Annotated in this window: 111 protein-coding genes and 1 pseudogene (1 of these 112 running past the window's edge); 15 read left to right on the top strand and 97 right to left on the bottom strand. The window is 43.0% G+C overall.

The window, feature by feature from the left end; all coding sequences use genetic code 11:
• The 6 genes from ccsB to AC4EHK_RS06725 all read right to left on the bottom strand — a co-directional run.
• Positions 1–398 carry the 5' end (the start) of a c-type cytochrome biogenesis protein CcsB gene (ccsB, locus tag AC4EHK_RS06750; protein ID WP_490978037.1) on the bottom strand. It extends 787 nt beyond the left edge of the window, so only the first 398 of its 1,185 coding nucleotides appear in the window; it begins with the start codon at positions 396–398; its stop codon lies beyond the left edge, outside the window.
• Complete coding sequence (locus AC4EHK_RS06745) at positions 395–2,053, bottom strand: cytochrome c biogenesis ResB family protein (RefSeq protein ID WP_490978036.1); 1,659 nt, start codon at positions 2,051–2,053, stop codon at positions 395–397. Before AC4EHK_RS06745 ends, ccsB begins: the two co-directional genes overlap by 4 nt.
• 13 nt (positions 2,054–2,066) lie before the next feature.
• Positions 2,067–2,627, bottom strand: coding sequence for a thiol-disulfide oxidoreductase ResA (gene resA / locus AC4EHK_RS06740; protein WP_490978035.1), 561 nt, complete (start codon positions 2,625–2,627; stop codon positions 2,067–2,069).
• Positions 2,628–2,718: 91 nt separating this feature from the next.
• Positions 2,719–3,450, bottom strand: a complete 732-nt coding sequence (locus AC4EHK_RS06735) for a pseudouridine synthase (protein ID WP_490978034.1) — start codon at positions 3,448–3,450, stop codon at positions 2,719–2,721.
• Positions 3,451–3,705: 255 nt separating this feature from the next.
• Entirely contained in the window at positions 3,706–4,296 is a 591-nt protein-coding gene (scpB, locus tag AC4EHK_RS06730; RefSeq protein ID WP_490978033.1) for an SMC-Scp complex subunit ScpB, read from the bottom strand.
• Positions 4,274–5,047 carry a segregation/condensation protein A gene (locus tag AC4EHK_RS06725; protein WP_490978032.1) on the bottom strand — a complete coding sequence of 258 codons (774 nt, stop codon included), beginning with the start codon at positions 5,045–5,047 and terminating at the stop codon, positions 4,274–4,276. The genes scpB and AC4EHK_RS06725 overlap by 23 nt, the downstream gene beginning before the upstream one ends.
• An 82-nt stretch (positions 5,048–5,129) precedes the next feature.
• On the opposite strand from AC4EHK_RS06725, the gene AC4EHK_RS06720 reads away from it, so the two are divergent.
• Positions 5,130–5,630, top strand: a complete 501-nt coding sequence (locus tag AC4EHK_RS06720; protein ID WP_490978031.1) for a DUF309 domain-containing protein — start codon at positions 5,130–5,132, stop codon at positions 5,628–5,630.
• A 1-nt stretch (position 5,631) separates the two neighbouring features.
• Here AC4EHK_RS06720 and AC4EHK_RS06715 read toward each other — a convergent pair whose 3' ends face one another.
• The 7 genes from AC4EHK_RS06715 to AC4EHK_RS06685 all read right to left on the bottom strand — a co-directional run bounded on the left by AC4EHK_RS06715 (position 5,632) and on the right by AC4EHK_RS06685 (position 12,337).
• Positions 5,632–5,991 carry a GNAT family N-acetyltransferase gene (locus AC4EHK_RS06715; RefSeq protein WP_490978030.1) on the bottom strand — a complete coding sequence of 120 codons (360 nt, stop codon included), beginning with the start codon at positions 5,989–5,991 and terminating at the stop codon, positions 5,632–5,634.
• A 180-nt stretch (positions 5,992–6,171) separates the two neighbouring features.
• Positions 6,172–7,494: a diaminopimelate decarboxylase gene (gene lysA / locus AC4EHK_RS06710; protein ID WP_490978029.1), complete on the bottom strand. Its 1,323-nt coding sequence runs from the start codon at positions 7,492–7,494 to the stop codon at positions 6,172–6,174.
• A 68-nt stretch (positions 7,495–7,562) separates the two neighbouring features.
• Positions 7,563–8,867 carry a pyrimidine-nucleoside phosphorylase gene (locus tag AC4EHK_RS06705; protein ID WP_490978028.1) on the bottom strand — a complete coding sequence of 435 codons (1,305 nt, stop codon included), beginning with the start codon at positions 8,865–8,867 and terminating at the stop codon, positions 7,563–7,565.
• A gap of 82 nt (positions 8,868–8,949) precedes the next feature.
• Entirely contained in the window at positions 8,950–10,137 is a 1,188-nt protein-coding gene (gene deoB, locus AC4EHK_RS06700) for a phosphopentomutase (RefSeq protein WP_490978027.1), read from the bottom strand.
• 68 nt (positions 10,138–10,205) lie between these two features.
• Positions 10,206–11,108 carry a site-specific tyrosine recombinase XerD gene (gene xerD / locus AC4EHK_RS06695; protein ID WP_490978026.1) on the bottom strand — a complete coding sequence of 301 codons (903 nt, stop codon included), beginning with the start codon at positions 11,106–11,108 and terminating at the stop codon, positions 10,206–10,208.
• Between the two features lie 111 nt (positions 11,109–11,219).
• Complete coding sequence (gene fur / locus AC4EHK_RS06690; RefSeq protein ID WP_490978025.1) at positions 11,220–11,681, bottom strand: ferric iron uptake transcriptional regulator; 462 nt, start codon at positions 11,679–11,681, stop codon at positions 11,220–11,222.
• A gap of 104 nt (positions 11,682–11,785) precedes the next feature.
• The gene (locus tag AC4EHK_RS06685; protein WP_490978024.1) at positions 11,786–12,337 is read right to left on the bottom strand and encodes an NUDIX domain-containing protein; all 552 of its coding nucleotides are present in this window, start codon (positions 12,335–12,337) and stop codon (positions 11,786–11,788) included.
• A gap of 79 nt (positions 12,338–12,416) precedes the next feature.
• On the opposite strand from AC4EHK_RS06685, the gene AC4EHK_RS06680 reads away from it, so the two are divergent.
• Positions 12,417–13,319, top strand: a complete 903-nt coding sequence (locus tag AC4EHK_RS06680; protein ID WP_490978023.1) for an aldo/keto reductase — start codon at positions 12,417–12,419, stop codon at positions 13,317–13,319.
• Between the two features lie 83 nt (positions 13,320–13,402).
• Here the strand turns inward: AC4EHK_RS06680 and AC4EHK_RS06675 are convergent, their stop codons facing one another.
• A complete protein-coding gene (locus AC4EHK_RS06675) occupies positions 13,403–14,440 on the bottom strand; it encodes a zinc-binding alcohol dehydrogenase family protein (protein WP_490978022.1) in 1,038 nt (345 codons plus the stop codon).
• Between the two features lie 394 nt (positions 14,441–14,834).
• Here AC4EHK_RS06675 and AC4EHK_RS06670 point away from each other — a divergent pair, with 394 nt between their 5' ends.
• On the top strand, positions 14,835–16,031 hold the full coding sequence (locus AC4EHK_RS06670) for an MFS transporter (protein WP_490978021.1): 1,197 nt from the start codon (positions 14,835–14,837) through the stop codon (positions 16,029–16,031).
• A gap of 43 nt (positions 16,032–16,074) precedes the next feature.
• Positions 16,075–16,620, top strand: a complete 546-nt coding sequence (locus AC4EHK_RS06665) for an AAA family ATPase (protein ID WP_490978020.1) — start codon at positions 16,075–16,077, stop codon at positions 16,618–16,620.
• A gap of 65 nt (positions 16,621–16,685) precedes the next feature.
• Here the strand turns inward: AC4EHK_RS06665 and AC4EHK_RS06660 are convergent, their stop codons facing one another.
• Both AC4EHK_RS06660 and AC4EHK_RS06655 read right to left on the bottom strand, forming a co-directional pair.
• Positions 16,686–16,895 (bottom strand): DUF3886 domain-containing protein, encoded by a 210-nt coding sequence (locus AC4EHK_RS06660; RefSeq protein ID WP_490978019.1) that lies wholly within the window; start codon positions 16,893–16,895, stop codon positions 16,686–16,688.
• 13 nt (positions 16,896–16,908) lie between these two features.
• A complete protein-coding gene (locus AC4EHK_RS06655; RefSeq protein ID WP_490978018.1) occupies positions 16,909–18,093 on the bottom strand; it encodes an acetyl-CoA C-acetyltransferase in 1,185 nt (394 codons plus the stop codon).
• A gap of 81 nt (positions 18,094–18,174) precedes the next feature.
• Here AC4EHK_RS06655 and AC4EHK_RS06650 point away from each other — a divergent pair, with 81 nt between their 5' ends.
• The 3 genes from AC4EHK_RS06650 to AC4EHK_RS06640 all read left to right on the top strand — a co-directional run bounded on the left by AC4EHK_RS06650 (position 18,175) and on the right by AC4EHK_RS06640 (position 20,593).
• On the top strand, positions 18,175–19,074 hold the full coding sequence (locus tag AC4EHK_RS06650; RefSeq protein ID WP_490978017.1) for a hydroxymethylglutaryl-CoA lyase: 900 nt from the start codon (positions 18,175–18,177) through the stop codon (positions 19,072–19,074).
• A gap of 12 nt (positions 19,075–19,086) precedes the next feature.
• A complete protein-coding gene (locus AC4EHK_RS06645) occupies positions 19,087–20,067 on the top strand; it encodes an alpha/beta hydrolase (protein ID WP_490978016.1) in 981 nt (326 codons plus the stop codon).
• 118 nt (positions 20,068–20,185) lie between these two features.
• Positions 20,186–20,593 (top strand): hypothetical protein, encoded by a 408-nt coding sequence (locus tag AC4EHK_RS06640; protein WP_490978015.1) that lies wholly within the window; start codon positions 20,186–20,188, stop codon positions 20,591–20,593.
• A 111-nt stretch (positions 20,594–20,704) separates the two neighbouring features.
• On the opposite strand, the gene AC4EHK_RS06635 is transcribed toward AC4EHK_RS06640, so the two are convergent.
• The 8 genes and pseudogenes from AC4EHK_RS06635 to AC4EHK_RS06600 all read right to left on the bottom strand — a co-directional run bounded on the left by AC4EHK_RS06635 (position 20,705) and on the right by AC4EHK_RS06600 (position 29,756).
• The gene (locus tag AC4EHK_RS06635) at positions 20,705–20,995 is read right to left on the bottom strand and encodes a hypothetical protein (RefSeq protein WP_490978014.1); all 291 of its coding nucleotides are present in this window, start codon (positions 20,993–20,995) and stop codon (positions 20,705–20,707) included.
• Between the two features lie 669 nt (positions 20,996–21,664).
• Positions 21,665–22,216, bottom strand: a complete 552-nt coding sequence (locus tag AC4EHK_RS06630; protein ID WP_490978013.1) for a hypothetical protein — start codon at positions 22,214–22,216, stop codon at positions 21,665–21,667.
• 479 nt (positions 22,217–22,695) lie between these two features.
• Positions 22,696–23,133, bottom strand: coding sequence for a hypothetical protein (locus AC4EHK_RS06625; RefSeq protein WP_490978012.1), 438 nt, complete (start codon positions 23,131–23,133; stop codon positions 22,696–22,698).
• A gap of 442 nt (positions 23,134–23,575) precedes the next feature.
• Positions 23,576–23,680: pseudogene (locus tag AC4EHK_RS06620) on the bottom strand (GMP synthase (glutamine-hydrolyzing)); the annotation flags it as partial.
• A 291-nt stretch (positions 23,681–23,971) separates the two neighbouring features.
• Complete coding sequence (locus AC4EHK_RS06615) at positions 23,972–25,276, bottom strand: hypothetical protein (protein WP_490978011.1); 1,305 nt, start codon at positions 25,274–25,276, stop codon at positions 23,972–23,974.
• Positions 25,277–25,758: 482 nt separating this feature from the next.
• On the bottom strand, positions 25,759–26,514 hold the full coding sequence (locus tag AC4EHK_RS06610) for an HNH endonuclease (RefSeq protein ID WP_490978010.1): 756 nt from the start codon (positions 26,512–26,514) through the stop codon (positions 25,759–25,761).
• Positions 26,515–27,523: 1,009 nt separating this feature from the next.
• Positions 27,524–28,630 carry a type II restriction enzyme NmeDI-related protein gene (locus tag AC4EHK_RS06605; RefSeq protein WP_490978009.1) on the bottom strand — a complete coding sequence of 369 codons (1,107 nt, stop codon included), beginning with the start codon at positions 28,628–28,630 and terminating at the stop codon, positions 27,524–27,526.
• Positions 28,563–29,756, bottom strand: coding sequence for a DNA cytosine methyltransferase (locus AC4EHK_RS06600; RefSeq protein WP_490978008.1), 1,194 nt, complete (start codon positions 29,754–29,756; stop codon positions 28,563–28,565). The genes AC4EHK_RS06605 and AC4EHK_RS06600 overlap by 68 nt, the downstream gene beginning before the upstream one ends.
• A 759-nt stretch (positions 29,757–30,515) precedes the next feature.
• On the opposite strand from AC4EHK_RS06600, the gene AC4EHK_RS06595 reads away from it, so the two are divergent.
• The 3 genes from AC4EHK_RS06595 to AC4EHK_RS06585 all read left to right on the top strand — a co-directional run bounded on the left by AC4EHK_RS06595 (position 30,516) and on the right by AC4EHK_RS06585 (position 31,812).
• The gene (locus AC4EHK_RS06595; protein ID WP_490978007.1) at positions 30,516–30,746 is read left to right on the top strand and encodes a hypothetical protein; all 231 of its coding nucleotides are present in this window, start codon (positions 30,516–30,518) and stop codon (positions 30,744–30,746) included.
• A 20-nt stretch (positions 30,747–30,766) separates the two neighbouring features.
• Entirely contained in the window at positions 30,767–31,375 is a 609-nt protein-coding gene (locus AC4EHK_RS06590; protein ID WP_490978006.1) for a recombinase family protein, read from the top strand.
• 131 nt (positions 31,376–31,506) lie between these two features.
• Positions 31,507–31,812: a hypothetical protein gene (locus AC4EHK_RS06585; RefSeq protein ID WP_490978005.1), complete on the top strand. Its 306-nt coding sequence runs from the start codon at positions 31,507–31,509 to the stop codon at positions 31,810–31,812.
• Between the two features lie 190 nt (positions 31,813–32,002).
• On the opposite strand, the gene AC4EHK_RS06580 is transcribed toward AC4EHK_RS06585, so the two are convergent.
• From AC4EHK_RS06580 to yneA, 9 genes are all read right to left on the bottom strand, one after another.
• On the bottom strand, positions 32,003–33,376 hold the full coding sequence (locus tag AC4EHK_RS06580) for an HNH endonuclease (protein ID WP_490978004.1): 1,374 nt from the start codon (positions 33,374–33,376) through the stop codon (positions 32,003–32,005).
• A gap of 204 nt (positions 33,377–33,580) precedes the next feature.
• Positions 33,581–34,837: a DEAD/DEAH box helicase family protein gene (locus tag AC4EHK_RS06575; RefSeq protein WP_490978003.1), complete on the bottom strand. Its 1,257-nt coding sequence runs from the start codon at positions 34,835–34,837 to the stop codon at positions 33,581–33,583.
• Positions 34,838–35,113: 276 nt separating this feature from the next.
• Complete coding sequence (locus AC4EHK_RS06570) at positions 35,114–35,755, bottom strand: helix-turn-helix domain-containing protein (protein ID WP_490978002.1); 642 nt, start codon at positions 35,753–35,755, stop codon at positions 35,114–35,116.
• Positions 35,756–35,927: 172 nt separating this feature from the next.
• The gene (locus AC4EHK_RS06565; RefSeq protein ID WP_490978001.1) at positions 35,928–36,836 is read right to left on the bottom strand and encodes a tyrosine-type recombinase/integrase; all 909 of its coding nucleotides are present in this window, start codon (positions 36,834–36,836) and stop codon (positions 35,928–35,930) included.
• A gap of 213 nt (positions 36,837–37,049) precedes the next feature.
• Positions 37,050–37,292, bottom strand: coding sequence for a YneF family protein (locus AC4EHK_RS06560; RefSeq protein WP_058384996.1), 243 nt, complete (start codon positions 37,290–37,292; stop codon positions 37,050–37,052).
• Between the two features lie 206 nt (positions 37,293–37,498).
• Positions 37,499–39,502 (bottom strand): transketolase, encoded by a 2,004-nt coding sequence (tkt, locus tag AC4EHK_RS06555; RefSeq protein ID WP_490978000.1) that lies wholly within the window; start codon positions 39,500–39,502, stop codon positions 37,499–37,501.
• 86 nt (positions 39,503–39,588) lie between these two features.
• Entirely contained in the window at positions 39,589–39,822 is a 234-nt protein-coding gene (locus AC4EHK_RS06550) for a DUF896 domain-containing protein (protein ID WP_490978935.1), read from the bottom strand.
• 58 nt (positions 39,823–39,880) lie between these two features.
• Entirely contained in the window at positions 39,881–40,534 is a 654-nt protein-coding gene (locus AC4EHK_RS06545) for a YneB family resolvase-like protein (RefSeq protein WP_490977999.1), read from the bottom strand.
• Entirely contained in the window at positions 40,531–40,848 is a 318-nt protein-coding gene (gene yneA, locus AC4EHK_RS06540) for a cell division suppressor protein YneA (protein WP_490977998.1), read from the bottom strand. The genes AC4EHK_RS06545 and yneA overlap by 4 nt, the downstream gene beginning before the upstream one ends.
• A gap of 165 nt (positions 40,849–41,013) precedes the next feature.
• Here yneA and lexA point away from each other — a divergent pair, with 165 nt between their 5' ends.
• The gene (gene lexA, locus AC4EHK_RS06535; protein ID WP_142826508.1) at positions 41,014–41,634 is read left to right on the top strand and encodes a transcriptional repressor LexA; all 621 of its coding nucleotides are present in this window, start codon (positions 41,014–41,016) and stop codon (positions 41,632–41,634) included.
• 62 nt (positions 41,635–41,696) lie between these two features.
• Here the strand turns inward: lexA and AC4EHK_RS06530 are convergent, their stop codons facing one another.
• From AC4EHK_RS06530 to AC4EHK_RS06515, 4 genes are all read right to left on the bottom strand, one after another.
• Positions 41,697–42,434, bottom strand: a complete 738-nt coding sequence (locus AC4EHK_RS06530; protein WP_490977997.1) for a class I SAM-dependent methyltransferase — start codon at positions 42,432–42,434, stop codon at positions 41,697–41,699.
• Positions 42,435–42,532: 98 nt separating this feature from the next.
• Positions 42,533–42,727: a hypothetical protein gene (locus tag AC4EHK_RS06525; RefSeq protein ID WP_490977996.1), complete on the bottom strand. Its 195-nt coding sequence runs from the start codon at positions 42,725–42,727 to the stop codon at positions 42,533–42,535.
• Between the two features lie 62 nt (positions 42,728–42,789).
• Positions 42,790–43,221, bottom strand: a complete 432-nt coding sequence (locus tag AC4EHK_RS06520; protein WP_490977995.1) for a hypothetical protein — start codon at positions 43,219–43,221, stop codon at positions 42,790–42,792.
• A gap of 149 nt (positions 43,222–43,370) precedes the next feature.
• Positions 43,371–43,559: a hypothetical protein gene (locus AC4EHK_RS06515; protein WP_490977994.1), complete on the bottom strand. Its 189-nt coding sequence runs from the start codon at positions 43,557–43,559 to the stop codon at positions 43,371–43,373.
• 498 nt (positions 43,560–44,057) lie between these two features.
• On the opposite strand from AC4EHK_RS06515, the gene AC4EHK_RS06510 reads away from it, so the two are divergent.
• A complete protein-coding gene (locus tag AC4EHK_RS06510; RefSeq protein ID WP_490977993.1) occupies positions 44,058–44,258 on the top strand; it encodes a glycine zipper domain-containing protein in 201 nt (66 codons plus the stop codon).
• A 756-nt stretch (positions 44,259–45,014) separates the two neighbouring features.
• Here the strand turns inward: AC4EHK_RS06510 and AC4EHK_RS06505 are convergent.
• On the bottom strand, positions 45,015–45,203 hold the full coding sequence (locus AC4EHK_RS06505; protein WP_490977992.1) for a hypothetical protein: 189 nt from the start codon (positions 45,201–45,203) through the stop codon (positions 45,015–45,017).
• Between the two features lie 512 nt (positions 45,204–45,715).
• Between AC4EHK_RS06505 and AC4EHK_RS06500 the strand changes: the two genes are divergently transcribed.
• Positions 45,716–46,126, top strand: coding sequence for a hypothetical protein (locus tag AC4EHK_RS06500; RefSeq protein WP_490977991.1), 411 nt, complete (start codon positions 45,716–45,718; stop codon positions 46,124–46,126).
• A 399-nt stretch (positions 46,127–46,525) separates the two neighbouring features.
• Here AC4EHK_RS06500 and AC4EHK_RS06495 read toward each other — a convergent pair whose 3' ends face one another.
• From AC4EHK_RS06495 to AC4EHK_RS06480, 4 genes are all read right to left on the bottom strand, one after another.
• The gene (locus tag AC4EHK_RS06495) at positions 46,526–46,663 is read right to left on the bottom strand and encodes a hypothetical protein (RefSeq protein WP_490977990.1); all 138 of its coding nucleotides are present in this window, start codon (positions 46,661–46,663) and stop codon (positions 46,526–46,528) included.
• A 142-nt stretch (positions 46,664–46,805) separates the two neighbouring features.
• Positions 46,806–48,140 (bottom strand): type I glutamate--ammonia ligase, encoded by a 1,335-nt coding sequence (gene glnA / locus AC4EHK_RS06490; protein WP_490977989.1) that lies wholly within the window; start codon positions 48,138–48,140, stop codon positions 46,806–46,808.
• A gap of 41 nt (positions 48,141–48,181) precedes the next feature.
• On the bottom strand, positions 48,182–48,568 hold the full coding sequence (locus AC4EHK_RS06485; RefSeq protein ID WP_490977988.1) for a MerR family transcriptional regulator: 387 nt from the start codon (positions 48,566–48,568) through the stop codon (positions 48,182–48,184).
• Positions 48,569–48,689: 121 nt separating this feature from the next.
• Positions 48,690–49,934, bottom strand: a complete 1,245-nt coding sequence (locus AC4EHK_RS06480; protein ID WP_490977987.1) for a methionine gamma-lyase family protein — start codon at positions 49,932–49,934, stop codon at positions 48,690–48,692.
• A 96-nt stretch (positions 49,935–50,030) separates the two neighbouring features.
• Here AC4EHK_RS06480 and AC4EHK_RS06475 point away from each other — a divergent pair, with 96 nt between their 5' ends.
• Entirely contained in the window at positions 50,031–50,636 is a 606-nt protein-coding gene (locus AC4EHK_RS06475; RefSeq protein WP_490977986.1) for a trimeric intracellular cation channel family protein, read from the top strand.
• Between the two features lie 57 nt (positions 50,637–50,693).
• On the opposite strand, the gene AC4EHK_RS06470 is transcribed toward AC4EHK_RS06475, so the two are convergent.
• The 48 genes from AC4EHK_RS06470 to rpsB all read right to left on the bottom strand — a co-directional run bounded on the left by AC4EHK_RS06470 (position 50,694) and on the right by rpsB (position 106,434).
• A complete protein-coding gene (locus AC4EHK_RS06470) occupies positions 50,694–50,993 on the bottom strand; it encodes a rhodanese-like domain-containing protein (protein ID WP_490977985.1) in 300 nt (99 codons plus the stop codon).
• Between the two features lie 174 nt (positions 50,994–51,167).
• Positions 51,168–51,392 carry an RNA chaperone Hfq gene (hfq, locus tag AC4EHK_RS06465; RefSeq protein WP_490977984.1) on the bottom strand — a complete coding sequence of 75 codons (225 nt, stop codon included), beginning with the start codon at positions 51,390–51,392 and terminating at the stop codon, positions 51,168–51,170.
• A 10-nt stretch (positions 51,393–51,402) separates the two neighbouring features.
• Complete coding sequence (gene miaA, locus AC4EHK_RS06460) at positions 51,403–52,362, bottom strand: tRNA (adenosine(37)-N6)-dimethylallyltransferase MiaA (RefSeq protein ID WP_490978934.1); 960 nt, start codon at positions 52,360–52,362, stop codon at positions 51,403–51,405.
• Positions 52,355–53,275 (bottom strand): alpha/beta hydrolase, encoded by a 921-nt coding sequence (locus tag AC4EHK_RS06455; RefSeq protein ID WP_490977983.1) that lies wholly within the window; start codon positions 53,273–53,275, stop codon positions 52,355–52,357. The genes miaA and AC4EHK_RS06455 overlap by 8 nt, the downstream gene beginning before the upstream one ends.
• Positions 53,276–53,352: 77 nt before the next feature.
• On the bottom strand, positions 53,353–55,182 hold the full coding sequence (mutL, locus tag AC4EHK_RS06450) for a DNA mismatch repair endonuclease MutL (RefSeq protein ID WP_490977982.1): 1,830 nt from the start codon (positions 55,180–55,182) through the stop codon (positions 53,353–53,355).
• A 4-nt stretch (positions 55,183–55,186) separates the two neighbouring features.
• A complete protein-coding gene (mutS, locus tag AC4EHK_RS06445; RefSeq protein WP_490977981.1) occupies positions 55,187–57,712 on the bottom strand; it encodes a DNA mismatch repair protein MutS in 2,526 nt (841 codons plus the stop codon).
• A gap of 283 nt (positions 57,713–57,995) precedes the next feature.
• Positions 57,996–58,421, bottom strand: a complete 426-nt coding sequence (locus tag AC4EHK_RS06440) for a YlbF/YmcA family competence regulator (protein WP_142826522.1) — start codon at positions 58,419–58,421, stop codon at positions 57,996–57,998.
• A 2-nt stretch (positions 58,422–58,423) separates the two neighbouring features.
• Positions 58,424–58,597 (bottom strand): hypothetical protein, encoded by a 174-nt coding sequence (locus tag AC4EHK_RS06435; RefSeq protein ID WP_490977980.1) that lies wholly within the window; start codon positions 58,595–58,597, stop codon positions 58,424–58,426.
• A 204-nt stretch (positions 58,598–58,801) separates the two neighbouring features.
• A complete protein-coding gene (locus tag AC4EHK_RS06430) occupies positions 58,802–59,599 on the bottom strand; it encodes a TIGR00282 family metallophosphoesterase (RefSeq protein ID WP_490977979.1) in 798 nt (265 codons plus the stop codon).
• Positions 59,600–59,664: 65 nt separating this feature from the next.
• Positions 59,665–61,224 (bottom strand): ribonuclease Y, encoded by a 1,560-nt coding sequence (gene rny / locus AC4EHK_RS06425; protein WP_490977978.1) that lies wholly within the window; start codon positions 61,222–61,224, stop codon positions 59,665–59,667.
• 649 nt (positions 61,225–61,873) lie between these two features.
• Entirely contained in the window at positions 61,874–62,935 is a 1,062-nt protein-coding gene (gene recA / locus AC4EHK_RS06420; RefSeq protein ID WP_490977977.1) for a recombinase RecA, read from the bottom strand.
• Between the two features lie 175 nt (positions 62,936–63,110).
• The gene (locus AC4EHK_RS06415) at positions 63,111–64,364 is read right to left on the bottom strand and encodes a competence/damage-inducible protein A (protein ID WP_490977976.1); all 1,254 of its coding nucleotides are present in this window, start codon (positions 64,362–64,364) and stop codon (positions 63,111–63,113) included.
• A gap of 25 nt (positions 64,365–64,389) precedes the next feature.
• Positions 64,390–64,968: a CDP-diacylglycerol--glycerol-3-phosphate 3-phosphatidyltransferase gene (gene pgsA, locus AC4EHK_RS06410; protein ID WP_490977975.1), complete on the bottom strand. Its 579-nt coding sequence runs from the start codon at positions 64,966–64,968 to the stop codon at positions 64,390–64,392.
• A gap of 49 nt (positions 64,969–65,017) precedes the next feature.
• A complete protein-coding gene (locus AC4EHK_RS06405; RefSeq protein ID WP_490977974.1) occupies positions 65,018–65,878 on the bottom strand; it encodes a helix-turn-helix domain-containing protein in 861 nt (286 codons plus the stop codon).
• 17 nt (positions 65,879–65,895) lie between these two features.
• Entirely contained in the window at positions 65,896–66,696 is an 801-nt protein-coding gene (locus AC4EHK_RS06400; RefSeq protein WP_490977973.1) for a YmfK family protein, read from the bottom strand.
• 105 nt (positions 66,697–66,801) lie between these two features.
• Positions 66,802–67,521: an elongation factor P 5-aminopentanone reductase gene (gene ymfI / locus AC4EHK_RS06395; RefSeq protein WP_490977972.1), complete on the bottom strand. Its 720-nt coding sequence runs from the start codon at positions 67,519–67,521 to the stop codon at positions 66,802–66,804.
• A complete protein-coding gene (yfmH, locus tag AC4EHK_RS06390; protein ID WP_490977971.1) occupies positions 67,518–68,819 on the bottom strand; it encodes an EF-P 5-aminopentanol modification-associated protein YfmH in 1,302 nt (433 codons plus the stop codon). Before yfmH ends, ymfI begins: the two co-directional genes overlap by 4 nt.
• Entirely contained in the window at positions 68,812–70,086 is a 1,275-nt protein-coding gene (yfmF, locus tag AC4EHK_RS06385; RefSeq protein WP_490977970.1) for an EF-P 5-aminopentanol modification-associated protein YfmF, read from the bottom strand. Before yfmF ends, yfmH begins: the two co-directional genes overlap by 8 nt.
• Before the next feature lie 299 nt (positions 70,087–70,385).
• Positions 70,386–71,345: an ABC transporter permease gene (locus AC4EHK_RS06380; protein WP_490977969.1), complete on the bottom strand. Its 960-nt coding sequence runs from the start codon at positions 71,343–71,345 to the stop codon at positions 70,386–70,388.
• 1 nt (position 71,346) lies between these two features.
• Positions 71,347–72,396 carry an ABC transporter permease gene (locus AC4EHK_RS06375; RefSeq protein ID WP_490977968.1) on the bottom strand — a complete coding sequence of 350 codons (1,050 nt, stop codon included), beginning with the start codon at positions 72,394–72,396 and terminating at the stop codon, positions 71,347–71,349.
• A complete protein-coding gene (locus tag AC4EHK_RS06370) occupies positions 72,386–73,945 on the bottom strand; it encodes an ABC transporter ATP-binding protein (protein WP_490977967.1) in 1,560 nt (519 codons plus the stop codon). Before AC4EHK_RS06370 ends, AC4EHK_RS06375 begins: the two co-directional genes overlap by 11 nt.
• A gap of 174 nt (positions 73,946–74,119) precedes the next feature.
• A complete protein-coding gene (locus AC4EHK_RS06365; protein WP_490977966.1) occupies positions 74,120–75,196 on the bottom strand; it encodes a BMP family lipoprotein in 1,077 nt (358 codons plus the stop codon).
• Between the two features lie 46 nt (positions 75,197–75,242).
• Positions 75,243–75,971, bottom strand: coding sequence for a GntR family transcriptional regulator (locus AC4EHK_RS06360; protein WP_490977965.1), 729 nt, complete (start codon positions 75,969–75,971; stop codon positions 75,243–75,245).
• A gap of 175 nt (positions 75,972–76,146) precedes the next feature.
• On the bottom strand, positions 76,147–78,495 hold the full coding sequence (locus AC4EHK_RS06355; protein WP_490977964.1) for an FtsK/SpoIIIE family DNA translocase: 2,349 nt from the start codon (positions 78,493–78,495) through the stop codon (positions 76,147–76,149).
• Between the two features lie 79 nt (positions 78,496–78,574).
• Positions 78,575–80,242 (bottom strand): ribonuclease J, encoded by a 1,668-nt coding sequence (locus AC4EHK_RS06350; protein WP_490977963.1) that lies wholly within the window; start codon positions 80,240–80,242, stop codon positions 78,575–78,577.
• A gap of 128 nt (positions 80,243–80,370) precedes the next feature.
• Positions 80,371–81,408 (bottom strand): aspartate-semialdehyde dehydrogenase, encoded by a 1,038-nt coding sequence (locus AC4EHK_RS06345; protein WP_490978933.1) that lies wholly within the window; start codon positions 81,406–81,408, stop codon positions 80,371–80,373.
• Positions 81,409–81,487: 79 nt separating this feature from the next.
• A complete protein-coding gene (locus AC4EHK_RS06340; protein WP_490977962.1) occupies positions 81,488–82,714 on the bottom strand; it encodes a M16 family metallopeptidase in 1,227 nt (408 codons plus the stop codon).
• A 59-nt stretch (positions 82,715–82,773) separates the two neighbouring features.
• Complete coding sequence (pnp, locus tag AC4EHK_RS06335) at positions 82,774–84,891, bottom strand: polyribonucleotide nucleotidyltransferase (RefSeq protein WP_490977961.1); 2,118 nt, start codon at positions 84,889–84,891, stop codon at positions 82,774–82,776.
• Between the two features lie 150 nt (positions 84,892–85,041).
• Positions 85,042–85,311: a 30S ribosomal protein S15 gene (gene rpsO, locus AC4EHK_RS06330; protein ID WP_142826542.1), complete on the bottom strand. Its 270-nt coding sequence runs from the start codon at positions 85,309–85,311 to the stop codon at positions 85,042–85,044.
• Positions 85,312–85,446: 135 nt separating this feature from the next.
• Positions 85,447–86,397, bottom strand: coding sequence for a riboflavin biosynthesis protein RibF (gene ribF / locus AC4EHK_RS06325; RefSeq protein WP_490977960.1), 951 nt, complete (start codon positions 86,395–86,397; stop codon positions 85,447–85,449).
• A gap of 4 nt (positions 86,398–86,401) precedes the next feature.
• Positions 86,402–87,331 (bottom strand): tRNA pseudouridine(55) synthase TruB, encoded by a 930-nt coding sequence (gene truB / locus AC4EHK_RS06320; RefSeq protein WP_490977959.1) that lies wholly within the window; start codon positions 87,329–87,331, stop codon positions 86,402–86,404.
• A 67-nt stretch (positions 87,332–87,398) separates the two neighbouring features.
• Complete coding sequence (gene rbfA, locus AC4EHK_RS06315; RefSeq protein WP_142826545.1) at positions 87,399–87,749, bottom strand: 30S ribosome-binding factor RbfA; 351 nt, start codon at positions 87,747–87,749, stop codon at positions 87,399–87,401.
• Positions 87,750–87,767: 18 nt separating this feature from the next.
• The gene (locus AC4EHK_RS06310) at positions 87,768–88,046 is read right to left on the bottom strand and encodes a DUF503 domain-containing protein (RefSeq protein WP_142826546.1); all 279 of its coding nucleotides are present in this window, start codon (positions 88,044–88,046) and stop codon (positions 87,768–87,770) included.
• Positions 88,043–90,418 carry a translation initiation factor IF-2 gene (gene infB / locus AC4EHK_RS06305; protein ID WP_490977958.1) on the bottom strand — a complete coding sequence of 792 codons (2,376 nt, stop codon included), beginning with the start codon at positions 90,416–90,418 and terminating at the stop codon, positions 88,043–88,045. Before infB ends, AC4EHK_RS06310 begins: the two co-directional genes overlap by 4 nt.
• On the bottom strand, positions 90,396–90,740 hold the full coding sequence (locus AC4EHK_RS06300) for a YlxQ family RNA-binding protein (protein WP_142826548.1): 345 nt from the start codon (positions 90,738–90,740) through the stop codon (positions 90,396–90,398). The genes infB and AC4EHK_RS06300 overlap by 23 nt, the downstream gene beginning before the upstream one ends.
• Positions 90,740–91,018: an RNase P modulator RnpM gene (rnpM, locus tag AC4EHK_RS06295; protein WP_490977957.1), complete on the bottom strand. Its 279-nt coding sequence runs from the start codon at positions 91,016–91,018 to the stop codon at positions 90,740–90,742. Before rnpM ends, AC4EHK_RS06300 begins: the two co-directional genes overlap by 1 nt.
• Before the next feature lie 20 nt (positions 91,019–91,038).
• On the bottom strand, positions 91,039–92,166 hold the full coding sequence (gene nusA, locus AC4EHK_RS06290; RefSeq protein WP_490977956.1) for a transcription termination factor NusA: 1,128 nt from the start codon (positions 92,164–92,166) through the stop codon (positions 91,039–91,041).
• Positions 92,167–92,187: 21 nt separating this feature from the next.
• A complete protein-coding gene (gene rimP, locus AC4EHK_RS06285) occupies positions 92,188–92,673 on the bottom strand; it encodes a ribosome maturation factor RimP (RefSeq protein ID WP_490977955.1) in 486 nt (161 codons plus the stop codon).
• A 125-nt stretch (positions 92,674–92,798) separates the two neighbouring features.
• Entirely contained in the window at positions 92,799–97,106 is a 4,308-nt protein-coding gene (locus tag AC4EHK_RS06280) for a PolC-type DNA polymerase III (RefSeq protein ID WP_490977954.1), read from the bottom strand.
• 198 nt (positions 97,107–97,304) lie between these two features.
• Positions 97,305–99,008 carry a proline--tRNA ligase gene (locus AC4EHK_RS06275; protein ID WP_490977953.1) on the bottom strand — a complete coding sequence of 568 codons (1,704 nt, stop codon included), beginning with the start codon at positions 99,006–99,008 and terminating at the stop codon, positions 97,305–97,307.
• Between the two features lie 100 nt (positions 99,009–99,108).
• Positions 99,109–100,368, bottom strand: coding sequence for an RIP metalloprotease RseP (rseP, locus tag AC4EHK_RS06270; protein ID WP_490977952.1), 1,260 nt, complete (start codon positions 100,366–100,368; stop codon positions 99,109–99,111).
• A 116-nt stretch (positions 100,369–100,484) separates the two neighbouring features.
• Positions 100,485–101,630, bottom strand: coding sequence for a 1-deoxy-D-xylulose-5-phosphate reductoisomerase (gene dxr / locus AC4EHK_RS06265; RefSeq protein WP_490977951.1), 1,146 nt, complete (start codon positions 101,628–101,630; stop codon positions 100,485–100,487).
• A gap of 16 nt (positions 101,631–101,646) precedes the next feature.
• On the bottom strand, positions 101,647–102,438 hold the full coding sequence (locus tag AC4EHK_RS06260; RefSeq protein WP_490977950.1) for a phosphatidate cytidylyltransferase: 792 nt from the start codon (positions 102,436–102,438) through the stop codon (positions 101,647–101,649).
• Positions 102,435–103,226 carry an undecaprenyl pyrophosphate synthase gene (gene uppS, locus AC4EHK_RS06255; RefSeq protein ID WP_490977949.1) on the bottom strand — a complete coding sequence of 264 codons (792 nt, stop codon included), beginning with the start codon at positions 103,224–103,226 and terminating at the stop codon, positions 102,435–102,437. The genes AC4EHK_RS06260 and uppS overlap by 4 nt, the downstream gene beginning before the upstream one ends.
• 152 nt (positions 103,227–103,378) lie before the next feature.
• Positions 103,379–103,936, bottom strand: a complete 558-nt coding sequence (gene frr, locus AC4EHK_RS06250; RefSeq protein ID WP_490977948.1) for a ribosome recycling factor — start codon at positions 103,934–103,936, stop codon at positions 103,379–103,381.
• Positions 103,936–104,661 (bottom strand): UMP kinase, encoded by a 726-nt coding sequence (gene pyrH, locus AC4EHK_RS06245; RefSeq protein WP_490977947.1) that lies wholly within the window; start codon positions 104,659–104,661, stop codon positions 103,936–103,938. Before pyrH ends, frr begins: the two co-directional genes overlap by 1 nt.
• An 81-nt stretch (positions 104,662–104,742) precedes the next feature.
• Complete coding sequence (gene tsf / locus AC4EHK_RS06240) at positions 104,743–105,627, bottom strand: translation elongation factor Ts (protein ID WP_490977946.1); 885 nt, start codon at positions 105,625–105,627, stop codon at positions 104,743–104,745.
• Between the two features lie 90 nt (positions 105,628–105,717).
• Positions 105,718–106,434 carry a 30S ribosomal protein S2 gene (gene rpsB, locus AC4EHK_RS06235; RefSeq protein ID WP_142826560.1) on the bottom strand — a complete coding sequence of 239 codons (717 nt, stop codon included), beginning with the start codon at positions 106,432–106,434 and terminating at the stop codon, positions 105,718–105,720.
• Between the two features lie 335 nt (positions 106,435–106,769).
• Here rpsB and AC4EHK_RS06230 point away from each other — a divergent pair, with 335 nt between their 5' ends.
• On the top strand, positions 106,770–106,910 hold the full coding sequence (locus AC4EHK_RS06230) for a hypothetical protein (RefSeq protein WP_490977945.1): 141 nt from the start codon (positions 106,770–106,772) through the stop codon (positions 106,908–106,910).
• Between the two features lie 57 nt (positions 106,911–106,967).
• Here the strand turns inward: AC4EHK_RS06230 and codY are convergent, their stop codons facing one another.
• From codY to dprA, 7 genes are all read right to left on the bottom strand, one after another.
• Positions 106,968–107,747 carry a GTP-sensing pleiotropic transcriptional regulator CodY gene (codY, locus tag AC4EHK_RS06225; RefSeq protein WP_006828256.1) on the bottom strand — a complete coding sequence of 260 codons (780 nt, stop codon included), beginning with the start codon at positions 107,745–107,747 and terminating at the stop codon, positions 106,968–106,970.
• Positions 107,748–107,833: 86 nt separating this feature from the next.
• On the bottom strand, positions 107,834–109,231 hold the full coding sequence (gene hslU, locus AC4EHK_RS06220; protein ID WP_490977944.1) for an ATP-dependent protease ATPase subunit HslU: 1,398 nt from the start codon (positions 109,229–109,231) through the stop codon (positions 107,834–107,836).
• A complete protein-coding gene (gene hslV, locus AC4EHK_RS06215; RefSeq protein WP_490977943.1) occupies positions 109,228–109,776 on the bottom strand; it encodes an ATP-dependent protease subunit HslV in 549 nt (182 codons plus the stop codon). Before hslV ends, hslU begins: the two co-directional genes overlap by 4 nt.
• A gap of 16 nt (positions 109,777–109,792) precedes the next feature.
• Positions 109,793–110,686, bottom strand: coding sequence for a tyrosine recombinase XerC (gene xerC / locus AC4EHK_RS06210; protein ID WP_490977942.1), 894 nt, complete (start codon positions 110,684–110,686; stop codon positions 109,793–109,795).
• A gap of 67 nt (positions 110,687–110,753) precedes the next feature.
• A complete protein-coding gene (gene trmFO, locus AC4EHK_RS06205; RefSeq protein WP_490977941.1) occupies positions 110,754–112,064 on the bottom strand; it encodes an FADH(2)-oxidizing methylenetetrahydrofolate--tRNA-(uracil(54)-C(5))-methyltransferase TrmFO in 1,311 nt (436 codons plus the stop codon).
• Positions 112,065–112,081: 17 nt separating this feature from the next.
• A complete protein-coding gene (gene topA, locus AC4EHK_RS06200; protein WP_490977940.1) occupies positions 112,082–114,154 on the bottom strand; it encodes a type I DNA topoisomerase in 2,073 nt (690 codons plus the stop codon).
• A gap of 102 nt (positions 114,155–114,256) precedes the next feature.
• Positions 114,257–115,153, bottom strand: a complete 897-nt coding sequence (dprA, locus tag AC4EHK_RS06195) for a DNA-processing protein DprA (RefSeq protein WP_490977939.1) — start codon at positions 115,151–115,153, stop codon at positions 114,257–114,259.
• Positions 115,154–115,343: the final 190 nt, after the last annotated feature.

Here is a 115,343-nt window from a genome sequence, read left to right as displayed (position 1 = left end):
AGTGCTGGAATAAGCGGGCTAACTTCACTTGGAAACATGCTGGCAAATGCAATAATCAATAAGGCAACTGGCAATACAATCATGCCCAGAACTGCCGTTTTGTAAAGGAAGTATAAAATGATAAATCCTCCGACTAATGTCATGCCGAAAGCAGTCGTAAATTCGAACATATTGCTAAGCGGTGCATGGCCAGTTGCGCCCCATCTTGTAAAGAAGTAACCAAGATTTGCCGCGAAACCAATGAGGGTAATGGTAATTGCAACTTTCCCCCATCGTTTTTCTGAGTTGTATGTTCCTTCTTTGTTGCCTTTTACTGCTCCACCAAATACAAATGTAGCAATAAGGTAGGCAATAAAAGCCACATACAGAAGATTTGAACTTAAATCGGCTAAATTCATAACGATGCTTCACCTTCCTTTTCCGCTTTCTCTTCTTTGTCGATTTCATCCTGCTGATCTGCGTACGCGGGCAATGAAGCATACTCAACAACTTGATCTAGATCTTTTTTCAAACCGAACCAGTTTTTATTGGTATGTCCAGCTAATAGGATTGTACCATCTGCCTTCTGCTGAATCCAAAAACGGCGGTGGTTAAAGTACATCCCTTGTGCCACACCGATCATGAAGATTAAACCACCTAAGCCGAGAATCGGCAAGGTGCTGTCCTTACGAACTGTAAGACCTGAAACATCACGTGTATCTGCGCTTAAGAACGTTAATTTGAAATCATTTTCCCCTAAAGGCTCTACCGTGTTTTGAATTGTGATAAAACTGGTTTCTCCTTCAGGAGTTTCTGGAGTTGTTAGTTCTACTAGGAATCCAGGATTGTTCGGCAATGGTGTTGCAGTTTGCGGTTCGCCATCTTCAAAGCCCGAAAAATCTGGGTAATAACCGAGCAATTCAACAGTTGAACCACTTTCAAGTTCATAAGTGTCTACCGGATTGATTAAATCGATGGTCAACTCTCCAAGCGATTCTTCCGTTTCTTTATTGGTCAAAGCAAAGGTCATTGCTTTGAGTTCATCCAAACGGAAATCCATTTGATAAATCGCATATCCATCAAACTTCAATGGCTGGTTAACACGAATTGGGTATTCCGTAACAACTTCTTGGCCATCTGCTGCACCTGGCAATGCATCTTCAGAATCTTGATATAGCACAATATCCGTCTGATAATTTTTCGCTACCGTACCGACACGGTCCAAGGCTTCACCGAAAACTTCTTCTCCGCCTTCACCAGTATAATTTTCGAGTGCAAATCCTTTGTTTTCAAGATAGTAGCCTGGCACTTCCGGAATCGCGCGTGTTTCACCTTCACGGATCCACAAACTTTCATCAATATAAAAGCCTGGAATCATGCGCAGCATGACGCCAAAAAGAAAAATGATCAAACCAATATGATTTACATAAGGACCCCACCGCGAGAAGCGCCCTTTTTCCGCTAAAAGACCATTTTTATCCGTTCGGACATTGTATTTTAGTTCTTTGAGCTTCGTTTCTGCTTTTTCTAGTGTATCTTCAGCTCCAGGACCGCTGCCATAAATACGCTGTTTGTCCATAAAGCTTGGATGGCGCAGAACTCGTTGGTTTTTTAATGACTTATAAAGCGGGACGAAACGGTCTAAGCTGGCAATTACCAGCGAAATAGCCAACATCCCGACTAATGCGATAAACCAAAAAGAGCTGTACAGATCGTGGAATCCTAACGCATGATAGACGCGTCCAATACTGCCGTAAGTATCGGCATAATATGCTTGGATTGTTGCCTCGGTGCTGGCAGGAACAAAAGCCTGCTGCGGGAGGATTGTTCCAATGGCTGCTGCTACCAGCAAGATCACAATAATACTGACGCCCACTTTAACGCTTGAAAAGAAATTCCAAATTTTGTCGATAATTGATTTGTTATACGTTTGTGAACGTCTGGCTGTTCCTTCGTATCGCATATCCACCAGTTTGCTGTTTTGATCTTTTTCAGTCAAAGACCGCCCGCACGATTCACAAAGTTTCGTACCAGGCGGATTCGTATGACCGCATTGACATTGTAAATTTTCCATCCAAAAAATCTCCTTATTCAGGTTTGATTTCTTCCATAAACCCTTCAATATCTTGTTCTGTCATTTCTCCTGTAACGATGCGCTGAATGTTGCCATCCGGGTTAACAAGTACCGTGGTAGGCAATGGCCTTATGCTATAGGCCGTCATTACACTTTTTGTTTTATCGATCACTACTGGAAAAGACAAACCATATTGATCAGCGAAAGATTGGACTTCAAAATCAGATTGAGCAATATTTATCGCAAGCACTTGAACACCATCGTTCGAGAAAGCTTCATACTGTCGATCCATAGCTGGCATTTCTTTCGCACATGGCTTGCACCAGGTACCCCAGAAATTCAAAAAGACTCCTTGGCCTTCATAATCCGATAGTTTATGGTCGTTGCCTTCAAGATCCACCAGGGTAAAGTCAGGTGCTTTATCTCCGACTTCCAACAGGCTAACTTCTTCGGCTGTAGCACTGTTGTAGATGGTATAGCCAATAGCTGCTATTAAAATTGCCAAAATAATGGTTCTAGTTATTGCTCTTTTTTTCTTTTTGTCGTTCTTTTGTGGAACTGCTCGTTCATCCATGCTTGTTCCTCCTTCGAGGGATATTATGCAAACTTAATTATAACAAAGTTTAAACAGCCACAAGTCTGGAGTTTTGAAGTGTTTGTGAACGTTAAACGCGTTTTCCTGTTTCAGCGAGAACACGTAATAGTTTGACTTCATGCGCTGAAAGCTCTCTTGATTCGCCTGCATTTAACCCGTGGAGGGTTAGAAAAGCAAATTGTTCACGGCTCAATTTTTGTACCGGGTAGCCGATCGCTTCGAACATTCTACGGACTTGACGGTTTCTTCCTTCGTGAATCGTAATTTGAACAATCGCTTTGCCGGTCTTTTTATCACCCGATAAAAGCTTAACCTTGGCCGGTGCAGTCATGCCATCTTCAAGTTTGATGCCACGTTCCAATTTTTTAAGGTCGTCTCTTTCCGGGATTCCTTTTAAGCGGGCGATATACGTTTTATCAATTTCAAACTTTGGATGCGTCAGCATATTGGCAAATTCGCCATCGTTAGTCATAATCAATAAACCCGAAGTGTCATAGTCCAAGCGGCCAACCGGGTAAATGCGTTTTTCGATATCTCCAAAAAAGTCGGTTACAACTTTGCGGTTTTTATCATCCGAAACAGCAGAAATAACGCCACGCGGTTTGTACAGCAAGTAGTAAACTTTCTGTTCTTTTTCAAGCTGAACGCCTTCAACTTCGATCTTATCCGTGCTTGATACTTTAACGCCCAATTCTTTGATCGTTTTTCCATTGACTCTTACTTTGCCGTCCAAAATCAATTGTTCCGACTTACGTCGTGATGCCACGCCTGCATGAGCAAGTACTTTCTGTAATCTTTCCATAAATAAGTTCACCTCATTAGTATTTTTTTCGAAAAGCGTACGCGCTCGTCCAACCAAAGGCTGAACACTGCAGCAGGCAGACCGAAACGCACAATTGTCCGTTTGGGCCGTTCCTGCCAAGCACTGCAAATGTATTACAATTACTCGATATGCCGTTCGTTCCTCTCGGAATTATGTCACATTTCTTTCGAAAGCGGAAGCACTAAGCTCAAAAGAAAAGAAGACTGTCAATAGCGCAGCCTTCCTTAAAATGCATTATACTTTTACTTCTTCTTTGAATGTTTGTTGAAAGTTGGTCATAAAAAGATCTGCTTCTTCATCCACATCGTTCTCCATTTCTTCGAGCAATGGCGGGAGCTCGTCCAGATTTTTCAAACCAAAGTAATTTAAAAACTCTTTTGTCGTGGCGTATAAAATAGCGCGGCCAGTTCCTTCGACACGCCCTGCTTCCTGCACCAATCCTTTAGCGGCAAGAGTGTGCAGTGCTTTTTCGCTTTTCACACCGCGCAGGTCTTCCACTTCCACCCGTGTAATGGGCTGCTTGTAAGCGATAATGGCCAAAACTTCCAATGATGCTTGCGATAACGCCTGAACAGTTGGATTTTCCACTAGCTTTTGAATGGTTTCAGCGACTTCCTGCTTGGTCACCAACTGAAAGACACCCGCCAGTTCCTTCAGGCAAATTCCGCTTACAGAATCGGCGTAACGTGCTTCTAATTCTTTTAAACCAGCCTGCAGGTTTTCACTATCTGTTTCCGTTAAAAACTGAAGTTGTTTTAATGTTAAACCATCGTCTCCTGACACGAAAAGCAGCGCCTCTATTTTACTGGAAAGATTCGTCTTCATATTCCCACTTGTCCTTTCTAAGTTCCACCATCAGATCGGTGAAGTTTGTTTCTTGCTCCACCGCAATCACTTGCCGTTTCATTAATTCTAAAATTGACAAAAACGACACCACCAGAACGGTTTTGTCATCTGATGGAAACAAATTGCTGAAAGATGTCCGTCCCTTGGACAATTTTAATTGATCAACGATTGACGTCATTTGGTGTTTGATGGAAATTTCTTGCCTGGCAATTCGCGCAGACAAAGGCGCCTTTAGCTGCTTCCGGCGAAGCATTTTTTGGAATGCTCCAAGCATGTCATAGGCATTTACTTCAAGATCGACTTGATCGTATGGAATGGCTGCCTGAATTTCCGATAAATCCATAGGAGCTTTTGTGTAGATAAACGATCGCTTGCTTTCCATTTCTTTTAACTGTTCCGAAGCGTCTTTGTACTTTCTGTATTCTACGAGACGCGACACCAGCTCTTCACGTGGGTCGAGCTCATCCAGCTCGTATTCCATTTCATCCATTTCGCCTTCGTGGACCGGCAGCAAGGTCTTGCTTTTAATCGCCAGCAACGTGGCTGCCATCACAAGGTATTCGCTAGCCTCGTTTAGCTCCAGGACTTGCATCGCTCGTATGTGTTCCATATACTGTGAAGTAATCTGTGAAACAGGAATATCGTAAATATCAATTTCCAAACGGTGGATTAAATGCAATAATAAATCAAGAGGACCTTCAAAAGCCTCAACTTTTACTTCGTATGACATGACTGTACCACCTGACTGTTAAAATACTCATTCATCCCCATTAATGGGCAGTTACACTTATTATAGTAGAAAGGGGATCAAAATGCATCCACTTCAACATCCGCTGTTTATTCAATACATTGTAAATTTCAATAAAGAAAAAGATTATTTTGAATGCCATGAAGTTGGCGAGGAATACTGGAAAATGGTTGCACCGAAAGATAAAATGCATCCCCTTACCGGCTGGATTCAATTGGCGGTTGGCATGTACCATTGGCGAAGAAGCAATTATCCAGGGGCCTTGCGCTCTTTTATCCGCGCTAAGGTCAAATTGGCTTCAGGCGGCATTTGGGTAGAAGGATTTGACCACGACAAGCTGATCAGCATTTTAACCACTTCGATTGATGCTGTTACAGAACGAAAGCCGTTTTTCATTCAAGAAATTCCGATTGTTTCAGAAGAGTTGGAACACGCAGTAGAATCCTATTATTCCGAACAGCCTCTTGTTGAACAGGACCCCTATTATTTGATGCACAAACACCGGCTGCGTGACCGGTCGTCTATCATCAGTTTGCGGGAACAAAAAAAAAGGCGGAACCTTTAAATTAAAGGTCGCCTTTTTTTACTGGGCATTTTTTTAGAAACGGTTCGGTTTCTTCTGTTGCAAGCATCTGTCGATCCTGCATAATATCCTGAATTTTGTCCACCATTTCGTGCCCAATTCCTTCACCGCGATGGGAAGGGTTCACCGATAGATGGTGGATCGTATAAGACGCTTCGCCAACTTCCACACCTAATAACCCGACGAAATCATCCTCTTTTTTCCAAAGGAATAATTGCCAATCCGGATTTTCTTCATAGATATGCATCGTTTGCTGCAGTTTCTTCAATTCTCGCTCTTTCGGCATAAATGACATCAGCCCCATAGCGATTTTTTCGAATGATTTCTTATATCTGAATAACATAATTAAATCCCTCATTTTCGTCTAAAAGCGGCTTTATCCATACTACTATAGTTCACCTAATAACTCAAGAGAGCGTTTATCAGCCACCAGTGACATTTTCTGCGAAAAAGATCCAATACACAAATCCCCAAGCAATCGCCATTGCTAAGATGAAAAGCAGCAAAATCAAATTCGCTTTTTTCATTTTTGAACAGCCTTTTGGGAATAACTCAAGTCCTGTTTGATTAAATCATCATTCGTTTCACGCTTCACGACAAGCTGGTGTGCACCATTTTCTACGAATACTACTGCCGGGCGCGCAATGCGGTTGTAGTTGCTCGCCATCGAATACCCATAAGCGCCTGTACAGAAAACACTCAATAGATCTCCCGATTCTACAGCAGGCAGTTGTGCCTCTTCGATCAGTTTGTCCCCTGATTCGCAGCATTTCCCTGCAATGGTATACTGTTCCGTTGCTGCAACACTTGCTTTATTGGCAAGCAACGAGCTGTATTTTGCGCCGTATAAGGCTGGACGGATGTTGTCCGACATGCCTCCGTCTACCGCCGCATAGTTGCGGGTGCCTGGAACTTCCTTCGTTGAGCCAATTGTGTAAAGTGTCGTTCCCGCATCGCCAATCAACGAGCGGCCTGGTTCGATCCAAATTTCAGGAAGCGGATAGTTGGAAGCTTCGGAAGTCTGCTGGACTGTTTGAATCATCTGCTCTACATAGACAGCAGGTTCAAGCGGCTGGTCCTCCTCTGTATAGCGGATCCCAAATCCTCCTCCAAGATTCAATACCGGACAAGTATAGCCGGTTTCTTCTTTCCAATAAGCCATTTTCTGAATCAGTTTTTCAGCTGCCAATTGAAATGCGCCTGTATCAAAAATTTGAGAGCCGATATGGCAATGAAGACCCATGAGTTTTAAATAGTCGTGATTATAGGTTTGTTGAAAAGCTTGATCGGCCTGGCCATTTTTCAAATCAAAACCAAATTTTGAATCTTCCTGACCAGTCGTGATGTAATCATGTGTGTGAGCTTCAATTCCAGGAGTGACACGCAACAAAATATTCATCGATTGTTTGGATTGCTCGGAAAGTTGCTTTAACAAGCTGATTTCATGGAAATTATCAACTACGATGCAGCCAATTCCCACTTCAAATGCCATTTGCAACTCTTCAAGGCTTTTGTTGTTGCCGTGAAAATGAATCTTTTCAACCGGAAATCCGGCTTTCACTGCTGTATACAATTCGCCTGCAGAAACCACATCCAGTGACAAGTTTTCCTCTGCCGCTACCTGGTAAATGGCAATGGTTGAAAATGCTTTACTGGCATAAGCAACCTGATAGCCAATTCCTGCTTGTTCGAAGGTTTGCTGAAACGCTCTGGCGCGGTCTCTGAATAATTGAATGTCGTAGACGTACAGCGGCGTGCCGTATGTTTTCGCCAATTCCACCGAATCGGTTCCGCCAATTGTTAAATGGCCCTGCTCATTGATTGTTTGTGTACCGTATAAATGCAATAAAAGCCCCTCCTGATGGTGTATGTATTGAAAAATCTTGCTGAGCAGCCACCCAGCAAGATTTTTTGTCAATCGGTGATCAAAGCTGAAATCAGCTTGATTTTTTCAACCGGTTCACTTGTATATTCGATACTATTATATATCATTTTAGAACATTCTGCGAGTTCTTGTGTATTGGAATAAATCGTTGCGATTGACTCGCCGGCTTTCACGAAATCGCCTACTTTTTTGTGGAGTACGATGCCGACAGCCAAATCGATTTGGGATTCTTTTGTTGCTCTGCCTGCGCCGAGCACCATTGCTGCGGTTCCAATTTCATCTGCTTCCATAAAGGAAATATAGCCCTCTTCTTTAGATGGCACTTCTGTAACAAACTCAGCTTGTGGCAATAATGTGACATCGTCTACCACTGCTGGATTGCCGCCTTGGTCTGCTATAAATTGCTTAAAAAATTCCAATGCCTGTCCATTTTCAATAACATTTTCAAGCATGGTGCGCGCTTCTTCAAGTGTTTCTGCTTTGCCGCCGACCACAACCATTTGGCTGCCGAGTACCATGCACAGTTCCGTCAAGTCTTCCGGTCCTTTGCCTTGCAAAGTTTCAATCGCTTCTTTGACTTCTAATGCGTTGCCAATCGCAAAGCCTAAAGGCTGGCTCATATCTGAAATAATGGCCATGGTTTTTCTGCCTGTCGCGTTGCCAATGCCGACCATCGCATGTGCCAATTCCTTGGCATCTTCCGGTGTCTTCATAAAGGCACCTTCGCCTGTTTTTACATCCAAGACGATTGCGTCCGCTCCAGCTGCAATTTTTTTGCTCATGATCGAGCTAGCAATCAAGGGGATGCTGTTGACCGTTCCTGTTACGTCACGCAGTGCATACATCTTTTTATCCGCAGGGGTTAAATTGCCGCTTTGGCCAATCACTGCGAGTTTATGGTCATTCACTTGTTTGATGAAATCGGCTGTTGACAACTCTACATGGAAACCATCAATTGCTTCTAATTTATCAATTGTTCCGCCAGTGTGGCCAAGACCGCGTCCGCTCATTTTAGCAACTGGAACGCCGCATGCTGCGACTAATGGTCCAAGTACAAGAGTTGTTGTGTCGCCAACACCGCCGGTAGAATGCTTATCTACTTTAATGCCTTCAATTGCTGATAAGTCAATTTGGTCGCCCGATTCAGCCATAGCCATTGTCAGGTCAGCACGTTCACGCTCAGTCATATTTTGGAAATAAACTGCCATCAGAAATGCGCTCATCTGGTAATCTGCGATGTCGCCGTTTGTATAGCCAGTGATGACGAACTTGATTTCCTCAGTCGATAACTCATTGCCATCTCTTTTCTTTTCAATCAAATCTACCATTCTCATGAAATCTACCGCCTTTTTAGGTTAGTTTCTAAACAAAGTAACTAAAACATATTCATTTATTTTTATTGTTAAGATTCTACTTTTATTTATTTAAACGTGCTAAAAAACTCTTGCCGAATTGAGGCATCGCGACTGAAAAATTCTCAGCAATCGTTGCGCCGATATCCGAAAACGTTTTGCCTGTGTCCAATTGCTCGCCGCCTGTAAATCGTGGAGAATACGCCAAAAGCGGCACGTATTCACGGGTATGATCCGTACCTGGGAAGGTCGGGTCGTTGCCGTGATCTGCTGTAATGATCAACAAGTCATCTTCTTGCATTTGTTCCAGTACTTCAGGCAAGCGTGCATCAAACGCTTCCAGTGCATCTCCATACCCTTGTGGATCTCTGCGATGGCCATAAAGTGCATCAAAGTCCACCAAATTCAAAAAGCTCAGTCCTTGAAAATCTTCACCGGCAACTTGAACGAGTTTATCCATGCCATCCATATTGTCTTTTGTGCGCAACGATTTGGTGACGCCTGCACCGTTATAAATATCATCAATTTTCCCAATGGCAATCACGTCTTTTCCGCCATCTTTTAACTCATTCATAACAGTCCGCCCGAATGGTGCCAACGCATAGTCGTGGCGATTGGTTGTGCGCTTGAATGCTCCAGGCTGTCCGAGGAACGGACGCGCTATCACTCGACCCACTAAGTATTCCGGCTCCAAAGTCAACTCACGCGCAATTTCGCAAATGCGGTAAAGTTCTTCTAACGGAATAATTTCTTCATGAGCCGCAATCTGCAAAACTGGATCAGCCGATGTGTAAACGATAAGCGCTCCGGTCTCCATGTGCTGCTGCCCAAGCTCGTCCAGGATTTCAGTACCGCTCGCCGGTTTGTTGCCTAAAACTTTGCGTCCCGTTTTTTCTTCCAGCTGCTGAATTAACGCTTCCGGAAAACCGTCTGGGTACACTTTGAAAGGTGTATCAATGTTCAAGCCCATGATCTCCCAATGCCCTGTCATGGTGTCTTTTCCAACCGAAGCTTCTTGAAGTTTGCCGTAATAAGCTGCCGGAGAAGCTGTTTTTGCAAGCCCTTTCACAGGAACGATGTTGGCAAGTCCGAGTTTTTCCATGTTCGGCATGTTTAACCCGCCTACCACATCTGCCGTATGGCCAAGTGTGTTTGATCCTGTATCTCCAAATGCTTCAGCGTCCGGTGCTTCACCGATTCCCACTGAATCCAATACTACTAAATGTACACGTTTAAAAGCTTTGTTTGTCATAAGTCTTCCTCCTTATTTTCGCTTTTATCTTACCACATACTGCCCCCTTGTCGGAAGTCAGACCTTTTCTAAGCACGTGGATGAAATTGAGAATAAACATCTTTCAAGCGAGTTTTGCTGACATGTGTATAAATTTGTGTGGTAGAAATGTCTGCATGGCCCAACATTTCCTGCACTGCCCGAATGTCTGCACCATTTTCCAGCAAATGTGTAGCGAAAGAATGGCGCAAAGTATGCGGCGTTAATTCTTTTTGAATTCCGGCTTTTTGGGCGTGCTGCTTGAGCAGTTTCCAAAAACCTTGGCGGGTCAATCGTTTGCCGCGTTGATTGATGAACATGGCATCGGTTTTCTCCCCACTTTTCAGCAATTCCAACCGTCCTGTTTCAAGATAGGTCTGGCACGACTTGAGTGCGGATTTTCCTAAAGGTATAATCCGCTCTTTTCCGCCTTTGCCGGTGCAGCGGACAAAGCCCATTGTTAAATGAACATCCTCCACATCCAAGTTGATGCATTCGCTAATGCGCATGCCACTGGCGTATAACAGTTCCAGCATGGCCTGATCCCGCAAACCATTGGCTTTATTGGTGACAGGGGCCTGCATCAAAGCATCTATTTCTTCGATAGAGAGAATATTCGGCAGCTTTTTCTCCATTTGAGGCATTTCCAAGTGAACGGTAGGATCGGTTTCAACAATGCGTTCACGGATTAGAAATTGGTGAAAAGAGCGAATAGAAGAAATATGGCGTGCAACTGTCCGCGACGTATTCGCCGATTCTTTCAAATGGCGCAAATGGTTCAATATATGTACCCGCTCGACTTTGCTGAGAGACTCCAGCTGTTCTACTTCTTTTAAATAGTGCAAGTAAGCTTTCAGATCCCGTTGATAGGACGACAAAGTATTGTCTGCAAGCTGCCTTTCAACACGCAGAAAATGAATGTAATCGTCGAGTGCATCTTTGCCAAAGTTCATACGTCTGCCTCCTTTATGTTTTGCATAATACCCCATTACTCGATTCCTGAATGTACAGCCATTTTTCCACGAAAAAAGGACGGCCTATATGGGCCGTCCTGTTGGCATCCGTTATTCTGATGGATTTTGAGAATTGCTGTCGTTGCAGCGCCAGCAGATGCCATGGAAAGTAAGACGGTGGTCTTTAATTTGGAAATTCCAGCGTTTCTCTACGACATTTTCCACATCTTCCAAAAGATCTTCCTGTATTTCATCCACTGCACCGCATTCGAGGCACACAAGGTGATGATGAAAATGTGCGGCACCTTCTTGACGCAAATCATAGCGCGACACGCCATCACCAAAATTTATTTTATCGACAATTTTTAATTCTGTTAAAAGCTCTAGTGTACGGTACACAGTCGCCAATCCGATTTCCGGTGCAATATCTTTTACCAAAAGATAGACGTCTTCTGCACTTAGGTGGTCTTCTTCATGGTCTAACAAAACTCGAACTGTCGCTTCACGCTGTGGCGTCAATTTGTAACTCGCAGCGTGTAATTGCTTTTTGATCCGATCAATCCTGGTTTCCATGCGACGCCCTCCCTCAAACTGCCTTTATTATATCAAAAGGGAGTTCTCAATTACAACAATACTATCTGCCCTTTAATTATAATTGTTATAAAGAGAGAATCGTTTCAATTCTCAATTGAAAAACGTTGCTTTGCCCATAAAACTGCAAACGCAGTTTTGGCGTCATAGATTTTCTCATCAATGACCATCTGTTCTGCCTCTTCAATGGTTACTTCCATCAAGTCCACAAATTCGTCATCGTCCAGCACCGCACCATTTGTTGCTTTGCTTAAACCTTCAGCAGCAAACAGGTGGACAACTTCATTGGCAAATCCCGGAGAGGTCGCAAAAGTTTGAATTTTAATCAGTTTTTCTGCTGTGTAGCCAGTTTCTTCTTCCAGCTCACGCATAGCCGTGTATTCGGGTGCTTCTCCGGGCTCAAGTTTTCCAGCAGGAATTTCTACCAGAGACCGTTCCAGTGCTTTCCGGTATTGTTCCACCAGGATGATTTTATTTTCAGGCGTGATGGCTATAATAGCAACCGCTCCCGGATGTTCGATCAATTCTCGCTTGGATGTATGGCCGTTTGGCAGCGATACTTCATCAACTTTCAAGTTGATGATTTTACCTTCGTATAAACGATCGGAGTGAATGGTTTTTTCTTCAAATTTTTTCATTGGAATCCTCTTTTCATTTGTGGTTTCTCTAAGGAAAAGTATACCATATAAGGAACGACAGACTAAATGAGGTGGAGAAATGAAAAAGAAGTTATTAGGCAACAGCGAAATCAAAGTCAGTGAAATCTCTCTGGGCTGCATGTCTTTGCCAACAGATGCCAAAGAAGCGGGCATTATTGTCGACGAAGCAATTGCGCAGGGCATCAATTATTTCGATACGGCTGATTTGTACAACAAAGGAAAAAACGAAGAAGTGGTTGGCCAGGCTTTAAAACATCGCCGAAACGATATTGTATTAGCCACTAAGGTGGGCAACGAGTGGAGTACTGGATCAGATGAAGTCAAATGGAATCCAACCAAGGCGTATATTAAAGAGCAGATCCATGCGAGCCTAAAGCGCCTGCAAACCGACTATATCGATTTGTATCAATTGCACGGCGGCATGATCACCGATGATTCGGAGGAAACCATCGAAGCTTTTGAGGAGTTGAAAAAAGAGGGCTTGATTCGTGCTTATGGCATTTCTTCGATTCGCCCGAATGTGATTAAACGATTTTTGGAAAATGGGAACATTGCCTCGATCATGATGCAATACAGCCTGTTGGACCGCCGCCCGGAAGAACTGCTGGAGAGCATTGGCCAAGCCGGCAAATCTGTGGTGACGCGCGGGTCTTTGGCAAAAGGATTATTGACTGGCGAAGGAATCGAGCGTGCAGCTAAAATGGGTGGCTACTTAAACTATAGTGATTCTGAATTAAAAACGGTTCTGGAAAAACTATTGGCGGTTCACGACAATCTCCATGCAGTCGCTTTGCATAGCGTACTCGAACACGACACCATCAGTTCAGTTGTGGCAGGTGCCAGTTCTGCAGAGCAGATCAAAGCTACCATTGATGCATACAACACACCAGTATCACCAGAACAAATTGCCGAAGCAAAAAAACTGACGCGCCAGGACATGTACCAGGAACATCGGGCGTAAAAGATTCTATCTTAAAAACCGAACCACTAAAATAGGCAGGCCATACTCAACAAAGAGTACGGCCTGCCTATTCGTGCATAAATTTATTTTTGGATCGGTCCTTCAATGACAACCTTGCCAATTGTGCGCGCAGTCAAGAGGTCTTCATAAGCTTCTTTCAATGTCTCTGGATTCAGCGGCGACAAGTGCTTGGTCATGGTTGAGCGGATTTTTCCTTCTTCCACCCAGTCAGAAATTTGCGTCAGGATGTGGTGCTGTGAAACCATGTCTTCCGTTTGGAAAACAGAACGAGTATACATCAGTTCATAAGAGAACGTGACCGATTTCGAAAACAGTTCCAAGTGCAGCGGTTTGAAAGCTGGAAGGATGGAACAGATTTTCCCTTGCGGCAAGATGGTTTTTGCCATATTTTCCATGTGGTCATCCACATTCGTTAAGCTGAAAATGTAATGGACTCCTGAAAATCCGAGAGCTTCCAGCTGTGGTCCAAATGCCTCGTGGTGATTGATGATGTGATCGGCGCCATGGTCCACAGCCCATTCTTTGGATTCTGGACGTGAAGCTGTGCCCACTACAGTTAATCCGGCAAGTTTTGCAATTTGTGTCGCAATTGAACCTACTCCACCAGCCGCACCGATAATTAAGATGACTTTGTCTTTGTTGTCAGCTGGTTCGCGGGAAGCACCCAACCGGTCAAAAATTGCTTCACAAGCTGTGATGCTCGTTAAAGGCAAAGCTGCTGCTTCTGGAAAATCAATGTTCTTCGGCTTTTTGCCAACAATGCGCTCATCCACCAATTGGAAATCACTTAAACTCCCTGGAATATTGCTCGTTCCCGCATAGAAAACTTCATCCCCTACTTGGAAGAAACTGCACTCTTCACCCACTTCTACAACTACTCCAGCGGCGTCGCGGCCAACAATCGTCAACGACGCATCGTCTTCCTTCTTGCCGTCGCGCGTTTTTAAATCAGTTGGATTAACGGATACAGCCTTTACCTCAACCAGTATGTTTCTGCCTGTGGCTTTAGGGCGTTCGATTTCCACTCGTTCGAAATTAGGTGCTTCTGTCGTTGCGTTGGGTTTGTAAAAACCCAGTGCCGTCATTTTTTCTGTAGCCAATCTATTTCGCCTCATCTCTTTGGAATAATCAATAACATCTAACCAATGTTTATTCTAACTTTCTATACAGGCGGACACAAAAGTTCTGACTTTTATTTAGGCTTTTTTTATTTTTCATTCTGAAAAAATATGCATCTTGGTATCGTACAAGAAGTCTACTTCTTCAATTATTCATTATTCCTCCAATAAAATTGATTCAAGTCTTTCAAAAGTGTTTATCATATTCAACAACTTAGTTTGAGGCTTTATGGATTAAGCTATCAAGTAATTCAAAGAAAAATACGAGGCCGCGAGGATCATCTTATTTTAATTGAACACCAAATCCCATAAAACACTATAATGAAATTATTCCTACCCATCATTGATTCCCCACATTTTGCAAGGAGGTGTATGCATGATTACCCGCCGCACCGTCATTTCACTTGGCCTCTCCCAACTCATCTGTTGGGGAATTTCCTATTACTTGATTGCTGCTTTTGGCACACGGATTGCCGAAGATCTTAACTGGAGCGAACCTATAGTTTATGGGGGCTTTTCAGCTGCACTGATTGTCATGGGCATAACATCTCCGCTGACCGGCCAATTGATTGACCGGTTTGGAGGGAAACGAGTGATGACTTGTGGGTCGGTGTTGCTGGCTCTTGGCTGCGGGGGCATTGCCTTGGCGTATTCGATTGAAGTGTATTATTTGTCTTGGATCCTGTTGGGATTTGCCATGCGCTTATGCCTGTACGATGCAGCATTTGCGGCATTGGCACGAATAGGAGGCATTCATGCAAAGCGCCCTATCTCGCAAATTACGCTTTTAGGCGGACTTGCTTCAACCATTTTTTGGCCAGTCGGCTTCTATTTAACCGAAATGTTCGGCTGGCGGATAGCTTTATTGATCTATGCGCTTTTCGCCTTGTTGACCATCCCTCTTCATCTATCAATTCCCTCCAACCGCCTTAGCGATCATAAAATGGCAACTGACTCTAAAAGGATGGATTTCTTCCCCCCTTCCGAAACGACAGCGAGAGAGCAGTGGATCGCAAGAAGTTTGTATGCCTTGATCTTTACTTTGTTAAACTTTTTGAATTCTGCACTGTCTACTCACATGATTACACTTCTCACAGGGCTTGGGCTAACTGCCGCGCTTTCGGTTTGGATTTCCACGTTTAGAGGAATCGGACAATCTTTGGCACGGGTCTGTGAAGTCCTATTCGGTGCTCGCCTGCATCCGACTTCTTTAACCATTCTTGCTTCCGTGCTTTTGCCGCTTGGTTTTGGCATCGGTCTTTTCAGCGGCCAGTTTCTCACGGCTGCCCTGTTATTTGCTTTTCTATTCGGCGCAGGCAATGGCCTTATGACGATTAGCCGCGGGACTTTGCCGCTCGTGCTGTTTGATCATGCAACTTATGGAACGCTTGTCGGCAAACTGCTGGTGCCCGGTTTCCTGTTGTCTGCCATTTCACCCATCGTTTATACTTATATCATCGAGCATTTCGGAGAACAGACAGCACTCGTCTTTTCAGCCTGCCTGGCATTTGTTATTTTCGCGCTGTCGCTTGTGCTAAAATCAAGATTCTCGTCTACTGCTATAAAAAAATAAAACGCAGTTTCTTTTTATATTTACTTAATCTAGGAGGATAAAAATGAAAGTCCAAATCATTGGTGCTTCCGGCACAGGCAAAAGTACGTTAGCGAAATACATTAGCGAAAAAGCTGAATGTCTATGGATTGACACAGATCGCTATCTTTGGAAAGACAGCTCTTTCACTGAAAATCACCCAGTAGAAAAACGGATGGAACTTTATAAAAAAGATATGCAATCCACAGACCGCTACGCCGTGTCAGGTTCGGTTTTTTCGTGGTGCAAAGAAGGGTTCAGCAACCGGGAACTTTTTGTTTTTCTGGAACTTGAGGAAAATATGCGAATGAAACGCCTGCTCGAACGAGAAACTGAACGCGGGAATACCAGCACCATGTGGCAAGACACTTCCGGCAAGCCGACCAATGAGTTTATCGAATGGTGTAAAACTTATCACTTGGCAACAGATAAAACCTTAGTTGGTACATATGTGTCCCACATGCATGAACTGGAAGTATCCCAAAGCCCCGTTTTGAAACTCGACAGTTCAAAACCGGTAGAAGAACTGTATCAAGAAATAGCAACATTTTTTAACCTAAAAATTCGATAAAGCAGAAATAGCCAGCCCCTGAAAAAACAGGGACTGGCTATTTTATTGCACGTTAATCGATTCGACTAAAATTTATTCCCTTTATCTCCGTGGCGCTCAAGCAATTCCGCGAACGACAAGTTTTTTTCACGCTCTTTGCGTTCAAACAAGCGCTGCGCTTCTTTTTCTTCTGCCTGCTTTTGTTCTTCTTTCAGCAGGTCTTTTTTTGTTTGTTTCAGTTTTGCCAATACGTCTTCAGACAAAACACTATTGGACTCTTCTTTTCTTTTGGCCATAGATCTTCTCTCCTTACGAACGTTTAATAACAGTTGCAATGCCTTGCCCGCCGCCGATGCACAGCGTCGCCAAGCCGGTTTTGGCATCGCGTTTGATCATTTCATGCAGCAAAGTAACAAAAATACGCGTTCCACTTGCTCCGATTGGATGGCCAATGGCAATGGCGCCTCCGTTGACATTCAAAATGTCGTGGTTGAATTTCAGTTCACGGTCGACCGCAATGGATTGCGCCGCAAACGCTTCATTTGCTTCGATCAACTCGATGTCCCCGAGTGACATGTCAGCTTTTTTCAAAGCATTTTTCACTGCCTGCACAGGTCCGATGCCCATTACAGCCGGATCAACCCCAGCATTGCCGTTCGCTACGACTGTCGCAAGCGGTGTTAAGCCCAGTTCATCCGCTTTTGCTTTTGACATGACCACAACTGCTGCTGCGCCGTCATTGATGCCCGATGCGTTTCCTGCGGTTACACTGCCGTCTTTTTTGAAAGCTGGACGCAGCTTCCCAAGGCGCGCTTCGTTTGAATCGCTTTTGACGTACTCGTCTGTCTTAAAGACGACTGGATCACCTTTGCGCTGCGGAATTTCCACAGGCACGATTTCGTCATCAAATCTGCCGGATTCCAGTGCCGCAGTAGCACGAGCCTGTGAACGAGCGGCAAACTTGTCCTGTTCTTCTCGTGTGATATCGTAACGGTCGCATAAATTCTCCGCTGTCACACCCATATGGTAATTGTTGAAAGCACAAGTTAATCCGTCAACCAGCATGCTGTCGACCACTTTTTGGTCTCCCATGCGGAAACCGCTGCGTGCATTTTCCATTAAGTAAGGCGCACGGCTCATGTTTTCCATTCCGCCTGCCACGACAATTTCTGCATCTCCAGAATAAATCGCCTGGTATGCCAACTGAATTGACTTTAATCCAGAGCCGCATACTTTATTGATGGTCATAGCCGGTACGGTTTCCGGCAGCCCCGCATGGATGGACGCCTGCCGCGCCGGGTTTTGGCCAAGACCTGCCTGAAGTACATTCCCCATAATGACTTCAGAGACCTGGTCGGGTTGAACGCCTGCGCGTTCAATGGCTTCTTTAATAACGATCGCCCCTAGTTTTGTAGCCGGCACATCCTTAAGTGCTCCTTGGAATGAACCTACCGCTGTACGGACAGCGCTTACAATAACGATTTCCTGTGACATGAACTTTTCCCCCTTGGTTGATTGTTTGCCAGTTGCTCTTTTATCCCTTCCCTCTATACAATGGAAAGCAGGGGGGATACTATGTTCAGTTTACCAAAAAATGCAACGATTATCGAGGTGGGTCCACGCGATGGCCTGCAAAATGAGGGGAAACTTGTCAAAACCGAAAACAAACTTGACTTTATAGCCGCTTTGCAAAAAGCCGGCATTCAAGAAATGGAGTTAACGTCCTTTGTATCGCCAAAATGGGTGCCGCAAATGGCCGATGCCAAGGAAATCGTCGCAAAGACAGAAAAACTCGGGCGCCAATTTGTGCTGACACCGAATGAACGCGGCATTGCTGCAGCACGTGAAGCGGATGCCCAGTCACTTGCCGTATTTGTAGGCGTTTCCAATAGCTTTAATAAAAAAAATATCAATAAAACCACAGAAGAAAGCATGGCAGCTTTAAAGCCGCTGATCCTCAACTTGAAGGATCAAGGTGTTTTTGTGCGCGCCTGCATTTCAACAGCATTTTACTGTCCGTTTGAAGGGGCTGTCTCACCGGAAGCCACCATCGCACTTTGCCGCCAGTTTGTCGATTGGGGTGTCGATGAGTTGAGCGTTGCGGATACCATTGGCATGGCGAATCCGAAAGAAAGCTATGAATTATTTTCTCAGCTGATCGAAGCTTTTCCGGAAGTGCTGATGACTGCGCATTTCCACGATACCCGCAGAATGGCACTTGCCAATATCACCGCAGCTTTGCAAGCGGGTGTTACCCGTTTTGATGCTTCTGCAGGAGGTCTTGGCGGTTGTCCGTTTGCGCCTGGTGCGACCGGCAATGTCGCAACAGAAGATGTCGTCAACATGCTTCACCGGATGGATGTCCAGACTGGCATCGATTTGGACCTTTTATGCCAGGCTATTGATAAAATTGAGCCGCATGTGACAAATCCGATTGCTACCGGCATGTATACGCTGTACAAAAACCAAGCATAAGGAGAATACAGCATGAAGAAAAAACTACTCTGGACCTCCGCTATTGTTTCCAGCATTTTAACGGCCGCGACCACCATTGCGGGTTTTATCGCCAGCAACCGGCTGATGTATGTAAAGAAAAAAGACGAACAGCTCATCCTCGAACGAGAAACCAGTGCCAAACGGTATGACGAAGTTTGGTACGCCAATGTCCCCAAAACCGAGCAGTGGATCGAATCGGAAAACGGCTACCCGATCAAAGCTATTTTCCTGGAGCCGCATGACACAAATCGCTATGTCATCATCTGCCACGGCGTAACTGAAACCAAAGTCAATTCGTTCAAATTTGCACGGATGTTCGAGCGGCTTGGGTTTAATTCGGTCGTCTACGACCACCGGCGCCATGGCGACTCCGGCGGAAAAACGACCAGCTTTGGGCATTTTGAAAAAATTGATTTAAAGGCTGTTGTCCAAGCTTTAAAAATGCATATCGGAAAGGACTTATTTTTCGGCATCCACGGCGAATCGATGGGTGCTGCGACAACGCTTCTTTATGCAGGCGTGGAAGATACCGCAGATTTTTATATTTCCGATTGTGCCTACTCCGATATTTACGAACAAGTGCTGCACGTGATGAAAACGACCACTCCGCTGCGCACAACATTGGCTTTACGGCTGGCCAGTTTGTTCATGAAGTTGCGGGATGGCTATTCCATCTCCACCGTATCGCCAAGGGAAATCGTCAAAAACATTGAAAAACCCGTACTGTTTATCCACAGTGCCAATGATGAATTTGTTCTGCCCAAAATGAGCGAAGAGCTTTATGCACTGAAGCAAGGACCCAAAGAATTCAAGCTGTTTGCTGAAGGTGCACACGCACAGTCATTTAATAAAAACCCGGAAGAATACGAAGAAACCGTCGCAGAATTTTTAATGAACTACGGATTGCTGACACCCAAGCAGCAAGAAATACACCGGTTACCGGCTGCAACGATACCGGCGCATATCAAGTAAAAAGCACTCCTCGGAGTGCTTTTTTTACTTTATATTTTCTCAACAAATTAATGATATGATACAACGTTTCTATAAAACATACGTCTAATTACCGTGTTGATAATATGGAGGTGGCTTAATGAAAATTAATCGATTATCTTTCTCTGTTCTCATTTTAGTTTCATCATTTCTCAATATAGGTTGTACGAACAATACGCTACCAACATCAGATACAACCACAGTATATACAAATAAAAGTATTGGTGCAGAAGAAGTACTAATGTTAGAACCAAATGCAGATATTTTTCAATTTGATGAAATAATTTACAAAACCAATATTGAATGGGTTGATAATTTAACAGTAACCAAAAACAGTCAACTTGGCGAAATAAAAATGAAAAACGAAAAGGATGCAAATTTTGAAAATGAGTTTTCAAATAAACTTCCGATTGGAATCAAGATTTTTTCGACCAAAGAAAGAACTGATGTATTAGTCGTCGAAATTGATGGCAAATTAAAGAAATACCTTGCGATTGTTGAAGGATAAAAGAAGATGGAATTTCTATGATTATTTTAAGTCGAGCATGTGCATGCTTCGTGAAAATCGACCTAACCTTTATTTTGCTTATTTAATATTCGTATTTCAAAAGTAAATCCGCTACTCCTTTGAAGGCGCTTTTTTCTTATTCAGTACGAGCTTCATACCCGCCTGTCCTTCTGCTCCAATAAACAACTCGGTAATCGGTCCGCTTTTCACAATGCCCGTGACATGCAATTCAATGGTATCCAAGTTGTAGTCCGTCATGTCTTTTACCAGTTCCTGAATTTTGTCCAGCGATACGGGAAATGCTTTCGTTAAACTCGTGCTTTCCAGATGGAATTTGCCTTTTTCTTTTTCATCTTCTTCGATAACCGGCAAGTAAAACTTCAACTCTTCATGATCCGCCATTTAGAACGCCTCCTCTGTTTCTTACTTTCTATAAAGCAATAAAACCAGGATCTTACAGGCAACATACCCGTTCTGAGACGATTTAATAGCTGTTCCAAGACAAAATAAAAAAAGCACTCCGCAGAGTACTTTTTATTTTTTAGCTGGTTTGCCAGGTTTAGTCGACGCTTTATTCATCTGAGACATCATTTGATTGATTTTTTTCTGAGACGGTTTTTGTAAAAAATCAACCAAACATTGATATAGCAAGGTTTCTAGCCATTTTCAAGCCACTTTTTCTGTTACGAAAAATATACCATTCTCTATTATTTTTGTCTACTTTCTTTGTATTTAATAAGATTATAGCTTTATCCTTTCAATCTTTAAGAATAAAACTCAATAAAGATTAGCACCCATATATGTATCAACATCTTACCTTTAAAAATATATAACTTTCAGCATTACTCATTAGTCAAATGCACCAATTTTAATACAGATACTTCATCTCTATTAACAATGATTTTTTATACACTTGTTGAAGAAAAGTCACAAAAGAGTTTTTGCTCCAATAAAAGGTTCAGTCACCCACAGTTAGACCCTATATTTGTAAATGCTTTGAATCAAGTTAGGAATTAATTATAAAAAATTGTCATGTTACTTATAATTGAAAGGGTGGCTTTTAACACCCTTTCAATCTAAGGAAATTTTTTTTATATACGTTTGCCTGAATTCCTCTAGCTCATCCATTATGACGCTTTTAATTTTTTCTATACTTTTAGCCATAATCTCGGCATCACCTTCGTCAGCTTCTTCATTATAATTCCACTTTCCTATCATATTATCCATAATAATAACCTTTTTAGCAATTTCAATGTTTAACAAATGAAATGATTCATACAATAATGGTTTAATTTTTTCTGTATAAACAAGAACTTCAAACTCAAGTTCTTCACCTTGATGACTGGGCCAAACCACTACCTCGTTCTCTTCAATTGCCCTTAAAATTCTATTGTAAATTTCCATTTTATTTAATAGTTGCTCCTTAGCAAAATGCCTCTCTATTTTTTCTAATTCAAAATTAAATTGCTTATCCATTTTTTTTTGCTCTTGTATAAATTGCTCAGCACTCTTCTCCTTGTCCCATTCTTTACTTCTTTCTAAGTTCTTCTTTTGAAATAAATAAGCTAAAAAGGAGCCGAGAACTAAAGTAATTACAGGGAGAACCATATTTAAAATTTGCATAAAACCACTCCTATTCTTCTTTATATAAGAAGTACCTACTTTTGGATAAGATAACTCATTCTTACATTATACAATTTTATAGCATGACTTAAACCACTATAATTGTCAGTTTAGGTATGGAGCCCTCTTAATATCCTACTCTACCTTCAGCCATTACAATCTACTTCCGACGAGTAAATGTTTTGCTTCCGAAAAATAGCTTCCTTCTATATTTATTTACTTCTACAAACTATTTGAAGATGTAAACATAGCTTTGTATTGTACGTTCACGATTCCCACCTATTTCCGCTTGCTTAAACACTGTTTCTAATGCTTTTTCAATTATAATTGCGTTGCGAACTTTCTTACAATTCATTGAACGTAATGCTAATACATCGCCACTTATAGCAAATATTTCATACTTTCTAATCTTATTTAGACAAAATAAAAAACCCCATTTTCAATAGTGAATTTGGAGGTTTTGAACTAGAGAATTATATCTACTTCTCTTTTAATTTCTTGCGTAGTTTTTTTTCAGCTTTCTCTACTAATCTCAAATGTTCTGCATATGTAATAACTTGAAAATTACTTAACGGCACCGATGCTTCTTCTTCTTTTAGCTTTTCAAATTCTTTATATTGTTCAACTCTATCCAACAAAAGCTGATAAAAGCCCAGTAAAGTCACAAAGGTAGCAATAGTAATATATGTATCAGGATGATTAATTATATACATCAATTTAGCATCTGGTCTCGAAGTATACTCATATAAATCTGAAATTGATACATATCCATAAGCTGCAATTGCTATTAGAATTATCAATGGAATACTACTTCTCACATACAAATAAGCTTTACTTCCTTTAAAATATGTAAGTACAACTAACGCTACAATCGTTGATATCAAAAAAACAACAGCACACCCAAGAAGAAAATCCATAATTAAAATCCCCTAATCTAATCTATATTTAATTATACAATTTTATAAGTATAAATTAAAGCAGGTTTGAAAAAAGGACACTCAACAAGAGTTCAACCCCCGTTCAATATCGCTAAACTCTAAAACCGTTAATATGATTGTTTTTTAGCCACTCTAAGTATGGAGACAGCGGGCTTCGAACCCGCATCCAGAAAATCAACTAATTGAGATGCTAAGCGTGTAGCTTATTCATTAGGGTTTCGTGCACCATTCAATGAGACTTACAGTCACAAAGGTTTTAGGTTTTTTCGTACTTATTTATTTGACTGCTTCACTTAACAGGGAGTATTACATATTAACGAACTTGGTTCAAAGACCTTCTAACTATCAGTATATATCAATTGATTTCAAAATTAAAAGAGAATCCACTAAATTCATAGATTCTCTCACTCTATACTAATTCCTATTCCCACTCAATCGTTGCAGGCGGCTTGCTCGTAATGTCATACAGTACGCGGTTAATGTGGTCGACTTCGTTGACTAAGCGGACGCTGATACTACTTACAAGCAACTACTATTGTTTCTTCTTCAAAAATTAGAGTACAATTATTTACGCTATTTCTATAACTCAATAGTAGCAGGTCAAGAGTTTACTTTCAAACAAGCACACGAGTCATTAGTAATTGATAGTGGATAAATTAACTATATTAAGCAATAAATAAATATATCTCCTAATACCAAGTAATAATTTGTTAGATGACAAATTTAAACTCGGAGTGCAGGAGTTGCACTGCATAGTCACACTTACTTACTCCTAAAGTAAAATTTGGTGGAAACTACCCCCACCTATTATTGCGCTTTAAAATCTCACATTAGGAAAACTTTCTTCGTATTCAAAACCTTCCTCAAATAACTTATCTGAATGAATTTTAATTGTAGAATTATGGTTAGCAGCCATGCGATGTTCACGACATTGTCTATTACCATTTATACCCTCATAAAGAATACCAAATTGTTCTAGAGTGAAGTTCCCTAAATTAGGTTCAATATAATTCTGAAAGTTCGATGTAGCAATGTCATAAGATTTGCTGTGAATATAGTATTTAATTAGTAAATCATGATATAAACCTATACAGCCGTCTTCTTCAGCCCATTTAAATAAAAGCGATTCTTCAGCTTGAGATATTGTGTAATCACTATAATCCTCACTATATAAATCTTCAACAATAGACTTTAAATGTTCATGTACATTCTCTTTTAAAAAAGGAGCTTTTACTCTAAGAGTCCACTTGGCATTAGACTTATCTTCAAGTAAAGCCTGAGTATGCTCTGGTAGTAATAAATATATTTTAGGGAAATGACCTAACATTGCAAATAACATTTCTGATGATAACGTATCACCAAGTTCAAACCTACTGAAATATGAATCATTTGTTTTTATATATCCCTCTAGAACGGTATGATATTTTCTATAAATAATTTTTAAAGTTTTGTAATTAATAAGTCTAGATTTTTCGCAATCTTCACTCTGGCATCTGAAGGTTATATCCCATAATCTTCTAAAAATCTCTTTAATAAGATGATTATTTACATTTTTAAAATATCTCGATTCTAAATACTTTTCTAAAGATTTATCATCTACAAAAGAATCCTCATGTTCAGCTAAATCTCCTAATAGAACAGTAAAGACTTTAGTAGTCATTACTGCACCTTTCGTGAGAATACCTTCTAACATATTTCGCATTAAAGCTCGAACCGTTTCTTTGTTCGGATAACTTAACAAATCATCTTTAGTAAGTACAGGGTGTGCAGATAAATGTCTTTGCAATCTGAGATAGTCTAGATTAAGTTTATCAATTGGTTCTAGCAAGAATGTTCTTTTCTCTATTTCACCAATTAAAAATTTTTCCCACTCTCCGCTTTCTGGTTTCGCTTCTTGTTTTTTCTTTACTTTTCCTAAGATATCTTTCGCTATCGGATCTTCGTATAAATCTTCTAATTCTTTTAGTTTATACACTAAATCTGAAACAACCACTGAATAAAGCATTACTACAGCTGAACGATAACTTCCATTTACATAAGATTGCATTACTTCTTTAAAATATTCACTAGTTTTATGGTGTGCTATCATTTCTGCACTTTGTTCAATAGAATAATGAGACATATGCTTGCTCCTTCGCTTTTCATGAACGTTTTTTTAGCAATCGTCTTAGTAAATCGCTTTAATTATTCAACGCTTAAAACTTCTCTCTTTTTTCTATATATCATTTTATGGCAATTAGAACATGCTGGCACAAGATCTTCAGAAAGATTAATTATTATTCGTCATCTAAAACAAACGGAATTTTTAAGTTAAGATGTCATGTGTACACTTGTAATAGTGATAGCCGAATGTTTAACACATAGTATGAGTGCCAATATCATTAAGCCCTAACATATCAACTGCCCTAACAAGAATACGATAAGCTTGTGTAGCCGATATATGACTGTCTCCCTTTCGTGATTAGGCAAATAGCGTCCTTATTTACCATTCAAACCTTCAGTATAATCAGCTATGTCTGCCGTTATTAGGTTGAGATGAACCGTTTTTCTTTCTTTCTTCGTTTTACCTTCTCTTATCTTAAAATTAGACTAAACTTTACAATATCACTTTTGAGACTCCATAATTTCTTTTAACTTTTCAATAGTAAGGGCTGGTTTAGCTGTATGTAACATTGCATGACAATTTGGACAAACTGGCTTTAAATCTTTAATTGGGTCAACTTCATACGCTTCACCGATTGTACTTATCTCGATAACGTGATGCACATGGATATACGCTCTTCCAATCTCGCCATACGTTTGCTCTAAGTTTGTTTCGCATACTAAACATGTATAGCCATAATGATTCAGACACTCTTGTCTAGCTTCTTGATTTCTCTCATAACGATTTGTTGTAATTGCTATTCTAGAACCTTCAATAAATTTCTTGCGACTTGCACTTTTAAATGTCTGAGGTATATTCGATAAATTTTCAGTGAACCCCCATACCACATGAGCAGGTATGGTATCCTCAAAATCTCTTACATAACCTAACCCTTGAAATTTAAATTTCACTTCATCACTATTTTCTCTAGTGAAAATATACACTTCTGTTTTATTGTTCATCATAAGTTTTAAGGTTGGCGTGTGGATAGAAGCCTTACTACTAAACCAATACAAACTATTTCCTATTAATACATTTGGATAATCATGACCTGTACGGCCTGCTGTACCTAGATTGGCAAATAGAAAATAACTGTTTTTAAACGAAGGATAACCTGTCCCCCATATACCCGCTGTACTATCTGGTTCTGGGTGTTTGATAATTTCTTTCACATTTTTCCTACTATATTGATGTCCAATAATAAAATTATACTTCATGTAATCTCACTCCTTATTTTGATTCAATATACATTCCTTCAATCTAATAACAGAATTTTTCGCAGGAGCGCAACAGCTCCTATAATATAGGATTGGAAAGGCCAATAGTTAGGTCATAAGTATCCCCCACCATTAAAACTGGAATTATTGAAAATCAAGCAATAGGATGGTCTGCCACAATATCTTTTGCAAATCCACCAGCTAACCCATTCCCTATATTTAAATTACAAGTTTTATGATTGGTTGTTATAGAAACTTCTGTTTACAGAACTAAAGCGTAGTCACACGACACTTCAATAATATGTTTGAAAGGCATGAACAAAATTCTTTTTCTTCCATTTAAATTGGCAGCCACAAAAAACTCTATGACTAGTGATACAGGCAAAGCCCTATAGCGGCCCGTAATACACTCCAAATTGTTTCTCCTTCAACTAAATGTTTCTAAGCTTCCTCGCCGTCCCAAATATATACCTTACATTGCCTTCTCCATATCGCTTACATTGGCAACATTTCCTTTCAACTTACCAAACATTCCCACTCTCATCTACTTGATTATTCAGTATTTTAATTACCTTATAATTGTGACTTATGACCCACCACATGTCAATCTATTCCAAAAGAAAAAGAGCAGGATTATTCCTGCTCTTTCTTCTAGTTCTGGTCAAATTTCCATTCAATATCGAGGGCATGTGCTTTGACCTGCAATTCCCCCCACAGTTTGGGCATTCAACTGTGAATACATCTTTGTCAGGGAAATAGCCAGTTGAACTTGTTCTATATGGTTGACCACATGTACATTTGTCCATATCCTTCACCTCACTCCATTACGCTTTAATGATTGCATAATGGATAAGAGCTAGCTGTTGGACTTCCTGTTCCCTGGCTGCTCTGTACAAAAATTCCGCTTCTTTTAAATTAAGTACGAGTTGAGTTAATAATATCAAGTTTTTATCCACTAAGATGCGTTACATTCTTACGAACTTGGTTCAAAGACCTTTTTATAAGAAAACTACTGATATAAAGAAGGGGTATCTATATCTATTGTCGGTTCCATAAAACTATCAAGAAACTCTTCTGTGATACCACGTATCTTTCTTCGCTGACATAACGAATAAAGCTCTTCTACTGCTGAATACGGGAAAAACTTAGTGTTCAAATCTCTAAACTGTGGTTTATTTGCTTCTCTTAGAACTTTTGCTTTTTCTTCATCAGGGGCAACTATTACATATCGTGTTTGCTGATAAGGAGGGATAAGGTCATAAAAATTCTTCATTCTAGTTAATCCACTTGTAACTCCTGTACTGTGTTCAACTTCCATAACTGCTGGCATAAGCTTTCCATTTTTGAACCAAATGCAATCAATTAACAGTGCCGAATTAACGGCACCACTGTGGGGATAAATCATGCCTTCATGTTGCAAAGAATCAACTACACTTGGTAATTCTGCAACTCTTTGGTTATTGTAAATTATTCCTCTATCATTTTGTGCTACCCAAGTTCTGAACCCTAATTGTTGTCCAATCATTATTAAGGCGACTTGTATTTGAGAGTGTCTTCGTTTAATATCAATATCCATTTCAGATTCCCCATTGACTTCGGGAATATCGATAGAATCATAATAAACTTGACTATTAGGGATTTCGGAAATCACAATATCCGTTTCTATTTCTTCGATAGTTCCTAATCTATGCGGTCTCTCAGGGACCCACATAAGGTATTTATGTCCCCTGCTCACCTTGGCCGAATCCATGTTTCTATTATCGACTCTTCCAGGATAGCAAAAGTAAAATTGTGGAGTATGTGCCATCAGCGATTCTAATACAGACCTAGTATTATAACTTCCACCTAGAACAGTATCAAAGTTAATTGGTTGATTAGGAACAAAGGCGTTTGCAATCCTTTGAATCATTTGAGTTGAAATAGAAGTTTCTATCGCATCTATTGAAGTTTCTCCAGCTGCAGAATTATAACGTTTAATCATAATCGGGCCTTCAGGGAAAGTTACATTAACTACTTCAATTACCCCTTTAGTTCTCGGGTTAATATAGTTAAACGCTTGTCTCTTCGGCAACTGCGCTATAGCTGTTATTATATTTCTCACTGTCAACTGATTCATTCTTACCCTCCAAGAATTCTAATATAGATTTTGCTAGTCCTGCAGAAGCTAGATAAGGCACGCCATTACCTACTGTTTTAAAAGCATTTGATAAAGTAATATCTTGTGGGAGTTCAAATTCTTTTGGTAACGATTGAATTGCAAGTGCTTCTGAAACTGATATTCTACGTGCCTTATAAGGATGTAAATGAACTTCATTGTTACCGTATGCAGCGGTAGGAGAAAATCTCCATCTGTGTAAACGTTTATAGGATTTTTTCGAATCATCCCCTTCTTCAATAACCTGGAATTTCACAAGCCCTGCACGTGGCTGGAAGTATTGATGAGAGTTGGGGTGATTCAAAACGTCATTTTTCTTGAACCAATGTTCTACGGTCAATTCTAGCGGGATTTGTTGAGGACACTCTGTAATTAAATCCTCTGTAAAATCTCCAGTAATAGGAAATGGGATTTTTTTGATTTCTTCCATAGTATATTTTATGTTTTTCTCCCACGGAAAAAGTTCATACGGAATATTAGTAGCACCTTCCGCAAGTTCATATCCAATATTTTTCAAAAGTTCTTTTTGAAAACCTATTAAAATAATTCTCTCTCTTTGTTGTGGGACACCGTACTCTAATGAGTTTATCAACCGTTCTGTTGTTACATATCCATTCTCTTGTAATTTCTCTTTCATTTCGTCATAGAAAGCACGATGTTTCTTAGTTCTCCATAATCCTTTAACATTCTCAAACAAAAAGAAAGACGGCTTTTCTTTGCATATCAAATCAACATAAGTAGATGTCAATTTACCATTTTCGCCTTCTCCTCCACGATTTTTACCACCAACTGAAAAATCAGGACAAGGAGGTCCACCAATAAATCCGACAATATTATTGTTATTTTTTTCTTCTATTACTGCTTGATTTAAACCCTCTAAATTATCTGGATTAAGAAGTTCAGTGATATCACCCTCGTGATACCCGTACTTAGGTTCAGGTAAGTTTAAAGACTTCCTAGAATATTTATATGACTCCATAAAAGGTTTATGAATTTCATTTACATAAACGATATCAAATCCGCCAAGTTCAAAACCTAAATCTAAAAAACCGCTTCCTGAAAAAAATGAAAATATTTTATTTGTCATACAATTAACAACCTCTCCACTTACATGATGAAAACCGAATATACGTTTCTATTTTATAATAGATGACATTTAGAATTATGTAAATTGTAACATAGGATATTCTAGCTTTTTGGTCTAAATTCAAATTTTAATACCTATCTGATATTTCCTGTCACTTTCCCTCATTAAAAATTTTGGAAAATATCACGTATATTTTTTATACATCGGACCAACTGTATAATCTCCTCCCCTGGGGTACCCCTTACGCCTGCAATTGAACATCTATTAATCTGTTCCCAGTCTCTATTCTATCCATAACCTAGTAGTATTTGCTGAGGCCATTCTTCAATTCATTTTCCTTCTTAACATTCTTTTTATATTCTATTCCTTACCCTGTTCTGCTCCTACAATATTTATCTTAGGCTGTTACTGTGGCTGAGCATAGTTCTATTGCTGTTTATAAGCCTTACTTCTTTCACCTACCCTTATTCTATCTTCTATGATAGGCAGTCTGAAGTATGCTAGGGTGCTACTATTTCACGTTTTCAAGTTTATTATTAGTTAGTGCTGCTAGCTAGAGGCTGAATCTGCCTGGTAAGCTGCTTAATTAGTCTAATAAGGTACACCATTATGGACTTTCATTAATAGAACCCTTAATAGTCTAATAAAAACAATATAAGCACCTTTGCAGACGTCTAAATAACAATTGACCTTTATAGACTATTGGTGTATGTTTAGTTTATCAAGTTAATCCCACTATGCGAAATGAGGTTTACAACAATGAAAACCGTTAAACCAATGTATTTATTCTTTGATTATTTATATGAAACAGTTGAACAAATTGGAGAAGTAACACTTTCTGAGTGGTCACATAAAGAAGTACCTACGCTCAAATTTTGCGTTATTGATATTGAAGACCAAGACGAAAAAGAACTTTCTACACAATGGGCATGGATACACGATAATGAGGTTGACGCTTTTAGAGAAATGAAGGAAGAAAACAAATACTGATAGAATTAGAGGTTATGACAATGACAGGAATCAATTTTGCATATATGCGAGTATCATCCAAAGAACAGAATTTAGATAGGCAGTTAGAGGCGTTAAAACCTTATGTCACTAGTGAAGAATACATTTACAGTGATAAGGCAAGTGGCAGGGATATGGATAGAGTAGAGTTTCAGAACATGATTAAAGCTATGCGAAAAGGCGATACTCTTTATATCAAATCCATTGACCGCCTAGGACGTAATAAAGAACTCATTAAAGAATACTTAGAAAAGTTTAAGGTTAAAGGAATTAGAGTAAAAATAATTGATTTGCCTACAACCATGCAGGAAGTATCGGAAGGTCAAGAATGGATTCTCGATATGATAAATAATATTATTGTCGAGGTTCTGAGTTCTATGGCTGAACAGGAAAGGGTAATTACTCTACAGCGCCAAAAAGAAGGTATAGCAGTGGCTAAAGCTAAGGGAAAGCATTTAGGTAGACCAATTCAGAAGTTACCTAAAGAATGGGATAAGCTTTACAAAAATTGGAAAGCAGGAGAAATTACAGCGGTAGCATTTATGAAAGCTATAGATATGAAAAAAGCCACGTTCTATAAGAAAATGAAAGACTACGAATCCACATTGTAACTTAAATGGTAATTCATTCCTCTTCATTTCGAATCAAATTTTTGATTCATTAGCAATAACCTATTATTGAAATCAAATCATTCTGAATTATGATTTATATTAACAAGACTATTTAAAAAAGGAAGTGGCATATGAAACGTTTACCTACTGTAGCAGCTGCGATAAAGGAGATTGAAGCACTACAAAGCTTTGTTGAGCTTGCACATAGACATCCTGATAAGAGGCTTTTCGATAAAGCCATCAAGTATTATGCTTTCACGGGCAGTTTAAAAGAAACCACAAAAATCATAAATGATGAACGTAAAAAATTTGACATGCCACTTATCGATGAATATATTGTCAGAGATGCTATTCTAAGTGAACCAGAGAATCCACTTCATAAACTACTAAGAACCAACTATATGATTAAAACGAGACCTTTAAGACAGAGATATTAAAATTTTTATAATGAAAGTTACTGGACAGATTTATTGAACGAAAACTATGCTACTTTAGTTACGCACGTAAAAACCCTCTCAATTGAGAGGGTTTTAATCGATTATTCTGATGTTTTCACGGTGTATTTATTTAACAAGAGTGTGTGCTTACAACACCTTTTATGGTTAAAACTGCAATTTTATCTCAGTTTTATTTGTAGTAAGCTAGCAGCTCTTTAAACAACAGTGTAATATGACATTTTTCCAAATCGTTTTTACGTTCTTCATATAATTTTTCTAGTAAAGGTTTTACCTCTGAAAACTCAGCATAATGTAACTTCCGATGGCAATTTGGACACAATGAAACTATGTTAGCTTCGACATCAATACTCAAATCAAAATCATCTGTGGCTTGTATAGGAATGAGGTGATGTGCTTCCACATAATTTTCTTGGCTAGCTTTCGATTTGAAGTATTCATGTTCTTTATCAATTTCACATAAATAAGAAGCAGCTGCCAAAGCTCTCTTTGAGGTAAAGCCATCTCTGTTTGGTGAGCTATTAATAGTTGACTTATACTTTAGGCTCTTTTTTTTCGGCTTGTGATTAATATTTAAACCTAAGACTGGGTTCGGTAATTCTTGCAACTCTTCTTGAAACTCTGTTTCATTGTTATCTAATTCTACTTTTATTTCACTTTTATCTGTGAAGTTTTGTTTTTTACTGCTTAATTCTATCAATAATTTTTCATTTCCCAAATCTTTCTTTTGATTATTTTCAAACCAAATCATTTTAAGAATTTCCACAAGGCTTTCAAAATCTTCTCTTATTTTCAATATTTCAATAGCGTCCGATACACCTAAACCTTTAAAGAAACCTTTGTGTGAGGATGTCAAACCAACGCTTTTTAAAATTATAACGCTAACATCCTGCCTTCTTCTGTTTTCTTCTTTATATTTAGGGAAGTTTTGCATATCTCTGGGGACTAAGTTTAACTCTATCCACCCTATCGTTTTATTATTAAATAGAAATTCGTAAATAATATTGTTTCTTAAGGAATCACTATAACTAATATTTTTCTGTGGAGATATTGGAAACTTAAGAGAAGGTATATAAGGGATATCCATCTCTGGCTCTATCTCCTCATTTTTTAAAATGTAGTCAGTCTTCTCGATACTCCAACCTATATTTAATATCTTTTTTTTAATGTCTTCATTTTCTTTGTTAATTAAAAAATACCTTTTAACCAGTGAATACATATAGTCGATAGATAGACGCTCAGATGCAATGTTTATAGTTTCCTTGTCTATGCCGTTCGCTGCCTTCAAGACTCTTATAATTCTAATAAATTCATTTCTATCGAAGGAATTTCTATTTCGTTTCCATACAAAGCCCTTTACCTGAACAGCTTCTTCTATAAGTTCTTCTGGATAATTATAGTTATTACTTTGTTTAAGTTGCCTTTGCCGAGCAATGTCGGCTAACACGTCTAATAGGTGTTCTCGATTTTCCTCTAAGTATTGATTTCTAACTTCATCATCATGAATGTTTCTTCCAAAATAAAATTTGTTTTTTTGTTTCGCCAAATAATTCACCCCATTTGTAATTAGTGCTTGCTAACAACATTTGATTTTCAACTCTTTTAAAATGTATTAATCAACTTAGACAATTTTTTAAACCAATTTATGTTTGAAGTTTCGAGTAACACTATAACTACTCTTACTTTTGTGTTTTTATGTTTTATAAGGCTACTCGAAATTTCAATGTATTATACCAATTTAATTGCGATGTCAGTATCCTTTTGCTTTATATAAAAACTTTATTTCCTCGTTATTTAACCACTGCTTCAACAAGGTTCTCATTCTTATACTTGGTATATATATGTTGATTGGTTCTGGCACATCTTTTCTAATACCACTTCTCCACATCCATTGTAAAAGATGACTTAAAGCTAACATATCTTCATTTACCTTTACACCTGCTTCTTCAAAGAAAGCTTTTTCAAAAGGATTCATATATAGGTTATACGCGAATGCAAGATTATGAGTATCTTGATAATCATTGGTCGCTCTAGTGGTCCAAGGAATAAACCCTTTCGTGTATCCCTTACCACTTAGTTTATGTCGTACAGACAATTTAGCGGTCCAAAGGTTATCATCAGATTTACCCTTGCTTTTGAAATACGAATATAGATTTTTTTTTAGCCTCTCCATAACCTCAATATTTGCTGTCCTTAACCATGCTGAAGAAAGCTCGTTTCCTCTTACTTTTCCATCCTCTGTATAGTTTGTATTGAATGCACCTTCGTAAATCCGAATCAAATCGCTATACCGTTCCCTACCTTCTAATTCAGGATTGTATGTGACCAAAGCATGGCTAGGACCAATTTTTTCTACACTTTTGTAGATTGTTTTGATTTTAAACATATCGTAATAATACCTCTGCATTTGTCCATCGAAAAGGTACGTTAAAATATAACTTTCCTCAAATAAATCAAAAACCTTTACTGGATACGTCCAAAACATTATCGTTTCATTGTGCAAGAAGATATTTCCTTGTTGCGCCTGGTATTTAATGTTGACGTAGGTACTTTCGTAAACTCCTTTGTACCCGCCATCAATCCAATTCACCTTTCTGTTTTCTACATTAATTAAATTTGCATCTTTCAAAGTTCGAATGTCTTCCTTTGTGATTTCCTTCACCTGCTCAATTACATTTGCTACCTCATCCAGTATTAACGTATATCCAGCATCTCTTAATAGTTCTAATACTTCACCATCAAACATCCTAAACAAAGCGTGTGTTGTAACGATACTTTTGCCGCTCACAATTAATTCTTTGAAATGTGTCAACTTGCTTCCTTTGCCCTCCTTTGCATCAGGTTCAATCAGAAAAGGACAATCTTTCAATATATTGTTTTTTATTTCGTCTAAATAGGGTGAGACATATATAAATCTTTTATTGTATTGATAACGTTGCATGTACTCTTTTGCCCATGTTGTCTTGCCACTTCCCATTATTGAATCCACTACTGTTACTGTTGTCATTGTCCGTTACCTTCCTCTTTCATTCTACTTTCAAATCATAAATGCCACATGCATAAATATGTTAAAAAAAGTGCAAAATCTAATTTAAAACCCTTTAGTACCAACGGTTACAGGACCTTCCTCTTAAAGAGAAAGTAGTAAAAGTGGCACTTTTGGATATCTCTTTTTTTCTAAGTGCAAGTTCAAAAGAAAGCCGTTAAAACGAGCTAAAGCTCTAATTAACGTCTCGAGCAACCAAACTTCGTTTGGCTACTCGTACGCCACGCTACTTTTTACTTACTGTTGTTCCCTCCATAGCTTCATGAAACCTTTTGCGAATTTTTTGTACTTCTGTATTACTTTTGTTTCTGGCTTACCACCAAGTTCAGGATTTTGATTCATTAAGTACACCAATACTTTGAAGTAATCTGCTACTTGTTCGTTTTTTAAAATTTCAGTAGTTTGATAAATTGCCTCAGTATCGGTGAAAGCTGTATGTAATGGAGAACTAATACCCTTATCGGAAGGACTTATCAATGCTTCCTGTTTGATAAGGTCATCAATTTCCTTCTTTAGTTTCTGTTGCTTTTTCTTAGTTTCCAAAAGACTCTCCAGAAATGCTATCTCATCCTCATAGGACGATGCACCGTAGTAGATGACTTGCTCACCTCCCTCCTCTGTTACAAGATTCTCAGCTTCCTCTGAAATACTTTTTAAGTAACTTATCCTTATTTCACTCTTCTCCACAAAGGTAAGTTCTTTTTGAAAATATGCTTCTGACAAATTAAAAATCTGTGATAATTGGTCAAGTCGTTTTGCAGGAATCCCTTTTCTCCCCTTCAACCAATCTTGTATAGTCGGAGTAGAGATACCAAGCTTTTGAGCAACCTCCCTGTAACTCGTATGAAACTCTTTGACTATATATTCTAAACCAATCATTAATTTCCCACCTTTTCTCTCTTAGACATACTAAATATGTCTAATTTAATTATAAAACGACATACTTTGTTTGTCAATAGGGTGAGGAAATAACTTCTAAATCATTGTCAGTGTTCGTCTTTCACATAAAAAAACACCTCAGATGAGGTGTTAAAAAGCATTATTAATGCAATCATTTATTCTTTCCCATTAAAGGACTTGAGTTTATTGCCTTTGTCAAAAGCTGCTCATCGTTCATTGATTGCAGATAACGCTGTGTCACAGAGATGTCAGAATGCCCTAGGAGGCGTGATAGGCTATACACATCCATGTTCCCATCATTAAGACATTGAACAGCGTAGAAGTGTCTGAATGTGTGTGGGGAGACTCTTTTACCAGTAATCTTTGCTCTTCTTCCCGCTTCTTTGACAATGCTATCTAACGCCACATGCGATAGTCCTGAGCCAGTATATGAGAGAAAATATTCGCCTGAAGTAGATTTATTATGAAAATATTGCTTTTTCATTCGCTCGTATTTAATTAAAATTCTTTTCAAAGCAGGACTTATGAAAACTACGCGTTCCTTATTCCCTTTACCATTTACTAGTATTGTTGTCTCTTTTAGATTACTAGTTCTTAGCCCTCTCACCTCCATAGCTCTAATTCCTGTATCAGCAAGTATGGCAATAATTGCTTTGTTTCTAGCCTCTAGATATGTTTTGTAAGTAAAAGCTTCAATCATGGCATGAATCTCTTCTAGCGTAAATCCTTTTAATACTTTCTTAGGTACTTTCGGAGTCTCTACTTTGCTTGCTACATTTACTGATAAATACTCTTCTTTCACACACCAACTAAAAAATGCACGAATTATCTTGAACATAGAAACAATACTTTGTGGTTGCAACCCAGCAATCTGTTTCAATCTTACATATGCCTTCAAATCATAAGAAGTAACACTTTCCAATTCAGTAATGGCTCTCTTTTGCACTAAATACTCCATAACCTGTTTTAGTTCTTGTCTCTTATTAATCATAGTTTTCTTCGTGAACCCTTTGGCTTCACAATGGTAATAATATTCTTTCAGTACATCTTCTAATTCCATAGAAAAAACCACCTCTCTGCTTAAGTTTCAACAGAAAAAGTGGTTTGGTTTGTAAAGAATGAAGGATTAACCAACAGAAAAAGAAATTTCAGGGGAAAATTCAGCCTACACGTTTTAAACAGTAATATTCCTCAATATTGCTTCTCTATTGTAATCATCATTCAATATGTTTTGGGCTAGAAACCCTGTTAAAAGCACTCCGCAGAGTACTTTTTATTTTTTAGCTGGTTTGCCAGGTTTAGTCGACGCTTTATTCATCTGAGACATCATTTGATTGATTTTTTTCTGAGACGGTTTTTGTCCCATTTGCATCATCATGATTCGCAGCATTTCTTCATTAATTGGTGGGTTGTCTTGCAAATATTTCATCATGTATCGACGTGCGATAAAGAATCCAAGTGCAACACCTGCGAGTAAAGCCACGATAACGATTACGATCCAGATCCATGTATCCATTCTTGTTACCTCCTTCGTGTTGCGTAAATAAGTAGTGCACCACAATGGATTATACTATAAAAAAAGATTCATGACCATAAGGAGGATAATAATTAACAGAAACTTCGCTTAGAAAAGTCGTTTCTGAGCTTTCCTAAGTATAAATCCAGGTGTTTACGGCAAAAAGAACAAAAAAATGGAGGCATTAGCTGCCTCCATTCTCCCACTTAGTTTTCGTTGATCAAGTTTTTCACTTTGCTTGCTACGTTACCAGCTGTAAAGCCGAACTCTTCCATAATCCGTTCGCCCGGTGCACTTGCCCCGAAACGGTCGATGGCCAGAATGTCGCCTTCGTCGCCTGTGTAGCGGTCCCAGCCGAATGAAGTACCGACTTCAATAGCGAGACGCTTTTTAACTGTTTTCGGAATAACAGATTGCTTGTATTCTTTGTCTTGTTTTTCAAAACGGTCCCAAGATGGCATTGACACAACAGATACAGCAATGCCTTCTTCAGCCAATTGCTTCTGTGCTTCTACAGCCAAGCTCACTTCAGATCCAGTTGCCAGCAATAGCGCTTGTGGATTTTCAACAGGTGAAACGACGTATGCCCCTTTTTCAACACCGGCTTCAGCCAGTTTTGCGCTGTTTTCTAGAATTGGCAAGTCTTGACGTGAAAGTACCAATAAAGTTGGTGTAGTTTTAGCTGTTAACGCCAAACGCCACGCTGCTTTTGTTTCATTGGCATCTGCAGGACGGACAACGCTCAAGTTCGGCATTGCACGAAGAGAAGCCAATTGTTCGACCGGTTCATGCGTTGGGCCATCTTCCCCTACGGCTACACTGTCATGCGTGAAGACATACGTTACAGGAAGACCCATCAATGCAGCTAAGCGAATTGCCGGACGTACATAGTCGCTGAAGACGAAGAACGTTCCGCCAAAGACATGCAAACCGCCATGCAAAGCCATACCGTTCATCGCAGCGCCCATCGCGAATTCACGAACGCCGAACCAAATGTTGCGGCCTTCAGGATGCTCCGCGTCAAAGTCACCAGCGCCTTTGATGTTGGTTTTGTTAGATCCTGCCAAATCAGCGCTGCCGCCAAAGAAGGATGGAACCGTTTTCGCAATCGCGTTGATCATCTCACCTGAAGACGAGCGCGTTGCTTGTTTTTGGCCAAACTCGTATGTTGGGAATTCAGCATCAAAGTTTTCTGGAAGGTCGCCGCGAATTGCTTTTTGCAATTGCTCAGCCAATTCTGGATGTGCCGATTGGTATTGTTCGTAAAGTTTGTTCCACTCAGATTCAGCTTTAGCGCCTAGTTCTTCGGTTGCTTTTTCGAACGTTGTGTAAACTTCATCAGGCACGTGGAAATCTTTGTCGAACGTCCACTCATAGTATTCTTTAACCAATTTCATTTCATCTTCGCCAAGCGGTGCACCGTGAGCATCAGCTTTACCGGATTTGTTTGGAGCGCCATAGCCGATAACCGTTTTTACTTCGATCAACGTTGGCTTATCCGATGAATTTTTAGCTTGTGCAATTTTTTCAGACAAATCGTCTAGTTCATTGCCGTCATCTACGCGCAAGTAGTTCCAGCCGTAAGATTCAAAACGCTTTTGCACATTTTCAGAGAAACTTTTGCCAAGCGGTCCGTCTAAAGAGATATCATTGCTGTCGTATAGGACGACTAATTTATTTAATTTCAAGTGGCCTGCAAGAGAAATGGCTTCTCCGGCAACGCCTTCCATTAAATCGCCATCTCCGCATAATGAAAACGTGTGGTGATCAACGATATTCAAACCTTCTTTATTGTATGTAGCCGCTAAATGGCGCTCAGCCATAGCCATGCCGACTGCCATGCCAATTCCTTGTCCTAATGGCCCTGTTGTTGCTTCAACGCCAGTCGTGTGGCCATATTCTGGATGTCCCGGTGTTTTTGAATCCCATTGACGGAAATTCTGGATTTCTTCCATTTCTAAACCATAGCCGCTCAAGTGAAGCAAGCTGTATAAAAGCATTGAACCGTGTCCTGCCGACAACACAAAACGGTCGCGGTTAAACCAATCTGGATTTTTTGGATTGTGGTTCATGTGTTTAGTCCATAATGTATACGCCATTGGAGCAGCGCCCATTGGCAATCCTGGATGGCCAGAATTTGCTTTTTCGATAGCATCGATGGAAAGTGTACGAATTGTAGTCACTGCAAGTTGATCTGCGTGGGTTGACATAGTAACATCCTCTCTCAAAAAAAATATTATTCCTTATTAGTTTAGTCAACAATAGAAAAGAATACAATGAAAAAGAGAATAAGTAGTTAATTCAAATACTTATTCTCTCGAAGATTTTTGACCTTTTCCGGAGTTACATCGTTTCCGTTCGGATCAATCACTTTTACATTTTCAATTGTGCCGCGCATTGTTTTGCGGAAAGTCTGCAAGTATTCCTCACGCAGCGCGGATTGCTCTTTTGCTTCTTCTTGCGATAATCCAGCAGTTTTTGACTTCCGTGACAGCTGGCTTATGCGACTTAATTTGTCTGGCGATAACATAGACATCCACCTTTCTTCTGTACATATGGTACAAAAAAAGTCAGGTTTCTGCAACGTTTTAGTCTTTCATCAGCTGTTCGTACTCTTTATAGCGGCGATGGACGGTTGCTTTGCTCGCCTGATAGCCAAAGCCTTGAAGCGTTACTGCGATTTCGCTGAATGTCAGGCCATTGGTCTTCAAGCTGACTATTTGGTCAATCGGCAAATCCAGGCGCTCCCGTCCATCCGGATTGCCTTTGCCTTTTAGATTTTTTTCCGGTTGATAGCCATTTTCCACAGCGCGCTTCATGCCCCGCTTAATTTTGGCATTATGTATTTTGCGCTGGTATTCTTCGACGATCGCCAGAATTTCGAGAACCATATCGTCCATGTCATTTAATGCGATGGGTCCCCGGTCTGATAGCGTGTAAACTTCCACACCGTATTTCTTCATCACATGCAGCAGCGCAATGCGGGCATGGCCCCGCCCTAAACGTGTTTCGTCTTGGACGAATACCGCGTCGACTTGCTCGGTTTTGATCGAATTCAGCATCTCGAGCAGCCCTTCACGGTCCATTTCATAGCCGCTGTGCTGATCGGTAAACACAGCATCCACTTGATGGCCTTGTTCAAATGCAAATTTCATCAGTTCCTCTTCCTGTCTCTCAAGTGAAGATTCCTGAGTATCTTTGGTCGTGCTGACACGGCAATAAATTAATGCATTTTTTTTCATTCAGTATCACCTGCAAATTTAGTGGTCTCATCAGGAGCAAATTTTAATTGATCGCTGGGAATTTTAAGAGATTGCCCTGCAATAATTTTAGAAGTAGAAAGATTGTTTTCTTTCATAATCTCTTCTATCCATTCGTGATGGGGGGTTGTGCCGCTGAACGATTCAGCTAAAGTCCAAAGTGTGTCGCCTTCTTCTATTTCAACTTGGCTCATTTGCGCACTATTAGTATTATGGGACAGAATTGCGTACAAAGTAAATGCCACAATTAAAGCAAAAAACGCGATTAAGTAAAAGTTTTGTCGAATGATTGTCAAATTGATCGCCTCCTGAGAATGTATGTTCGGAATGTATGTTCTCATAATAAGGCGAACAGGTGTTGTTGTCAAGAATTAAATTCGAACCTATGTTTGCATTTCACAGCCCGAGTTGGTATACTATTGGTAGAAATTAAGTAGAATTACTCAAATGAGGTGAAACTGTTGAAAAAAGTATCCAAGCGCCAAGAAGATATTCTGACATTCATAAAAGAAGAAGTTCGCTTAAAAGGCTACCCACCGTCCGTACGTGAAATTGGCGAAGCAGTCGGTTTGGCATCCAGTTCGACCGTACACGGCCACTTGGCACGGCTTGAAAGCAAAGGCTTGATTCGCCGCGACCCAACAAAACCAAGAGCAATTGAAGTAATCAGCACTGACGAAGCGCTTATTGATAAAAGTCCAGTTTTGCATGTGCCGTTAATCGGTAAAGTAACCGCTGGTATTCCCATCACAGCTATTGAAAATGTGGAAGAATTCTTCCCACTGCCCCAGAGCTATGGTACAGAAGATGATCATATCTTCATGCTGGAAATTATGGGTGAAAGTATGATTGAAGCCGGCATTTTAAACGGCGACTATGTCATTGTTAAACAGCAGCAAACAGCTAATAACGGCGACATCGTTGTAGCGATGACGGCTGAAGACGAAGCAACAGTCAAACGTTTCTTCCGCGAAGAAAGCTATTTCCGTCTGCAGCCTGAAAACTCATCGATGGATCCTATCATCGTTGACCAAGTTTCCATTCTTGGTAAAGTTGTCGGCGTCTACCGCCAGATTCACTAAAAAACACCGGGAGCAATCTTCCCGGTGTTTTTTTATTGTATTATTATTATGTAAACTTTTCCTTATTCGAGTTTCACGCAGCTGAAAGCCAAAATAACCGGAATTCTTTTTCTTCTATCAAACTCGCCAACATCCTCGAAATGCTGCCGCTTTGGCATGCCCTCTTGAAGTCCTGTAACGCTAAACCCTGCATTCGATAATGCTGTAAAATAACTTTCGATGGTTCGATGATGCTTGACCACCACTTTATCAATCCAAGGCTCTTGCCGTTCGCCTTCATTAAAATAATCATCCACTATCCAGTTGCTTCTTTTCTCTCCAGACTTTTTGCTGTCAAAAGCACTGGTTGTCAGCGGATGCTGGACGCTAAAGACAAAGGTTCCTTGCGGCTTTAACGTCTGGTAAATCTGTTTAAACAGCCGTTCCACATCCGGCAAATAGTGAATCGCTAAGCGTGAAGCCACAATATCGTAGCTCTCTTTTGGATAAGCGAAAGTTTCCATAGTAGCCAAGCTGATGCGCGCATTCAGCCCTGCTAGATTTTCTTTTGCCAGCCTCTCCATCGCCCGAGATCCTTCTACGCCGTGGTACTGATTTGCGCCCGCTTGAAGAAGCTCTTTGCCAAAAGTGGCGTCCCCGCAGCCTAAGTCCAGTATCCGTTTGTTTTGAAACTCGCCAAGAAGTTCATAAATCACCGGTTTTTCAATACTATTATTGGGGCTGTCAATCCGGTTTCTTCTTTGCAGGTAGTTTGCTAAAAAATCCTTTTCTTCGTATGCGCTTGACCCTTTGAAATTCATCTAATCCCTCCAGTTTCAAATTGCTTGCTTTGACATATGGGCACAAAAAAGATGCTGCATAAGCAGCACCCGCGTGCAGCTTATCGAGAAAAGTTCTTCTACAACTCGCTGACTTTTATATAATTAACCAAATTGATTGTAATGCGATAAATATTGCCTGTCTCCACATCAGAAATTTCATAAGTACCATTGGAAGGAATTTTACCCAGTGCCGATTCTTTGTCCACAGCCTGGACGTTATGAACAATGGTGTTTCCTTGATCAAAATTAAATTCTACTTGAAATGTTTTCATGCAATGGCCTCCTTAGAATTATTTACTTTGTCTCCGTGAATCAGTCTACCATATTCTATGTTTTATTGCTGTTTGTATAATTCCTGGTACATCAGCACTTTCAGCGCCAGCATTTCTTCTTCATTAAGATCTTCTTCCAATTGCTGAATCACTTGTTCTGCAGACATTGTGCCGTCCTCAATCCCTGACTTCATCTTGGCCAAGTCGGTAATGCCCACTTTTTTAATGACGGTGCCCGCTGCATCATCGCTTGTTTCAAATGGCAAAGCTTCACTTTCTTGTTCAGCCGCCTGAGCCTCTTCAACGTACTCCATCATTTGCGGATCACTTTCAACGTACTCCACTATTTTTTCCATCTGGCCCGAGCTTCGCAGTTCCTCTGTCGCTTTTGCAACCAATCGGTCGGCTGAAAAATCCGGCCCCACTACATAAGCACCAATTCCCGCGAATGAAAAAAATATGAGGAAGATAAGAATTGTTTTCAAAAAACGCATAGCCGATCTTCCCTTCTTTTTACATTATTATAACAGTAGACGCTCAAAAGTGTATAAAGTTACCAAAAAAAAAAGGAAAACCCCGTTCCCATTTCTTTGCAGAACGGGAGCCGAGATCTTCTTTTTTGTTAAGCACATTCTTTAACTCATCATCGTTTCCGCTGCTCAGCAATCCACCAGTCGATGTGTTCCAAATTAAAAATCACAGTGTCCTGGAACGCTTTGCGGTGCGGAATCTTTCTCTTCGACATCAAATCTGTAATCTGCTCTGCAGCCAGCGGATAATTTACTGACTCCAAATACTCAATAAGACTTGGAAGTCCTTGGATTTTCCTCAATTTAATCCCCTCCCACAAAATCTTCCTTCGTTAAAAAGGAAAATTCAGTATGAGTTATTAAACATATTGGCTGCACTTAATTATAACCCGAAAAATTCTCCTGTAAACAAATTAAGCACTGAAATTTTTACTGAACTTTACAGATGTTTATCAACTTTATAATGGGAGCTGTTGCTGAAGATGCAGGTTTTGGGAGGTTGTGTGGGCTTTTATTAGCATATTTGGGGTTATAGTATTTCTCCAAATAAGAGTTTTCTTAATAAATTAGTTCTTTCAAGACTTATATTCATTTATGTAAAATATTGCGTATTCCAGTTACAACTTTTTGTTAACGAAACTTCTATCCTTTGTATCCGTACTAGTATTAACAAGTTTATATACGAGGAGGTAATTCTATGGGTGCTACAGTCATCCCTGCATTGTTAGTTATCTTTTTAGGCCTCTATGCTTTCACATCGAAAAATAAAAATCAGACTCAGAAATAAGGAGGCAATTTTTATGACGGATGATAAAGAACTCTCAGAGAACAAGAATAAAAGCAATAAGCGTGAAACAAATATAGGTGTTGGTATTGCCTTCGGGGTAAGTATTGGATCTGCTATTGGGATTGCGATAGACAATTTAGCTATCGGCCTTGCTATGGGTATGGGATTGGGCATTATATTCGGGAGCGCTATACCTCTCAAAACAAAAAAATAAGAGAGAAAGACGGTCTGAAAAGACTGTCTTTTTCTCTTTTTGTATCGCTTCCTATTACACTAAACTGGAATGATTTTATTACTTGAGATCTATTTAACTTTTAATAGACCCCCCCAACCTCGAAAGCTTCAAAAGTTTGACTATAAATATATTTTCAAGTATTGCTTTCTTTCTAAAGGGTGGACGCTTGTGCGAATTATATACTCGGTCTTTTTAAAGATTTTCATAGATTTTAAAACTTGATCAGTCTAAAATTATTAAACTCTACTTTATTTATTGATGTATAGTAATAGATGAAAATTGATCGATAACAATAATCTTGTGTGCTCATAATATATTTCAATCAAAATAAGTTTCTTCTATATAGTTGGCTGATGAACTCGTGTTCGAACCGTTATATCCCGCTTTTAACTACGTAGTATTCAAGTTGTATTTAGACGTATCGAACTTTCAATGGCCACATCTTTATTCCCCGTCTTTCTCTCAAACTGCCACATGTCCTTGAAAACTTCTTTCGTTTTCAATATACGCAGCCACTCCTTGATTGCGTTACTCAGCTTCTCATCTTTCATTCTCAACGTGAACCAATTCCGGGTTACCAGTCTAAAATTTATTAAAGTATAACTCCGGACAAAATGGTTTGCCTATTTCGTGATCAAGCAAGTCATCTTCGTCTTTTACCCGAGTGGGATTTCAAATTCGCTTCCATTCATGCGAAGAACGTTTATGCAATCGATCAATGATATCATTCTCATGTCAGTGCTTCATGATCGCAATGACAGATACGCCTTTATTCAAGCTGATTGGAAGCGCGAACCCCTGTTCATCCCATACTTTGTCACGAATTGTTTTCGAATTCATCGCTTCTGAGTGCTTAAACGGATCAACGATAATCAGCAAATCCGCACTCTGTCCGGTAATGAACCCTCTAATACCATTTGACATCATACAGTCACCTATTTTTGCTACATTCTAGTTACTTTGGGACGCATTGACTTGAGATAGGGAAACGTCAAAAAGCTCTGGAGCACACTCTTCTAACTTCGTCCTATTTAAACATATGAACTTCTTGACCAATCCATATGACTAAGCAGCAGCGATGGTAAATACGCTTTGCTGGATTCTTTGCCAGATAGTAGCTTGGGAAGCTTTCAGAAATCGTCATGCTCTTCCCGTTTTATGAGTGCGTTTATCACATGGCATGACGTCTATAACTGCGGTCAAAGGCCACGATCTACGTAATCCAGAGTGCTAACACAGCAGCATTCAATTTTATCGACATGTTCTTCCTCCTCTCGGTATTGTGCTTTGTATGAAAATGATAGGTTCTTTCCTGACATAACCCTTTACTACTTAAGCACTGACGGTTTATTAGCCTGAAATTATTTATTTTATTTCCCTTCTCTTTTCTATATACATTTCTGGTACAATTTTGAAAAGAAAAGGAGATGAAAAGATTGAAATACAAAAAAAGACTTCTTTACCTACTCGCTATTGTTTTTGGATTCTGTCTTTATTGGTATTACAACTTCCCATACTATGAGCAAAAAGCAGAAGAACGAACCACCGCTTATTTAAAAGCACAAGGCGCAGACTCCGAAACCGTGATGAAAAAAGTATCACAAAAAAGCAAGCAAGGTTACTGGGAAGTTATCTATAAATTTGAAGATGAGCCCGATATGCATTACGAGTACACGTATGATCGATCAGAGGAACGATTGATGTTAACGGTCTTACACTCACCGGGTTTACCCGATGATCTTATAGGTGGTCGTAGCATAGAAAGAGGGATGGACTACCCAAAGCTAACTTATGACGATTCGCCTTGGATTACTTTTGATGAGCAGGGAGTGCCGGTCAACAACTGATGCAGCCCTCTTCATCAGTTGTTCATCCCTTTTCTTACTTCCTGGCGAATTTTCAGTCTAAGTAGATCACCAAAATTTAGATTTTGCAGCGGCCCCTCGCTCGGCCCCTGAGTTACGCCTTGGTGGGAAAGTTCCTTAGTCCAGTTCCGTCAGATATATTCTTTTAGATTCTGGCTCTTTATCATTCACCAATTCTCCTTCGATTTCTCAATATTTTGGTGTAGTCTATTATTCTTTAGAAAAATTTGGTAACATTTTCACTCCTCATGAATTTAGAAGGGAGAGATACACTCCCCCTTCTTCATTTCTTTAATCTAACGGTTCGTCATGAACACTTTGCTTCTTTGCCTTTTCTGGTTCATCAGTCACGGGTTCACGTTCTTGATCAAATTGTGGTGCCTATAACAAGTCGTAAATCCTTGCCTCCACAAAAATGTTCGTATCGTGCGGAATGATGTCCTTGATGTTCCGTCCGGTCTCCTCGTTATAAGCTACTTGTTGATAAACCTCCACACTGATTGTAAAATAATTCCACATGTACTGCACTGCCGTTTCCTTGACTACTTTTTCATAAATTGCTCATTACTTTCGAGAACTATCTACCCCCTTTTAAATCAAGATGATTAAAATTAGGCAAATAAAAAAACCGCTGAAGCCCAGAGCTTCAGCGGTATGACTATTAATACATTTTCAAGTATTGCTCGCGTTCCCAAGGGTGTACACTTGTGCGGAACATATCCCACTCGATTTCTTTCGCTTCGACGAAGTTGTTCAAAATGTGTTCGCCTAAAGCGTCTGTCATTACTTTATCATTTTGCAATTCCTGAAGAGCTGAATACAAAGTACCTGGCAAGTCTTTAATGCCTACTGCTTCGCGCTCTTTTTTGTTCATTGCGTAGATGTTGCGGTCTACTGGGTTTGGCGGAGTCAATTTTCTTCTGATTCCGTCAAGACCAGCACCTAGAAGTACTGCCATTGCTAAGTATGGGTTTGCTGCCGGATCGACAGAGCGCACTTCTACGCGTGTTGACAAGCCGCGTGATGCCGGAATACGGATCAATGGGCTTCTGTTTTGGCCAGACCAAGCGATGTAGCAAGGTGCTTCGTAACCTGGAACCAAACGCTTATACGAGTTTACAAGCGGGTTTGTTACCGCTGTAAAGCCTTGTGCGTGTTCGATAATGCCGGCTATGAATTGGTAAGCCGTTTCGCTCAATTTCAATTCGCCATCTTCGTCAAGGAATGTGTTGCGATCCCCATCAAACAATGATACGTTCATGTGCATTCCTGAACCGTTTACACCGAATAATGGCTTCGGCATGAATGTTGCGTGAAGCCCGTGTTTGCGGGCAATCGTTTTAACAACCAATTTAAAGGTTTGGATATCGTCACATGCTTTGATCGCATCTGCGTATTTAAAGTCGATTTCGTGTTGTCCAGGTGCTACTTCGTGGTGGGAAGCTTCGATTTCAAAGCCCATTTCCTCCAACTCAAGAACGATGTCGCGTCGGCAGTTTTCGCCAAGGTCCATCGGTGCCAAGTCAAAATAGCCGCCGTGGTCATTTAGTTCTAGAGACGGTTCGCCTCTTTCGTCTAATTTGAACAAGAAGAATTCAGGCTCTGGTCCAAGGTTGAAGTGTGTAAATCCAAGCTCTTCCATTTCCTTCAATACGCGCTTCAAGTTCGCGCGTGGATCTCCAGCAAATGGCGTACCATCCGGGCTGTAGATGTCACAGATTAAACGTGCTACTTTTCCTTTTCCTGTGATCCATGGGAATACAACCCATGTGTCAAGGTCTGGGAATAAGTACATATCCGATTCTTCGATGCGTACGAATCCATCGATAGAAGATCCATCAAACATCATTTTGTTGTCGAGTGCTTTGTCCAACTGGGATGTCGGTATTTCAACGTTTTTGATGACCCCAAGAATGTCTGTAAATTGTAGACGAATAAAGTTAACGTCCTCTTCTTTTACTAATCGTTGAATGTCTTCTTTTGAATACTTGCCCATGTTCTCTTCACTCTCCTATTGTAGTTGTATGTAAGCCCATTTCAGTTAAAGAAACGGGATAAATCACTTTGCCTGAAGCCGCCCTTTTCTAATGGGCGCGCCTGGTGTTTCAACTCTTCATGGAGAAGCTTGCGCAACTCAGCATCGCTTAAGTTTTTCGGCTCTGCTTTTTCGTTTTTCGGCGTTTCTCTTAGGTCGTATATTTTCTTGATGCCAGCCATGTTCAGCCCTTGGTCCAAGTAATCCTTGATTTCGAGCAGGGTGTCGACGTCATTCAGCGAAAACATACGTTTATTGCCTTCTGTGCGGGCAGGGTTGACCAATCCATGCTCTTCGTAATAACGAATTTGTCTTGCAGTCAATTCCGTCAGCTGCATCACGATGCTGATGGGAAGAATCGGCATTGTCCGTCTTACCCGGTTCGTCATAAGTTTCACCCATTTCAAATAATTACTACTCTTATAGCATAGTGCATGTTAGATTATTTGTCAAATCAATGTTATGTTTTCTGACACAAAAATATCCCGTATAGAATATACGGGATAAAGATTAGATTAGGTTTTGTTTTTTTAAGGCATCTACTGAATTCAATACCGCAATCTTCACGTGTTCATAAGTCAATCCGCCTTGAACGAACGCGGTATACGGCGGACGAATCGGACCGTCTGCTGTCAATTCAATGCTTGAACCTTGCACAAAAGTCCCAGCTGCCATGATAACATCGTCCTCGTAACCTGGCATGTAAGCAGGTTCTGGCTTGAATTGCGCATTGACTGGCGAACTTGCCTGGATTGTTTGGCAAAAGGCAATCATCTGCTCTGCTGTTTGAAACGATACCGACTGAATCAAGTCTGTCCGCTTGTCGCTCCAATGCGGCGTTGTAGTCATTCCGGCATCTTCCAACAGCGCTGATGTAAATACCGCGCCTTTTAATGCTTGCGAAACAATGTGCGGCGCCATAAAAAATCCTTGGTACATATCGGGCAACGCATTCAGCGAAGCTCCTGCTTCTCCACCTATACCCGGAGATGTCATGCGATAACCACATTTTTCAATCAAATCTTTTCTGCCAGCGATGTAGCCGCCAATTTTAGCGAGGCCACCGCCCGGATTTTTGATCAGAGAACCTGCAATCAAATCCGCTCCCACTTCGATTGGCTCCTGCTCTTCCACAAATTCACCATAGCAATTGTCTACAAAAACAATAGCATCCGGTTTCAGTTGGCGAACTTTTGAAACCATTGCCTCGATTTCTTCTATTGTAAAGGACGGACGCGTATCGTATCCTCTTGAGCGCTGAATGGCCACGACTTTTGTTTTGCTGCTGATGGCTTGTTCAGCTGCTGGCCAATCGATTTTATTGTCCGGACCTAACGCCACATGCTGGTAGCTAATGCCGAAATCTTTCAAAGATCCCGTGTCTTTTTCGCCACCGGACACAATGGAATCCAGTGTATCGTAAGGCTTGCCTGTCAGATACAGCAATTCATCTCCTGGGCGCAGGACGCCAAAAAGCGAGATGGTGATCGCATGGGTACCCGAAATGATTTGTGGGCGGACAAGTGCGGCTTCTGCTTTAAAAACCTCTGCGTATACGCGTTCCAGTGTATCGCGTCCTTCGTCGTCATAACCATAGCCTGTTGATGGGTTAAAATGATGATCGCTGACCCGCTGATTTTGGAAAGCATCCAATACTTTCTTTTGGTTTATATAGGCCATTTCATCCGCCAATTGCAGCTGGTCTTGGATGGTTTCTTCTATTGTTTTCATTAATGTAAACATGTAATTCTCCATTCTTTTCGACTTCTCTTCTTATTATGCGGCATGGCTTGAAATAGCGTCAAATTCTGATACAATTCATAGAGTTGTATGTTAAGGAGGAGGAGCCTTATGGCTTGGGAAGTTTTGAGCGCCATCGGGACCATTGCGTTTGCAGTGTCCGGCGCAATTATCGCCATGGAAGAAGAATACGATATTTTTGGCGTTTACCTTCTCGGCGCTGTTACTGCCTTTGGCGGCGGTGCCATCCGAAATTTGTTGATAGGAGTGCCTGTCTCGGCATTATGGGAACAGGAATTTATGTTCCAGCTTGCCCTCATCTCGGTTACCATCGTGTTCTTGTTTCCGCATAAATTGCTGGGCCATTGGAATCGCTGGGGCTACTTTTTTGATGCCATCGGATTGTCAGCCTTTGCGGTGCAAGGTGCCATTTTTGCCGTTGAATTGGAACTGCCGTTTTACGCAGTTGTTGTAGCAGCCGTATTAACAGGATCAGGCGGCGGCATTATACGTGATCTTTTAGCAGGACGAAAGCCGCTTGTGTTAAAATCGGAAATTTATGCCGTATGGGCAGCGCTCGCTGGACTGTTTATCAGTTTTGGCTTGGCCGAATCCGATCTTATGCTTTATTCTTTATTCGTGTTGATCACCATACTGCGGATTTTATCCTACACCTTCAAATGGAGATTACCCGCACGCAAAATTCAAATAGTATGAGGAATTTCTAAACAAAAACAGATGGCCTGAAAATTCAGGCCATCTGTTTTTTTTATTTTATGCGATGGTTTCACCGTTCCAGGCCGTCATGCCGCCTTCAACGTTGACCGTCTGAATGTCATTCGATTCTAAAATACTGCAAGCCATTTCACTGCGGCGGCCAGCGCGGCAGACCATATGGTATTCTTTTTCCGCGTCCAGTTCCCCGACGCGTTCTGCCACTTCGCCAAGCCGGATATGTGTGGCGCCAGGAATCATCCCTGCAGCGACTTCATCGTCCTCACGAACGTCTATAATGTTTAGCTCTTCTCCAGCCTCAACTCGTTGTTGCAATTCATCTGCGGTAATGGTTTTCATCTGTACGCCTCCTGAAAATTAAATCGTATTCACCTGAAAATGCTATACTCCCAAACGGCAACTGTCAACTAAAGAAAAGCGGAAGCAGCCGTATAGATTCGACAGGCATAAGACGCGCTGCACCTGCTCCACTTCCATAAAAAAACCAGGCTGCAGCTGCAGCCCGGCACCCCTTTACTCTTCGTGCTCAATCGAGACAGGTTTTGACGGAGAAAAGGTCGAAATGGCGTGTTTGTAGATCAATTGCTGCTTGCCTTCTGTTTCGACCAGCACCGTAAAATTATCATAGGATTTAATGGTTCCTTTTAATTGGAAGCCATTGAGTAAAAAGACTGTTACGTAAATATTGTTTTTACGAAGCTGATTTAAATAGACATCCTGAATGTTGATCGGTTTCATGTAAATCCCCCTATTTCTCTACTTGTGTATGATTTGCCGTCAGTCTATCAATTCGACAGTTTCTGTCCGTTTCCTGCATGAACGACGTTATTTCCTGAAGATTCTTTTCAAGGTCGAGACGCGCATCGATCCAAAAGATCGGCAGCTTGTTTTTGAAATAAGTAAACTGCCTCTTGGCGTATTTTCGTGAGTTTTGCTTCAGCTTTGCAACGGCTTCTTCGAGGCTGCCGCGACCGTCAAGATACGCATAAATCTCTTTGTAGCCAATTGCGTGAATCGACTGAGCTTCCCGGATCCCTCTTTGCCGCAAAGCTTTGACTTCTTCCATCAACCCTCGTTCCATCATGATGTCGACGCGTTGATTGATGCGTTCATAGAGGATGTCTCTCGGAACATCGAGTCCGATGATCACTTCGTTGTACATTGGCGACAACGCCAGCTCCCGGTCGCCTTTTTCCTGGTCGCTGCTCATCAAAATCTCCACTGCCCGGACGACGCGCCGAGTGTTGTTGGGATGAATGTCTGAAGTTGGATCCAGCTCCAGCAATTTCTGATGCATCCGTTCAGGACCGAACTCTTCCAGTTCTTTTTGCAAACGGTCGCGCAAACTTTGGTCAACCGGTTCAACTGAGAAGCGGTAATCAAACAGCACCGCCTGGACATAAAGCCCGGATCCGCCGACGATAATCGGCATTTTTCCACGTGCGCGGATGTCAGCGATTTTTTCCCGTACCAATGTCTGGTATTCCGCGACTGAAAAACTTTCATCGGGTTCTTTGATATCCAACAGATGGTGTGGGATACCCGCCATTTCTTCCGGTAAAATTTTAGCCGTTCCGATGGTCATATCCCGGTATATTTGCATGGAATCGCCATTGATGATTTCGCCATTCAGCCGCTTCGCGAGTTCAATGCTCAACGCCGTTTTGCCGGAAGCAGTTGGGCCGACAATGGCTATTACATCAATCATTGCCGCACACCCAATCGCCAATCCGTTCGAAATGCTCGTAGCGATCGGTTTCATTCAACAATTCATGCCGCCCTTGTTCCGCCAGATAAACTTTGACGTGATTCATTCCGGCGTCCACAAATTGCTGCGCAGAACTGAATACCCCTTTGCCGTTGTTGCCAACGGGATCCATCGAGCCGCTGATCAGCAGCACCGGCAAGTCTTTGCGGATTTTGGCAATTTCTGCCGGCTTGTTGATAATTGCCAGCCCGGAAAATAGGTCAATGTAAAATTGGTTGGTCGATTCAAAACCGCACATAGGATCGGCTTCATATTTCGCTACCTCTTCCTTGTCGCGGCTCAGCCAGGCATAGGGTGAACCTTCATCTTTAAAAGGTTTATTAAAGCTGCCGAAAGTCATTTTCCCCAAGGCTTTGCTCTGCTGCTGCTTGCCCACTGTCTTGGCCGAAGCAATCGCTATCGCCAAACCAAGTTTTCCAGCTGCCCCCGGATTGCCCCCTGTGCCGGACAATACGACCCGGCTGATGTCTTCACTGTGCAATTGCATATAGCGGCGGGTAACAAACGACCCCATGCTGTGGCCGAATAGGATTAGCGGCAGATTGCCGGTTGCTTGCTGCACTTCGGAGATCACGCTGTGGGCATCTTCAACTACCCGTTCAAAACCGTCCTCATCTGCAAAATAACCTTGTACTCCGTTGCGTTCTGCCGTTTGGCCATGCCCCCGCTGATCGTGGCCTGAAACCACAAAGCCACGGTTGGCCAAGTACTCTGCAAACTCAGCATATCTGCCAATGTGCTCCCCCATGCCATGAATAATATGGACGTGTCCAATCGGGCTCGGCGGTTCGTAGTACATATAAAAAATTTCGTGGCCGTCTGAGACGCGTATATAATCGCTTTTTGCCTGCATGCTCCGTCCCCCTCCTTGAGTCGTTTCTTCTATTCTATATTAATACCCAAAACCATTTCGGCTAAGCTCCCACAGGTTTAATTCATCACGCGTTTAAACATCTTTTCTACATCATAAGTTTTAAAGTGAATGATTACAGGGCGTCCGTGCGGACAGGTAAAGGGCTGCTCCGCATTTTTCAAATCCGCCAACAGCCTCTCCATGTCGTGCTTTTGCAGGAAATGATTGGCTTTGATCGACCGCTTGCAGCTCATCATAATGGCTGCATCTTCACGCAGTTTTTTGACATCCACTTTGCGGTCGTTCAGCACTTGCTCGATCAAGTCTTCAATGACTTCCTGTTCGAACCCTTTTGGAAACCAAGTCGGGTATTCCCGGACAATAAAAGAAGTCTCGCCGAATTCTTCAAGAAACACGCCGCTGTCGGACAAAACATCCAGGTTGTCTTTCAATCGCAATGCTTCGTCGCGGCTGTAATGGAAAGTCAGCGGCAGCAGCAGAGACTGCCGTTCATTGCTGTCGATGTCCCCCACTTTTTCTCGGAAGTATTCGTATTTGATGCGTTCCTGCGCAGCGTGCTGATCAACCAGGTAAAAGCCGTCGTTGCTTTGTGCCACGATATACGTGCCGTGAATCTGGCCCACCACTTCCAGTTCAGGAAATTGCGGACTGTCAGCCTTCTCCGGCAGTTCTTCTTGCGAAAGTTCTTCATCCAGCGGCAGCGGATCCTGTTCTATTGGTTCTGATGGTTTTACTGATCTTGTCGGTTCGATCACTTTCTCTGCCGGCAGTTCGTGCCAATCTTCTGCTTCAGGAGCCGGCGATGGCTTAGTTTCCTGTACGGTAAAGGAACTTTTCCACAAGTCCAATTGCTTGGTCGGTGCTTGTTTAACCGGCTTGGGCTTGTCGATGATTGGCGCACGGACCACGGTACTGATGGTTCTTCGAATAGTCTCGTGTATTAATTCCATTAATTCTTTTTCTTTGCTTAGGCGGATCTGCTGCTTGGACGGATGGACATTGACATCTGTCAAATACGGATCGCCTTCGATATTCAACACGACAATCGGCTGCCGCTCGAGCGGCAAAAAGGTATGGTATGCCTTGTGCACCGTATTGGCGATGGCGTAATGCTTGACCCACCGTCCGTTGACAAACAAGGAAATGTAATTTTTATTGGCGCGCGTGATTTCCGGAAGCGATGCATAGCCCGACACTTTGTAATCGTGCGACTGCCCTTCAAATGGAATCATTTTCTTGGCAATCGCCACTCCGTATATATCCGCCAGCACACGTTTGATTTCTCCGCTGCCGGATGTTTGCAAAATGGTTCTGCCGTCATGCAACAGCTTGAAGGCCACACCCGGATAGCTCAGCGCAAAGCGGTTGAGCAAATCGATCGTATGGCCAAGCTCTGTTTGTAGCGTCTTCATGTATTTCAGCCGGGCGGGTGTATTAAAAAACAGTTGATCGATTTTGATGTCCGTTCCTTTTCTGAGAGACCCGGCGCGGTGCTCGGTCAGGCGGCCGCCTTCCATCTGGACAAAGGTGCCGCTCGAACCGTCCGATGTATGCAAGGTCACTTTGGACACCGAGGCGATACTGGCCAGTGCCTCCCCGCGGAACCCGAGCGTCCGGATTCGGAACAAATCGTGTTCGTTGGCGATCTTACTGGTGGCGTGGCGGGAAAATGACAGCAAGGCGTCATCCGCGTCCATGCCGGCACCATTGTCAATAATTTGAATGGAAGTCAGTCCTGCTTCAATGAGTAGCACTTCAACGGCTGTACTCCCCGCATCAATGGCATTTTCCACCAATTCTTTGACGACTGAAGTCGGACGTTCCACCACTTCACCAGCGGCTATTTTATTGGATAGAGGTTCGTCCATCAATCGAATGATGCCCATGGTCTCACTCCTTATTGGTCAGCTTTTGCTGCAGGTCGTTCAGCATCTGCAGCGCCTGAAGCGGCGTCATCGCAGATACTTCCACATCTGTGATGGCCTGCAGGATTTCATCTCGTTCGGTATCTGTGTCGTCGAAAAACGATAACTGTTCGATCGTTTTTGGCTGTTGTTTTTTGTCTTCTTCAAAGGTTTTTAGCAGTTCACGGGCACGTGCCAAGATTGGCTCCGGCAAATTGGCCAGTTCGGCCACGTGAATTCCGTAGCTTTTGTCAGCTGGGCCTTTTTTCACTTTGTGCAAAAAGACCACTTTACCTGATTGTTCCATTGCAGCTACATGGACATTGCGCAAATTGTCCAGCGATTTTTCCAATGCCGTCAATTCGTGGTAATGAGTTGAGAACAGGGTATTGGCGCCAATTTCACGATGGATGTATTCGATCATCGACTGGGCAAGTGCCATGCCGTCATAGGTCGAAGTACCGCGGCCAATTTCATCAAACAGCAACAAGCTGTTTTTGGTTGCGTGGGTAATGGCATACTGCGACTCGAGCATCTCTACCATAAACGTACTTTGTCCTGACACCAGGTCATCGGCTGCTCCGATGCGCGTGAAAATCTGGTCAACGATCGGCAAGTTTGCCGATTCCGCCGGCACGTAACTGCCGATTTGCGCCAGCACAATGGTCAAGGCCACTTGCCGCATGTACGTACTTTTACCGGACATGTTCGGCCCGGTAATCAACAGCATGTTCTGCCCTTCCGCTAGGACACAATCGTTCGGCACGTAATGCTGCTTGTTCAACATTTTTTCCACCACTGGATGACGCCCTTCTATAATTGAGATTTCATTTTGATCGTTAAAGTCCGGCTTCACAAAGCGGTATTTTTCCGCTACGTTGGCGAAACTCAAAAAGACATCAAGTCCGCTGAGTGAAGAAGCCAGGCGCTGAATGCGCGAAATATACTGTTTGACTTCATCTCTGATGGCCACGAACAAATCGTATTCCAGCGACAGGCTTTCTTCTTCAGCCGTTAAGATCAATGCTTCTTTTTCTTTGAGTTCCGGCGTGGTATAGCGTTCGGCATTGGCCAAAGTCTGCTTTCGGTCATAGCGCTCCAAATCCGCCAAATGCATATTGGCTTTGGACATCTCAATGTAATAGCCAAAAATCCGGTTATAGCCAATCTTCAAGGTTTTGACGCCGGTTAATTTGCGTTCTTTTTGTTCGAGTTCTGCAATCCAATCCTTGCCATTGCGGGAAGCATCCCGGTATTCGTCCAGCTGCTGATGAAATCCATCACGGATGACGCCGCCTTCTTTTGAAGACAGCGGCGGGTTTTCGCTGATGGCCTGCAGCAACTCACAAACCTCAATGCAGCGGTCCAGTTTCCCACTGAATTCCTGCAAGGCAGGGTTGCCGGAATTGGCCAGTTCTTCAATAAGTGTCGGCACTTTCTCCAGCGAGCTCCGAAGCTGCGCTAAATCGCGCCCACTGGCACTGCCAAAGGCGATGCGGCCGGACAGGCGTTCCAAGTCATAAACTTCTTTCAACAGCCCCTGAAGCTCCACACGCACGAAATACTGATCGATCAAAGCCGCCACCATTTGCTGGCGTTCTTCGATCATGCGCTTGTTCGCCAACGGCTGATGCAGCCATTGCTTGAGTTTCCGGCTGCCCATTGCCGTGACGGTTTCATCCAACAGCCATAGCAGCGTGCCTTTGGTTTCAGCACCGCGAATCGACTGCAGCAATTCCAAATTGCGTTTTGAATGAAAATCGATGCTCAGCAGCTGATTGTTTTCTTTATACGTGAAGGCTTGGATATGGTCGAGAGACTGCTTTTGCGTACGCGAAATATACGTCAGCAAACGCTGACAGCTCATTTGCAAGTCTTCCGGGCACTCTGCTACTTGCGCAGGCGGCACTGGGAAGGCCGTTTCCATCGTTTCAATGGACAATACCAAGTTCTGCTCTTCTTCGTTCAGCAAGACAAACAATTGTTCCGAAACCACCAGCTCCCGGATATTCAACGATTGCAGTTCCTGAAGCAAAGCTTTCTCTGTTCCCATTATGTATGTCGCAGTTGCTTCACCGGTGCTGATGTCAATGTAAGACAAGCCAAACCCATCCGCCAGTTCGTCGGCAGCCGCTAAAAATACATTGGATTTGGAATCCACGCTCTTGCCTTCTGTGTGCGTACCTGGAGTCACCAGGCGTACCACTTCACGCTTGACGACTCCTTTGGCCGTTTTCGGATCTTCCACTTGTTCACAAATCGCCACTTTATGGCCTTTTAAGATCAATTGATCAATATAGTTTTTCGCCGCATGATGAGGAACGCCGCACATCGGAATCCGGTCATCGCCAGTTCCGCCACGGCTTGTCAGCGTGATTTCCAAAATTTGCGATGCGTTGATGGCATCATCATAAAACAGCTCGTAAAAATCGCCCATTCGGAAAAATAAAAACGCATCCAGATATTCAGACTTTACTTGAAAATATTGTTGCATCATCGGTGTCACTGCCATTATAAAACCTCTTTCAAATCGATTCGTCGTTTCTCCATTATACCAAAAATCAAAGCGGAAAAGAAAAAACTGAAAGAGCTTTGGCTCTTTCAGTCGAATGCTTTAGGGAAGTATGGGTTGGTCTTAGGTTACTTTCCACACACGGCCGCTTCCGCTTTTATTTTGTCCAGCTTCAGCGGCCAACTCCTCGGGTCATAAGCCAACCCAGCTACGTGGCAACGAGCGCCACTCTGCTGGTCTGTCTTATGCCTTTCGGAGCTGAACGGCCGCTTCCGCTTTTATTTTAACAGCTTCCCGGTTTGTCGTTGCGAACTTTTGATCCGGTTTCGCCGCGCAGCAAGTCGCCGCCCGTTTCAGTGATGATGTTGTTTGTTACTTGGTTGGCAATGGCTGTTGACACCATTTGCAACAATGAATTGACGTCGCTCTGGGATTGCTTGAATTCCTGAACGATTGGCACAGCGTCAATTTCTTCTTCGATTTTGGCAATTTTGCCTTCAATCAAAGTCAACGCCCGTTCTTTGCCATACGCCTGGAAGTTGACCGCTTGCTTTTGCAAACTCTTCAAGCTGGCAATTTTTTCGCGGATTTGCTGGTTTTCGTTAATTTGTGCTTCTGCACGTTTAAAGAAATCCACTTCTTCTGTTGCTGCGATCATATCTGCTACTTCGCGCGCTTTGGCGACGATTTCTTGTTTTGTATACGTCATTTTTAGACACCCACTTCTTGGTCTGACACGATTTTTATAAGTCTACCGTTCAACGACCATTTTTTAGTTTTCATGCATTTGACTGCTCGATCGAGTACACTCGTGAAGAATTGCTCTTCGTGGTTTTTGAATTGCCACCGAACTTGATTGTACAGGTAAACGGATATCGTCGACAAGATTTCCGCCTGACACAAACACCCCACTCAATCCATTCGGGGACATTTGTGTCCGGCTCGTGGTAAGTCGGCTCTCTGTCTCACCAATTCCTCTGAAGTTCAGCCACAAAAACCCTTTATACGATACTTTATTATACTGAAAACCAAGCATGTTCTACAAGACGTCTGCCCTAATTGTCGGAGTTTCGTCAAAAAGCTTCCCTTTTAACCTTGAAATGGGTAATCTTCATTGATGTAAACCCGTTCAAAAGAGGTGGCTTTGCCCGTTTGGTCATCCACTTCCGTGAAGAAGCCGCTGACTACGGAGCGGCCGCGCTTTGGCACTTCAAAACGGGTTGGCATATTGGTCTTGAATCGGTACAATACGGCTTCTTTGGTCATTCCAAGAATTTCATCATAAGGCCCTGTCATGCCAACATCCGAAATGTATGCTGTGCCGTTCGGCAAAATGCGGGCATCGGCTGTTTGGACATGTGTATGGGTTCCGACCACAACTGAAGCCCGACCATCCAAATGCCAGCCCATGGCAATTTTTTCACTGGTCGCTTCTGCATGAAAATCCACAAACACTAATGGTGAAATCGCTTTGGCTTCCGCTACAAGCTCATCCGCTTTTTCGAACGGGTCCCCATGCGGCGGCAGGAATACACGGCCGTGCAAATTGATGACAGACAAGGTCTGCCCATTTTTTGTCACAGTCGCCATGCCGCGTCCTGGCGCTTCGTCTGAAAAGTTTGCAGGACGGATCAAATAATCCACTTCATCGATAAAGTCAAAAATTTCTTTTTGGTCCCACGTATGGTTGCCCATTGTCACCATGTCCACACCCATGAATAGTAGGTCCTGATAAATGGCTTTGGTGATGCCGCGTCCGGCTGCTGCGTTTTCGCCATTGGCAATGATGACGTCCGGCGAATACTTTCTTTTCAACCTTGGCAAATACGACTCCAATGCATCTCTTCCGATTGACCCTACAATATCTCCAATAAATAAAATTTTCACAAACTCACCTTTTTCCATAAGAAAAAGGCTTCTTTGAATAGACATTCATCGAAGCCTCACCCTTATTATTTTGCGTATTCAACTGCTCTGGTTTCTCTGATAACCGTCACTTTGATATGGCCTGGATAATCCAGTTCCTCTTCAATCCGTTTCCGGATATCGCGGGCCAGACGATGCGCCGTCATATCATCGATTTGTTCAGGGCGAACCATGATGCGAATTTCGCGTCCCGCTTGAATGGCGAATGATTTCTCAACGCCTTCGTACGATTCGGAAATTTCTTCAAGTTTTTCTAAACGGCGGATGTAATTTTCCAGTGTTTCACTTCTTGCACCTGGACGAGCGGCAGACAATGCATCTGCTGCAGCAACGATGACCGAAATGATCGAGGTCGCTTCAGTGTCTCCGTGGTGGGAAGCAATACTGTTAATGACAACCGGATGTTCTTTGTACTTGGTTCCAAGTTCCACGCCGATTTCAACATGGCTTCCTTCTACTTCATGATCGATCGCTTTACCGATGTCATGCAGAAGGCCGGCACGTCGAGCGAGTGTCACATCTTCTCCAAGCTCTGCTGCCATTAACCCGGACAAGAATGCAACTTCCACAGAATGCTTCAGTACATTTTGTCCGTAGCTTGTGCGGTAGCGGAGACGCCCAAGAATTTTGATCAAGTCAGGATGCAGGTTATGTACACCTACGTCAAATGTGGTTTGTTCCCCAATTTCACGGATTTGTTCATCCACTTCGCGTCTTGACTTTTCGACCATTTCTTCGATGCGTGCAGGATGGATACGGCCATCCGATACCAGTTTTTCAAGAGCCAATCGCGCAGTTTCGCGGCGAATAGGATCGAATCCTGACAGAATAACCGCTTCTGGCGTATCATCGATAATCAAATCGATTCCAGTTAAGGTTTCAAGCGTTCGGATATTGCGTCCTTCGCGCCCGATGATGCGGCCTTTCATTTCGTCGTTTGGCAGGTTGACCACTGATACGGTCGTTTCTGCTACATGGTCTGCAGCAAAACGCTGCATCGCCAATGACAAAATGTTTTTCGCTTTTTTGTCCGATTCTTCTTTGGCGCGGGCTTCCGATTCTTTCATCATGACGGAAATATCTGTTGAAAGTTCTTTTTCAACGTCCTGCAAGATGATTGATTTCGCTTCTTCGCGTGTCAAAGATGAAATGCGTTCCATTTCTGACTGTTGCTTTCGGACTAACTCCTCAGCTTTGCTCTCCATCTGTTCAATATGCTGTTGTTTTTCTGCGAGCGCTTCGTCTTTGCGTTCCAGACTCGCTTCTCTTTTGTTTAATGCATCATCCTTGCGATCTAAATTTTCTTCTCTCTGCAACAACCGATTTTCTTGTCTTTGTAGTTCAGATCGGCGTTCCCGAATTTCAGATTCTGACTCAGTACGCAATTTATGATTTTCGTCTTTCGCTTCCAATAAGGCTTCTTTTTTCAGCGCTTCAGCTTCTCGTTTTGCATCTTCGACAATTTGCTCCGCAGAATTTTTAGCGCCTGCAATATTGGAATCGTTTGCTTTTTTCAATGCAAAATAACCAACAACTACACCGACGATGACACCAAGCAAAGCGAAGATGAACTCATTAATACCCATTCGGACACCTCCTCTTGCTATTGAATTTTTTCAGTTAAAAAAGATGAATAATAAAATTTTTTCGGTTTCAACTGTTTAATAATTAGTAAATTATACAATTTTAATTGTATAGATGGACTTATGTCGTGTCAACCCAAGAAAAGCGGAAGCAGCCGCTTAGCTCCGACCGGTGTAAGACAATCTGACAAAGCGGCATCTCTTCAGCCGCATTGTTGGAGTGGCTTACATCCCGAGGAGTTGGCTGCTGGAGCTGGACAATAAGAAAAGCGGAAGCGATTGTGTAGACTCGACGGGCATAAGGCGCTTTGGCGAAGCGGCGTTTCTTCAGCCGCACAGTTAAAGTGACTTATGACCCTAGAGTCTGATCGCTGCAGCTGGACAATCAGAAAAGCGGAAGCGGCCGCTTAGCTCCGACCGGCGTAAGACAATCTGACAAAGCGGCATCTCTTCAGCCGCATTGTTGGAGTGGCTTACATCCCGAGGAGTTGGCTGCTGGAGCTGGACAATACGAAAACGAACGCTTAGCTCCAGCAGATAGCCGAGCTGCACCTTGCGGAATTGTGTGCTTCTCGCAAAGCCGTTTTGGCTGCATACAAGAAAAGCCGCTAAGCATATGGCTTGGCGACTTTTCCAGAATATTGAGATGTTCTTATTCGTCATCTTCGTCAAGCAATAGATTAAAGTCTTCTGGTTCTTCCTTGTTGCCTGCGATTGTATAAGAAGCTGCTCCCATTCCGTAAGATTCACGGATTTTGTTGGAGATTTCATTGCGGACTTCAGGATTTTTCATCAAGAACTGTTTAACGTTTTCGCGGCCTTGGCCAATGCGCTCTTCGTTATACGAGTACCATGAACCGCTCTTCTGGATAATTTCCAGTTCAGATCCGATATCGACAATTTCACCTTCACGGGAAATTCCTTTTCCGTACATAATGTCCACTTCAGCTGTACGGAACGGTGGAGCTACTTTGTTTTTCACAATTTTGATCTTGGTTCTGTTACCAATAATTTCAGTGCCAGACTTCAATGCCTCAGCACGACGCACTTCTAAACGGACAGAAGAATAGAATTTCAATGCACGTCCACCAGGAGTCGTTTCCGGGTTACCAAACATAACACCGATTTTTTCGCGAATCTGGTTAATGAAGATCACAATCGTATTGGACTTGTTGATAATTCCTGATAATTTCCGAAGAGCCTGGGACATCAAACGTGCCTGCAAGCCCATATGGGAATCGCCCATTTCTCCTTCAATTTCAGCTTTTGGTACAAGTGCTGCAACTGAGTCGACAACGACGATATCCACTGCTCCGCTTCGGACAAGCGCTTCAGCGATTTCCAATGCCTGCTCGCCTGTATCCGGCTGGGATAGGAGCAATTCATCAATATTAACGCCAAGATTTTTTGCGTAAACTGGATCCAACGCATGCTCTGCATCGATAAATGCAGCTGTTCCGCCAATAGCCTGGACTTCTGCAATCGCATGAAGAGAAACCGTTGTTTTACCAGAACTTTCCGGACCGTATACTTCAATGACACGTCCGCGCGGATATCCGCCTATTCCTAGTGCTGTATCCAATGCCAACGAACCACTGGAAACAGATGAGATATTACGGTCTGTTTTTTCGCCCAATTTCATAACAGAACCTTTACCAAATTGCTTTTCTATTTGCTTTAACGCCATGTCTAATGCTGCTTTACGATCGCTCAAAAGAAATCCTCCTCTAAATGAAAAACTAATTTTCTACCTGTTTCTAGTATACTAGCTTATTGAGAAATATACAAGAAAAAAGCGAACGTTTATTCGCTTTTGTTTTTTAGAACTTCACATTTAGAAGTCCTATAGATGCCATTTCCCATTTTTGGGCAGAAAAAAACACGCAAAATTAAATTTTGCGTGCGTCTTCTTCTGTTAAGGTTCGAATGACATAATGGAGCGCCAGTTTAACGGCGCGCAACCGATTGGTGTTGCGCATGCCAGAAAGCTGAAGGCGATAAGACTGGGTACCTTGCTCTGTTGCAATGCCAATCCAGACAGTGCCAGCAGGCTGATCGCCGTGAGCATCCGGGCCTGCCGCACCAGTCAATGAAACGCTGATGTCAGTTTTAAACTTGGCCCGCACAGCTTCAGCCATCGCTAAAGCTGTCTGTTCGCTGACGACCCCGTATTCAGCCAACAATTCAGCAGAAAGTCCAAGCTGATGGACTTTCATTTCTTCGTTATACGTAATGACTCCGCCTGCTAAAACAGCACTCGCTCCAGCAACAGAAGCCAATTCAGATTGGAAGAGCCCGGCAGTCAGGCTTTCTGCTGCTGAGATGGTCTTGCCTTGTTCTTTTAACAACTCAATCGATTTAGACGCCAAGGAATCGTTATCATAGCCGTATAAGTATTGGCCAACCAAATCCAAAATCTCTTCTTTGGTTCCATTGATCAAGTCCCAGGCTTCTTCAGTCGTGTTGGTTTTAGCCGTAATGCGCAACGTCACTTCGCCATCCGCAGCAAGCGGTGCGATCGTCGGGTTCGACTGCTTATCCAGAATGTGGTGCAGGCGATCTTCCAGTTCAGCCTCGCCGATTCCATAAAAGCGCAAGACGTGGGAGAGGATGACGTCTTCTTTATTCAATAAATGAGCCAGCTTTGGCTTTGCTTCGAATTGGAACATCGGCTCCATTTCTTTTGGCGGACCGGGCAAAAGAATATAGACACGGCCGTCTTTTTTGTACATCATCCCCGGCGCCATGCCGTTGTGGTTGACGAGAACGTCACTATCTTTCAGCACCAAAGCTTGTTTCTTGTTGTTTTCCGTCATGGGACGGCCTGCACGCTCAAAAAACGCCACAATCGAATCCAATGCTTCCTCATTCATCTCAAGTGTTGTATCCAAGTGCCGGGCAATAGACTCTTTCGTCAAGTCATCTTTAGTTGGCCCCAACCCTCCAGTAAACAAAATCAAGTCGGCACGATTTTCTGCAATAGTTATAGCATCTTCCAAACGGTCGGCGTTATCTCCCACAACTGTGTGGTAGTAAACATTAATGCCAAGTTCCGCTAAGTGATTGGACAGAAACCGGGCATTCGTATTGGTGATCTGACCTAATAATAATTCTGAACCTACCGCAATAATCTCTGCATTCATCTGTCTGATCCCCTTTTGTGTATGCTTATTTTGAAGTCATTAATGCACGGCGGTTGGCATAAAAGTAATCCCAGCCAGACCAAACTGTGAAAATCAAAGCAATGTAAAGCATGATTTGGTCAAACGGCAAACCGATCAACGTGAAAATTGTATTATGCAGCAGCAAGGCAGAAATCGCCAAAATCTGTGCAGTTGTTTTGATTTTTCCCAATCCGCCTGCAGCCACCACTTCACCTTCGCCTGCAAGTACCAGACGCAACCCAGTGACCGCAAATTCACGGCTGATGATGATGATCACGATCCACGAAGCTGCAAAACCTAGCTCCACTAAAATAATCAAAGCAGCGGATACTAGAAGTTTGTCTGCTAACGGATCCAAAAACTTGCCGAACGTCGTGACCAAATTGTATTTACGTGCATAAAAGCCGTCCACCCAATCGGTTAATGATGCAAAAATAAAAATAAGTCCTCCGACAAAATGAGTGACAGGCATTTCCGCTCCAAAAAGCGTCATGGTGCCCCAGTCAAAACCGGCTAGCATGATCACCATAAAAACCGGAATCAACAAAATTCTCGAAATGGTAATCTGATTTGGTATGTTCATTGTTGTTTCTCCTTTCGAACTTTCATGAAAAATAGCCATCCAAAGATGGCTATTCGGCGTCTGTAAATTGAATAACGATATTTTGGGGTTGAAGTTGTTGTTCATACTCAATCGGCTCACCGTTTAATGATAATGCAATATTTGAATAGTCGCCAATGCGCAACCGGACAGATTCCACTTCTGATAAATCCAGTGTTTCTGTTTCTTCGGCTTGCATGACGCGCGCTCTGGAAGTCAGTTCGTTTTGGTTCTGGTCAGTTGCGGCAATCCAAGATGGTCCATTCGCTGCTATTTCCAGCTGCCGCTCATCCGGCCCCTGCCACGAATAGGTCGTGGTTTCGCCTTCAGTTTCTTCAACCGCCAAAACGGCTTCAGGTTCTGCAGGCTCTGCTGCAGACTCCGGTGCCGGTTCTTCCGCTGCTGGTTCTTCCGCTTCCCCAGGAGCTGGCTCCTCGTAAGAAGTCACGTTGCCTTGGTCATCTGGAAGAGTTGGTGAGCTGACGTTTGTTGAGGCGCTGTAGAAATACCAAAGCACCGCAAGAATCAGAACAATAAACACAGCCACCAAAATTTTTGGCATGTATTCGGCATAAGGCGCACTTGGAGCTGTTCTCGCAACAGACTGGCTTCTGGATGTTAGAGAAGTCGGCATTTTCTGCTGTGCCGCTGGTTCCTTGGCTGGCATTTCCACTTGATGCTGGTTTAGCAGTTCCTCGCCATTCAGCCCAACTGCTGCTGCGTATTGCTTAATAAATGCACGCACATAAAATGTACCGGGCATCATGCTGTAATTGCCATCTTCTATACCCGCCAAATAACGCTTTTGTATCTTAGTCAAGTCTTGCAAATCTTCCAAGCTATATCCTTTGGCGATTCTGGCTTGTTTTAGCCGAGTACCCAACTCACTCAAATCGATCACCTGCCTACTTAGAAGTTGAATCCGTCCCCAAACATATCCCCTTGTGATTTTTCGTCCATAAAGGTATTTTTCTCCAACACTTCATAGGTTATTTTTTCATCTGGATGATGGCGCAGTTCAATAATATAATCAAAATCGTCGATGCTGTATTCGGACTGTTCAACAAATTTATCCGGATGTTCGACTACTTTAATCGTTGGCATCCGCATCATTTCACGTACCAGCTGCATATGGCGTTCATCCGCAGATCGGCGCGTGACAATACCATCCAGAATAAAGATATTGTTCGCATTGTGCTCATCGCCCATCAACTGATTGCGTACTGTTTGCTTAATCATAGTGGAAGACAGGAAAATCCATTTTTTATTGGCGCTGACACTGGCAGCCACGATCGACTCGGTTTTTCCGACTCGGGGCATTCCTCTCAGGCCGACCAGTTTATGGCCTTCCTGTTTGAAAATTTCGGCCATGAAATCGACCAACAGCCCCAACTCATCGCGCACAAACCGGAACGTTTTGCGGTCATCAGCATCCCGTTGAATATATCGGCCGTGCCGCACTGCCAATATATCCCGTAGCTTGGGTTCACGGAACTTTGTCACAGCAATGGTTTCAATGGTCGACAAAATCTGTTCGAAACGCTCCAACTGGACATCGTGTTCTGCCCGCAGCAGCATGCCGCGACGGCCCTGGTCCACCCCATTGATCGTCACAATATTGACGCGCAGCATCCCTAAAAGAGAAGCAATATCGCCAAGCAGACCTGGACGGTTCACTTGAATTTCGTATTCAAAATACCATTCTTTCATGCCATACCCGACCTTTCTCCAAAGAGATCTATAGTTCATATAATAGCTGATTTGCCTCAACAGGAAAAGGGGCATTTAGTTACATGAAAGAGCAACTGAACAACATTACATCAGCCATCCACCGTTAATGCGCAGCGTTTGCCCCGTCATATAATCCGCTTTGCCGCTGACAAGATAATCGACAGCATTTGCCACGTCCTGAGGCGAACCGAGACCGAGTGGAATCTCTTCTTCAATCTCCCCAAGTTCTTCTGCCGTAAAGGTGGCATTCATTTTTGTTTGGATAAATCCAGGTGCAACCGCATTAACACGCGTTCCAGAAGGAGCCATTTCTTTGGCATAGGCTTTCACAAACGCCAGCTGCGAACCTTTGACAGCTGAATACATGGTTTCCATGGAAGCCCCTGTCTCTCCCCAAATAGAAGAAATAAAGACCACATACGATTTGTCATGGCGGCGGAAAAATGGAGAAATCAGCTGTATGACCGAAATCGGATTTTTCACATGAACCCGCCACAATGCCTCCATGTCTTCATCTGTCGTGTCAATCAGCATTTTCACTAATGATTGGCCGCTTGCCACAATAACGCAACTGGCATCATAAATGTTTTTTGCCAGTTGTTGGGCTCCATCTGCATCCCTAAAATCGGCCTGGACAGAAATGAATTCCTGTCCAGTATATTTCTCAGCCAATTGCTGGGCCAACACATCTGTCGGCCGGCTGTTCCCGTGCAAGTAAAGCGACCAGCCACTTTCTGCCAACTGGAGCGCAATGCTTTCGCCAATTTCGCCAGATGCTCCTAACAGGACCGCAAACCGTTTCACTGTTCGTCCTTTTTTGCCGGCATGATGGTGAAGACCGAATGCTGAGATTCATGGCTGACCAAAGCAAAAGCATTTTGAAGGTCTGAAACTTCCAAGCTTTCCAGTACCGGAACCACATCGAACAAGTTCATTTCATTGAATGCATAATGCGTAAATTGGTTGGCAATGTATTCTGGTGAATTCAATGCTCTCAGGAAAAAACCGATTTTTTTGCGACGCACGCGGTCAAGATCTTCTTGACCGAAAGGCCATTTTTCCACAGCGTTCTTCAATGTGTGTTTGATTTCCTTAATCAGGATGTCCGGCTTGTGCGTATCAGAGCCGATCAAGGCATAGCCAAATCCATTTTCCAATGAATAGTCAAACGAATACGATTCGTCGATCCAATCGTTTTCATAGGCATGGTGATAAAAATCAGAAGTCCGTCCGAACAACAATTCATAAGCCAATTGAGCAGCCAGTTCATGCTTCAGCATATCAGGTCCAATCAGATCCAATTTTTCTGGTTTGATGCCGAAAAAGACTTTTGGTTTTTGTACGCTCATTTCCAATACGCGTTCCTTAATGGCCACTTCTTTCGGTTCTTCCGGATAAATGCGCTTGATTTCTGTCGGTTCCGCAAAAGTTCGCTGCGCCTGGTCTTCTTTCACCAACTTCATCATTTGTTCGGGATCGACATTGCCGACTACGAACAAAACCATGTTTGAGGGATGATAAAAAGTGTTGTAGCACGTATACAAATGCTCTGCCGTAATATCTTGAATCGATTCTACCGTCCCAGCAATATCAATTTTTACGGGATGGTTTTCGTAAAGGTTCTCAATGATCCCAAAATACAGGCGCCAATCCGGCTGGTCGTCGTACATGGTAATTTCCTGCGCAATGATGCCTTTTTCTTTTTCAACGGTTTTTTCGGTAAAATAAGGCGTTTGGACGAAGTTCAATAAAGTTTTAACGTTTGCATCGATTTCACCGGTTGCCGAAAAAAGATAGGCAGTTCGTGTGAATGAAGTAAAGGCATTTGCTGAAGCACCTTGCTTGCTGAACTCCTGAAAAACGTCCCCTTCTTCTTTTTCGAACATTTTGTGCTCTAGAAAATGAGCAATGCCATCCGGTACTTTAATGGGTTCTGTTCCACCCTGTGGCACAAAATGATTGTCGATTGAACCGTATTTGGTCGTGAACGTAGCAAAGGTTTTAGAAAATCCTTTTTTAGGAAGAATGTACACATTCAAGCCATTGTCCAGTTTTTCGTGAAAAAGTGTTTCTTCTAATTGATCAAATTCAACTTTATGCATTCTGTTCATCCTCCTTGCCTGATAAGAAGTATGTCATTTCCAACGAAAGATGCTGGGCTACAGCAGCAATGTCTTCTTTTGTCACATTCTTCCATCTGTTAATCATAAATTCTGGTTCAAATCGATCCGTTAACTCCATGTATTGATCGTAAATCTCAATTTGGCCGCGAGCCGAATCGAGCCCTTCTTTTAATTGATTGATCAATAAAGCTTTTGTTTGATCCAATTCCACATCCGAAATATTTCCTTTTTTGACTTCTTCCAATTGCTCGAGAACCAACTTCACCGCTTTTTCTTCCAGCTTTGAATCAATGCCGGCCAATACAAACATCAAACCGAATTGTGAAGAAAAAGAACTCGATACATAATAAGCCATACTCTCTTTTTCGCGTATGTTCACAAACAATTTGGAATGCGCGTAACCGCCAAAAACGCCATTCATGAGCTGCATGACTGGAAATTTCTCATCACGGAATGTGATTGGCGTAAAGAATGCCATGTGAAGCTTGCCTTGTTTCATGTCTTCGTATTCCAACACGCGTGACTGCTCAGGCTTGACCAATTCCAATGGCGGCACTTCAACTGCGCTTTCACGATCTTTAAAATGGAAGAATTCACGAATATGCGAAGCAATCATTTCGGGCTTCACATCGCCTACTGCGTAAATTTCAATTTCGTTTTCAGCGACCATTTCTTTGTATTCCGCAACCAGCTGTTCGTTGGTAACGTTCTCCACATCTTGGATCGTCCCATTAGACGTGATCGATGCCGGATGATTCGGCAATGCCAATTCCATCATCCGCTGCTGTGCATAGCGTGTTTTTTCATCGAATACAGATTCAATTCGCTGCACAATGGCATTTTTTTCACGCAGGAAAATAGACTCTTTGAAAAGTCCGTGCTCAAAGTTGGGCTTAAACAAGACAATGTACATCAAGTTTAATACTTTTTCGAGAACGCCTTTTTCAGATAGATACTGATCGTTGACCGTTTCAACATTCAAGGTCACCACATGTTCGTTGCCGCGTTTTGAAGAATCTATGTAAAGAGATGTTCCGTAAAGATCGTCCAACACCATGCGAAGTGCCGTATGGGAAGGATAGACCTCGTTGCTGTGCTGCAGCACATTTGCCAAAATTGACCGGGCAGATGCTTTTTCATTGGTCAGTTTATCTTTGAACTTGATCGAAAAATTTATAGTTTTAAATTGTGTTGTCTCATTGACGTGCACATTAACGCCTTTAGCAATGTTAATTGTTTCAAACATTTGAAATCCCCTCTCGTCGTTCATGTTCTAACTATACCGAACCTTTTCCGTTAATTGCAAATAAAGAAAAGCGGAGGTGCCCGTTTTAGTCCCGACAAGCGCTGGAGGACTTGCAGGTAATGGCGCTTTTTGCCATTATCAGCAAGTCCGAAGCGACCTCGAGGGACTGGGCACCGAAGCTGGACAGCAAGAAAAGCGAAAGCGGCTAAATACCGAAGCTAACCTAAGAGCGCGACGTCCTGCCGCAACTGCCCTAGAAAATGAAAAGAGCCGTCGCTGTGACGGCTCTTTCGTATAGCTTATCGTTGTCCTTTAATATATGGTTTTCCGTTTGCCAACGGTGCATTGGCACGGCCGATAAATCCGGCAAGCGCAAAGATCGTCAATACATACGGCAGTATTAATAGGAAGACGTTCGGAATTTCTTGGATGATTGGAATCGAGGACCCGACAATACTCAAAGATTGTGCAAATCCGAAGAATAAAGCAGCTCCCATAGCGCCCAGTGGATGCCATTTCCCAAAAATCATCGCTGCCAGTGCCATGAAGCCCTGGCCATTGATCGTAGCATGACCGAAGTCATTAGTAATGGTTTGTGCATAAATCGCACCACCAATTCCCGCTAACGCCCCTGAAATCATAACGGCAACATAGCGCATTCTTGCAACGTTGACACCCATTGTATCAGCAGCCATTGGGTGTTCCCCAACAGCCCGCAGGCGCAGGCCAAACGGCGTCTTATAAATAACAAACCATGCCACGAAGGCAACGGCAATCGCAAAGAACGACGTATTGTAAACAGATGTAAAGAATAACGGTCCAATTACTGGAATGTCTGATAAAAATGGAACATTATAGCGAGCAAAACGCTCTGTGATAAAGTCTGTCTGCCCTTTATCAAAAATCCGTTTTACCAAATAGAGAGACAATGCAACAGCCAACAAGTTGATGGCAACCCCTGATACAACTTGATCCGCACGGAACGAGATAGACGCAACCGCATGCAGTAAGGACAACAGCAATGCAGCTACCATCGCTGCGATCAAGGAAATCCAAGGTGTCGCTGCACCAAATGTATCAGCATACAATAAGTTGAACAAGATCCCAACAAATGCACCAATGACCATCAGTCCTTCAAGACCAATGTTGACGACCCCGGATTTTTCCGAGAACACGCCGCCAATTGCGACTAAAATAAGCGGTGCTGCATAGAAAATTGCCGAAGGAACGATGAAGTATAGAACGTCAAGGAAACTCATGTTACTTCGCCTCCTTCTTCTTAGCTGACGCACGGAGCAGCAGCAAGCGAATGATGTAGCCCGAAGCTACAAAAAAGATGATAACTGCGATAACGATTTCAACAATTTCAATCGGAATGCCCGCAGCATTCGGCATATTCAATGCCCCATATTTTAAGGAACCGAACAGCGTAGCACCAAAGATGACACCAAGCGGCGTATTCATCCCAAGCAAGGCAACGGCGATTCCATCAAATCCAATACCCGTAAAGCCGCCTTTGGACGATACGTATTCAAACGTCCCAAGTGCTTCCATTGCTCCAGCCAATCCGGCAAAAGCACCAGAAATGACCATTGCCAAAATGATATTTTTGTTAACATTCATGCCTGAGTATTGAGAAGCGTTTTTATTAAAGCCAACAGCTTTCAGCTCAAAGCCGAGTGTTGTTTTCTCAAGGATAAACCACATGACACCGACCATAATCAAAGCAAGGACAATGCCGAGATGCAGCCTTGAAAATTCCGTCAGGTTTTCGAGAAACTCTGAACGCAGAGATGCACTGGCAAAAATGCTTTCTGTCCGATCTCCCCCGTCAGAAACTGTACGGATCAAAGCGTTTGTTACGTGCAATGCGATATAGTTCATCATGATCGTTACAATTACTTCATGGACATGGAACTTCGCTTTTAAGAGGCCCGGTACAAAGCCCCATAATGCGCCAGCCACCGCTGCCGCTATGATAGCCAACGGCAAATGAATGATTTTTGGCAATTCCACAGCGACCCCTACATAAGCTGCAGCAAACCAGCCAACAATCAATTGACCTTCCACACCGATATTGAAAAGTCCTGAGCGAAACGCAAAAGCGACCGCAAGACCGGCCAATAAATAAGGTGTGATTTGGCGGATTGTTTCACCGATTGTATACATATCTCCGAAAATACCGTTCCAAAGAGCAGCATAGCCTTCCAGTGGGCTATAGCCACTGACCAGCATGATCACCGCACCTACCAACAGTCCCAAAATAACAGAGATGATCGGGACCAGGAGATTGGTCATTCTATTCGACATGCTGATCCTCACCTTTCTTCGTCAAATCCTGGGTTTTCTTGTGGCTGGTATGACCGGCCATCAATAATCCTAATTCCTGCTCGCTCGTGCTTTCCGGTGTCACGATGTCGACAATTTCCCCATCGTGAATAACGGCAATGCGGTCTGAGACATTCATCACTTCATCCAGCTCAAAAGAAATCAGCAAAACTGCTTTGCCGTTGTCGCGCTGTTCAATTAACCGGCTATGAATAAACTCTATCGCGCCAACATCCAAACCACGAGTTGGCAGAGCCGCGATCAATAGATCTGGATTGCGGTCCACTTCACGGCCAATGATGGCCTTTTGCTGATTTCCTCCGGATAACGATCGGGCCAGCTCAGCCGGGCCTTGTGTCCGAACATCAAAATCTTTAATAATTTGAAGTGCTTTGTCATTAATTTTGTTGTAATCAATAATACCTGATTTGGAAATCGGCTTTGTGTAATATGTCTGAAGCGAAATGTTATGTCCAATTGGGAAATCCAATACCAACCCGTGCTTGTGTCGATCCTGAGGAATGTGTCCAACTCCAGATTCCGTAACTTTTCTTGGCTTCATATTGGTAACATCTTTGCCATTAATGAAGATAGTCCCACTCTTCACTTTCCGAAGACCTGTAATGGCTTCGATCAATTCAGACTGGCCATTTCCATCGATTCCCGCAATTCCGACAATTTCACCTTTGCGGACATTCAAATTCAAGCTTTTTACTTTCTCTACTCCACGATAATCCTGGACTACCAAATCTTTGATATCCAAAATTTCTTCGCCTGGGAATGCCTGGCCTTTAACGGTGGTGAATTCTACTTGGCGACCAACCATTAAGGAAGCCAAGTCATTGGGATTGGTTTCGGCCGTAATGACTGTGCCGATTCCCTGGCCTTTGCGGATAACAGTTACACGGTCGGAAACGTCCATAATCTCTTTTAATTTGTGTGTGATCAAAATAATGGACTTGCCTTCAGCAATCAATCGTTTCATGATTTGAACCAATTCCGTGATTTCCTGCGGCGTCAAGGAAGCGGTCGGCTCATCAAAAATCAAAATCTCAGCACCGCGGTACAAAGTTTTCAATATTTCCACACGCTGCTGCATACCAACAGATATGTCCTCGATGATTGCATAAGGATCGACATTCAAGCCGTATTGCTCAGAAAGAGCTTGAACTTTTTTTGCCGCATCTTTTTTATTGGTAATGCCGTATTTGGTTGGCTCACTTCCTAAAATGATGTTTTCGGTAACAGAAAAATTTTCAACCAGCATAAAATGCTGGTGAACCATTCCAATGCCGAGATCATTGGCAATGTTTGGATTGGCAATGTCGACTTTTTTTCCTCGAACACGAATTTCTCCGCCTTCCGGTTGGTACAAACCGAACAGGACGTTCATCAAAGTTGATTTACCGGCTCCGTTTTCCCCTAACAATGCGTGAATTTCCCCTTTTTGCAGTTGCAGCGTAATATTGTCATTGGCGACAAAGGTACCGAACTCTTTGCGGATATTCAGCATTTCGATTACATACTCCACTGTTGTCACTCCCCCGAAACTACTATCTTGTTGGAACTAAATTAATTAATTAATACAGGAAAGGCTTCCGGTTCCAGAAACCTTTCATCTATTAATCTTCAACTTTTATAGGCAAAAAAAATCATAAAGACCGGTTGGACCGGTCTTTATGATGACCGTGCTGCTAATTCATTTTTACTCTAAAGTATCTGGAACTACGATGTCGCCATCGATCACTTGTTGCTGGTAATCTTCAATCTGTGTCATTACATCTTCAGGAATTGCTCCACGTGAATCTGCAAGGCCAACACCTTCATCGGACAAACCATAAGTGATTGTTTCGCCGCCTGGGAATTCCCCAGCCATTGCCTGCTCTGAAATATTAATTACAGCCGAATCAACACGTTTCAATACTGAAGTCAATGTTACGTTAGCATCGCCAGTTTGGCCTTCATCGTATTGGTCAGCATCTACGCCGATAACCCAAACGTTTGCTTCTGGATCTGCTTCTTTACGTTCTTTTGCTTCAGTGAATACGCCGTTTCCTGTACCACCAGCAGCATGGAAAATAATATCAGCTCCTGCAGAGTACATACGGTTCGCAGTTGTTTTACCCAATTCCGCTTTATCAAAAGCCCCTGTGTATTGTACATCGACTTCAATCGCATCGTTAACAGTTGCAACACCTTCAAGGAATCCTGCTTCAAAACGCTCGATTACCGGAATTTCCATCCCGCCAACAAATCCGATTTTATCGGTTTCTGTCATTAGAGCTGCTGCAACACCCGCAAGGAATGCTCCTTCTTGCTCTTTGAACAAAACACTCGCAACGTTTGGAGCATCTACTACTGCATCAATGATTGCGATTTGAGCTTCAGGCTGTTGTTCAGCAATTTCAGCTACAGCGCCTTCCATCAAGAAACCAATGCCATAAACGACATCAAAGTCACGACGGATCAAGTTGTTCAAGTTGGTGTTGTAATCCGCATCTGATGCAGATTGAAGGTAATCAAAGCCGCCATCGCCTTTTTCAAGGCCATTTTCTTCACCAAATTGCTGGATGCCTTCCCAAGCAGATTGGTTGAAGGATTTATCATCCACACCGCCAACATCTGTAACCATGGCAACTGAGAAATCAGCAGCTTCTTCTGTGCCTTCTTCTCCTCCGCCAGTTTCACCAGTTGACGTATCTTCTTCGCTTCCGCAAGCAGCAAGCATTGTACCAGCAGCAAGCATTAATGATAAACCTAGACCAAATTTACGTTTTGTCAATGTAATAACCCCCAAGGTTTTTTGATATTAGCAGGAATTTGATGTTTTACACGCGTTTGCGAACCACATGAAAGCTGAACTTGTCAGCTCTGAAATAATTCTTTGAATAAAGCACCAAGCGATCGTCTTCATCGTAATGGAGCTGTTTTAATACTAGTAATGCTGTTTCCGGTTCACATTCCAGGATTGGCGAAACTTCTTCATGATACCCGGTCGGATCGATAAATGTCACCGCATAGGATATATGAATATCTCCCGATTCTTCAATCGCTGTAAAAATGGAACTTTCGGTGCGTCCTAAAAAATCTGCAGGCAAATAAGTCGAAGGCACCTTGTCGATGCAATAAACGACAGGATCTCCGTTCGCCGTACGGACACGTTCAATAGTAATAATAGTATCATCGCCAGTGCAATGAAAGCGTTTTATATCCTCTTCAGAGGAAAGGCTTTCCGAAGTGCTCAAGTAAATGGCACCCGGTTCCATTCCCGCCTGACGGATCATGTCAGAAACACTAGTCAATTGTTCAATGCCTGACGAAAATAATGGCTTTGAATTGACAAAAGTTCCGACTCCGTGACGTCTGACGATAATATTATCTTCTTCCAACAGCCGAAGCGCTTCTCGTAAAGTCGCACGGCTGACTCCCAGTGTTTTCGATAGCTCGAATTCGGACGGCAACTTCTCTTTTTCTTTGTAGACGCCCGCCGCAATATCCTGTTTCATTCGATCGATCACTTGAAGATACAAAGCGCGATGATCCGATTTAATTGTCATACGATTCACCACCCATGACAGAGATCAGACATCTGATGTAAAACATTCCTACTAATCAAAATTACTATACCACTTATTAGAAATGAAATAAATAGTAATTTGTCGAATTTAGCGAATTTTCGCTTTGACATCTTAAAAACGTTTAATTACTTTGTCATAAAGAATCTCCAAAAGTTCAGTATTCTTCCTGCTTTGGAACTAATACGGTCCGTGGCTTACTGCCTTCATAAGGCCCAACGACTCCTCGCTGCTCCATTTGATCAATAATCCGGGCAGCGCGCGAATAGCCAACACGGAACCTGCGCTGCAGCATGGAAACGGATGCTGTCTGCATTTCGGTGACAAGCTGTACAGCTTCATCGTAGATTTCATCTGTTTCTTCATCAATTTTTGACTCATCAATTTCAGTCGGAATCATGTCTTCTTGGTATTGTGCTTTTTGCTGTTCAATAACAAAATCGACAATTTTTTCGACTTCCGAATCGGATAGGAACGCGCCTTGGACACGAACCGGTTTTGATTGGCCAGCTCCGAGGAACAACATATCTCCACGGCCCAGCAATTTTTCGGCACCGCCCATATCCAGGATTGTCCGCGAATCAATAGAGGATGAAACGGCAAAGGCGATACGGGATGGAATGTTTGCTTTGATAACACCTGTGATGACGTTGACACTTGGACGCTGTGTGGCGATGATCAAGTGGATGCCTGCTGCACGCGCCATTTGAGCCAAACGCGTGATGGCATCTTCCACTTCGTTTGAAGCCACCATCATCAAATCCGCCAACTCATCGACAATGACTACGATAAATGGCAATTTGGGATGCTTGTCTTCATTTTCTTCGTTGAAAATACGAACGTACTCGTTATAGCCTTCGATATTGCGCGTACCGGTATGCGAAAAGAGTTCGTATCTTCTTTCCATTTCTGAAACGATTTTTTTCAATGCTTGTGCCGCTTTGCGCGGATCTGTTACAACCGGTGCCAATAGATGCGGAATGCCGTTGTAGACGTTCAGTTCCACCATTTTTGGATCAATCATCATCATTTTCACTTCATGCGGTTTTGCGCGCATGATAATGCTCGTGATAATGCCATTGATGCACACCGATTTTCCGCTTCCAGTGGAACCAGCAACCAGTAAATGCGGCATTTTGTTTAACTCTGTCATTACCGCTTGGCCAGTCACGTCTCGGCCTAGAGCAAATAACAGCTTAGCATCCGGACGATTGTTTTCTTCCGATTCCAGCACTTCGCGCAGACTGACGATTGATACTTCCGAGTTTGGCACTTCGATGCCAATAGCAGATTTCCCAGGAATCGGCGCTTCGATACGGATATCGCGAGCCGCTAATGCCAATGCCAAATCGTCGTGCAAGCTGACAATTTTGCTTACTTTCACACCGGTGTCCGGCAATACTTCGTATTTGGTGACCGCTGGACCCAGATGGACTTGGGTCACTTTAGCACGAACACCAAAGCTTTGGAACGTTTTTTCAAGTTTTTTAGCATTTTTCTGGATGCCGGAATACTCGCCGCTTTGATCATGATGCGGCGGCAAGGTCAATAGGCTGAGCGGCGGCAGCTGGTATTCTTCATTTTCCAGCTCTTCTGCAGTCGACAGCAATTGGATTTCTCCAGTTTCTGGTTCTATGGTTGCTTCTGGCGCAGGTGCTGGCGGAGTTTCCGTTTGTTTGGGTTTAACGTTTTCAGTAAATGCTGAAATGATCGGTTCTTCCTGCTTCGGACGGTACAAGAGGTCTTCTTCCTCTTCTTCTTCCTCATAAGCTAAAGATTCGTTAATTTCCAACACTTGCTCCGGCTCCGACTTTTTGCGGGGAGCCCTTAATTTCTTCGGCTTGTCCCGCTGGAAGCGACTTACGAACGCATCAATTGCTGGGCGGGCACTTGGAATCTTTTCAGCAATAAAAGGTGCAGCTGCTTTTCCTGTTAAAATAATTGCGCCAATCGATAGCAGGATGATCGCCACCACCCACGTGCCTGCAGTATCAAACAGCACATGCAACATTGCGTATAACAAAGCACCGATGATTCCGCCTCCAGTAGCCAAATAACTGTTCCAAATCGTTCCAGTCATTTGTGTATTGCGGATGGTTTCGGACACAACATTGCCTGATGTAATTGGCAATATAGTGCCTGCAGCCCAGATTAGGTGACAAATCAGCAGAATGCTAATCAGAACAAATGCCGATCCTACTGCTATTTTCACCCTTGGCTTCGGCCATGAGCGCTTAACCATTACGTAGACAGCGACGTAAACAAGTGCCACCGGAATAAGGAAAGCCATATAGCCCGCCATAAATTCCGCCATGTTGAAGAACATTTTGCCGATTACTCCTAATTGGAACACCATCAATACGGATATTCCCAGCAGCACCAAGCCGATCATTTCATAAGCGATCATTGGCATCGGCTGCCGTTTTTTGTTTCTTGGCTTTGCTTTTGGTTTAGCTTTCGGTCTAGTTTTGGGTTTTGCTTTTGTGGTTGTTCGAGCCCTGGTCATCGCTATTCCTCATTTCCTCCATAATCGAAAAAGGATTTCCTCCGAATGACTCGGTATGGAAATCCTTTTTCTTTTTCTCTTAGTATTCCATAATAATCGGGATAATCATTGGACGGCGTTTTGTCTGCTGGAACAGGTATGAATTCAATGTATCGCGAATTTCCTGTTTGATGTTATTCCACTCAAACGCGTCTCTTGTAACGTATTTTTCAACGACTTTGCGGACAAGTCTTGTCGATTCGTCCATCAGCTCTTCTGATTCACGGACATAGACAAAACCGCGTGAAATCATTTCCGGACCGGAAGCAATTTTCTTCTCTTTGCGGTTTAATGTTACCACAACGATAAAAATTCCGTCTTGTGACAGCAATTTGCGGTCACGCAGAACGATATTTCCGACATCACCGATGCCAATGCCATCAATCAATACATTGCCAGCAGGAACACGGCCGCTCATGCGCACTTTGCCGCCTTTGTATTCCACGATATCGCCTTTATCGGCTATAAAGATTTCAGACTTGTGCAGTCCTACTTGCTGTGCCAATTTAGAGTGGGCAATCAGCATTTTGTATTCACCCTGGATGGGAATGAAATACTTGGGTTTCATCATATTCAACATCATTTTTAAGTCTTCCTGGCTGCCGTGTCCAGATACGTGGACTTTTTTGCTGGCAGTCAAAACGTTTGCACCGGCTTTTGCCAGTTTGTTCATTGTTTGGAACATAGGAACTTCCATACCGGGTGATGGTGTGAATGTAATTAATATGGTATCAGTTTCTTTAATTTTAACATCTTTGTGCTGTTTGCGGACCATTTTGTCCAATGCTTCCAGCGGCTCTCCCTGGTTGCCGGTGACGATAATAACCACTTCGTCATCGCGGTAGTTTTCCAGGTCTTTCAAGGAAATGACAGTATCTTCATGGACCGTCAAATAACCAAGACGCAAGCCCACTTCGTAGCTGCTTTCCAAGCTTCTGCCTGCTACAGCAACTTTTTTGCCCGTCGCTGCTGCAATATCAAATACTTGCTGGATGCGGATAAAGTTTGATGAATACAGCGATACTAGTACCCGGCCTTCTGCAGCGAGAAATGCTGACAAAATATGATCAGCAACGACAATTTCAGAAGTCGTGTAGCCAGGGCGTTCCGCTTCAGTGGAGTCCGACAACAACATAAGAACGCCGTCTTCCCCTAATTTCGCCATTTTGGCAATATCCGGTCGGTAGCTGCCTTTAGCTGATTGATCGAATTTAAATTCGCCCGTGTGCACAATGGCGCCTTCTGATGTGTGGAAGACAATGCCAAGTGCGTCAGGAATGCTGTGTGTCGTATGGAAAAACGTCACATGCGTTTTATCAAAATTCATGCGGCTTTTGTTGGTTACTTCAAAAAACTTCACGTGTTTTAAAGAGCCTTGCTCTTTAATATGTTCTTTGGCTAATGCAATGGTCAATTTCGATCCATAAACCGGAGCCTGGATTTTCTTCAGCAAATAAGCGATAGAACCGATTGCGTCCTCATGGCCATGCGTCAAGAAAACGCCTTTAACGCGGTCTTTGTTTTCTTCCAAAAAAGTCATGTCGGGAATGACGATGTCAACGCCCAGCATTTCATCTTCCGGGAACATCAATCCGCTGTCCACAACAAACAAATCTTCATCAATTTCAATTACGTACATGGCTTTGCCGATTTCGCCGACGCCGCCCAAAGGGATAACTCGTATTACTTCATTTTTAATTTTACTCAATTTATTTCCTCCTAAAATTCACCCGTACACATCCATAAACTTCATTATACGGGAATCCCCTGAAACAGTCCAAAGAAAAAAATAAACCGGCGCAATGGCCGGTTTCGTGAAACGATTGCTGTTGTGATTTAAATGATGTTTTCTTCGATTAACGCTTCTGCAATTTGCACCGAATTCAAAGCGGCCCCTTTGACCAAGTTGTCTGAAACCACCCAAAGATGGAAGCCGTTCGGGTTGTCCAAATCCTGGCGAATGCGTCCGACAAATACCTCGTCCAGCCCTGCAGCCATCAATGGCATTGGGTACACTTGGTTTGATGGATCGTCCATCAATTCAACGCCTGGTGCATCGACCATTGCCTGTTTGATCTGTTCAACAGTTGCTGCGCCTTTAAGCTCAACATATACCGATTCTGAATGCCCTGTAACTACCGGCAGCCGCACACATGTAGCTGCGACAGCCAAGGAATCGTCATGCATGATTTTCTTGGTTTCATTGATCATTTTCATTTCTTCAAATGTGTAGCCGTTGTCAGTAAACTGATCGATTTGCGGAATGGCATTAAATGCAATCGGGTAATGATGCTCAGCCGATTTAACCGGCAGCATATTTGCTTGCGCCGTTTTGGCGTTGTCAAAATCAGCCGATTGGGCTCTCAGCTCATTAATGGCGTCAATGCCCGCTCCTGAAACGGCTTGATAAGTAGAAACGACAATTTTGGTCATGCCAAACTGTTCTTTCAAGGGCTGCAAGGCACAAACCATCTGAATGGTCGAACAGTTTGGATTGGCGATAATGCCTTTATGTAGAGAGAGATCACTTTTGTTCACTTCAGGCACGACAAGCGGCACTTCTTTGTCCATCCGGAAAGCGCTGGTGTTGTCGATAACAATTGCTCCGCGTTTAACAGCTTCTGGTGCAAACTTCTCTGACACGCTGCCGCCAGCGCTGAACAGCGCAATGTCAATGCCTTCAAAGGATTCCGGCTTTGCTTCCTGTACTGTATGTGTATGGCCTTTAAAGCTGATTTCTTTTCCAGCTGAACGGCTCGAAGACAAGAAAACTATATCTTTTACCGGAAAATTTCTTTTTTCCAATTGTTCTTTCATTTGCTGGCCCACTGCTCCGGTGGCACCCATAATCGCTACGTTATATGTTTTCACAATATTCGCTCCTTCAATGATGATTTGAATTATTGTAACATAATTTAGTCTGCTAGAGAAACGAAATCACAAAAAAGCTCCCTTAAACTAAGAGAGCTTCTTTTGGACGTATAATGGAAATGGCAGGAGAGTTTACCAGGATATCCAGCAAAGATAAAACTTTTTCAAGTGACACAAGATCAATCTGCTCAAGCACTTCTTCGTATGTTTGGTGCTTGCCTAACAGCAATTCATGTCTGCCATTTCGGCTCATGCGGGCACTGGTGCTTTCGAGCCCCAGCATCAAACTGCCTTTCAGCTGTTCTTTCGAGTCAGTGATTTCTTGCTGTGTAATCCCGCCATTTTTCAATTCTTTCAGCAAACTCAAGATTACTTGCTGCATTTCAGCCATTTGCTCATCTGAAGTGCCTCCGTATATCGCCAAAGTTCCATGATCGGAATAAGCCGAATGATAAGAGAAGATTGAATAAGCCAATCCACGCTGTTCTCGAATCTCCTGAAACAGCCTGGAAGACATCGAGCCGCCGATAATATTGTTTAACACAGTAATGTTGTATATATCGGGATCGCTTAACGATAATCCTGGAAATCCAAGGCACAGATGGCCTTGTTCCGTCTCTTTGTTTTTCAACGAATAGCCAGGTGTAAAAACAGGCAACTCGTATTTTTTAGGATCTTCTTTCCTTTCAAAAGCACCGAATAACCTTTCAATCGTCTCCAGCAAAGCAGGTGTAATATTGCCTGCTACCGAAACAACGGTATTAGCCGGTGTGTAATGCCGATCCATGTAATCGCGAATTTTCTCTGGCGTGAAGGTGGCCAGTGTTTCAGCAGTTCCAAGTATCGGAGCACCGATTGAATTTTGCGGATACATGACGCGCCATAGCTGCTCGTGTACGTCGTCATCCGGCATATCTTCGGTCATGCTGATTTCCTCAAGAATTACTTGACGTTCCTTATCGAACTCCACAGGGTCCATTTGCGAATGAAACAGCATATCCGCCAATACAGACACGGCATGTTCAGCGTGGTGGTCCAGCACCTTGGCGTAGTAGCAGGTGTATTCTTTTGACGTATAGGCATTGATGTCCCCGCCAATGCGGTCAAATTCCCGGGCAATTTCTTTTGCTGTGCGCAGATCTGTTCCTTTGAACAGCATATGTTCGATAAAATGCGTAATGCCGTTTTCTTCCGGCAGTTCATCGCGGGAGCCGTTGTTGACAAAAACTCCTACCGCTACCGAATGAAAATGGGGAATATGTTCAGAAACGATGCGCAATCCATTTTTGCAAGTCTTTGTAGTCACCATGTGCATGTTCCTCCTCATAGTAAAAAATTGCCGACAAAGTCGGCAATTTGAATGGTTGATTATTCTTGGTTTTGTTTTTCTGCTGATTCTTTTTGTTCTTTTAATACAATCTTACGTGATAAGTTTACACGTCCCTGGCGGTCAATTTCAATTACTTTGACTTGAAGAACTTGATCCATTTTCAGAACATCTTCCACTTCTTTTGTCCGTTCTTCTTGGATTTCAGAAATGTGGAGGAGGCCATCTTTGCCCGGGAACAATTCTACGAATGCACCAAACTTCTCAATTCGTTTTACTTTGCCTTCGTAGTATTCGCCGACTTTTGCTTCACGCACGATGTTTTCAATCATCGCTTTCGCTTTCGCATTCATTTCTTCGTCAACCGAGGAAATGAAGATGGTGCCGTCTTGTTCTGTATCAATCTTAACGCCTGTTTCATCAATGATTTTGTTGATCACTTTACCGCCAGGTCCGATAACGTCGCGGATCTTGTCAGGGTTGATCTTCACCATGATGATTTTAGGTGCGAACTTAGAAAGAGTGGTTCTTGGTTCAGCAATCGTTGCCAACATCGATTCCAGAATGTGGATACGGCCGATTTGAGCCTGAGCCAATGCTTCTTCCAAAATTTCACGAGAAAGACCATCGATCTTAATGTCCATTTGAAGAGCCGTAATGCCTTTAGCAGTACCCGCCACTTTAAAGTCCATGTCGCCAAGGTAATCTTCCATGCCTTGGATATCAGACAACACGGTATAGTTATCGCCTTTTTTAACTAGACCCATCGCGATACCTGCTACTGGAGCTGACAATGGAACACCAGCATCCATCATAGCAAGCGTTGACGCACAGATGCTTGCCTGTGAAGTGGAACCATTTGATTCCAATACTTCTGCTACTAGACGGATCGTGTATGGGAAATCTTTTTCGTTTGGAATGACCGCTTCAAGCGCACGTTCTCCAAGTGCCCCGTGTCCAATTTCGCGGCGGCCAGGTCCACGAAGGAATCCGGTTTCACCGACTGAGAACAATGGGAAGTTGTAATGATGCATAAAGCGTTTGGTATCTTCAATGCCAAGGCCATCGATGATTTGAACATCACCTAAAGCGCCTAGCGTACAAATGCTCATTGCCTGTGTTTGTCCACGTGTGAACAAGCCAGAACCGTGTGTACGGTTTAAAATACCGACTTCAGAAGACAATGGACGGATTTCAGAAGGTCCACGGCCATCCGGACGGATTTTTTCGTCCGTAATCAAACGGCGAACTTCATCTTTGACCATTTTATCAAGAATTTGGCCAGCTTGTTTTTTCACTGCATCGTCCGATTCTTCATATGATGCCATTGCGCGGGCTTTAACTTCATCAATCGCTTCATTGCGCGCTTGTTTTTCATTGATTTGGACAGCCGCATTCAAATCTGCTTCTACCGCTTCTTTAAGTGAGCTTGTCAATTCTGCATCCAATTCATAAAGCTGGATGTCGGTTTTGTCTTTGCCGACTTCTGCAGCAATTTGTTCTTGGAATGCAATCAATTTCTTGATTTCTTCGTGCCCGAACATAATCGCTTCCAAAATGATTTCTTCAGAAACTTCTTTCGCTCCTGCTTCTACCATATTGATGGCCTCTTTTGTACCGGCAACCGTCAAGTTGATCGAACTCTTATCAAGTTGGTCATTTGTTGGGTTGATGATGTATTGTCCATCGATCAAGCCAACGATTACTCCAGCAATTGGACCGCCGAATGGAATATCAGAAATCATCAAGGCCAATGAAGAACCGAACATGGCAGCCATTTCTGATGGGCAATCCTGATCAACTGACATAACCATTGAAATAACTTGTACTTCATTACGGAAGCCATCCGGGAATAATGGACGGATTGGACGGTCAATCAAGCGGCTTGTTAACGTCGCTTTTTCAGAAGGACGTCCTTCACGTTTGATGAATCCGCCTGGAATTTTGCCGACAGCGTAAAGACGCTCTTCGTAGTTAACTGTCAGTGGAAAGAAGTCCAGTGGTTTCGGAGTTTTTGAAGCGGTTGCAGTGGAAAGAACTGCTGTATCGCCATAACGGATCAATGCTGCTCCGTTTGCTTGTTTTGCCAATTGGCCGACCTCAACCTGTAATTCACGGCCTGCCCAATCTAATGTGTAAACTTTTTTTGTTTGCTCCATACTATCGAGCTCCTCTCTATTACCTTGTTTCTTTATATTATATGTATCCATTAGTAGTGTATCAAAAATGCATCCCGTGTGCGATGCGCTAGATTAAAATTTTATCCATAAAGAAAAAGCGGGACGAATCCCGCTTTTTTCTGTTTGCTATTAACGGCGTAGGCCAAGTCTTGCGATTAACTCACGGTAGCGAGCTACTTCGTTTTCACGTAAGTATTTTAGCAAGTTACGACGGCGTCCAACCATTTTGAATAGACCACGACGTGAGTGATGATCTTTTTTGTGAGTACGTAAGTGCTCATTCAAATTGTTGATGTCTTCTGTAAGAATGGCGATTTGAATTTCTGCAGACCCAGTATCAGTGTCATGCACTTTGTATTCATTGATCAATTCATTTTTACGTTCTTGTGTGATTGCCATACTGTTTCCACCTCCTAATATCTGATATCCCCAATTACCGAGCAAACGTTGGTGATTCGATTTGCCAAGCAACGGTTTGTACATTCAGTACTCATAAATAATAGCACAAGGATTTTTCAAAATCAACTGCGCCGGTTAATTAATACCCGCAAAAAAACGTTCGGCAGTTTCTTTGTCGCGCTGAATCTGTGTCTTTAACTCATCGATGCCCGAAAACTTCTGCTCATCGCGAATTCGTTCATGCCACTCCACTTCTACCATTTCACCGTAGATCGACTTGTCAAAATCGAGAATGTGGACTTCGATCACTTGTTTTTTGACGTCTGGATTATTGAAAGTCGGTTTGTAGCCAATGTTGCAAACACCGTTATGGTATTGATCCTGCACGCGAATTCTGACAGCATAGACGCCGCGGCTTGGCACAATGGCACCAAGCTCAGGCTCCACATTAGCTGTCGGAAACCCAATCGTACGGCCGCGTTTGTCGCCATTAACGACGGTGCCAATTACACGGAATGGGCGGCCCAGCAAATAGCAGACTTGTTCGACTGCACCTTGCTTCAATAATTCACGGATGCGCGTTGAGCTGATTTTCTCATCTCCTGCTTCTTGCTTGTCAATGACTGTAACCTTATAAAAACCTTCTCCCACTCGTTTCATCAATGCCATGTCGCCTTTGCCTTTGCTGCCAAACGAAAAATCAAATCCAGCTGTGACATGTTTCACACCAAGACCTTTAACAAATATGTCGACAAATTCTTCCGGTGACAGTTTGGCAAATTCGGATGTAAAACGGACGATAAAGCAATAATCCACGCCCATCTCTTCCAGTATCTCCATTTTTTGCTGCATGGGTGTGATGTAAAAAACTTCTTCTTTGCGCCCGCCAAGCACGAGAGACGGGTGCGGATCAAAGGTCATGACTGCAGACTTGATGCCTTGTCGTTTGGCCTGTTCCATTGCTTCACCTATCACATGCTGATGTCCTTTATGTACGCCATCAAAAAAGCCGAGTGCCAGTGATAACGGGCCAGTCTTACTAGTGGGTTTTACATGAATGGGATAACTCAAATGAATAATTTCCATATTGCTACACCTCGTCTGTTGTCGGAAAACCGAACATTTTTTCAGGTTTCATTTTGTCCGCTTTTTCAGGGTGATTTTTATACAGCGCCACAGGGTGTCCCTGGTACGTCAATACAACAAATCCCATTTGATCAAGTATGGCATGGCGTGCCAATACTTGGCCATTTTTCACAGCAAAAACCTGTTTTGGTTCAATTTCCATGAATGGAAATGCACTTAAACCGTAGCTGAGCGGTTTCAAAATATCACCAATATGTCCATTTTGGGCAAGTTCGGCCACTTCGGCAAGCGTAACGCAATCAGTTCGGTCAAATTTACCAGATTCCGTCCTTGTCAGCCTCGACATGTGCGCAGGATAGCCTAACGCTTCGCCAATTTGTACAGCCAGCGTCCGGATATACGTTCCTTTTCCACAGCGAATGCGGATATTAAATTTAACTTTCTGCCCGGTCCATTGCCGGTCACTGTCCAGCAACTCAATCGAGTCAATCCGGACAGTGCGCTCTGGACGTTCAACAGCAATTCCTTGGCGCGCATATTCGTAAAGTTTTTTGCCATTCACTTTCACGGCCGAATACATCGGCGGAATTTGTTTAATGTGGCCAGTCAGCCCTGCCAGTACATCTTCCACTTGCTCGCGTGTAATATTTTTTTCAGAAGCATCCGTGTCCACGGTTTCGCCAGTCGCATCTTCCGTTTCAGTCGAATAGCCAATAGTCACTTCCGCTTCATACGTCTTGCCCTGATCGGTGATGTATTCTGCCACTTTTGTGGTATTGCCGATACAGATTGGCAGCACGCCATCCACTTCAGGATCCAATGTCCCGGTGTGTCCGACTTTTTTTGTCTGCAGAATTTTTCTGAGTTTAAATACACAATCATGGGAGGTCATCCCTTTTTCTTTCCATAATGGAAGTATTCCATTTAACGCCATAATCCCTAGCTCCTTTGCTTGATGCAAAAAAAAGCCTGCTATCTGGAATAGACAGCAGGCTTTGATTTCAATCTTCTTTTGGTTCTTGAATGTCACGCAATAGCGAATCAATTCGATTGCCGTATGCAACGGATGAATCGATTTCAAAAGACAGTTCAGGAGTTTTGCGAAGACGGATTCGCTGTCCAATTTCTGAACGGATAAATCCTTTTGACTTCGTTAACCCAAGCAATGTCTGCTCTTTTGCGTGGTCTTCGCCTAACACGCTGATGTATACAGTTGCCTGCTGGAGATCTCCTGTAACTTCAACATCTGTTACAGTGACAAATCCGATACGTGGATCTTTCAGTTTTCGGCTGATGATATCGCTAAGCTCTTTTTTCATCTGCTCAGCTACACGATTCGCGCGCATTGTCATTGCTAATCCACCTCGTTCTTACAAATATTCTTTTTCAATCTCCAAGCATTCCCAAGCAGGATTGCTTTCCAGATAGTAGAGAACCTGCGCCATTTCTTTATCTGCCACCTCTTTTGAGGATGACACAATCACAAAGGCAATACGCGTTCGCTGCCAGACATTCTGGTGGTCAATCTCTGCTGCGGAAACGTTGAATTTCTGTCTGCTGCGGGTCAGCATGCTTTTCACCACTGCCCGCTTATCTTTTAACGAATGGGCCGTTGGAATGAAAAATTCGCATTCCATGTACAGGATCATTTGCGTTCGATTTCTTCCATAACGTACGCTTCGATGATGTCTAATTCTTTCACATCGTTGAAGTTTTTGATGGTAATCCCGCATTCGTAGCCTTTTGCCACTTCTTTCGCATCGTCTTTAAAGCGTTTCAATGTGTCAATCTCACCTTCGAATACGACAATACCTTCACGAATGACACGGACGCCGCTGTCTCTTGTGATTTTGCCTTCTGTTACATAGCTTCCGGCAATTGTTCCGACTTTAGAAACTTTAAACGTGCTGCGGATTTCTGCTTGGCCGATAATTTTTTCTTCAAATTCCGGATCAAGCAATCCTTTCATCGCGAATTCAATTTCTTCAATCACTTTGTAGATGATGCGGTGCAAACGAATGTCTACGCCTTCTGCATCCGCAGCGCGCTTCGCGTTCGCATCAGGACGAACGTTGAAACCGATAACGATGGCATTTGAAGCTGCAGCCAATGAAATATCAGATTCTGTAATGGCACCAGCGCCTGTGTGGATAATCTTCACATTAACGCCTTCAACATCGATTTTCAGAAGAGATGCAGCCATTGCTTCAACTGCTCCTTGTACGTCAGCTTTGACGATCAAGTTCAATTCTTTCATTTCGCCTTGCTTCAACTGATCAAACAAGTTATCAAGTGTTACCCGTGTTTTTTCAGAACGCTGAACTTGAAGCGCTGAAGTCGCACGCGTTTCTCCCACTTGACGAGCTGTTTTTTCATCTTCAAAGACAACAAAGCGGTCTCCTGCTTGAGGTACATCATTCAAACCAGTGATTTCAACCGGTGTTGACGGGCCAGCCTCTTTTACGCGGCGGCCAAGGTCAGATACCATCGCACGAACGCGGCCAAAAGTATTGCCGACAACGATTGGATCTCCAACTTTTAATGTTCCATCTTGCACAAGAAGTGTTGCTACAGAACCGCGGCCTTTATCCAGCTCAGCTTCAATAACAGTACCAATCGCACGGCGTGCAGGGTTGGCTTTTAATTCGCCGACCTCTGATACCAACAAGATCATTTCAAGCAACGAATCAATGCCGTCACCTTTTAAAGCAGAAATCGGTACGAAAATCGTATCGCCGCCCCAAGCTTCAGGAACCAATCCATGATCCGTCAATTCTTGCATTACACGGTCAGGGTTTGCACTAGGCTTATCCATTTTGTTGACCGCAATGATAATTGGAACTTCTGCTGCTTTGGCATGGTTGATTGCTTCCACTGTTTGTGGCATAACGCCGTCATCAGCTGCAACAACAATAATGGCAAGATCCGTTACTTTTGCGCCACGAGCACGCATCGTTGTGAACGCTGCGTGGCCTGGTGTATCAAGGAACGTAATTTTTTTGCCATTGTCGACCACTTGATAAGCACCGATATGCTGTGTGATGCCGCCTGCTTCTCCCGCTGTCACTTTCGTGTTGCGGATCGAATCAAGCAAAGTCGTTTTACCGTGGTCAACGTGGCCCATGATGGTAACAACTGGCGGACGTTCTTGGTTAAGGCTTTCGTCTTCTGGTTCAAAGTAAACTTCAAGATCGGTTTTATCCACCAGGATCTCTTCTTCTACTTCAACCTCATACTCAGCACAGATCAATTCGATTGCATCTTTATCCAACTCTTGGTTAATGGTCGCCATTACACCAAGCATGAATAATTTTTTAATGATTTCAGACGGCTCGCGCCCTAATTTTTTCGCCAGCTCAGCAACCGTTAATGATTCACTGAATGTAATTTTAGCTGGTAATTCTTTTTCTTTTTTAGGCATTGGCGGCAACAGATTTACCGGTTGCTGCTGCTTTCCTTTGCGGTTGCGGTTTTGGAAGCCGTTGCGGTTTCCGCCACCTGGACGTCCTGAAGAACGTTGGCCTGGACCTGCCGTAGGTTTAGCCGCTTTAGGTGTAAAATTTGATCCTGTTTTTGCAGGTGCAGTTGGTCGTTGGCCATTTCCTTGTGAACGGGATTGCCCTTGACTCGGTGCTGCTGGACGGGATTGGCTTTGTCCGGATGGACGCGACTGGCCGCCCTGAGATGGACGGGATTGCCCTTGGTTTGATGGACGTTGCCCTTGGCCAGAAGGACGGGACTGCCCACCTTGAGACGGACGGGATTGCCCTTGACTTGATGGACGCGATTGCCCACCTTGTGTTGGACGCGATTGGCCCTGGCTCGCTGGACGTGATTGCGCTGGTGGGCGCTGTCCTGCTGACGCATTTTTGTAAATGCTGTCTAATTTCGATACAGCATTGTCTTCCAATGTCGCCATATGGTTTTGTACGGTAATGTTATGTTTAGACAACTCATTAATAATCTCTTTGCTTGGCTTGTCTACCTTCTTAGCGTATTCATGTACTCGAATTTTGGTCATCTGCTCGCCCCCGATTAATTTCTTCGAATAAGCTGGTTATTTTTTTTGCAAAACCTTTATCGGTAATTGCAATCACTACCCGCTCTTCTTTGCCTATCGCATGTCCCAACTCGAAACGGGATGCAAAAACATGAACATCCACTCCATACGATTTGCATTTGTCGTGCAATTTTTTACTGGTGTTGTCTGAAGCATCTTCTGAGACAATAACTAATTTCGCTTTGCCTTTTCGGACTTCGTTCACGGTCATTTCTTCGCCGGAAATGGTCATTCTTGCACGTGTCGCCAACCCCAGCAATTGAAGAATTTTTTGTTTGGTCATTATTTCAACTGCTCTCTAAGAACGACGCGAATTAACTCATCATAAATTTCGTCTGGAACTTTGACTTCCAATTGCTTGTCCAGCACTTTCTTTTTACGGGCAGCCGCGATGGCATCTTCCGTTTTCGAAACGTATGCGCCGCGCCCTGACTTCTTGCCCGTCAAATCAACGGACACTTCGCCTTCTTTCGAGCGGACAACACGGATCATTTCTTTTTTAGGATACATCTCGCCTGTAGCCACACATTTCCGTAATGGAATTTTCTTTTGCAGAGCCAACGGACATCACCTTTTCTACATTATTCTTTTTCTTCGTAAAAATCAAAGTCGTCCAGTTCTTCACCGGATTCCACTAGTTCGATGTCAGCGTCGGGGTTTGGGTAAATTCCAAGTTCCCGCGCGTCTGTTTCGCTCTTAATGTCAATCTTCCAACCGGTTAATTTTGCTGCCAAGCGCGCATTTTGACCGCGCTTGCCGATTGCAAGAGATAATTGATAATCTGGAACGACAACCGTAGTTGACTTCGCATCTTCATTTACTTGAACATCCAATACTTTGGATGGGCTAAGCGCGTTTGCAACAAAGACAACCGGCTCTTCAGACCATTCCACAATATCAATTTTTTCCCCACTCAATTCATTGACGATCGTCTGAACACGTCCACCTTTAGATCCAACACACGAACCAACTGGATCGATGTCGTCACGATGAGCAAAAACAGAGATTTTTGAACGATCTCCCGCTTCCCGTGCAATCGATTTGATTTCAACAATGCCATCATAAATTTCAGGGACTTCGTTTTCAAAGAGACGGCGAAGCAAACCTGGATGAGTGCGTGAAACAAAAACTTGCGGTCCGCGTGTTGTGCGTTCCACTTTTGTGATATACACTTTGATGCGGTCATGCGGCTTGTAATGCTCATTCGGCATTTGCTCTGTCTGCGGAAGCACAGCTTCCACTTTGCCAAGGCCAACATACAGGTTGCGTGCGTCCATGCGTTCAACGATGCCGTTGACGATATCGTCTGCACGATCAACAAACTCTTCGAAGATCAAACCGCGCTCCGCTTCACGGACACGCTGAGTAACTACTTGTTTCGCTGTTTGTGCAGCAATGCGCCCGAAGTTTCGCGGCGTCACTTCTTCTTCCACAACATCACCGAGTTCATATGCCGGGTTGATCACTTTCGCATCTTCCAACGCAATGTGAAGGCGTTCGTCTTCGACTTCCTCCACTACATCTTTGCGGGAATATACCAGCATGGTGCCAGTGTTCAAGTTTAAATCAACACGAACATTTTGTGCTTGGTTGAAATTCCGTTTGTACGCCGTTACCAATGCCGCTTCAATCGCTTCAATCAGGACTTCGCGTGAAATCCCTTTTTGTTTTTCTAATACTTCAAAAGCATCTAATAACTCACTGCTCATTTATATTCACTCCCAGGTTCTTCAATCAGGTTTTACAGAAAAATCAATGGCCAAACGAATAACTGCAATCTTCTCTTTTGGAATGTTAAGTATTTTTCTGCGTGTTTTGATTTTAATTTCAATTTCCACTTGATCATCGTCATAAGATTTTAAGTAACCTTCAAATTCTTTTGCATCTTCAATCGGTTCATACGTTTTGATGTAAATAAATTTGCCGATCGCTTTTTCAAAATCCTTTTCTTTCTTTAAAGGACGTTCTGCACCCGGTGATGAAACTTCCAGGAAATAGTTTTGTTCGATTGGATCTAGCTGATCCAGAATCTCACTTAGTTTCTCACTTACCAGCGCACATTGATCAATGTCAATGGGTGCTTCCGGATTGTCCACATACACTCGTAAAAACCAGTCGCGGCCTTCTTTTAAGAATTCCACATCTACAAGTTCCAGTGCCAATTCACTGGTGATGGGCTGTACTATCTGCTCGATTTGTTCTGTAATTTTGCTCATACATGCCTCCCGCCAATTTTATGCCATAACAAACAGAAAAGAGCGGGAGAACCCACTCTTCTGCGACAGAGCTATCAGTAAATGTTACCTCAATAATACCACAAACCGCGCCGTGGTGCAACCGGCTAGAACAAGGACAACTGGTTTGCCTCAGGCATTCCTTCCAGACAGCCAAGATCGTCCATGTATTCGATAATGGTTTTGGAAACACGGCCGCGTTGCTGAAGGTCTTCCTTCGACAAGAATTCTCCGTGCTCTCTTGCAGCAACGATTGATTTCGCTGCATTGGTTCCCAGTCCTGGAATAGCATTGAACGGCGGAATCAAGCTGTTGCCTTCAATGATAAATTGATCAGCTGAAGATTTGTACAGATCCACTTTCTGGAACGTGAATCCGCGTTCGACCATTTCCAGTGTCAGTTCCATAACTGTTAATAAGTTTTTCTCTTTTGTCGATGCTTCCAATCCTTTGGCATTGATTTCATCAATTTTAGCTCGGATGGCATGCGACCCTTTGGCCATTGCCTGCACATCAAAATCTTCTGCCCGAACTGTAAAGTAAGCTGCGTAATACAGAACTGGGAAATGCACTTTGAAGTAGGCAATCCGCACTGCCATCAACACATAGGCAGCTGCGTGGGCTTTCGGGAACATGTACTTGATTTTTTTGCAAGATTCGATGTACCAGTTCGGCACACCTTCTTTTTTCATAGCTTCTTCAAATTCTGGCGTCAAGCCCTTCCCTTTACGGACAGACTCCATAATTTTGAATGCCAATGAAGATTCAAGCCCCTGATAAATCAAGTAAACCATAATGTCATCTCGGCAGCCAATAACATCGGACAGCTGGCAAGTGCCGTTTTGGATCAGTTCCTGCGCATTGCTCAGCCAGACGTCCGTTCCGTGGGACAGTCCGGATATTTGGACCAGTTCCGAGAACGTGTTCGGCTTTGTTTCTTCCAGCATCTGGCGCACAAAACGTGTTCCAAATTCCGGTATGCCAAGTGTACCGGTCTTACAGCCGATCTGCTCTTTGGTAACTCCGAGCGATTCAGGCCCGGCAAATATTTTCATCACTTCCGGATCATCTGTTGGAATGGTCTTTGGATCGATGCCGGATAAATCTTGAAGCATGCGGATAACGGTTGGATCATCGTGTCCGAGTATATCCAGCTTCAGTAAATTATCGTGGATCGAGTGGAAATCAAAATGCGTTGTTTTCCATTCAGAATCCTGGGCGTCTGCCGGAAACTGAATCGGCGAAAAGTCGTAGATGTCCATATAGTCCGGAACAACGATGATTCCTCCTGGATGCTGTCCAGTGCTTCGTTTAACGCCTGAGCAGCCTTGCACGAGACGATCAATTTCAGCGCCTCTCAGCGTCATCTCCCGGTCATTTGCATAGCCGCGAACATAGCCATAAGCGGTTTTTTCTGCAACCGTTCCGATGGTACCAGCACGGAATACATTGTCTTCTCCAAATAATTCTTTTGTGTAATTATGGGCTTTCGACTGATACTCACCGCTGAAGTTCAAATCGATATCGGGAACTTTATCCCCTTTAAATCCAAGGAAGGTTTCAAATGGGATGTCCTGCCCTTCTTTTTGATAAGGAACATCGCAATCCGGACAGTTTTTGTCTTTTAAATCAAATCCAGAGCTGACAGACCCGTCATCGAAAAACTCCGATTTTTTGCATTTTCTGCAAATATAATGCGGCGGCAGCGGATTTACTTCTGTGATTTCTGTCAGTGTCGCAACCAGCGAAGAGCCGACTGAACCACGGGAACCAACCAGATAGCCATCATCCAAAGATTTTTTAACAAGTTTGTGTGAAATCAAGTAGATAACCGCAAATCCGTGCCCAATAATGGATTTCAACTCTTTTTCAATGCGGGCTTCCACAATTTCCGGCAAGGTCGGTCCATAAATTTGATGGGCCATTCCGTAGCTTAACTCGCGGACTTCTTCGTCAGCACCTTCAATTTTAGGCGTGTAGAGTTCGTCTTTGATCGGTTTTACAACATCAATCATCTCAGAAATTTTCACGGAGTTTGCAACTACAAGTTCATGTGCCGTTTCACTTCCCAGAAAATCAAAAGCATCCAGCATTTCACTGGTCGTACGGAAATGCACTTTCGGCAATTTATGGCGGTTCAACGGATTGGCTCCGCCTTGAGATCCAATCAGCACTTGCCGGAAAATCGCATCGGTTTCGTCCAGGTAATGAACGTTGCCTGTCGCAACGAGCGGGATTTCCAACTTGCGGCTGATTTTCACGAGTTTGCGGATAATGTCTTCCAAATTCCATTCATCGCGAATCATTTCCCGTTCAATCAAATGGGAATACACTTCTTTTGGATGAACTTCCAAATAATCATAGAACTGTGCAGTCCTCTCGACTTCTTCCATCGATTTTTGCATGACAGCCTCAAAAACTTCGCCTTTGTCACAGCCGGATCCAACGAGCAAGCCTTTTCGGTGCCTTTGCAAAAGCGACCGCGGAATGCGCGGAACGCGGTAGAAATAATCGATATGCGATGCGGAAACCAATTTGAACAGGTTTTTCAACCCTTCATCATTTTGCGCCAACAGCGTACAATGGGTCGGGCGCGATCGTTTATATGCATCTCCGCTGCCAACATAATCATTTAGCTGGTCGTGGTACAAAATACCTTTTTGGTCGGCTTCTTTTAAGAGATACGTTAATAAATACGAGGTCGCCTCGGTATCGTAGATGGCCCGGTGATGCTGGGTCAATTCGATGCCGAATTTTTTGGCCAATGTGTTCAACCGGTGATTTTTCAGCTCCGGGTGAAGCATACGCGCCAATTCCAACGTGTCGATGGTTGCGTGCTTTGTATCAATGCCAAACTTCTTATAGCATACATACAGGAAGCCCATATCGAACGATGCGTTGTGCGCGACCATAATGTGGTCGCCTGCCCATTCATGGTATTTGCGGATCACTTCTTCCACTTCTGGCGCATCTTTCACCATATCATCGGTGATTCCGGTCAAGTCAATCGTCGTGGACGACAATTCATGATGCGGGTTGGCAAAACTCTCGAACTTGTCGATAATCTGTCCGCCTTTAATTTTCACCGCGGCAAGTTCAATAATGGTGTCGTAAACAGCAGACAAGCCTGTCGTCTCCAAGTCAAACACCACAAATGTTTCTTCTTCGAGTAACGCGTGGCGCTCTTCGTAGGCAATCGGCACGCCATCATCCACTAAGTTTGCTTCCAGGCCAAAAATTGCTTTAATGCCATGTTTTTTGCTGGCAGCATAAGCGTCCGGAAATGACTGGACACCGGCGTGATCGGTAATGGCAATGGCTGGATGTCCCCATTTAGCCGCTTGGCTCACAAGGGATTCGACGGATGAAACTGCGTCCATTTGGCTCATCGGCGTATGCAGATGCAGTTCTACTCGTTTTTCTTCCGCTGTATCGCGGCGAAGTTCGGGTTTGATTTCAACCATATCCTGCGCCATCATCACCAAATCGCGTACAAATGTATCGGTTTGGATCGATCCGCGTGCTTTTAGCCACATGCCTTTTTTGGCATTGGCCATTAACTCGGCATCTTCTTTATCACGCGAGAACATTTTGACAAGAATCGAATCTGTGTAATCCGTGATTTTCACTGTCAACAAGGAACGCCCGCTTCGAAGTTCTCTTACTTCCGCATCAAAAACATAGCCTTCGATTGTTACGCGGCGTTCTTCGTCCACAATGGATTTGATCTCGGAAATGGTTTCATCCGGTTTGATCGCTGTCCCCATTTGGAACGGTCCAGATGGTGTGCCGTTTTCTTTGCGGTCTGTTTCCCGTTTTTTCATGTCCGACAGCGCTTTTTTCGCCATCTCTTCTTCTTCTCTCAGCCGTTCAGCCATAAACGCTTCATGAGCCGCTTCCTGGTTGTCGTCGGACAGTTGGAAATCAATTGCCACGTGAGGGAATCCAAATTGCTGGTACACTCCTGCCAGCTTGTCGCTGTATTTTGATTTTAATGCCATCATTTCATGCTGGTGATTGCATTGCAGCATAAGCTTATTGCCGTTCCAAACCGGTGCCTGCGACAACAAACGCTCGCGCAGCGGCGGCGCCATATCAGCCAGTTCTTCCACGGCGTATTTCCAATAAGCCATGACCAGCTCTTCTTGAGCGCTATCCTGAGCGGACTCGATATTCAATTGAATGGATGCGATTGGAGAAAACGTGCTATACAAACGCTCTTTTAATAATAAATACAATTCGATTGGCAGGATGCCTTTCACTTTCACAAGAAATTTCCAGGACCGCTCTTTTTTATGGACGGTCATCCGTGTCAGTTCAGCCTCTTCGAAAAAGGGCATATGGACATCGTCCGTTAAGTCGAGATGCTGAAGCAGTAATTTAAAGCGCATCTTAGGATCTTGCTGGTTTGTCATAACTATCCCCTTCGTGGTAGTGATTTAAGAAAACGTAAATTCCTGTTGCATTAGAGCCTGAGCAATTTATATGTTGAACTAATGAATGTAAGACTGCAACTTCTTGAAAACTATATAAGACATTTTTTCGCAAAAGCGAGCAGAAAAAGAAAGGAAAGTACAGTATGTACTTTCCTTTCATCATATCAGATTTTGCTGTTATTTTTTAAAGAACTGCTGCAATTGATCAAGCAATTCTTCACGCGTCCATTCGAAAGTTTCACCGGTCCGCCGTATTTTAACTTCCAGTATTCCTTCAGCCGCTTTTTTGCCGATGGTGATGCGAATCGGCAAACCGATCAAATCTGCATCTGTGAATTTCACGCCCGCCCGTTCTTTCCGGTCATCGAGCAACACTTCGTAACGGTTGGATTTCAATAAGGTATACAGTTCTTCACCCAGCTCGCGCTGCGCATCGTCTTTGACGTTTACCGGCACCAAGTGGACCTCGTAAGGTGCCACAACATCTGGCCATGTAAAGCCATTATCGTCCTGGAACTGCTCAGCCACTGCTGCCATAACACGTGACACACCAATTCCGTAGCATCCCATAATATAAGGCATCGCTTTGCCTTGATCATTCAGGAATGTGCCTTTTAGCGGAATGCTGTAAGTTGTACCTAGTTTAAAGATATGGCCAACTTCAATGCCTTTGGCAAATTGAATAGTTCCCTGGCCGTCTGGAGAAGCATCTCCTTCTTGAATAAAGCGCAAGTCATGATAAGCGGCAACCGTAAAGTCTTTCCCAGAAGTGACGTTTTTATAGTGTTGGCCGTTTTCATTGGCGCCTGTTACTCCATTGACGATGTTTTCTACTGCGTGATCTGCAAACAGACGAACATCTTCCGGCAAGTTGATTGGGCCAAGCGAGCCGATGTCGCAAGACAGTAATTGCTGAACTTCTTCCGGCGTTGCCATTTCAATCACTTTGGCACCTGTTGCATGTTTGACTTTAACGTCGTTGATTTCATGGTCGCCTCTTGCCAAAACAATGACCAATTCCTCATCCGCTTTAAACACAAGTGTTTTAATGCATTTTTCAGCAGAGACCTCAAAGAAATCTGCTACATCAGAAATGGTGTTTTTACCTGGTGTCGCCACTTTCTCCATTGCTCCAGGTGTTTCAGTTGAAGCTGGGTAGGAAACGTCGACAGCGGCCATTTCGATATTGGCTGCATATGAAGAAGTATCTGAATAAGCGATCGTGTCTTCGCCAATTTCCGACAGCACCATGAATTCATGATTGTCTTTTCCGCCAATGGCGCCCGAATCGGCTATAACTGCCCGGAAATTCAAACCAAGGCGTGTAAAGATATTGGTATATGCCCGCATCATGACATCATACGTTTCATCCAAGCTCTCAGGAGTGGCATGGAACGAATAGGCATCTTTCATCAGAAACTCACGGCCGCGCAACAAACCGAAACGTGGACGTTTTTCATCTCTAAATTTCGATTGTATTTGGAACAAGTTTAACGGAAGCTTCTTGTAGGATTTAATTTCGTCGCGCAAGAGACTCGTAATAACTTCTTCGTGTGTCGCACCGAGTGCAAACTCGCGGTCATTGCGGTCTTTCAAACGCATCAATTCGTCGCCGTATGAATACCAGCGGCCAGATTCCTGCCATAATTCGGCTTGCTGAAGCGCTGGCATAAAGATTTCTACACTGTTAGCGGCTTCCATTTCTTCACGGATAATCGTTTCGACTTTTTGCAGCACGCGTTTGCCGAGCGGAAGAAACGAATAAATGCCGCTCGTGTTTTGGCGAATAAAGCCTGCACGCAATAAGAGCTGATGCGATTTTACTTCTGCATCGGCAGGCGTTTCACGCAAGGTTGGGATAAAAGTTGCTGTTTGTTTCATTCCAAAATACACCTCAACTGACTATAGAATTTTATTGACAATTTAAAAGTTCAGGACAGGCAAAATTGACTGCCTGTCCGGTAATTCCCGCTTGCTTATATTAAAAGAAATATCTTTGGATATCGTTCCAAGTCACGACAATCATCAGCAGCATCAGGAGCATGATCCCAACAAAGTGAACCATTCCTTCTTTTTGCCGATCAACCGGTTTGCCGCGTACCGCTTCAAGAATGAAGAACATAAGACGTCCCCCATCCAGTGCTGGAAGTGGCAAAAGGTTCATGATTCCCAAGTTGATGCTCAGCATACCTGCCCAGCTCATCAAGGTAAAGATGCCGTATTGCGCCACTTCTTCAGTCGTTTTGTAAATTCCGACCGGACCTGACAAAGCATCAATCGTAAATTGGCCCGTTACGAGCATTCCCAACAATCGGAAAATTTCTTGGAACCAAAAGATGGTTTGCTCAGCACCGTAGACAAAAGATCCGAGAAAATCTTTTTCTACTGGGCTTTGGTAAAGTACGCCGATTACACCGATTTCTTCAGGGGACTGCTCTGAAATTTCGGGTGTAATGGTAAAGTTTAACGGCTCGCCGTCCCGTTCAACATTAAAATCAAGGGCATTGCCAGCATTGTTCTGAACCGATTCAACCAGTTCATCCCAAGTAGAAATCGGATCGCCTTCAATCTCAGTGACCAAATCTCCGTCCTGCATGCCAGCTTCTGCTGCCGGACTTTCTTCCGTCACTTCGGTAATAATGGGTTCAAACGTTGGCACTCCCTGCATCATGCCAAGCGCAGTGAAAATAAAAAATGCGAGAATGAAGTTGAAAAGCGGTCCTGCAAAAATGGTCATAAAACGCTTTCCAACCGATTTCGAATCAAATTGGCGATCGTAAGGAGCCAAAATGGTTTCTCTGCCATTTTCCTCTACGACGGCATCGCGCGCTACTTCAATGTGCACCAATTTTTCATCTTCGTCGTACCCTTTAATCCATAGCCCTTTTTCCAGATCCGCTTCCTCTACTTCAAGAAACAAAATTTCTGGATATACATGCTTTTGGTTCATGATGATTTTCTTGGCCTGGCCTTCTTTGTTTAACAGAACGCCGATGCGATGGCCTGCTTGAAGGTGGATGGTATCCATATCTTCGCCTGCCATGCGCACATAGCCGCCGATTGGCAGTAAGCGCAAGGTGTAAAGTGTTTCTCCTTTGGTAATGCCCAAAATCTTTGGACCCATTCCTATCGCAAATTCGCGTACTAAAATGCCCGCGCGCTTTGCAAGAAGGAAATGGCCAAGTTCATGAAAAAATACTAAGGCACCGAAAATTATTATAAACGATAGAACTGTTTCCATTATGAACCCACCCTTTTAAAGAGAAACTCGCTTGATGGACTTTTTTTCATCCATCAAGTGTTAGTTGATTCAATGACCGGCAAAGCAGGATAAACTTATTCGGTTTTGATCTTTAGCTATTTTATCATGTTTTTTACAGATTTTCTCGTTTCAGCATCGACATGCAAAATCGTTTCCAAATCCGGATTTGCCAATACTTCGTGCTGATCCATAGCACGCTCGATCATTTCTTCGATCTGCAGGAACTTGATTTCTTCGTTAAGAAATAAAGCAACAGCCTGCTCGTTTGCTGCGTTGAGCACAGTCGTCATCGTACCTCCTGCAATGCCGGCATCAAATGCCAATTGCAATGCACGGAAACGTTTGTAGTCCATTTCCTGGAAATTCAACTTTCCAATTTCAGCTAAATTTAGGCGTTTTGCCTGAGGGCGCGGCAATCGGTCCGGATAAGACAAAGCGTATTGAATCGGTACACGCATGTCCGGTGTTCCAAGCTGTGCCATCACACTCGTGTCATGAAATTCAACCATGGAATGGATGATGCTCTCGCGGTGAAGAACCACATCAATATCGGCATAAGCAAAGTCGAACAGAATATGCGCTTCGATCACTTCAAGCCCCTTATTGACCATGGTAGCGGAATCAATGGTGATTTTTGATCCCATTGACCAATTCGGATGGTTTAATGCATCCTGAACCGTTACATTTTGAAGCTGCTCTCGCGTTAAATCCCGGAAGCTGCCTCCGGAAGCAGTTAAGATTAATCGGCTGGCCTGATCTTTCTTTTCGCCGTTCAGCGCCTGAAAAAGCGCTGAGTGCTCGCTGTCAACTGGCAAAATGACCGCTCCGTAATGTTTTGCGCTGTCCATGACCAAATGGCCTGCTGTTACCAATGTTTCTTTGTTGGCAATTGCAATGGTGCGGCCAAGTTTTATGGCTTCCAGTGTGGGTTCAAGACCTACACTGCCAAGTACAGCATTCACCAGAATATCTGCATCGTATACAGCGACTTCTGTCAGCCCTTCAGCGCCAGCTACAAATGACACTGCTGGAAATTCTGCAGCCAAGTCTTTAGCGTCTTGCAATTGCTGCACGCAGACGATTTCTGGAGCAAATTCGGCAATCAGTTTCCGGGTAATGTCCATATTTTTTCCGGCAGAAAAGCCGATTAATGAAAACTCAGTCGGGTGTTCACGAATAATATCAGCTGTCTGCACACCGATCGAACCGGTCGCACCAAGCAGGATGATTTTTTTTACCATTTAGCAATTTCCTCTCTTAGATGAAATGTAAAAAATGAAGCAATGGCATAACGAACAAGATGCTGTCAAAGCGATCGAGAATGCCGCCGTGTCCAGGCAGAATGGAGCCTGAGTCTTTTACATTGAAGTGGCGCTTTAGCGCAGATTCTACCAGGTCGCCCATTTGCCCAAAGACTGAGGCGATGATGGTTACAACGATGATCAACAAAATCGAGTGATTTAAAGGAATAAAATAATTGAATACAAGTGCAAATCCAATTGCATAAATGATGCCGCCTACAAATCCTTCAATCGTTTTGTTTGGAGAAATCTCCGGCCATAGTTTTCGTTTGCCAATTTTGCGCCCGGTGAAATAAGCACCCGAATCTGTAAACCAAACAATCAGCAACGCAAAAATCAACACACTGAGACTGGCTTCGCGCGTTTCGATAAAATAAAAGAAACCGATGCCAACATATAAAGTTCCTAAAATAGCAAAAGCAGCGTCATCAAAAGTGAAGCTGTTTTTCACAATTACGGTATGTATTAAAAGAAGGATAACAGCCAAAAATGCAAATTCAACTTTTTCATAGCCGGTCCATTCATAAACCTGCATCGCCCACTGATCCGGCAGCATAAACGCATACAATGCCAACAGTGAAATAAGGCCGGGAATACTCAACAAACTCCGGCCCTTCATTTTCAAAAGTTCCTGTAAAGCAACCGTACCCAATAAATAAACCAGCAGAATAAACGGTATGCCGCCATAAATAACAAAAGGGATGAAAAGAGCTGCCGCAATGACACCTGTTATAATCCGTTGTTTCATTTCACTTCGTCCCCCTTCAACCCTCCGTACCGGCGATTGCGCTTTTGATATATTTCAATCGCTTCCAGTAAGGATTCTTCATTAAAATCGGGCCACAAGGTTTCCGTGAACCAAAACTCGGTATAAGCTAACTGCCAAAGCATGAAATTGCTTAAACGGACTTCTCCGCTTGTCCGGATCAGCAAATCAGGTTCTGGCAAATCTTTTGTCATTAACCCTCCGGAAATAAGGTCTTCGTTAATATCGCAGACGTCCAGCGTTCCTGCTGCTACTTGCGCTGCTATGTCTTTTACAGCATCCACAATTTCTGCACGGCTGCCATAATTCAACGCAAAATTTAGCACAAGTCCCGTGTTGTTTTTCGTAGCCTCTTTTGCTTTTTTAATCGCTCGAAGTGTATGCAAAGGCAAATTATGATGATACCCCATCATTTCGACTCGAACGTTTTCCTCAATCAATTCCGGCAGAAAAGTTGTCAGAAATTCTTCAGGCAAGCGCATTAAAAAATCCACTTCAATTTTTGGGCGTTTCCAATTTTCAGTGGAAAAGGCATACAAGGTCAATACACTGACACCGAGCTCATTGGCAAGCTTGGTCACTTTGCGGACAGTCTTCATTCCTTCATGGTGTCCTGCAACTCTTGGAAGTGAACGTTTTTTTGCCCAGCGTCCATTGCCATCCATAATTATTGCTATATGAGCCGGTACGGCTTCTTTCGAAATCAAAACTGAACGATCTCCGGTTTCCAGGACCAAGTCAGTATTTCGTTTTAGTAGTTTATTGAACATAGTTAATCCTCCACCTATTACAAATCGGCATGTCTAATGCTTATCATATCAAAAAAAATGACATTGTGCGCTTCTTTCAAAAGACAGCATCATTTTTTGGCATGAAAAAGCGTCCTGCTTAACAGGACGCCAGACATGTTGTGAAGTTCGATTTAAACTTCCATAATCTCTTTTTCTTTATCTTTAGCCATTTCATCGATTTTCGAGATGTTATCATCTGTCAATTTCTGAACATCATCTGAATATCCGCGCAAGTCATCAACTGTGATTTCGCTTTTCTTTTCCAGTTTTTTGAACTCGTCATTCGCATCACGACGGATATTGCGAATTCCTACTTTTGCTTCTTCCGCTTCTTTTTTCACTTGTTTGACAAGATCTTTGCGGCGTTCTTCCGTCAATGCAGGAACTGCCAATCGAATTACTGATCCATCGTTTGACGGGCTCAAGCCCAAGTCAGATTTCAGGATCGCTTTTTCGATATCGCCCAGAACCGATTTGTCGTACGGCTGGATCATGATCAAACGAGCTTCAGGAATCGAAATTCCTGCAACTTGGTTGACCGGTGTTGGAGAACCGTAATAATCAATTGTTAACTTGTCCAAAATAGATGGAGTTGCACGTCCAGCACGGACAGAAGCCAGGTCACGAGAAAAGGCCTGGATTGCATTGGTCATTTTAGATTTAGTATCGTTCATCACTGATTTCGGCATTATAGAGTTCTCCTCACTACTGTCCCGATTTTTTCTCCGAGTACAGCTCGTTTTATATTTCCATTTTCCATAATTGAGAATACTACGAGTGGAATATCATTGTCCATACATAGCGTCGAAGCTGTAGAATCCATCACTTGCAAGCCTTGTTGAATCACATCAAAATATGAAAGCTCCTCGTACTTCACAGCAGTTGGGTCCGTTTTCGGATCAGCTGAATAAACACCATCCACATTGTTTTTCGCCATTAAGATAACATCGGCTTCGATTTCAGCTGCACGCAATGCTGCAGTTGTATCAGTTGAGAAGTAAGGATTTCCAGTACCGGCTGCAAAAATAACAACCCGCTTTTTCTCAAGGTGGCGGATAGCTCTTCTGCGGATATAAGGCTCAGCGACTTGACGCATTTCAATGGATGACAGCACACGTGTTTCAACGTCCTGTTTTTCCAATGAGTCTTGTAAAGCCAATGAGTTCATGACAGTTGCCAACATGCCCATATAATCAGCAGTCGCGCGGTCCATTCCCATTTCAGAACCGACTTTGCCTCTCCAGATATTGCCGCCGCCTACAACGACTGCAACTTCTACTCCAAGTTCAACCACTTCTTTTACCTGGCTTGCTACTGATTTGATAATTTCAGGGGATAGACCGAAACCTTGTCCTCCTGCCATTGCTTCACCACTTAGTTTTAATACAATGCGTTTATATTGCTGAACACTCATCGGTACCCTCCATTCCATATTTATTGAAAAATAGGGAACACATTCTTGTGTTCCCCAAGATAAAACATATGATAAACGAACTTATTTTTTGTTCACTTGGCTCATAACTTCATCAGCAAAGTTGTCTTCACGTTTCTCGATGCCTTCTCCAACTTCGTAACGGATGAATTCTTTAACAGATCCACCAGTAGAAGCTGCAAAATCACGAACTTTTTGGTCTGAATTTTTAACAAACGCTTGGTCAAGCAAGCAAATGTCTTCGAAATATTTGCCAAGGCGGCCTTCAACCATTTTAGCAACAATTTTTTCTGGCTTGCCTTCATTTAATGCTTGCTCAGTCAAAATTTTGCGCTCGTGCTCTACTTCGTCAGCAGAAACTTCGTCGCGTGATACGTATTTAGGGTTTAATGCAGCGATGTGCATCGCGATATCGCGAGCAGCATCAGAATCTGTAGAGTTTTCAAGAACCACTAAAACTGAGATGCGTCCACCCATGTGAAGGTAAGGGCCAAAAGCATCAGCGTCTGTTTTTGTGCGGATTTCAAAGCGGCGCAATGTGATTTTTTCACCAATTTTAGCGATTGCATTTGAAATGTGGTCTGCAACTGCCAAACCGTTAGACATAGTCGAAGCGTTAGCTTCTTCAACTGTAGCCGGTTTTGTTGTGATCAAGTGCTCGCCCAACTCTTTTACCAAAGTTTGGAAGCCTTCGTTTTTCGCAACAAAATCAGTTTCTGCGTTTACTTCGAAGATGATTGCTTCGTTTTCTTTTACAAGAATTGAAGTTGTTCCTTCAGCTGCGATGCGGTCTGCTTTTTTAGAAGCGCTTGAAAGACCTTTTTCACGCAAGAAGTCTAGAGCCGCTTCCATATCTCCGTCTGTTTCCACTAAAGCTTTTTTGCAATCCATCATACCTGCGCCTGTTTTTGCACGCAATTCTTTTACCATTTGTGCTGTAACTGCCATGATTAAATTCCTCCTCTGTAATTTGGTGCTAATTTCTCAAAAAAAGGTGATAAGTGGGGTTGGCCGCTTATCACCTGTGTAAATTGCGAATTACTCAGCAGATTCAGCTTGAGTTTCTTCTTCTTCTTCCGGTTTTGACTCAAGCAAAGCATCCGCCATTTTACCAGTTAACAATTTAACTGCACGGATTGCATCGTCGTTTGCAGGAATAACATAATCGATTTCATCTGGATCACAGTTCGTATCAACAATACCAACAATCGGGATGTTCAATTTCATTGCTTCTGCAACTGCAATGCGTTCTTTACGTGGATCAACTACGAACATTACGTCCGGTAGTGAACTCATGTCACGGATACCGCCAAGGAATTTAACAAGGCGTTCGTGTTGTTTCTTCAACTGAACAACTTCTTTTTTCGGTAGAACTTCAAAAGTTCCATCTTCTTCCATGCGCTCGATTTGTTTCAAACGGTTCACACGTTTTTGGATTGTACCGAAGTTTGTAAGTGTTCCACCCAACCAACGTTGGTTGATGTAGTAGTTGCCAGAACGTTCTGCTTCTTCTTTGATCGCGTCCTGAGCTTGTTTCTTCGTACCAACGAAAAGTACTTTACCGCCTTCTTCGCCCACTTGTTTCATGAAGCTATAAGCTTCCTCCAGTTTGCGGACTGTTTTTTGAAGATCGATAATGTAGATGCCGTTACGTTCCACGAAGATATATTTTTTCATTTTCGGGTTCCAGCGGCGAGTTTGGTGGCCAAAGTGAACACCAGCTTCTAACAATTGTTTCATTGAGATTACTGCCATGATATGTTTCCTCCTGATAGGTTATTTTTTCCCTCCGCATTTTTCTTCTCTGAACCGTTACCCTGTTGGGCACCTGCGACTCAAATCGAAATGCGTGTGTATTTAACACCATTTGAAATTATACCACGCTTCCCCTTCAAACCGCAATAGGTTTCTCTCATAAAACGGAAAAGGCAATAAAAAAGAGCTGGAAAAACTTTAGACTTTTCAGTTTTTCGAGAAATTTCTAACAAGTTGTGGTTTTCCGAATCTTACCGCTCGCTTTCCCGCAGGAGTCGAGCGGACGCTTCTCCAAAACACTTTATAACTGCTTTCTTTCTTGCATGAAGCGGAAGGTGGGGATTCTAACGGGAGCAGTGACAAAGCAAAGCGACAGAGCGACGCGAGCAGGAGCCACTGGGCTGAGCGCAGCGAAGGAAGCGACAGAAGCCGTGCCCGTGGAACGCGTCTGCCTGAAGCGAAATGAATTTTTATGAGTTTTTCAACAAATTAAAAAGGAGCCGGAAAAATTTCCGGCCCCTTTTAAGAGTTCATTAGTTCATTTTCAATTGTTCTAGTTCTGCAAGGAATTTTGTGTTCAATACTTTAATGTATGTCCCTTTCATTCCTAGAGAGCGAGATTCGATAACGCCAGCACTTTCAAGCTTGCGAAGTGCGTTTACGATAACTGAACGCGTAATTCCTACACGGTCAGCGATTTTCGAAGCGACTAGCAAACCTTCGTTGCCGTCAAGCTCTTCAAAAATGTGCTCGATTGCTTCAAGTTCACTGTACGAAAGTGAAGAAATTGCCATTTGCACAACAGCTTTGCTGCGTGCTTCTTCTTCGATGCGGTCGCCTTTTTCGCGAAGGATTTCCATCCCTACAACAGTTGCGCCGTATTCGCCAAGAATTAAATCATCGTCATGGAATTCTGCATCCACGCGCCCAAGAAGCAATGTTCCTAGACGTTCGCCGCCCCCGTTAATTGGGACAATCGTTGTTAAGCCGTTTTTAAACAATTCGCGTTCTTCCACAGGGAAGATCGTGTGTTCACTGTTAACATCCAAGTTTTCAGTGGTTTCAGTGATGTTTGAAAGTTTTTGTGTGTATTCAATCGGGAACTGGCGATCTTCCAGCATCCCTTTCATACGTTCGTTCTCGATTTGCTGATTGATAGCGTAACCCAATACTTTACCTTTACGGCTAACGACGAATGCGTTGCATTCAATCACTTCGCTTAAGGTTTCAGCCATATCTTTAAAGTTTACTTTTTTACCGCCTGCTGCTTCCAGCATAGAGTTAATTCTTCTCGTTTTTCCTAATAAATTCATTTAAATGAACCTCCTACATAATTCGTTCCGTATTTATTCAATATTCTAAAGGTTTTTACTCTTCATTGAAACTAATTCGCCTTGTTTTACAGAATAAATTGTGACAAGTCTTTGTTTTTCGCCACATTCTCAAGTTTTTCGTTCACATATTGAGGGGTTATGTCAATTTGTGCCGGTGAAATCTCAGAAGCTTCGAAAGACAAATCTTCCAACAAGCGCTCCAATATGGTGTGCAGCCTGCGCGCGCCGATGTTATCTGTGTCCTGATTTACTTCATATGCAATTTCTGCAAGTCTGATTATTGAGGCATCATTGAAGTGTACCACAACTCCCTCTGTTTCGAGAAGAGCTTTATATTGATTTATTAAAGAATGTTTAGGTTCTGTTAGAATTTTAACAAAATCCTCTACTTCCAGCTTCTGCAGCTCTACCCGAATCGGGAAACGCCCCTGCAGTTCCGGAATTAAATCGGATGGCTTGGACATATGAAATGCGCCTGCAGCAACAAACAGTACATAATCCGTTTTGACTGCACCGTATTTCGTAGAAACTGTAGACCCCTCGACTATTGGCAAAATATCGCGCTGAACACCTTCCCGCGAAACATCCGCAGAAGAAGAATTGCCCTTACTTGCTATTTTATCCATTTCATCGATAAAGATAATGCCGTGTTGTTCGGCACGTTCAATCGCTTCCATTGCCACTTCTTCGTCATCCACGAGTTTAGCTGCTTCTTCTGTTGTCAATATGCGGCGGGCTTCTTTTACTTGCAAGCGCCGTTTTTTCTTTTTCTTTGGCATCAGCGACGAAAAGGCGTCCTGCATGTTCGCGCCCATCTGCTCCATACCCGACCCTTGAAGCGCATCAAACATGGAATGCGAACTTTCAACCACTTCCACGGTGACCCATTCGTCTTCCAGCTTGCCTGCTTTCAAATCTGCCGCAATCTCTCTTCTTTTGACGCGCACTTCCACTTCGGCAGTTGGCTCTTCCTCTTCCTGCTCAAGCTTCTGGCCAAAAAGCATCTCCAATGGGTTTTGATTGGTTTGTTTCTTCCGCATTGATGGCGCCAACAATTTGACGATTCGTTCGTTGGCTGCTGATTCAGCCTGGAATTGAACTGCTTCAAACTTTTCTTCCTTGACGATCCTTACAGCTGCTTCAACCAAGTCGCGCACCATGGATTCCACGTCGCGGCCGACATAGCCGACTTCTGTAAACTTTGTGGCTTCTACTTTGATAAAAGGTGCTCCGGTCAGTTTAGCAATGCGGCGGGCAATTTCAGTTTTTCCGACACCGGTCGGTCCGATCATCAGAATGTTTTTCGGAATTACTTCACCGCGCATTTCTTCATCCAATCGGCTTCTTCGGTAGCGGTTGCGCAATGCTGTGGCAATCGACCGTTTGGCATCTTTTTGGCCGACGATATAGCGATCCAGGTGGTCAGTAATTTGTCTTGGCGTTAAATCAGATTGATTTTTCATTTGGACAATTCCTCCACTATGATTTGATGATTGGTGTAGACACAGATGTCTGCAGCTGTCTCCAACGCAGATTGTGCGATTTGTGCGGCAGTCATGTTGTCGCCGGCGTATTTTTTCAATGCGCGACCTGCAGCCAGTGCATAGTTCCCACCTGAACCGATCGCTAAAATTCCGTCATCCGGCTCAATCACTTCTCCAGTGCCTGACACTAAAAGCAACTCATCTTTGTTCATGATAATGAGCATGGCTTCTAATTGGCGAAGCATTTTGTCGCCTCGCCATTGCTTGGCGAGTTCGACCGCTGCCCGTTGAAGATTGCCGTTATACTCTGTCAGTTTGCCTTCAAACATTTCAAACAATGTAAAAGCATCTGCAACAGATCCAGCAAATCCAGTGAGAACCTGGCCATTGTATAATTTGCGTACTTTTTTTGCTGTATGTTTCATGACTACGGCGTTGCCGAATGTTACTTGGCCATCGCCTGACATGGCACATTCGCCATTGTGTTGAACTGCGAATATCGTAGTAGCGTGAAATTGCTGCATCGTAAAATTCCCCTTTCTAAGCTCTCGGGTGCGAATTTAAATACGTATTTCGTAAATGCTCTTTGGTGACATGCGTATATACTTGCGTAGAACTCAAATGGGAATGACCCAGCAATTCCTGGACCGTCCGAATATCGGCTCCGTTGTTTATCAAATGAGTTGCGAACGTATGGCGAATCATATGCGGGTAAATAGAAGAGTTGACAGAGGCTTTTTTCATGCATTCGCTTAAAATGTGGCGAATGCCTCGGTCCGTTACCGTCTCTCCACGGCTATTTACAAACAAATAATCGTGCTTTTGGTTCTTCATCAGTTTAGGACGCGCATTCTCTATGTAATGTTCCAGTGCGTCCTGTGCAAACTGGCCATAAGGAATGTAACGCTCTTTTCTGCCTTTCCCCATCACTTTCACAATCTGCATCGTCTGGTCCAAATCGCTTAAGCGAATAGAAACGCATTCGCTGACTCGCATCCCCGTCGCATACAGCAGTTCCAAAAGTGCTGTGTTGCGAATAGACAGCTTGTCATCCCCCAGTACCGACTTGAAAAGCTGCGCCAATTCTTCTTCATAGAAAAATTGCGGCAGTCTTTCTTCTTTTTTCGGATGGTACAACGACCGGAAAGCCGCCTCATCAAGCCCAAACTCACGATTGCCGTAACGGAAAAAAGAACGGATGGCAGAAATTTTTCTGGAAACCGTGGTTCGGGATAACTTAGCATCGTATAGTTTCGTCATATAGTTTCGAGCATGTATATATTCAACTTCTCTGATATCGGGTACGCCTTCTGCATTCAGAAACAGAAAAAAATCCGTCAGATCATGTGCATAATGGTGGACGGTGTGTTCGGAATAGTTTTTCTCCAGTTGAATATACGTCATAAAAGATTCAAGCATTTTTTCCTTTTCCATCTATGCTCCACCTTTCACCAAATACAAAAGCCTCTAAATTATACCAACATTTAGAGGCTTTTATCAATTAAACAGTCACTGTATTCATATAATTTTGAATTGAAGCTAATGCACGGTCAGCGTGTTTTTCCGCACGCTCCTGTTTTGAACGGATCCGCTCGCCTAAATCTGGGAACAAGCCGAAGTTAACATTCATAGGCTGGAAGTTCTTGCTGTCCGCCTCTGTAATGTAACGCGCCATGCTACCTAGAGCCGTTTCAGCAGGGAATACCAACAGCTCTTCGCCTAATGCCAGTTTTGCTGCATTAATGCCTGCCAACAAACCGCTGCCTGCCGATTCAACGTAGCCTTCGACTCCAGTCATTTGGCCGGCAAAGAAAATATTTGCATCAGCTTTCAACTGATACGTCGGCTTTAAGACGCGCGGTGAATTGATGAAGGTGTTGCGATGCATGACGCCGTAGCGCACAATTTCCACATTTTCTAGTCCAGGGATCAATTTGAGTACTTCTTTTTGTGGTCCCCATTTTAAATGCGTTTGGAACCCGACAATATTATAAAGCGTTCCGGCTGCATCATCTTGGCGAAGCTGAACGACAGCGTAAGGAATTTTACCTGTTTTCGGATCTTCCAGCCCTACCGGCTTCATCGGTCCGAAAGTCAGGGTTTTCTCACCACGTGAAGCCATGACTTCTACCGGCATGCAGCCTTCAAAATAAATTTCTTTTTCAAATTCTTTCAATGGCACCACTTCTGCTTCAACCAGTGCGGTATGGAAGCGCTTGAACTCTTCTTCCGTCATTGGGCAATTTAAGTAAGCTGCTTCCCCTTTGTCGTAACGGGATTTCAAATAAACTTTGTCCATATCAATGCTGTCTTTTTCAACAATTGGGGCTGCCGCATCGTAAAAGTACAAGTAATCTTCGCCCGTCAATTTACGAATTTTCTCAGCAAGCGCTGGAGATGTTAACGGTCCGGTTGCGATAATGGTAATGCCTTCCGGAATTTCTGTTACTTCCTCGTTGAACACTTCGACCAGCGGATGGTTTCTGACTTTGTCAGTCACTGCTCCAGCAAACTCGTGGCGGTCCACTGCAAGAGCGCCGCCAGCCGGTACAGATGCCCGGTCAGCCGAATCGATAATAACCGAATCCAGTTTGCGCATTTCCTCTTTGATGACACCCACTGCATTTGTCAAAGAGTTGGCGCGCAGCGAATTGCTGCAGACCAGCTCTGCAAATTTATCTGTATGGTGAGCCGGCGTTTGTTTTACCGGGCGCATTTCGTACAAACGGACATTAACTCCCCGTTTGGCGATTTGCCACGCTGCTTCACTGCCAGCCAATCCTGCTCCAATTACGTTTACAAATTTCGTCATTTTAAAACACCTCTATATTATGATTGAACTTCTTCTTTGTAATCACAGCTTGTGCAATTGATTTGAACACCTTTTTTCACTTTTTTCTCTACCAGCAACTCGTTGCATTTCGGACACGGCCGTTCAATTGGCTTGTCCCATGATACGAATTCGCATTCTGGGTAACGCTCACAGCCATAGAAAATACGGCGCTTCTTACTTTTTCTTTCAACAATCTCGCCTTCTTTGCATGTTGGGCATTTAACGCCAATATGCTTAACAATGGCTTTCGTATTTCGGCATTCAGGGAAATTGCTGCAAGCCATGAATTTGCCATAGCGGCCAAGCTTGTAGACCAGCGGCGAACCGCATAACTCACAATCTTCACCTACAGGCTCATCTTTGATCTGAACTTTTTCCATTTCCTCTTCTGCCACTTCAACATTTTTCTCAAACTCTAGATAAAATGCATCGATAATGGAGCGCCAATCAATTTCGCCTTCTTCGACAGTATCGAGATCGTGTTCCATTTTAGCGGTAAACTCGATATTCAGAATATCAGGGAAAAATTCGAGTACCAACTGATGGACAATTTCTCCCAACTCGGTTGGAATAAATCGTTTAGCATCTAGCGTCACGTAACCACGCTTTTGGATAGTATCTAGTGTAGGTGCATAGGTTGACGGACGTCCTATTCCAAGTTCTTCGAGTGTCCGCACTAGACGGGCCTCGGTAAAACGCGGAGGCGGCTGCGTAAAATGCTGATTAGGCGTAACTTCAACCGCTTTCACGATATCACCTTCAGCCATTTCCGGCAAAATATTGTCTTTTTCTTCTTTTTGATCGTCTGTACCTTCGATATAAAGCTTCATGAATCCAGGAAATTTAACTTGTGAACCGTTTGCACGGAATACCGCTTCGCCGTTCTGAAGTTCCGCCATGACGGTATCCAAAACTGCTGGTGCCATTTGGCTGGCTACGAACCGATCCCAAATCAATTTGTATAAGCGGTGGAGATCCCGTGACAGAATGCTCTTCATCGATTCCGGTGTCCGCATCACACTTGTTGGGCGCACCGCTTCGTGGGCATCCTGTGATTTTGCAGACTGCTTGGCAGCCACTTTTTGTGTGACGTATGGCTCGCCGTAGTTTTCAACGATAAAATCTATCGTGTCCTTTTTCGCCGTATCCGAGATGCGTGTGGAATCCGTTCGCATATACGTAATCAAACCGGTGATGCCTTCTTTTCCTACTGCAATACCTTCATACAATTGTTGCGCAAGCATCATTGTCTTTTTGGCTCGGAAGTTTAATTTGCGGGCTGCTTCCTGCTGGAGTGAAGAAGTTGTAAAAGAAGGAGATGGATTTCTCTTTCTTTCTTTTTTCACTACTCGGTTTACTGTGAAGTCTTTGCCTTTCATCGATGCCATAACGGCTTTGACATCCGATTCATTGTTTAATTTCATTTTTTCTTTTGTATTGCCGTAAAACTGGGCTTCGAATTGTTTTTTTGCTTTTTCAAACTCTCCCGTAATGGACCAGTATTCTTCCGGTTCAAAGCTCTTAATTTCGTTCTCCCGGTCAATGACCAGGCGCAGAGCTACAGACTGTACACGGCCAGCAGACAGTCCCTTTTTCACTTTTTTCCAAAGCAATGGGCTGATGCTGTAGCCAACAAGACGATCCAAAATTCGACGAGCTTGTTGTGCGTCAACTAGATCCATATCAATTTTGCGCGGGTGTTTGAACGATTCCTTAATGGCATCTTTCGTGATTTCATTAAAAACCACACGGCAATCTGAGGTTTGGTCAATGCCCAGTGCAGTAGCCAAATGCCATGCAATCGCTTCTCCTTCTCTGTCGGGGTCAGCCGCGAGAAAGACTTTCTTTGCTTTTTTCGCTTCTTTTTTAAGATCCTGTAATATCGGTCCTTTGCCTCTGATCGTAATATAACGAGGTTCATAATTATTTTCCACGTCTACACCCATTTGACTCCGGGGCAAATCGCGTAAATGTCCAAGTGAAGCACGGACTTTATATTTCTTACCCAAATACCGTTCGATTGTTTTAGCCTTTGCAGGCGACTCAACAATCACTAAAAAATCCGCCATAACTATTTCCTCCTCATAGAGGTTTCTCCAAACTGCTTAAAAGAATTACCTGTTGCAAAATGTATAACAGATTTTAGCTTAATGCAAGGCTTTTCATTTTTTTCATTCTTTCTCAGCTGTCATTTGTTGATATTCTTCTAGCACCTGCCAGCCATTCCACACCAGTTTCGCCCCTTCTGAAATTAGTTTATGCGGTCCTTCTGATAAAGGCGATTCGATACTGCCGGGCACTGCGAATATATCTTTGCCGTGATCCAGTGCATGCTCGATTGTGCTTAATGTTCCGCTTTTGACATAAGCTTCTGTCACAATAATGCCTCTGGACAATCCACTGATGATGCGGTTTCTCATTGGAAAATTCCATTTTCGCGGTTCCATGTAGGGTGGATATTCCGTCAAAACTAAATGTTTTTCTTCTATTAAATGGTTTAATGCTGCGTTTTCCTTTGGATAAGGATGCAAAAAACCACTCCCGGTAACGGCTATTGTCCGGCCGCCTAAATCGATCGCTTTTTTATGAGCCATGGCATCCGCTCCTCTTGCCAATCCGCTAACAATCACATAACCGTTTTCAATCAGCGGTGGAACGATTTGGTGTAGGACTTTTTGTGAATAAGGAGAAGCTTTACGCGAACCGATGATCGCCATTTTTAAGGGTTCTGCCAATAAAGCGGCGTCACCTTTGGCATATAGCACAGCAGGTGGATCGATCAACTCCAGCAGGCTTCCGGGATATAGAGGATGTTGATAAGATATGGGGAGTATCTTATGCTTTCTGTAGGTTTCACTTAAGGGGAACATTAAGGATTGCCGGTAAGAGGTGATCAGTTTAACTGCTTGATCCATTTTAATGGCTAGAAGCAGCGTTAGCTCATAGGGGGTTTTTTGCTCAAGTTTTGACAGGTCAGGATCATCAACCAGTAGCGGCAGCAATTTTTGCAAACTTTTTGGGTAGACATAGTGCAGCGCCAATAAGCGCTCCGTAAATTTTTTGTTCATTTTGTTCCTCCTGTTCTATTTTTGAAAAAAATAAGGTGCATCAGCTAAGATGCACCTTACCTTCATATTAATGGGTTTTACATTTATCGTAAGTAAGCAAGATTCCACGATTATTCGAATGCCTTTTTAATACTTTAATAAACGAGTTTCTACTATATAATACTTTGACCTGTACTCCTTGAAACTCCGC

This window comes from Planococcus sp. TJ-307 (assembly GCF_058268435.1).
Note: the sequence above shows the minus strand (reverse complement) of the source record. Positions and strands in the feature narration are given on the sequence as shown.

What these genes read in the sequence shown, in the direction of transcription:
- AC4EHK_RS06745 (WP_490978036.1), bottom strand. Translation starts at nt 2,053, where the DNA reads ATGGAAAATTTACAATGTCAATGCGGTCATACGAATCCGCCTGGTACG.
- resA (WP_490978035.1), bottom strand. Translation starts at nt 2,627, where the DNA reads ATGGATGAACGAGCAGTTCCACAAAAGAACGACAAAAAGAAAAAAAGA.
- AC4EHK_RS06735 (WP_490978034.1), bottom strand. Translation starts at nt 3,450, where the DNA reads ATGGAAAGATTACAGAAAGTACTTGCTCATGCAGGCGTGGCATCACGA.
- scpB (WP_490978033.1), bottom strand. Translation starts at nt 4,296, where the DNA reads ATGAAGACGAATCTTTCCAGTAAAATAGAGGCGCTGCTTTTCGTGTCA.
- AC4EHK_RS06725 (WP_490978032.1), bottom strand. Translation starts at nt 5,047, where the DNA reads ATGTCATACGAAGTAAAAGTTGAGGCTTTTGAAGGTCCTCTTGATTTA.
- AC4EHK_RS06720 (WP_490978031.1), top strand. Translation starts at nt 5,130, where the DNA reads ATGCATCCACTTCAACATCCGCTGTTTATTCAATACATTGTAAATTTC.
- AC4EHK_RS06715 (WP_490978030.1), bottom strand. Translation starts at nt 5,991, where the DNA reads ATGTTATTCAGATATAAGAAATCATTCGAAAAAATCGCTATGGGGCTG.
- AC4EHK_RS06705 (WP_490978028.1), bottom strand. Translation starts at nt 8,867, where the DNA reads ATGAGAATGGTAGATTTGATTGAAAAGAAAAGAGATGGCAATGAGTTA.
- deoB (WP_490978027.1), bottom strand. Translation starts at nt 10,137, where the DNA reads ATGACAAACAAAGCTTTTAAACGTGTACATTTAGTAGTATTGGATTCA.
- xerD (WP_490978026.1), bottom strand. Translation starts at nt 11,108, where the DNA reads ATGAACTTTGGCAAAGATGCACTCGACGATTACATTCATTTTCTGCGT.
- fur (WP_490978025.1), bottom strand. Translation starts at nt 11,681, where the DNA reads ATGGAAACCAGGATTGATCGGATCAAAAAGCAATTACACGCTGCGAGT.
- AC4EHK_RS06685 (WP_490978024.1), bottom strand. Translation starts at nt 12,337, where the DNA reads ATGAAAAAATTTGAAGAAAAAACCATTCACTCCGATCGTTTATACGAA.
- AC4EHK_RS06680 (WP_490978023.1), top strand. Translation starts at nt 12,417, where the DNA reads ATGAAAAAGAAGTTATTAGGCAACAGCGAAATCAAAGTCAGTGAAATC.
- AC4EHK_RS06670 (WP_490978021.1), top strand. Translation starts at nt 14,835, where the DNA reads ATGATTACCCGCCGCACCGTCATTTCACTTGGCCTCTCCCAACTCATC.
- AC4EHK_RS06665 (WP_490978020.1), top strand. Translation starts at nt 16,075, where the DNA reads ATGAAAGTCCAAATCATTGGTGCTTCCGGCACAGGCAAAAGTACGTTA.
- AC4EHK_RS06660 (WP_490978019.1), bottom strand. Translation starts at nt 16,895, where the DNA reads ATGGCCAAAAGAAAAGAAGAGTCCAATAGTGTTTTGTCTGAAGACGTA.
- AC4EHK_RS06655 (WP_490978018.1), bottom strand. Translation starts at nt 18,093, where the DNA reads ATGTCACAGGAAATCGTTATTGTAAGCGCTGTCCGTACAGCGGTAGGT.
- AC4EHK_RS06650 (WP_490978017.1), top strand. Translation starts at nt 18,175, where the DNA reads ATGTTCAGTTTACCAAAAAATGCAACGATTATCGAGGTGGGTCCACGC.
- AC4EHK_RS06645 (WP_490978016.1), top strand. Translation starts at nt 19,087, where the DNA reads ATGAAGAAAAAACTACTCTGGACCTCCGCTATTGTTTCCAGCATTTTA.
- AC4EHK_RS06640 (WP_490978015.1), top strand. Translation starts at nt 20,186, where the DNA reads ATGAAAATTAATCGATTATCTTTCTCTGTTCTCATTTTAGTTTCATCA.
- AC4EHK_RS06635 (WP_490978014.1), bottom strand. Translation starts at nt 20,995, where the DNA reads ATGGCGGATCATGAAGAGTTGAAGTTTTACTTGCCGGTTATCGAAGAA.
- AC4EHK_RS06630 (WP_490978013.1), bottom strand. Translation starts at nt 22,216, where the DNA reads ATGCAAATTTTAAATATGGTTCTCCCTGTAATTACTTTAGTTCTCGGC.
- AC4EHK_RS06625 (WP_490978012.1), bottom strand. Translation starts at nt 23,133, where the DNA reads ATGGATTTTCTTCTTGGGTGTGCTGTTGTTTTTTTGATATCAACGATT.
- AC4EHK_RS06615 (WP_490978011.1), bottom strand. Translation starts at nt 25,276, where the DNA reads ATGTCTCATTATTCTATTGAACAAAGTGCAGAAATGATAGCACACCAT.
- AC4EHK_RS06610 (WP_490978010.1), bottom strand. Translation starts at nt 26,514, where the DNA reads ATGAAGTATAATTTTATTATTGGACATCAATATAGTAGGAAAAATGTG.
- AC4EHK_RS06605 (WP_490978009.1), bottom strand. Translation starts at nt 28,630, where the DNA reads ATGAATCAGTTGACAGTGAGAAATATAATAACAGCTATAGCGCAGTTG.
- AC4EHK_RS06600 (WP_490978008.1), bottom strand. Translation starts at nt 29,756, where the DNA reads ATGACAAATAAAATATTTTCATTTTTTTCAGGAAGCGGTTTTTTAGAT.
- AC4EHK_RS06595 (WP_490978007.1), top strand. Translation starts at nt 30,516, where the DNA reads ATGAAAACCGTTAAACCAATGTATTTATTCTTTGATTATTTATATGAA.
- AC4EHK_RS06590 (WP_490978006.1), top strand. Translation starts at nt 30,767, where the DNA reads ATGACAGGAATCAATTTTGCATATATGCGAGTATCATCCAAAGAACAG.
- AC4EHK_RS06585 (WP_490978005.1), top strand. Translation starts at nt 31,507, where the DNA reads ATGAAACGTTTACCTACTGTAGCAGCTGCGATAAAGGAGATTGAAGCA.
- AC4EHK_RS06575 (WP_490978003.1), bottom strand. Translation starts at nt 34,837, where the DNA reads ATGACAACAGTAACAGTAGTGGATTCAATAATGGGAAGTGGCAAGACA.
- AC4EHK_RS06570 (WP_490978002.1), bottom strand. Translation starts at nt 35,755, where the DNA reads ATGATTGGTTTAGAATATATAGTCAAAGAGTTTCATACGAGTTACAGG.
- AC4EHK_RS06565 (WP_490978001.1), bottom strand. Translation starts at nt 36,836, where the DNA reads ATGGAATTAGAAGATGTACTGAAAGAATATTATTACCATTGTGAAGCC.
- AC4EHK_RS06560 (WP_058384996.1), bottom strand. Translation starts at nt 37,292, where the DNA reads ATGGATACATGGATCTGGATCGTAATCGTTATCGTGGCTTTACTCGCA.
- tkt (WP_490978000.1), bottom strand. Translation starts at nt 39,502, where the DNA reads ATGTCAACCCACGCAGATCAACTTGCAGTGACTACAATTCGTACACTT.
- AC4EHK_RS06550 (WP_490978935.1), bottom strand. Translation starts at nt 39,822, where the DNA reads ATGTTATCGCCAGACAAATTAAGTCGCATAAGCCAGCTGTCACGGAAG.
- AC4EHK_RS06545 (WP_490977999.1), bottom strand. Translation starts at nt 40,534, where the DNA reads ATGAAAAAAAATGCATTAATTTATTGCCGTGTCAGCACGACCAAAGAT.
- AC4EHK_RS06530 (WP_490977997.1), bottom strand. Translation starts at nt 42,434, where the DNA reads ATGAATTTCAAAGGGTCAAGCGCATACGAAGAAAAGGATTTTTTAGCA.
- AC4EHK_RS06525 (WP_490977996.1), bottom strand. Translation starts at nt 42,727, where the DNA reads ATGAAAACATTTCAAGTAGAATTTAATTTTGATCAAGGAAACACCATT.
- AC4EHK_RS06520 (WP_490977995.1), bottom strand. Translation starts at nt 43,221, where the DNA reads ATGCGTTTTTTGAAAACAATTCTTATCTTCCTCATATTTTTTTCATTC.
- AC4EHK_RS06510 (WP_490977993.1), top strand. Translation starts at nt 44,058, where the DNA reads ATGACGGATGATAAAGAACTCTCAGAGAACAAGAATAAAAGCAATAAG.
- AC4EHK_RS06505 (WP_490977992.1), bottom strand. Translation starts at nt 45,203, where the DNA reads ATGTCAAATGGTATTAGAGGGTTCATTACCGGACAGAGTGCGGATTTG.
- AC4EHK_RS06495 (WP_490977990.1), bottom strand. Translation starts at nt 46,663, where the DNA reads ATGTGGAATTATTTTACAATCAGTGTGGAGGTTTATCAACAAGTAGCT.
- glnA (WP_490977989.1), bottom strand. Translation starts at nt 48,140, where the DNA reads ATGGGCAAGTATTCAAAAGAAGACATTCAACGATTAGTAAAAGAAGAG.
- AC4EHK_RS06485 (WP_490977988.1), bottom strand. Translation starts at nt 48,568, where the DNA reads ATGACGAACCGGGTAAGACGGACAATGCCGATTCTTCCCATCAGCATC.
- AC4EHK_RS06480 (WP_490977987.1), bottom strand. Translation starts at nt 49,934, where the DNA reads ATGGAGAATTACATGTTTACATTAATGAAAACAATAGAAGAAACCATC.
- AC4EHK_RS06475 (WP_490977986.1), top strand. Translation starts at nt 50,031, where the DNA reads ATGGCTTGGGAAGTTTTGAGCGCCATCGGGACCATTGCGTTTGCAGTG.
- AC4EHK_RS06470 (WP_490977985.1), bottom strand. Translation starts at nt 50,993, where the DNA reads ATGAAAACCATTACCGCAGATGAATTGCAACAACGAGTTGAGGCTGGA.
- hfq (WP_490977984.1), bottom strand. Translation starts at nt 51,392, where the DNA reads ATGAAACCGATCAACATTCAGGATGTCTATTTAAATCAGCTTCGTAAA.
- miaA (WP_490978934.1), bottom strand. Translation starts at nt 52,362, where the DNA reads ATGATTGATGTAATAGCCATTGTCGGCCCAACTGCTTCCGGCAAAACG.
- AC4EHK_RS06455 (WP_490977983.1), bottom strand. Translation starts at nt 53,275, where the DNA reads ATGCAGGCAAAAAGCGATTATATACGCGTCTCAGACGGCCACGAAATT.
- mutL (WP_490977982.1), bottom strand. Translation starts at nt 55,182, where the DNA reads ATGGGCATCATTCGATTGATGGACGAACCTCTATCCAATAAAATAGCC.
- mutS (WP_490977981.1), bottom strand. Translation starts at nt 57,712, where the DNA reads ATGGCAGTGACACCGATGATGCAACAATATTTTCAAGTAAAGTCTGAA.
- AC4EHK_RS06440 (WP_142826522.1), bottom strand. Translation starts at nt 58,421, where the DNA reads ATGACGTATACAAAACAAGAAATCGTCGCCAAAGCGCGCGAAGTAGCA.
- rny (WP_490977978.1), bottom strand. Translation starts at nt 61,224, where the DNA reads ATGGGTATTAATGAGTTCATCTTCGCTTTGCTTGGTGTCATCGTCGGT.
- AC4EHK_RS06415 (WP_490977976.1), bottom strand. Translation starts at nt 64,364, where the DNA reads ATGAATGCAGAGATTATTGCGGTAGGTTCAGAATTATTATTAGGTCAG.
- pgsA (WP_490977975.1), bottom strand. Translation starts at nt 64,968, where the DNA reads ATGAACATACCAAATCAGATTACCATTTCGAGAATTTTGTTGATTCCG.
- AC4EHK_RS06400 (WP_490977973.1), bottom strand. Translation starts at nt 66,696, where the DNA reads ATGAAAGAATGGTATTTTGAATACGAAATTCAAGTGAACCGTCCAGGT.
- yfmH (WP_490977971.1), bottom strand. Translation starts at nt 68,819, where the DNA reads ATGCATAAAGTTGAATTTGATCAATTAGAAGAAACACTTTTTCACGAA.
- yfmF (WP_490977970.1), bottom strand. Translation starts at nt 70,086, where the DNA reads ATGTTTGAAACAATTAACATTGCTAAAGGCGTTAATGTGCACGTCAAT.
- AC4EHK_RS06380 (WP_490977969.1), bottom strand. Translation starts at nt 71,345, where the DNA reads ATGAGTTTCCTTGACGTTCTATACTTCATCGTTCCTTCGGCAATTTTC.
- AC4EHK_RS06375 (WP_490977968.1), bottom strand. Translation starts at nt 72,396, where the DNA reads ATGTCGAATAGAATGACCAATCTCCTGGTCCCGATCATCTCTGTTATT.
- AC4EHK_RS06360 (WP_490977965.1), bottom strand. Translation starts at nt 75,971, where the DNA reads ATGACAATTAAATCGGATCATCGCGCTTTGTATCTTCAAGTGATCGAT.
- AC4EHK_RS06355 (WP_490977964.1), bottom strand. Translation starts at nt 78,495, where the DNA reads ATGACCAGGGCTCGAACAACCACAAAAGCAAAACCCAAAACTAGACCG.
- AC4EHK_RS06340 (WP_490977962.1), bottom strand. Translation starts at nt 82,714, where the DNA reads ATGGTGACTACAAAGACTTGCAAAAATGGATTGCGCATCGTTTCTGAA.
- pnp (WP_490977961.1), bottom strand. Translation starts at nt 84,891, where the DNA reads ATGGAGCAAACAAAAAAAGTTTACACATTAGATTGGGCAGGCCGTGAA.
- rpsO (WP_142826542.1), bottom strand. Translation starts at nt 85,311, where the DNA reads ATGGCAATCACACAAGAACGTAAAAATGAATTGATCAATGAATACAAA.
- ribF (WP_490977960.1), bottom strand. Translation starts at nt 86,397, where the DNA reads ATGGAAATTATTCATTTGAGTTATCCCATTCATGTAAAACCCACTAGT.
- truB (WP_490977959.1), bottom strand. Translation starts at nt 87,331, where the DNA reads ATGGCGTTAAATGGAATACTTCCATTATGGAAAGAAAAAGGGATGACC.
- rbfA (WP_142826545.1), bottom strand. Translation starts at nt 87,749, where the DNA reads ATGACAATGCGCGCGAATCGTGTAGCTGAGCAGATGAAAAAAGAGCTT.
- AC4EHK_RS06310 (WP_142826546.1), bottom strand. Translation starts at nt 88,046, where the DNA reads ATGATCCTGTACATGGAATGCGAATTTTTCATTCCAACGGCCCATTCG.
- infB (WP_490977958.1), bottom strand. Translation starts at nt 90,418, where the DNA reads ATGACCAAAATTCGAGTACATGAATACGCTAAGAAGGTAGACAAGCCA.
- AC4EHK_RS06300 (WP_142826548.1), bottom strand. Translation starts at nt 90,740, where the DNA reads ATGACCAAACAAAAAATTCTTCAATTGCTGGGGTTGGCGACACGTGCA.
- nusA (WP_490977956.1), bottom strand. Translation starts at nt 92,166, where the DNA reads ATGAGCAGTGAGTTATTAGATGCTTTTGAAGTATTAGAAAAACAAAAA.
- rimP (WP_490977955.1), bottom strand. Translation starts at nt 92,673, where the DNA reads ATGAGCAAAATTACAGAACAAATCGAGCAGATAGTACAGCCCATCACC.
- AC4EHK_RS06280 (WP_490977954.1), bottom strand. Translation starts at nt 97,106, where the DNA reads ATGACAAACCAGCAAGATCCTAAGATGCGCTTTAAATTACTGCTTCAG.
- AC4EHK_RS06275 (WP_490977953.1), bottom strand. Translation starts at nt 99,008, where the DNA reads ATGAAACAAACAGCAACTTTTATCCCAACCTTGCGTGAAACGCCTGCC.
- rseP (WP_490977952.1), bottom strand. Translation starts at nt 100,368, where the DNA reads ATGGAAACAGTTCTATCGTTTATAATAATTTTCGGTGCCTTAGTATTT.
- dxr (WP_490977951.1), bottom strand. Translation starts at nt 101,630, where the DNA reads ATGGTAAAAAAAATCATCCTGCTTGGTGCGACCGGTTCGATCGGTGTG.
- AC4EHK_RS06260 (WP_490977950.1), bottom strand. Translation starts at nt 102,438, where the DNA reads ATGAAACAACGGATTATAACAGGTGTCATTGCGGCAGCTCTTTTCATC.
- uppS (WP_490977949.1), bottom strand. Translation starts at nt 103,226, where the DNA reads ATGTTCAATAAACTACTAAAACGAAATACTGACTTGGTCCTGGAAACC.
- frr (WP_490977948.1), bottom strand. Translation starts at nt 103,936, where the DNA reads ATGCCGAAATCAGTGATGAACGATACTAAATCTAAAATGACCAATGCA.
- pyrH (WP_490977947.1), bottom strand. Translation starts at nt 104,661, where the DNA reads ATGAGTGTTCAGCAATATAAACGCATTGTATTAAAACTAAGTGGTGAA.
- tsf (WP_490977946.1), bottom strand. Translation starts at nt 105,627, where the DNA reads ATGGCAGTTACAGCACAAATGGTAAAAGAATTGCGTGCAAAAACAGGC.
- rpsB (WP_142826560.1), bottom strand. Translation starts at nt 106,434, where the DNA reads ATGGCAGTAATCTCAATGAAACAATTGTTAGAAGCTGGTGTTCACTTT.
- codY (WP_006828256.1), bottom strand. Translation starts at nt 107,747, where the DNA reads ATGAATTTATTAGGAAAAACGAGAAGAATTAACTCTATGCTGGAAGCA.
- hslU (WP_490977944.1), bottom strand. Translation starts at nt 109,231, where the DNA reads ATGAAAAATCAATCTGATTTAACGCCAAGACAAATTACTGACCACCTG.
- hslV (WP_490977943.1), bottom strand. Translation starts at nt 109,776, where the DNA reads ATGCAGCAATTTCACGCTACTACGATATTCGCAGTTCAACACAATGGC.
- xerC (WP_490977942.1), bottom strand. Translation starts at nt 110,686, where the DNA reads ATGGAAAAGGAAAAAATGCTTGAATCTTTTATGACGTATATTCAACTG.
- trmFO (WP_490977941.1), bottom strand. Translation starts at nt 112,064, where the DNA reads ATGACGAAATTTGTAAACGTAATTGGAGCAGGATTGGCTGGCAGTGAA.
- topA (WP_490977940.1), bottom strand. Translation starts at nt 114,154, where the DNA reads ATGGCGGATTTTTTAGTGATTGTTGAGTCGCCTGCAAAGGCTAAAACA.
- dprA (WP_490977939.1), bottom strand. Translation starts at nt 115,153, where the DNA reads ATGAACAAAAAATTTACGGAGCGCTTATTGGCGCTGCACTATGTCTAC.